Source organism: Streptomyces sp. Tek67B01 (genome assembly GCF_055231995.1).
This window is the reverse complement of the sequence record NZ_JBUYUY010000002.1, coordinates 1-109,498: the sequence shown is the minus strand read 5'-3', so window position 1 is coordinate 109,498 and position 109,498 is coordinate 1. Positions and strand designations below refer to the sequence as shown.

Genomic DNA, 109,498 nt, shown 5'->3' with positions numbered 1-109,498 from the left:
ATGACCCCACGAACCGGCGAATTACAGGAAGCAGGCATTCCATCGGTCACGTACCGCGAGGTGCTGACGAGTCGTAACGTTCCGCAATTGCTGCTGGCCGCCTGCCTGTCCCGGCTCGCGCACGGCATGCTGCTCTTCGTCGTCGTGCTGTACGCGATCGCCGAGTTCGACTCGGCCGAGGTCGCCGGTCTCAGCAGCGCGTTCCTGACGCTCCCCGGGTTCATCGGGAGCCCGCTCGCCGGCGCCGTGCTCGACCGCTTCGGGGCCCTGCGGGCCGTGGCCATGGACACCACGGTCAGCGCCCTGCTCGTCGGCGGGATAGCCGTCATGTCCTCCCTCGACCAGCTCACCCCGGCCGTCCTCTATGTAATGCTGGGTCTTTTCTCGATCACCAGTCCGCTCACCGACGGCGGCATCCGTACCCTGTTCCCGCGCTTCGTCCCCGATGCGGCCTACGACCGGGCCAACGCACTGGATCTGGGCACGTATTCGGTGATCGAAGTCGGCGGCCCGCTCGTGGCGGGTGCCCTCTTCGCGCTGTCCGGGGCCAAGCCGGCGCTGCTCACGGTCGCCGCCATGTACGGTCTCGCCGCGCTGAGCCTCTCGCTGCTGCGCGGCGGCACGGCCAAGGCGGGCGTCGACCGGGGCGTGGCGCAGGACCGGGCGAAGCTGGACCAACACCTGCTGCGATCGGCCTGGGAGGGGATCACGTACCTCTTGCACAATCCGACGCTGCGCGGCCTCGCGGCGTCGTACTCCGTCTTCCAGGTGGCGTACGGGATGCTTGTGATCATCGTCCCGGTCGCGGTGGCCGGCCATGTGGCCGACGAGGCGTCCTCCAGCCGCTACGTCGGCTTGATCTGGGCCGTACTGGGTCTGGCGGGCGGTACGGCCGCGCTGCTCGCGGGCAGGTACGTGCACGCCGGGCTGGAGCGCCGCTTCATGGTCGGCGCCCTCGTCCTGTCCGCCCTCGCCGTCTACCCCGTCAGCGCTCTGGGCTCGCTCGTGGCGCTGGGCACGGGCCTCGCCCTGTTCGGGGTGATGGAGGGCACGGTCAACGTCAGTCTGATGTCGCTGCGGCTTCGGCGCACCGAACCGGAGCGGCTGGGACGGGTGATGACGGTGTCGATCGGCGTGAACCTGATCGGTTTCCCCGTGGGCACCGCCCTTGGCGGCGTCATGGTCGACAACGGCTCCCCGGCCCGGGCCCTGGCCATCGCCGCGGTGCCGGCGCTGGCGGCCGCGGTCTGCGCCCGGCTGCTCGTCCCGAAGGAGGGCTGATGGCTCCCGCACCGTCCGCCGCCGTACCGCTCGCCACGACCTGGCCCGACACCGTCGAACTTGTGCGCCCCGGGAACCCGGCCTGAGTCAGGCGTCCCCGACCAGGAGGTGTTCGTCGACCTTCTTGAACGACCAGGCTCCGGCGGTGCGGGTGAAGACCCAGATCAGGTCGAAGCGGTCCGGCCAGGTGGCGGGGGCCCCGCTTCCTGGTGCGAGGGCCTTCACGATCTCGGGGATGCGGGAGTGATCCCAGCAGATCAGCACGGGGCCGGAGGCTGCCGAAACGGCCGCCGCCAGGTCGGCCTCCTTCGACTCGCCGTAGCTGAGGTCGACGGTCAGGCCGAGCCGCTCGGCCAGTGGGGTGACGGTCTGTCGCATCCGGTGGCTGCCGGCGTCCGGCCCCCGGTCGGTGGCGGCGTACACCCTCGTGGGTCGCACCAGGCCGGTGGCCGGCTGGGGGTCGAACAGACGCGGCAGCGTGTTGGCGCGCGCCCAGCCTCGCTCGGTCAGTGAGTGGCTGTCCCGCTTGCCGTTGTCGTCTTTGCCGATCTCGCCGCCGGTGGGCTTCTCACCGTGCCGGATGATCATCACGACCAGGTCGCCGCTGCCGCTGCCGCTGCCGCCTTTGCCCGTCGCCGTGCCGGGGGAGGGGCTCGTGACCCGTACGGACGCGGATTGCGCGGGGGCGCCGCCTCCGCCCTTCGAGCCGCAGCCGGTCGGCATCAGCGACATCGCCCCCAGGCCGGCGAGCGCACTGCGGCGGCTGAGCGCAGAAGGCCGTCCCTCGTACTTGAACACCATGCTCACGACTCCCCGTTCGGTGCTCACCCCCGTCTCACGTGCGCGGAGGAGCACACCGAAGCGTAGGGGAGGGCCGTACGCGGACTGCCGTACGGCCCTGGGGGCGGTGTCGGGTCAGCGGGTCAGCGGACCGGCAGCACTCGGGTGTGCTCCTGGCGCACGGCTTGGAGGGAGCGCGGGTCGAGGCCGAGCAGGTTCAGGATCGTCGGCGCGATCTGCTTGGTCTCGACCTTCGTGGAGAGCCGTACGCCGCGGGGCGTCGAGGCGCCGGAGATGACCAGCGGGACGTTGAGGTCGTCGGCCTGGCTGCCGCCGTGCTCGGCGATCTTTTTGGCGCCGCCCGTGTAGACGACGCCGTACTGGGCGATGCCGAAGACGTCCGGGACGCGGGCGTCGCCGGGCTTGGCGCCGAAGCGGTCGGCCGCCGCCTCACCCGTGTGGACCTCACTCAGGCCGCCCGTGGTGAAGGGCTTCGGCTTCGCGTTGATGTCGGTGGCGGTACCGCTCTGCCTCAGCAGGTACTGCTTGGCGAAGTCCGTGGCCTCCTCGGAGCGGTCGTTGAGCCAGAGCAGCATGACGTCGTCCGTCACGGAGTGCGCGACCAGCTTGCCGGCCGTGGGGTGCGCCTTCTGCCAGGCGGCGTCGAGGCCGTCCAGCAGCGGGCCGGGATCGACCCGGGTGAGGGCGGCGGGGTCGGTGGGCGACTGGCCGTGCTTGGCGGAGAGGATCACGTTGGTGCTGTCGTCCAGGTGGTTCTCGCGCAGCCGCGCCGTCAGCGCGCCGATTTCGCCGTCCACGTAGTCCAGGCTCTTCGCCAGCAGCGGTCCGGGGACGCCCTTGGACGCGTAGCCGCCGGTGAGGCCGTTGGAGGCGGGCAGCTTCTGCGCGGTCGAGACGGACTGGAAGTTGAGGCCGAAGACCGCCGGAGTACCCACCTTGTGGCTGCGGCTGTGGTCGTATCCGTCGATCTCGTTGAGGACGGCCCGCACCTTGTAGCCGTCGTACTGCTGGGTGGCCTTGTTGTCCTTGGTCCAGTCGACGCCGGACGGGTAACCGGTGGCGTCACTGTTGATCTCCGGGGTGAAGAGATCCTGGATTCCGTTGCCCGACGGGCCGTTGAGGATGTCGTAAGCGGCGTGCTTGTCCGACCACGCGGTCCGCAGACCCGCCTGCCGCGCCACCTCGAAGACGGTGTTCACCTGGAGGTAGGAGTGCGGCTGCACCGGCTCGCAGGTATTGGGATCGACCGGCAGCTTGGCGGGATCCAGCAGATCGACCGGGTGGCCGGTCATCGAGAGCACGCTGCCGGGCAGGCCCTGGAGGCCCTGTCCGGCGTCGAGGGAGTGGGGGTTCTTGTCCAGGCTCTCGGTGAGGTCCACCTCCGCGCCGGGCTTGACGCCCGTGCAGCCGATCGTGCCGGCCGGGAGGAGCGACGCGTCGTAGGAGTCGTCGTAGTAGACGCCGGTGGTGCCGGGACCGCCGCCGGTGACCTGGGCGACCATGCCGGGGAAGGAGTCGGAGGGCGTGGTCGTGGCCGCGTTGGTGTACTGCACGCCGCCGCCGACCAGTCGGGCCAGCGCCGAGGCCGGGTGCTGCGCGACGTACCAGGCCAGATCCGACTGGTGCAGGCCGTCGACGGAGATCAGCAGGACGTGTCGCACAGCGCCATGGCGATGCGCGCCGGCGACGCCGGTGGTCGCGGCCTGGGCTGTGGTGGCGGTGGCGAGCGCGAAGGCGGCGCTGAGGACGGTGGCAAGTCGAACGGTACGTCGAGGCACGAGTGTTCCCAGGGGCCGGCAGATCTTGGCAGGGGCGGAGCAGACGCCATGCTCGAGGCGCCCCGTGTACCCCCGACGGCAGGCACGTGAACTCCTGCGAAGGCTCTGGCGGCTTCTTCCGTCGAAAGGCGCGACCGGCGTGACCGGGCCGAAGCCCTGCATGGTTTTCGCACCGTGGTCACCGGCCTCGGCGCATCTCGCCTATCTGCCGGGCACCGACGAACTGTGGATGGTCAACGAACGCCCCGCCGAGCGCATGGCCTACCGCACGACCTGACCCACCCCGCCACCCATGACCCCTCTGCGATGGCCGGACCGCCACTCGCTCCGTCCCGGCCGGCTGCCGGGACGGACCGTGGTGGCGGTCCGGGGCGGGGCTCAGTGGGTGCTTGCGCGCCGGCGCCGGTGGAGCATGACGGCTCCCCCCGCGAGGGCGAGTGCCGCGCTGGAACCGCCGGCAAGGAGCAGGGCGGAGGACGAACCGTTGTCCTCCGGGCGCTGGAGGCTGTAGCCGCTGGAGTAGCCGGTGGTGTCGTACTCCGAGCCGGGCAGCTTGTCGGCGTAGCGGGCCTTGACCAGTTTCTGATAGTCGCTGAGTGACACCGATGCCTGGCCGCCGAGCCCTTGCCGGGCCTGGTCGTTGAGGGGCTCGACATTGGTGAGCTTGAGCTGGTACCAGCCCCGGATTTGCGGCTCGCTGAAGACCAGCGTGCCCAGGGTGGCCTTGCCGGCGTATGCGGCGTCGCTGTCGCCGTCGCGCACGGCTGCCAGGTGCCAGCCGCCGCCCTGGGTGGGGGCGAGCATGACGGTGGCGTTGCGGCCGTTGACGGTGGTGCTGAGCGAGGAGACCAGCTGCGTCAGCTTGATCGCCTCCGCGGGCAGTGGTTTGGCGGTGCCCGCGACGAACCCGGGGGTGATCTCGTTCAGTGCCACCGGGTCCTTGATCGTGAAGGCCGGGAGGCCCTGGCACGGCTCGGCCGTTTCGGGGATCGTCTGCACCGGCTCACCGGCGTCGCCGGTGAGAACCGGAGTGCGCAGGAAGCGGCAGACGGTGTTGCGGACGTCGGTGGACTTCACCGCGTTGAGGGCGGCCTGGTAGTCGGGGATGTCGGCCGGAAGAGGGTCCTTGGCGGGGGCCGCGTGCGTCGGAGCGACGACGGACAACAGCGCGGACGCACTCACCGCGATGACGAGGGACAGACGGGAGGAGCGAGAGGCCGCCCGCTTGCTGGATGTTTTGGTGCCGCTGGTGTCGCGCATGTCGCCTGCCTTAGCGGGAGATACCGATGCGGGAGTGGGTCCACTTGGACGAGCTGTTGCTCACGTAGTCGTTGTAGTTCCACCACGTGTACGTGGTGGTGTCCGGCCACGGGTCGGCCACGGCGATCGTGTTGTTCGACGTGTCGAAGCCGTAGACCACGTTCATGTGGCCGCCCCCGGAGGTCCACCCGATGCGGGCACCGATCGGCCGGGCCGCCTTGACGTCGGTGTACACCTGGTTGAACGTGGCCGCGCTGCTCAGGCCGGAGCCGGTGTGGGTCATGCCGAGGCTGCTCCACCCCTTGGCCATGTCGTCGAGCGTGGCGGGCTGGTTGTTGCAGCCGTAGTAGGGCTGGGCCCGGTTGCAGAAGTCCGTCTGTGTGGAGCCGAAGCCCTGGAACTTGGCGATGGTCAACCCGGAGGCGACCCAGCACCACTGGGTCTTCTCCTGCTTGTACATGTTGATGGTGTCCTGGCCCGCTTCCGCGTGAGCTGTGCCTCCTGCGGCCGCGAGCGATCCCAAGGCGGCCAGCGCGATGGCCAACGTCGTGGTCCCGTTCCTGAACCTGCCCATTTTCCTGCCTTCCCCTGATGGGTACAAACGAGATGAGCGGGGCGATCTGGCACGAAAATGACAGCGGATCATGTCCGGGGCGCATAGGCATCTTGCGGGAAATTAGCCCAGACTGATTATTTGTCAGCCAATGATCTGAATCGGCACTCACAGCTCGCGCCTCCCTGCCGAAGCAGGGTGTGCTGCTCACCAAGTCCTCTTCTTCGTCGTGGGTTCGGTGCATCGACGACGCGCGGTTGTCGAGGTCGAGGTGGCGGACGGTCTCGGCCAGGCGTGCGGCGAGCGCGTTGCCGACTGCGCGCATCCGCAGCCCCGCACCTTGGCCGATACCGCCGGTGAGTTCGATCCCGGCCTCCGTGGCCAGGTCCACGGGCGCGGCGGCCGTCGTGAAGGCGAGGCGTAGCCGCTGGTCGATCGCGGTGCGGACGTGGCCGGCCTCCGTGCCGACGCCAGGCCTTGGCAGCAGCGGGTTGTCGGTTGGTGCTGGGCGCGGAGCACGGCCGGACGCTACGAACGGGCACTGCCTGCCCTCTGCCCCTGTCGGCACCGCCGGCCGGGTCCACCCTTCACCCGGGGTCGATCGCTCGCTAGGCGGCGCAGGGCGGGAACATGACGGAACGGCCTGCGGGGCGTTGGCCCCGCAGACCGTTCTGATCCGCGAACGGATCGTCACCACTCCAAGCCGGAGGGCCGTGTCACCTGCGTCAGTGGAAGCTGGTGTTGTGGCACTGGAAGCTGGCGCTGCTCACGAGCAGCAGGCCCTTCCTCGCCCGCGATCTCCAGCTGCTGGAGGTTGAGGACGGACATGGCGGTCACCTCCCTTCTGCGTCGGGGTTTTGCCGGACCGGGACCGGTGCAGCGGGCTTCAGGCGGCGGTGGGCGGTACCGGGCAGCCGAGTAGGGGGAGGAGATGGTCGGTGCGGCGTTGGGCGCCGTCCATCGCCAAGGGCACTCCGGCCGATCCGGTGGCGAGGTCCATCGACAGCCGGACCAGGTGCCTGCCTGGGGGCGAGGCCGTCGCCGTGGGGGACGGCGTGCCGCCACAGGTCGCGCCGGTGGCCTTGGAGCGCGGCGTCGTCGTCGGGGCCGTCGCCGACGACGGACCGGAAGTACAGCAGTCCGGCGCGGCCGTCGAACAGACCGGGGAAGACGGTGAACTGGCCGCGCGCCGCCAGCCGGATCGAGGCGAGGGCCTCCGCGAGGCCCGGGCCGCTGCGGTGCTTCAAAAAGGCCGCCAGGGCGAGTCCGATGCCGGTGGATCCGGTGCCTAGGTAGAGCACGGACCGCCAGCCGTCGTCGACCTGAGGGGAGCCGTCGACGTCCGCGCACTGAGCGAGGTCGCGGCGCGGTGCCCTCTCGGCGAGGTCGAGGTATCCGGGCTCGCCGGTGCGTTCGTGCAGGCGGGCGAGGAACAGCGCGGCTCCGGCCGCTCCGATGTGAGGCCCGCGCCGGGGTTCTTGCCGGTCGGATGGTCGAGCGGGGCTTCGATGCGCTCCGCGACGCGGTCGGCGACGCGGCGGGCATGGTCGAGGTGGCCGCCGTCCCCGCGGCGGGCGTGGAAGCCGAGCGCGGTCAGCCCCGTGCCGGGCAGTCCGGTCAGCAGACCGAGGCTCGTCGGTTCGCCGGTGCGCTCGAGGGCCGGCCCAGGATCTCGGTGGCCTCCTCGTGCCGTCCCGGGAGGTCGAGGACGGTGGCCACCCCGCAGGAGCCGTGGAAGAGGCCGACGGGCGCGCGGTCGATGTCCCGCTGCGTCGCGGCGGTGAGCCAGTCGCTCCACGAGGGGTCGACGGCGTGGCCCGTGGCGTGCAGGGCGTACAGGACCAGCGCGACCGGCTGGTGGCGCTGACGCCGGTCTACCTCCAGGCCCGCCGCCACGCCTTTCCCCATGGCACGATCGACCACGTGCCGGACAAGCCGGCGGTCCGTTCGCTGCTGTCGGACGTGATCGACTCGTGCCGCAGCGAGGTACTGGTCTCCGAGCACGGTGGGCCTGGGCGGCGTGAGCGTGTCGGTTCCCTCGGCGGCGAGTCAGGCTCGGCGCGCAGCGCGGGGCCTCGGTGGCGGTTGTGGGGCGGGGGCCGGTGCCCAGCGGGCAGCACCTTCCGCTGGGGATGAAAGGCGGCGACGGCCTGCGCGATCTCGGCGTGGGACCAGTGGATGTCGCCGAGGAGACGCCGGTGGCGGCCCTGCCAGGCCGAGCAACTGGTGGAGGACTCGGACGCCGCGCCTGAGGACAGGGGAGGAGAGGAGAGGCTCGTACTTCATCGGCTTCTTCTGACGCTTGTGGCTACGTCACCGCGGTGTCCTGCCTGCGCGTGGTCCGTGGCTGTGGGTGTGCGGTGGATGTGGCGGGCCAGCAGAAGACCCAGGGCGGTGGCGGCCAGCGTCCAGAGGGCCAGGACGCCGAGCACTGTGAGCCAAGTAGGCATGGGTTACCTGTCTATGCGTCAGAAGCGTGTGGAACGGGCCCGTCTGCCCTGACAAGTCCGAGGCATGCGTGTGGACTTGTCCATATGCGGGAGATTTGCCGGCCGCCCTGGCGAAACGGCGTGGAGCCGTGGTGTCGCGTCATTCCTCGCCGGCCTACACGGCGCGAACCACGGCCCATCCATCTCCGGCGGGGCGACCTTCACTCGCGAAGTCGCGGTAGCGGTTTCCGTGTGGTCAGAGTGTGGGTTGGTCTCGGAGGATGGCGTATCCCAGCGCACGGGCTCGTCCGGCCACTGCTTCGAAGTCGGCTGTAGGGGACAGGGACGTCACCGTCATGCGGGTCAGCGGCGCCTGGGTGAGGATCGCGGTCACGGCGTCGCGGTCGATGGTCCGCTCGAAGTAGTCCTCGGCGAAGGCGACGTACGTATCCGGGGTGCCGTCGGTGAGTAGGGCGAACAGCCGGTCGGCTCCGTCCGATTCGTTGTCGGCGAACTCGACCGCGCCGTGCTTCCAGGCTGTGGCGGATTTCTCGCGCCACACGCACACTGTCGCGTCGAAGAACCCGTCGAACTGCAATTCCGGCGCCACCGGGTAGTGCGCGAGCGGCGCCGGCAGAGCGTCGAGGAGACCGGGCCAGTGGGCGCGGGGCCATTCTCTCCATGGAGTCGCGTCGCTCTCGTGACCGAACCCGTAGAGGAACACCCCGGCGGGATCGAAGACGATGGCGTACTGGTCACCGGAGCCGTTGTCCATGGATGCCAGGTCGACGCCTTCGCGCCATCCGGGGAAGAACGAGTAGGTGGGAGCGTCCGTGGCGAGGATGGTGTCGAGCACTGCCAGTGCCCGGCAGCGCCCGAGTAGGACATCCGGGTCGGGAAGCAAGGTCACCAGTCTGTGGACACTCATGGGCGTCATTGAACCGCCTCTCACTGACATCGCCCGGCGCGCCCCTCGTTCGGTGGACCCCAGCCCCCGGGGCGCCAGGATCCGCACCAGGCCCAGCGGCATGCAAGTGCCGTGGCGCCGCGCTCCGTCCCGTGCCGGCTCGGCCGTTGGTGGCCGCGACCATGCCGAGCCGACTGAGCCAGAACACGCCGATGGGCGGCACATGCGGACAGCTTGGTGCGGAAGTTCCACTCGCTGTCCTCTTGCCGCAGGTAGTTGGGGTCGGTCAGCGGTGCCGGCGGCGCAGGAGGGCGAAGGTGGCGACGATCGCTGCGGCGGCGAGGGTCAGCACAATCGCGCTCTCGACCAGTTGCAGCGGCCAGAAGTGGGACTCGGGGTGATAACGGGTCCCGATGACATCGACCAGACCGAAAAGGTCCCCGTCGCCCGCACCCCGCGCAGGCCCGTCGAGGGCGGGCCAGAGCCAGGGGCGGATCAGGGCGAGGGTCGCCGTGACGATCCCGACCACAGCGGCGGCCGCGGTCATGGCGGGTACCGTGCGTCCGATCAGCAGACCGGCCATGGCGCCGACCGCGATGCCGAGGAGGGCGTAACCCACCGCCACCGGCCCGATCACCTGGTAGACGGGGAGGTCGTTCCACTGGAGCGGGTACCAGGTATCCAGCGATTGCCGCCGGATCCATGCGGCCAGCAGCACGAACGCGGGCATGACGAGGAGCACGCCGGCGACCGGCACCGCCAGCCTGGCGGCGAGCCAGCGGGCCGGACTGACCGATTGGGTCCACTGCAGTCGGTAGGTGCCCGACTCCAGCTCGCGCCCGACCAGCGGGCCCGCCACGAACGCCCCCAAAAGCAGGGGCAGTACCCCCATTCCGAGCCCGATGTAGTGGAACATCCTGTTGACGTACAGGCTGCGGGAGAGGAAGCCGCGGACTTGGATGCCGCATCCGGGCACCGTGTTCTCCACCTTGCAGCCGGTGGCGGCGAAATCCTCGGCCAGTGACTGGACGTACCAGCGGCCGGCGGGCAGGGCGATGGCGGCGAGCAGCACGAGGGCGAGAGCCGCCCACAACGCGCGGCGGTGCAGGCCGATGGTGACTCGAAGAGAGCCGCGCAGGTCGAGGAGGGTCATGCCGCAGCCTCCATGGCCGCGGTGAGCATGGCTGGGGCGTCCGGAGCGCCCAGGTGGGCGAGCACCAGTTCTTCCAGGGTGGGTGCGTCCACCTGCCAGCCTTCGCCGTCGGTACTCAGGGGCCCTTCCGGACGAATCAAGGCGGTGAGCCGGCGCCCGGTGGAGCGTGCGGTGAGCACGGTATGGGGGGCCAAGTCGCGGATCGGGCCGGACACCAGGGCGTGGGCCTGCAGGAGATCGTCCACCGAGCCGCCGAGTCGGACGCGTCCGCCGTCGATCAGCAGCAGGTGGTCGCAGGCGTCCTCCAGCTCGGAGAGGATGTGCGAGGACATGAGGACGGTGGTGCCGTGTTCGGTGGCCGTCGCCAGCAGGGCGCCCATCAGTTCGCGGCGGCCGAGCGGGTCCACATCGGACAATGCCTCGTCCAGGAGCAGCAGCGTAGGTCGTTTGCCGAGGCCCAAGGCCAGGGCCAGCCGCGAACGCTGGCCCCCGGACAGGGCGCGGACGCGTCGGGCCGGGTCCAGACCGCCGTCCTCCACGACCTTGCCCGCGGCGGCGGCGTCCCAGCGGTCGGGATTCAGGTCGGCGCCCATACGCAGGGTTTCCGCGACCGTCAGTTGCGGATAGAGCGGCTTGTCCTGGGAGACATAGGCAACGGCCTCGCGGGGCGGGGCCGTCAGGGTGCCCTCGGTGGGCTTCAGTACGCCCGCGGCCAAGGCCAGCAGCGTGGACTTGCCGGCCCCGTTGGGGCCGATCAGGGCGCATACGCGACCGGCGGGGAGCCGGAAGGAGCAGTCCCTCAGGGCCCAGCCGCCGCGGCGGAACCTCCGTCCGAGGCCGTGGGCCTCGATGGCTACGGTCATTCTTCGTCCCCCTGGTTCGGTTCACTGTCGGATCCGCTCAGTACGGAGGTGAACAGTGCGGTGATGTCGTCCTGCTCCAAGCCCGCCCGCCGGGCCCGTACCAGCCACTGCGCGAGCTCGGCGCGCAGCGCGCCGTCTGCCGCTTTGCCCTCGCCCAACGTCCGGCGGACGAAGGTGCCGAGGCCTCGGCGGCCCTCCACCAGGCCCTCACGTTCGAGCTCCCGATAGGCCTTGAGCACGGTGTTGGGGTTGATGGCGAGGGCCTCGACCACCTCGCGGGCAGTGGGCAGCCGGTCTCCCGGCTCCAACAGTCCCAGGCGCAGAGCCTGTCTGGTCTGCTGCACGATCTGGAGATAGGTGGCCACACCACTGCGCCGGTCAATGCGGTATTCGATCACGGGCGGCCATCATCCTTTCACTAAGGAAGTAGTGAAAGGATGATGGGTGGGAGCCCGACCGTCAAGAGCGCTCATCTACTGACGCCGAGTGCGGTGTGCCGTGTTGCGGCCCGGCGGGGCTTCCCTTCCCGTATGACCTGCCGACGACATCTGGCTGCCGACCACGGATCCGGTGGGAGCGGCACGACGAGAACCACGAAGCCTTCGGCCTTGCGACCCGCCTCTCACCGGTGCCTCGTGATGGCGGCGCCTGGTGGCGCTCTGGCGGCTGCGTGGCGGGCGTGCGACGTGGGGGTGAACGACGCGGCCAATGGACTCGCGCTGATCTTCTACGGAGCGATGCACTCGATCGCGGCGGCGGCGTGGTAGTGGGGTTTGCTCATCGGGTACGTAAGACGTCGGAACCTCAAAGTCGCCCTCGTCGGCGGCGTGGTCGGCACATCGAATTCGCCGAAGCACTGCCGGTGACCGCCTCCGGGAAGATCCAGCGCAGCGTGCTGCGCACGGCGCGGACCCTGGGCGGTGAGGAATTCCGTCCCGCGTGACGGAACGACCGTCGTGAACGCCGGGTTGTTCGTAAGAGAGCATGGAACACGCCGCAGGGCGCGCCATGCGCAGGGCCGACGGGGGAGCGGCCCTCTATGCAACTGCTGTGGCTTCAAACGTTCATGGCCGTCTATCACACCGGGTCGTTCACCGAGGCGGCCCGCCAGTTGGGAACACCCAGCCCACCGTTACCCAACAGGTCCGTGGACTCGAACTGGAATTCGGACTTCCGCTCTTCGAACGCACTCCGCGCGGAGTGGTACCCACACCCAGTGCGACCGTCCTCGCCAAAGACGTACAGGACTCCCTTAAGAACCTGAGCATTGCCATCGGCCGCCACTTCGGCGACGGGGAAGAAAACCGTCCCTTACGGATCGGGGCGACACCGGAACTGGCCGCCGCACGGCTCATGCCCGCCTTCTCCCGCCTGGCCGCGGGCGGAATGGACATCAAGACATCCGTCGGCGTCAGCTACGAACTCCTCGACCACCTCTCCGACGGCTTCCTCGACCTGGTCGTCTCCACGATCCGGCCCCGCAGACGCGGACTGGAAGCCACCCCCCTCGCCGACGAGGAACTCATCCTCGCCTCGCCCGCGATGGCGCAGGAGCTGTTCCCCCTCGGGGTCACGGACGCCGACGTCGACCTCGTGGCCAAAGCACCGCTCATCGCGTACGCCGAAACGCTGCCACTGATCCGCCAGTACTGGAAGGACGTCTTCCACGCCACGCCGACGACCGCGCCCAGCGTGGTCGTCCCGGACCTGCGCGCCGTCATGTCCGCCGTCATCTCCTCGGCGGGCATCTCCGTCCTGCCCCGCTGCCTGTGCTCCGCCGCCCTCGCCTCGGAAGCCCTGGCCACCCTTCTGGAACCGGAGCTCCCACCCATCAACACCCTCTACCTGGTGGTCCGGTCCGGAACCCTTGCCGACTACCGCCTCTCACAGGTCCACAGCCAACTCCTGCGCAGCGCCCAGATGTGGTCCTGAGCCCCGCGCGGTCCAGGCTCGGTGCCCCCAGGACCGGGGCGGGGCAGCGGCGTCCGCGATGAAGCCGGTGACTTCGCGTGGCCCACGCCTCGGCGGCCGGGTGGCGAGGCGGCCCCGATACGCCGGCGCCTGATCCGGGTATACGGCGGCAATGGACGGAAAGGTCTGGCTCACGCTGGCCGCGCTCGTCGCGGCCGGCCTCGCGTTCTACGCGGCCGTACTGCTCGTACGGGTCTTCAAGGCGCGGCGCCTGCTGCTCGACGCGGGAATCCCGCTGCGCGACAAGGCCCTGTTCTGGGTCGCCGTGCTCTACACGCTCTCGCCGGTGGATCTGATCCCGGATCCGGTGTACCTGGACGACATCGGCGTCCTGCTGCTGGCCCTGCGCTCGCTCCACGCGGCGGCGGCCCGGCTGCCCGCACCGAAGGACACCGCCCCCTCGTGAGCGCGGGCGCTGAGGTGGGCGCCAAGCATCGGCCACCTCGGGCGATCCGAATGCGGTGCCGATCGTGGACGACACCGTGCAGTACTGAAGGCGGGAGCAGCGACGAAGGCGGGGAGGGTGCACGAAGATCCGTGCACCCTCCCCGCCTTCACGTCATGCGTGATCGGTCGCCTCGCCGTGGGCCAGGGACTCGGCCAGGGTTGCGGAGGATCTCCAGCCCCACCCGGTCCCGGGCGTCCACACCCGCGGGAAGTACACGGTGCGCTGCCGTCGGGGCCGGGGAACGTCTGTCGGTAGGAAGGCGTCGGTGCGAGGGCCGTGGGCGGCCGACCGGCCCAGTGCCGGTCGCGGGGGCCGGGTCCGGGCCGTACACATGGTGGGGAGCCGTGATGGCGGGCGGGTCCGGGGTGCTGTGTGAAGAAGGAGATGTGTTGTACACGGAGATCGTGCGGTTCCGGTTGAAGGACGGCGTCGACACCAAGGACTTCTTGAGGGCGGCCTTCCGGATGGATCGGGAGTTCCAGCCGACCCAGCCCGGTTATGTGCCGGGCAGCCGTCGCACGATGGTCTCGGACGAGGGGGAGTGGGCGATCTCGGTGGATTGGCTCACCAGGGAGGACTCCGAGCGTTCCCAGGCGGCGTTTCGTGAGGCGGGCGAGGTGACCCGTGACTACCTGGCTGCCATGGACGAGAGCTCGATCCGCATCGAGGTGTGCACGCTGTACCAGCTCGGTGACGAGGAATAGGTAGCGCGATCGGCCGCCTGTGTCCGGACGACTCATCGAAGGGGCGGCTGCGGCCCTTCGCGTCGGCTGCGTCGCCTTTGACGGACGCGAGCCGGGGCTTGGCGGGCGCCGGTTTCTTCGGCCGCATACAGGACGGCGTCCTGGTGATCCCCACCGTGGCCATCTGGCCGGGATCCCCGGGCGTCGACTCGACCGGCTGTGTGGGCGCGGCGCGGCTGCGTCGGTGGCCTCCGCGCTACCGGCCTGGTGGGGTGTCCTTCGCCGGTGTGGTCGCCAGCCAGTGGGTGACGACGGTGTCGATGTAGGCGTCGGTGAGCGGCCCGCGGTCGAGGAAGCGGCGGAACATGACCGGCCCGATGAGCAGCGTGAACTCCTCGGCCGTCATCCGCACGCCGGAGGGGGCCAGGAGGTCGTTGAGCGCCTGGTGGCGGTCTTCGCTGATCCGGGCGAGCGCGTGGGCGGCCTCGGGGTCGCGGTCGGCCTCGGACGCGAGGGCCATCAGCGCGCTGCCGGTGGCGCTGTCGTCCAGGCCGTGGCGCAGGCTGTGCAGGTAGGCGGTGAGCACCTTCCGCGCGTCTGTTCCGGGTGCCGGATAGCTGTCCGCGTCGCCTGATTCCAGCATCACGTCCACCAGCAGCGCCTCACGGGTGGGCCAGTGCCGGTACAGCGTCTGGCGGGTCACCTCGGCGCGCTCGGCCAACAGCGAGTAGGTCAGCGCGGTGGGGCCGACCGCGGCGAGGAGTTCCCGGGCGACCGTCAGGATCCGGGCGCGGGTGCGTTGCACCCGGGGGTTGGACGGGTCGGGTTTGGCGAAGGCGGCAGGCGTCACAGGGCAATCATACGACTCGTATGCTTCACTGGAATCATCCAAGTTGTTTGTTTGTTCTTCGGGGGTGTACTCCCCGACAACCCATTGAAGAGGCACGACATGGCCGCCGTCACCATCGATCCGCACGCCGACGCCTTCACCGTCATCGTCACCTTCACCCCCGACCCCACCCGACGGGAGGAACTGGTCGAGGCGATCCGCACGTTCGTCGAGAACGTCGTGCGCCACCAGCCCGGATTCCTCTCCTCCACCGTCCACGTCAGCACGGACGGCACCCGCGTCGTCAACTACGCCCAGTGGGCCGGCCGCGAGGCTTTCGAGAAGTTCGGGGCGGACAACGCGGTGATGAACCAGCGCGGCGCGATCACCGACTTCCCCCACGACGGCCGGCCCTACGAGATCGCCTTCCAGATGACCGCATCCGCCTGACCCCGGCCGGCCCCACCCCCCTCGCACGAAAGCAGACCCGCTCATGCCGTTCACCATCAGTTACGACCGTTTCGGCGGCCCGGAAGTCCTCACCCTCACCGAGACCGACCTCCGCGAGCCCGCGCCCCACGAGGTGCGGATCAAGGTCAAGGCCGCGGGCATCAACCCGCTGGACAATAAGATCCGCCGCGGCGACCTCGCCGGCGTCTTCCCCGCCGAGTTCCCGATCGTCCCCGGCCTGGACGCGGCAGGAGTCATCGACGCCACGGGCGAAGCCGTCACCGACTTCGTCGTCGGCGACGAGGTGTTCGGTGTGACGCCGGCCGGCTCCTACGCCCAGTACGCGCTGATGCCCGCCCCGGTGGCCAAGCCCGCCGACCTGTCCTGGGAGATCGCGGCCGCGCTGCCCACCGTCGGTGAGACGGCCTTCCGCGCCCTCAAACACCTGAGCCTCACCACCGGGCAGACCCTGCTCATCCACGGCGCCGCCGGCAGCGTCGGCGCGATCGCCGTCCAGCTGGCCACCGCGCACGGCATCACCGTCGTCGCCACCGCCGGCCCCGACGACCTCGAACGCGTGACCGCCCTGGGCGCTACCGCCGTCCCCTACGGACCGGGCTGGCCCGAACGCGTCCGCGCCGCAACCCCCCAAGGCGTGGACGCGGTATTCGACACCTCCGGCGCCGGCGTCCTGCCCGACTCCATCGACCTGGCCGGCGGCCCCGACCGCGTGATCACGATCGCCGACATGAACGCCGCCCAGCACGGCGTGCGCCTGACCGGCATGGACCCCGCCGACCGCGCCCCCGAAGCCCTCCCGGAGCTGGCCGCCCTGGCCGCCTCCGGCAGGCTGATCGTGGAGGTCTGGCGGACCTACCCCCTAGAGGAAGCCGCCCGCGCCCAGGACGACATCGACCACCGCCGCAACAAGGGGAAGATCATCCTGCTGCCCTGACAGGACGCCTCCACGTCCAAGCCGGGAAGCCGTCTCACCGCCATGTGCGGGCTCTACGGTTTGCTCGCAGCCCCTTCGATTCCCCGCCGCTGTGGCGGCCGGCGCACCGGCTTCGCACCGGCGTGTGATGGCCGGTTCGGGTATGGAGTCGGGCCGGGGCGGCAACCGTGTGGTTGCCGCCCCGGCCCGTAGGGGTGTCGTCCGGTTCAGAGGCGGTGTGGTCCGTCGTAGTAGCCGCCGACCTGCCGGTGGTGGTCCTCGTTGCCGAGGTGCTTCTCCTTGTCGAACTCGGGAGCGTTCTTGATCTGCTCCTGGAGCCGGTCCACGCGGATCGTCCGCTCGTCCGCATCGACACCGCTCATGGTGCCCGCGGGGAGGAGGACCTCCTTGCCGAAGATCCACGGGCCGGTGTCGACGACGATGTTCGCGGGGCCGACGTCCTCGGAGTGCTTGTAGACCTTGCCGATGGAACCGTCGACGGCCTCGACCTTGCAGGGAGGTCAAGCGGCCCTCCGTGCGGGTTTTTTGCTTTGTGGCGATCTAGGGTCTGTTGCGAAAGTGCTGGTCAGAGCCATTCGTTGATGGCTGCGATCAGCACACGGTGGCTTCGTAGCGGACGGCGAGTTTGTCGTACCTGGTGGCGACGGCCCGGTGGCGCTTGAGGCGGTTGATGCCGCACTCGACGGCGTGGCGTTGTTTGTAGTCGTCTTTGTCGAATGCCGGGGGCCGGCCGCCGCGGGAGCCGAGTTTCTTGCGGTTGCGGATCTGGTCGGCCTTCTCGGGGATCGTGCACCCGATCCGGCGTTTACGCAGGTAGGAGCGGTTGGCCCGGGATCCGTACGCTTTGTCTGCACGGACTCGGGCGGGTCTGGTGCGAGGCCTGCCAGGGCCGGGCCGGGCGACACGGACCTTCTCCAGGACGGGCTGTCGTGCCGGTGGCCGGCCGTGACCAGCAGGGACATGGGCTTTTGTCCCTGCTCGGTGGCAAGGTGGATTTTCGTGGTCAGACCGCCGCGGGAGCGTCCGAGACCGTGGTCGTCGGGCTCGGTGACGAGGCCGCCGGGAGGCTCCTTCTGGAGGTCCCCTTTTTACGGGCGCCTGCCGCGTGCTGATGCGCGCGGCAGACGGTGGAGTCGACGCTGAGGTCCCAGGTGATCAGACCTTTCGCGTCGGCATCGGTCTGGAGCCGCTCGAATATGCCGTCGCGCTGCCACCGGCGGAACAGGTCGTAGACCCGGTCCCACGGCCCGTACCGTTCCGGGACGTCCCGCCACGGAGTGCCGGCCCGGGTTCGCCACCGTATGCCGTCTATCAACTGCCGCCGGCTCCATACCCGCGGCCGCCCCGGCTTGCCGCCGACCGGCAACAGCGGCTCCAGTCTCGCCCACTGTGCATCTGTCAGATCTCCACGCACCACACCATGATCATCACCGACCAAGATCCACTTTCGCAACAGACCCTAGTGCCGAAGGTCGTGGACGGGGGCTGGCATCGCTACCATCGCGATCAGCACCAGCGCTCATCCGTAGTCACCTTCTGCCCTCGCAGGCCGTCGTCAGGGTCGGGGCGGGGAGAGCACGGCGACCTCCCAACCGAAGCCCACCACCAGCCGGCCGTCCGGGGAGACCGCCAGCGCGCGGACCGGTCCGGGGAACACCAGCCGTGGACCGGCGGGACGGCCCGAGGACAGGTCCCACAGCCGCACCGTCCCATCCTGGCTGCCGCTGACCGCGACCTGACGGCGGTTCACCTCCCCCGTCGCCAGCGCCCGTACCTCGTCGGTGTGGCCGGCAAGGGGGGTGCCGAGCTGATCGCCGGTGGCCAGGTCCCAGACCCGTACCGTCGAGTCCCGGCTGCCGCCGACCACCAGTGGACGGCCGTCGACGACGGCGGTCGCCACCACCACCGCAGTCGCGTTCGCCGGGCCGGTGAGGGGTTCCCCGAGCGGGTGGGCGGTGGCCAGGTCCCAGGCCCGGACCGTCCCGTCCCAGCCGCCGCTGACCGCGACCGGGCGGCCGTCCACCAGCGCGGTCGTCACCGAGCTCGCCGGGCCCGCGTGGCTGGTGCGGGATTGCGCGAGCAGGCGGGCGGTGGCCAGGTCCCAGACCCGCACGGACCCGTCCCAGTCTCCGGTGACGACGACGGGGCGGTCGTCCAGCACTGCGGTCGCCACGGCCCGCACCGGAGCGGGGTGGTCGAAGCCGGGCTCGCCGACGGAGCGGCCCGTGGAGGGGTCCCATACCCGCAGCACCCCCTCCCAGCTGCTGGTGAGGACGACGGAGCGGCCGTCCGCCAGTGCCGTGGCCATGGAATCCACCTGCTGGGAGTGGCTGATGACGGGTTCTGCGGCGGGCCTGCCGGCGGACAGGTCCCACAGCCGCACCGTCCCGTCCGCGCTGCCGGTGACGGCGACCGGACGGTCGTGAAGAACCGCGCTCGCCACGGCGCGCACCTCCCCGGAGTGGCCGGGGAGCGGGTCACCGGCCGGGCGGACGGACGCCAGGTCCCACACCCGCGCCTCGCCGTCCTCGTTGCCGCCGGTGACGGCGATCGGACGGCCGTCCACCACCCCGGTCGCCACCGCCCACACGCCGTTGACGTGGCCGGCCAGGAGTCCGCCCACGGGGAGACCGGAAGAGAGGTCCCACACCAGGACCATCCCCTCCCGGCCTCCGCCGACCGCGACCGGGCGGCCCTGGACCGACGCCGTCGCCAGCACGTTCACCCCTCCGTCGATGCCGGTGAGGGGAGCGCCGAAGGGCCGTCCGGTCCGCAGGTCCCACATGCACACGGTCTCGTCCCGGCTGCCGCTGACGGCGACCGGACGGCCGTCGACGACCGTGGCCGCGAGGGCCCACACCCCTGCGGTGTGGCCGGTGAGCGGCGCACCCTCCTGGTGGCCGGTGGCCAGGTGCCATATCCGTAGCGTGCCGTCACCGTCGCCGGTGACGGCGACCTGGCGGCCGTCCACGACCTCCGTCGCCAGTGACTCCACTGGTCCGTCGTGGCCGGTCAAGGGTTCGCCGACGGGCTGGAGGGTGGTCAGGTCCCACCGCCGCAGCGTGCCGTCCCGGCTGCCGGTGACGGCGAACGGGTGTCCGTCCAGCAGGACGGTGGCCACCGCTGTGACGCCGTCGGTGTGGCCGGTGAGGGGAGGTCCGAGGAGCCGGCCGGTGGACAGGTCCCACACGCGCACGGTGCCGTCCTTGCTGCCGCCGACGACGACCTGGCGGCCCTGTGCCGTTCCGGTCGCCACTGCACGGACCTGGCCGCCGGAGTGTTCGAGCGGTTCGCCGAGCGGGAGGCCGGAAGCCAGGTCCCAGCGTCGCACCGTGCGGTCGTCGCTACTGCAGGTGACAGCGACCGGGCGACCGTCCACCTCTCCCGTGGCCACCCCGCACACCCGGTCGGTGTGGCCGGTCAGGGCCTGCCGGAACCTGTGGTCCACCCTGCTGCCGGTGGCCCAGTCGACCCTCCATGCCGGGTCGGCACCGTCGTCCAGCGGCACTGCTGCGATCCGCGCCGACAGGACCGGGTCCCCGAAGCGGGCGGCGTCCAGCGCCAGGAGCTGCCGACGCTCCCCCGCAGCTGCCTGCCGATGCAGATGGGCCGATGCCCGGTAGACGGCCTCCGCCGACCTTCCCGCGGCGCCCGGGACGGTCGCCAGCAGTTCCAGTGCCGCCTTTGGGTCGGCGTTCACCAGGAAGGACAGGTCTTCGGGCAGGTCGGCCCCAGCCTTGCGCCTGCGGCGCAGGAGGACGGACGAGGGCCGCCACAGTGCGCAGACCAGGCCCGCCCCCAACGGAATCTGCAGGAGCCGCTGGACCACCGGTGCGCCGGGGACGCCTCCCGGGGTGGCTGAGGCCAGCCCCTGCGGGTCCACCGTCAGGGCGTGGGTGCTTCCGACGGTCCAGTGCCAGCTGATCAGTCCGCCGCCCTGTACCGGAGCCAGCGGCGGACCGTCGAGGACGGCGACGGTGCAGCTGTCGGTGCTGCCGCCGCTCATGCCGTCCGTGGACCTCTGGATCTGCAGCACCCGGACGTGCTCGGTGCGCCCGCGCTGGTGCAGCGCCTGCTGGGCCAGTGCGGAGCCCTGCAGGAGCAGCAGGCCCAGGAGGCACAGCATGGCCAGAATCCAGCGGAAGGCCAGGAAGCGGCAGATGCACGGAAGCCAGCAGGAGAGCAGCAGCACCATCTCGCTCGTCGGGCCCAGCCACGGCACGCCACCGTCGAAGGAGGCACCCGCGATCAGGAGCGCGGCCGCCCATAACCCGTATGCTCCTCCGACCGCTGCCGCAGCCGTCAGCGCTCGTCTGTCCCCCATGTCCGTCCCCGTCCTGTACGGGCCCCGCCAGGCGGGGCCGCTCACTCACAAGGTATGGATTGTTCAACAATCCCTCAAGAGGGATTCCTCTTCCTGACAGCACAGTTGCTGCTACCGTTCTACGGACAGGCTGGACCAGCGAGTTTTTGTTCAACGATGAGGCCGGATGAGCGCGACCGTTCCCAGTGGCACCGCCGAGCGGGTGGCGGCCGCACTGCGCCAGCAAGTGACGGAGGGTCATATGCGGCCCGGCACACAGCTGTCCGAGGAGGCTGTGGCAGCGTCGCTGGGGGTGTCCCGGAACACCCTGCGTGAGGCGTTCCGGCTGCTGACCCATGAACGGCTGCTGGTGCACCAGTTGAACCGCGGCGTCTTCGTCCGCGTCCTGGACGCCGACGACGTGGTGGAGCTGTACCGGCTGCGCCGACTCGTGGAGGGGGCGGCGGTGCGGGAGCTGGCCGGCGCCCCCGACCGGGTGATCGAGGGGATCCGGGCCTCCGTGGAGGAGGGCGAGCGAGCGGCAGCCGAGCTGCGCTGGGCCGAGGTGGCCACCGCCGACCTGCACTTCCACCACGGGATCGTCGGGCTGGCCGGATCACCTCGACTGGAGGAGTTCATGCTGCGCGTCCACGCCGAACTGCGCCTGGCCTTCCACGCCATGGACGATCCGCAGCGCTTCCACATGCCCTTCCTCGCCCGCAACCGGGAGCTGCTGGCAGCCCTGGAGTCCAGGGACGCCAGGCAGGCGGAGCTGCTGCTGTCGGTCTACCTCGCCGACGCGGAACGCCAGTTGCTCCGCACGTTCCAGGACGCCGGACGCCCCGTCGACTAGATGATCGATTCCAAGGGAGAGGTCGGCCGATGTCCGAGGCGGGTCCATGCGCCTCGGACATCGGCCGACTACCTGGTGACGGGCCAGCCGATGACCTGGTCGAGCTGGATGTCACGAAGGACGGCGTTGTCCAGCTTGATGCCGGTGGCGTTGGTCAACCCATGAGGCGGGGCGCCGGTGAGGACCCGACCGATTCGCGCGTCCGTCAGATCCACTGCCCGGAAGTCGGCGCCGGTCAGATCGCAGCCCGTCAGGGAAACCCCTCGCAGGGACGCGCCGCTCAGATTGGCCCCGCGAAAGTCGCACAGCTTGAAACGGCAGCCGTCCAGGGTGGCTTGACGCAGATCAGCCCCGCGAAACGAGCACCGCGTGAACGACAGCTGCTGCAAACGCACCGATACGAGATCACCACCGTCGAAGGACTCCCGACGGAGAGCCGCATACCGACGGCGGGACGCGAGGCCTTCCTTCGCCGTCACCACCCTGTCCATGACAGACATCGTGGCAGCCCTGGCAGACGACTGTCGCCCGCAATTGCGGGCTCCGGCGGCACCGGCCAGTCCAGAAGGATCTGCGGAAGCGGCGCGCGGGCCAGGCGAGGGAGTCCAACATCGGTGTGTGAAGACTGAGTTGGACTCCCTCGCGACCGCACTCTATGTGAAGACCGACGATCTGTTGAAGGATTTGCCGCAGCTGGCCCCGTGGCGGCCGACGGTGGGCATCGCGCCGCAGTTGAGCGACGCGGAGCTGGTGAGCTTGTCGATGATGCAGGCGATGCTGGGCTTCACCTCCGAGGCCCGTTGGCTACGGCACGCCCGCGCCCACCTACGGCACCTGTTTCCCTACCTGCCGCAGCAGCCCGGCTACAACAAGCGGCTGCGCAAGGCCGCCGAGCTCATCCGTCGCGTCACCCGCACACTGGCGGTCGACACCACGCTGTGGACCGACGATGTTTGGGTGCTGGACTCCACGCCGGTCGAGTGCGGCCGGTCCCGCGAGACCGTCAAACGCTCCGACCTGGCCGGATGGGCCCAGTACGGTTACTGCGCCAGCCACAGCAGGTTCTTCTGGGGGCTGCGGCTGCACCTGGTGTGCACCCTGCACGGCCTTCCCGTCGCCTTCGCCCTGACCGGAGCCAAGGCCGACGAACGCGAGACCCTGCTGGACCTGCTCGCCGTCGAGCCGCAGCTCGCCGAGGAGCATCCCGGCCAGACTCTGATCGGCGACAAGAACTACTTCGGCCGCGAGTTCGAGCAGCAGCTCGCCGAGCTGGACATCCGGCTGCTGCGGCCTGCCCGCAAGGGCGAGGCCGAGCGGGCCGGATCACAGCTGTTCAAGCCGCTGAGGCAGGTCATCGAGTCGATCAACGAGACCTTCAAGGGCCAGCTCGACCTCGAACGGCACCGCGGCCGCACCCCGGGCGGTGTGGCCGTCCGCATCCTGCAGCGCATCCTCGCGCTCACCGCCGCCATCTGGCACAACGACCACACCGGCCAGCCGACCATGCGCGCACTGACCGCCTACGACCACTAAACCCCTTGGAATCGATCATCTAGACAGTGCGGTGGGTCAGTTGCAGGCGGGGGCGGAGCCGGGGCCGAGGGTCCGCCGGCCGGGCACGGCCTGGTGGTGCTCCTCGGTGGCGGCCTGGGCGGCCGGGGGCGTGTCGGTGCCCTCGGCGGCGAGTCGGACTCGGCGCGGACCGTGGGGCTCGGTGGTGGTTGTGGCGGGGCGGGGGCCGGTGCCCAGTGGGCGGCGCTCGATCATGCGCCCAGTCTCCCGGCGCCCGGTCCGGCCCGGTCACTGGGGGACCGTGAGGGGGGAAACCTGAGGGGAAGCGTGGGGGGAGCCTAGGGGGAAGGCCCCTTCCCGAGGATCTCGCGTTTTGCCTGCTCAGAGCACCTTTCGCGGCTGGTGAGTAGCCGGACTTATATCTGTGACGGGGGTGGGAGGGTACTGCGCAGGCCGGTGTCGGGCGGAGTGTCCGGAGGGCCTGGGAGGTGCTGTGTGCGTCACTACGGTGGCGTGATCATCGGTAGGTCGGGAGGCTCGGGTGCGGGTTCGGAGGGGTTACGGGGCGATGCCCCGCTGGTCTGCCCTGCTCGGGGCCGCCGGCTACCGGGTGCCGGCTGCCGGGTGCCGGCTGCCGGTTCCGGCAGGGGCAGAGGGCAGGCGAGGGGGAGGACGCGTTCGGTCAGTTGCCCGGTGAGGTGGGTGTCGGTGAGGGCGGCGTCGGTGAGCCAGTCCGCCGCGGTCAGTTCGTCGACCAAGTGCTCCAGTTCACCCGAACCGACGGGAACCCAGGCCGCGAGGGCGCTGCGGCCGATGCCGTGGCCGCCGGCACCGAGGAATCCCGAGGCGCCGGTTTGCGTGGCCAGCGTCAGGGCGAGCAGCCGGGTGCCGGCGGTGGCTTTGGCCTTGCGGAGCTTTTTGTCCGAGATGACCTTCTGGGCCCAGCCGGAGAGCTTGGGCCGCATTTTCTTGCCGAACGTGAACGGGCCCATTTCGTCCTCGCCGGGCGCCAGGGAGGAGACGGTGATCGGGGTCGGGTTCTCCGGCCGGGAGGCGAGCAGGTCGGCGGCGGTGCCGGGGAGGGACAGCCAGCCGCAGCCGGTCAGCTTCTCGACCAGGTCCTGCGGATCGGTCAGGCCGAGCGCGGTGAGGTCCTGGCCGACGAGGTTGCCGGTGCCGGTGTGCGCGGTGCGCAGGGTCAACATCAGCACCAGCAGCCGTGCTTCCGGGCCGGGCAGCGGGGTGTGGTCGGCCACGTGCGCGAGGACAGAGCGCGCATGCTCCCACTGTGTTGGCACGGTCAACAGCCGGCTTACCGACGGTGCATCGCTGTTCGGGCTGCGGCCGGTGCGCTGCTGATGCTGGAGGCGGGCGGTGGCAGCGGCCTGCTCGGCGCGCCGGGCCTCCCGTCGCAGGGCGGTGTCGCCGGTGACGTCCGCCCATGTGGTGAAGGCGCGTGCCTTGCGTTCCTGGAGGTCGGCGAGCAAGGCCAGGTCGGGTTCGGTGCGCTGCTGCTGGGCGCGGAACAGGTCCCCAAGTTCGACGAGTTCGTCGCGCAGCACGATGGGCCGCAGGTCGTGCGGGATGGTCCGCTGCGCGATCTTGCCGTAAGGGTGGCGGCGCCGTACCGGCGCGGAGCGGGGCGCCGGCACCTCCCCTGGGCCGGTCACCGGCGACGGACCATCGGAGAAAGGCGGGCCTGGCGCGGGAGCGGTCGCTGGCCGGTCGGCGAGGGCGGGAGTGTCGACCGCCGGGGTGGCGGCCGGCGCGGAGACCGGGGCGGGGGTGACGACCTTCGCGCCGGGCGCGGCGGCCGCGCAGCGTGAACAGCACTCCAGGGCTTGCCACCAGCGCCCTTCCCGGTCGGTGACCACGGCCAAAACGACCGCGCCGCCGCACCGCCAGGGCTGGGCGCGCTCTTGCCGTTCGTCGAGACGGATGTGCGTGCGGCAGTTGTCGGTCCTGCACGCGCAGTACGTGTCGGCCCGGGGCCCGCAGGCCGCCCGCAGGTGGGCCTTGAGGTGGTCGATCGCGGCCGCACGTCCGGCGGCTGCGGACGGCAGACGCTGATCGGCACAGGAGGGACGGCTGCACGAGACGCGAACTGCCGCACTGCCACGGCCGGCAGCGTCCAGACGCACCGTCCACCTGCGTCCCAGCACCCGCTCGTCCAACTCGCTCGCCGTGGCCTGCGTCATCCCGCTTCTTCCTCCCACGCCATAACCCGACAGCCGCCCGTGCCCACTCCCGCTACGACGGATAGGGCGCGAGAGCCGGGCCCACCGTACGCGGCAAGCGGCCCTATGGCCGGGGAACTCGCCCTGCCTTGGGGACACCTCTTCAGGGCGTGCGACGGCTCCGCCGGGAGCAGGGCGGGATGACTCGATCCGGCCCCACGGCCGGAGGCAGGTCGGTAGCGTCCCAGCTCATGAGCGCACACCGAGCCTCCCCCGATGAGCCGTGGCCCGGCTGGGCGACCAGCCGGGCGGCTCAGGCCGCGTACGGCAAGCACCTGGTCCGCATCGGCCGACTTGTCCCAGCACTGCTGTACTCGCAGGTCATGGACCGCCAGCACCTGGCGGCCGCGCACACCGCCCGCCGCCAAGACCTCATCGACTCCCAGGTCAGGAGCCTGGCCATGGAGTGCCGAGACGACCTGCTGGAGAGTGCGGTCGTGCTGGACGCGCTCGCCCTGTGCCACGGCCATGGCAGCTACCTGATGCGCCCCTATCAGGAGGACTCCCGCAACCCGGTGCCGCCAGACGTGGAACTGCGCACCGACGCCTCCGACGTTGCCGATCAGCTTGTGCGCCACGACCAGCTGTACGGGACCAGCACCACCGGTGACATCCCTGCGGCCCTGGAGGACGGCTGCACGGACGCCGAGCGGGACGCGGTCCGCGCCTACGCCCGGCGGGAGTGGATCGACCCCCAGGAGCGATGGCCCGGCATCTGAGGTCCGCCCAGGAGCGCGTCGCCGGCCGTGTGGACAGCAGCTGTGGGACGCGGCTGTTCTGTCCGAGCCACGCGGCCACGTCCTTGTCGATGTACTCGACCAGGCGCAGCACCTCGGCGTGTGCGGTGGGGAGGGTTAGCCGGCGGCCGTGGCCACGGCGGTCGGTCTGCCCGGGCAGGGGAACGCCGCTGATCAGCGGTTCGTGGTGGGCGGCGCGGTTGCGCAGTGAGCGGACGTGGCTGGCGGTGGTGAACACGGTGGTCCGCTTGCCTCCGCTGTTCGGGAACGCTTTGTGGAGGGCCTTGCGCCACAGGGTGGAGTCGTAGTCGACGTTCTGCCGGTACGGGCCGTCGACGCGGGTGCCGCCCTTGTCGAGCAGGTTCACCCAGCAGCCGAACGTGGACTCGGCTACCAGCTTCCCGGCTTCGTCGCTGAGCGTGAACGACCCCTGTCGAATTGTCAGAGGTGCCCTCTACCGTGAAGGCAGGGATTGCCGTCAAGGGGGAGGGCACGCCGTGGCCAACATCGTCTGGCACACCACGTACCGGTTGCTTCTCGATCTCAAGCAGGAAGACCTCGGGCACGAGAACTTCGATGACCTGTGGAACTTCCTCTACAAGGCGGACCGGATGGCGGCCCAGCGCAATGTCCCGGTCTCCGAGCGGGGGCTCCAGTGCGGCGGTGTCTGCAAGGACGCCGGCGTGGTCGCGTGGATGTACTTGCGACAACAGGCCAACGGCCGCCGCGAAGCCGTCCATGAGCGCAGGGAGGACGAGGAGCGGCACAAGGCGCCAATGAGCGACGAGCACAAGGCGTATCAGGAACGGATTCTGCGGGCGGCTGCGGAAGGGGGCTTCCACGGTGACTGCGAGGTTCGCACACCGGTCGGGCGCAGCAGTTTCATCCAGACCGACACCCTGATCGAGGGCGAGGGTGGGAGGCGTATCGGGTGGGAGGTCCAGCTGTCGTCCGCCGGCGTCGACGGGCCCGGCAGTGTGAAGTCCCGGGCTGCGAAAGCGGCGAAGCGGGGTATCACCCCGGCGTGGCACACCGACCGGGCGGACTACGCACGCCGTAGCGATACACAGTGGACCAGGAGCAACAACCTGCCCGCCCACGTCATCGCGAAGATCGGCGACCTTCGTGTCATCTCCGGCTACCGCGCCCTGGACTTCTGGGTCTGCGACCTGCGGGCGGTCTACCCGTGCCCGGACGGGGTCCGCCGGTGCGGCAAGCCGCACGTCACTCCCAAGCCGCGGGACGTGCTGTTCGACGACCTCGTGCGCCGGACGGCAGCCGGAACGATCGTTCCCGTCGAGTACCTCAGGGGGACCAAGGTCGATCGGTTCTGGGTGACCGACGCGGACCGTGACCGCCTCGCCGACCTTCAGGCGGGCGTCATCGTCCTGCCCCCGACACGGCCGGACGACTCCAGCTCGAAAACGAGCCCCAACCTCCCCACATGTCGCCTCGCATCGGTCCTGGGCGAGCCCGCCTCTTCCGCCGGAGCACGCCGTCCTGGTGTTCCCCACGCTGCCGCCGGATGGCGCACCGCCAAGGAGTCGAGCGGCCCCCCGAGCCACCGGCCCCGACCGCCTCCCCGGCGAAACTCTGCACGAAGTGCGGCGAGATCATCCACCGCATCCCCATGAGCCGCCGCGGCCCGGCCGACTACTGCCAGCGATGCCGAGACCAGGACTACCTCAAGCGCCAGCAGAACCCCGCCCGACCCCTCGCCGGCCACAGTGTCCCCACAGGCCCGACATGCGGCTTCTGTCGCACCCCCATGCAGCCGGCCTCAGCAGCCCGACGGTGGTGCTCGCACGCCTGCCGACAGGCCGCCTACCGAGCACGGAAACTCGGTGAGCTCCCGGCGACAGCTCTCTCCCGTCAGAACCGAGCGACCTGAGGCACCAGCGCCCGGTTCGACGAAGAAGCCTGCGTTTCGCTGGACCTGCTCAGTGTGTGGCGGACCAATCGGCACTGACCTGATCCGCTACGGAGAAGCCGGTTTCGCAGTCCGGGCACGTCGCGTCGCCGAAGACGTAGGTCATCGCGCTGGAGACGTCTTGGTGCCCGTCGGCGAGGGCGATGTCGTGGAGCCGGCGGCCGATGCCATCCATGGCTGCGGGGCTGGCGGGACGCAGGGGCGTCGTCTCAACGTCGTCCTCCGATAGCGCGTAGTCACCGCTCGTGGAGAAGAATCCGCGCTCGCCGATGACGATGAACAGGTTGGCTTGGCAGCCAGGACAGGAGACCTCGTACTCCTCGTTCACGAGGCCCCAGGCGAGGTCTTCGCCCCAGCTCACGACGCCTTCGAAGCTCAGCATGGATTCCAGGAGATAGGCGTACTCGTTCCGATCGGACGATGTCCGGAGGTGTTCGTTCACCACTACCAGCAGGGTCTCGACCTCCGCAGCGTGTTGGGCGCGGACGTCGCCGGCCCCGTGCGGCTGGTCAGAGCCCGCCAAGATCGCACCCGCCAGGTTCAAGGCGCTGACCGCCTGCTCCCGGTCATTGCGGCCGGCTACGTCGGCCAGCCATGGCAAGGCCGCGAAGCTGGCCGAGTAGACACTGCCTTGATGGCAGAGCGCCGACCACAGATCGTTCCAACGCTCGGGGCTCGGCTCCGAAGCGATCTGATCCAGCAGCACCGGTATGTCTTCCGCCGAGCCGTAGGCATGGCTGAGTTGCGCCCAATCCGTCATGCCGGAATCCAAGCAGGTCAGTCCTATCCGCCGCGCCTCCGGCCCTCGTACAGGGAAAGCTCCTGACCTGCACGGTTAAGGTTCGATGTCCCGAAACCGGTAGTCATCACGCTTCGATGGCAAACGAGCAAGATCCGATGGCAGAGGACAACCGTTTCTGCGCTCGAAAGGCGATCAAATCCGGATATTCGGGCAGTTGCTGTCACGCGGTGGCGGCGGGCGTGACAGGCGGCGTGACACCTCTGATGTGACGCTGGGTGAGCGTGACAGGGTGATCAGTTCCGGAGCGGCGGCCAGACGTGCGGTTCGCGGCACTGTGACCTGTGACAGCGAACCTGGACCGCTTGCCATCGAAGGTGGACCGAACGCAGTTCGTGACAGCGATGATGGACCGCCGCAGGTCAGCTACTGTACTTGTCCCCTCGGCCGCGAGTAGTAGGCGGACAGCGGTTAACGCTGAGATTGATCATGGTGGCTGAGCCGACACCCATTGGCTTCCCGGACGAGCGCAGCGGTGGGAAATTGGAGGGGTGAAGCCTCCGCCCGGTGGGCTGGCGCAGGAGCTGGCCGAGCGCATCGACGCCGAAGGCACCTCTGTCGCGGCAGCCGACGCGGAGGATGAGTGGCGCGAGGTCGAGGGCGGAGTCCACGTTCAGGGCGTTCCGTCACAAGTATTGCCGCACGGAACCTTGCCGCTCTCCCGCCCCATCTGCACTCACGTACCACGACCACGCGTACCGCGGGGCAAAACCGACGACCGAAACCCGCGGACGAGACGACTCAGGGGGACGACAGCATGCGTCACAGCAATGGCATTCGCAGGGCGGCTCTGGCGACGACGGCGGTCACGGCCGTCGCCATTGCGGTGACGGGCATCCTGCCCGGCACCGCCATGGCGGCGAGCACCACCACCTCCACTCCGCCGCCCGCCTGCCCGGCCTCCGCCCTCCAGGTCAGCGCCTGGCAGGCCGCCCACCCGCCCGTCGGGACCGGGATCGGGGCGGCGGTCGTGCAGTTCACCAACGTCTCCCGGAAGACGTGCGTCCTGAAGGGCCATCCGACGGTCGCGGGCGCTGGCAACGGCTCCCCCGCCCACAACACCCCGCTCAAGGTCACCCCCACCGGCAGGGCGGCCACCGTGACGGTCCGGCCGCACGGCAAGGCGTGGGTGAAGCTGACCTTCGTCCAGGTCCAGGGGGAGGCCGGCGGTTACTGCGTGTCGGGCAAGACCCCGGCGGCGTATCCGACGATGGTCATCGGGCTGCCGCACTCCGGGAACCATCAGGTCGCCCTGAACGACTGGTGGTGGGCCGAGTGCGACAACAAGGTGACCGTCACCCCGGTCTCGGCGGTCAAGCCTTCCTGACCCCCGTCCCCACAAATCGAGCAGCCTGCATGACGATCGCAAGACTCTGACCTACACGTTTACGAGGAACTGCACATAAGTGCAGGTCAGCGACTCAATGCACCTTCGGTGCGCTGAGTCGCTGACCTGCGGTGATCAAACTCCGATGACACAAACTCGCGTCCGTCAAAGTCCGATGGCAAACGGTCAAGATCCAGTGGCACGGGACACCGTTGCCTGCACCCACGTGGCCACCACGGGGCCGTCGGCGCTCACTGCGCGCCGTCCTCGCCTGCGCCCGCTTCCGCCAGTTCGGTGGGCGCGAGGACGCGGTCGAGCCAGGCGGCGAGCGCGTTGGTGGCGGCCGGGTCGGCCTGAGCGAGACGGGCGGCGAACTCCAGCTCGCCGTCGGCGGCCGGGGCGCCGGTGCGGGCGAGCGCGGCGAGCAGGGCGGCGTGGGCCCGCACCCGGTCGGGCAGCGAGCCGACGGCGGCTGTACGCGCGGCCGGGTCGGCTTAGTGGCCAGAGCGGTCGGCGAGGGCCTGCGCCAGCCAGCCGTCGACCACGGGGTGGTAGTCGCCTCGGTGGACCAGGAGGTCGCGGGCGGCCTCGTCTCCCGGCCGGGTCTCCACGGTCCGGTCGAGTCGGCCGGCTCGGGCGAGCGCGGCGAGTTCGTCGGCGCGAGCGGCGAGCTGCTGCTGCTCCTGGAGGCGCTGCTGCTCGGCTTCCGCTGCTCGCCGGTCGGCGGCGAGCTCGTCCTGGACGACGGCGTCGGCCTTCGGGTCGTACGTCCCGCCGGTGGTGGCGAGCAGCTGCGCGATGCGCTCCCACTCGCCGACTTCGGCGGGGCCGCGTTCGTCGTCGGCCAGGTCCTCGCGGTCACGGTCGATGTGCTGCTGCATCCGGGCTTCCTCAAGCGCGGCCGCGGCCTCGGTGGCGGTCATGCCGGTGGCGCGCAGGCGGACCGAGGTGCGGCCGACCTTCGCCCGGTCGACCGGCTGGCGGGGCGCGGCCGCGCCAAGCACGGGAATGCGGGGACGGCGGCGGGAGCGGGGCGCAGGGGTGCTCACACGGGCCTCTCAATCGTCACGGAGAAAGGAACGGGATATCCGGCCGCCGCGCATCGGACGCGGCGGCCACAGTGTGCCGAAGCACGATAGTTGTCACCATCGGCATCCGCTGGCCTGCGGCTTCAGTAGGGCAAAGCATGGTGGTTGTCACCGATGCGGCGCGCTACCTGTCACCAGCGGCAAGCGAAGCAGGGGCGATGTCACCGCGTTCTGCTTCTGGTGGGCAGGGTGCCGGGCGGCGGCCCTCGGCGATCACGGGCCATATTTCGCGCGCCCTACGCGAACCCCGCCCCCTACGATCACCTGGCACGACTGCTGGAGGGGCGGGAATGCTTGAGGACATCGAGGACAGGACAGCGGCAGCGACGCGGCTCGCGGGAGGCGCGCCGCTTCAAAGCACGCTTGATGTCGCCGACCCCGCTGACTGGCTCGCGCTGGACGCAGGAGTGCGTGAGATGGCCTGGCACCGCCTGCAGTTCCTGCCGAGGTGGGAACACTCCGCCCCACTGCCCGCCGACCTGACTCAGCTCGGCGAGTCTCGGCTCGCACTCGCCCTCTGCCACCGCGACGGACGGATCCGTCAGGAGGCGCTGCGTCAGTCGGTCCGGTACCCCGGTCTGCTGCCGTTGGTCGTGATCCGCTGCGCCGACTGGGTCGACCCCGTGCGCGAGCACGCCCGGCAGCTGCTGCGCGAGGCCCTGAACGTGGACTCCGCCCTCGACCTCGCGCCACTCATCCTCCGCGTCGGCTGCCGCGACAGAGGTGCCTTCGGCGTCGATGCGCTCGGCCAGCTCCTGCGCCAGGCATCTCACGGACAGCTCGCTGTTCTCTTCGCCGACCCCGACCACACCGTCCGGCGGTTCGCGTACCGGCTGGCAATCGAGGGCCGACTGCTCCGTCCCGCTGAGCTGGCCCGCGCGGCCGCCCGGGATCAGGACACCGTGGTCCAGGACCTGTGTGCCACAGCGGCGCTCACGGCTCTGGGGGATGAGGATGCCTACGAGGGTGTGCTGCCTCCACTGCTGTCCGCACGCAACCCGCGTACCCGTTCGGTCGGCGTCACCGCGCTGAGACGGGCGGGGCGGTCAGAGCAGGCGGAGCCGTTTCTCAGCGACCGTTCCGCGCTCGTGCGCGCTTGCGCCCGGTATGTCGTACGACAGCAGGGAGGCGACCCGGCGGCCTGGTACCGAGAGCGGTGCACGGCGCCGGACAACCCCGAGCTGCTGCCCGGCGCGGTCATCGGGCTGGCCGAGTGCGGGAACCGCGCGGACGCCGGGCTGCTGCGACCGCTGCTCACGCACCAAGCGGCCGGGGTGCGGGCGCGAGCGGTGGCAGGGCTGCGCGCATTGGACTGCGTGGATGCGGACCAGTTGCGGCCGCTCCTCGACGACCCTGCCGCCGGAGTCGTCCGCGAGACCGCCGCCGCCCTGCTGCCCTCGGCCAAGGAACTGCCCGCCAACTGGCTGTTGGATCGCACCAGCTCCGAGCGGCCGCGGCACGTCCGCGTCGGCGCATTCAGGCTGCTCGACATGTATGGCGGCACCGTGGCGCTACGGGCGGCGGTCGGTCTGCTCGAGGACCCGGATATCAAGCTGCGCACCTGGGCCGCCCAATCAGTGCAGCGCTGGCATCCGTCGCCAGACGGGCGGCGCGGCGACGCGGAGGTGGGTGAACTGCTCGACCGGAGCCGGCACCTCTTCAGCGACTACGTATTGCGCCGACGCAAGTGGGAAGCCGGCGTGGACAGCTGAGGCTGTACCGCGGTCCAGAACTCTGCTCAGCACTCGCCGTCCGTGGCCCTGGTGACAGCACGCCTGCCTTGGTGACAACTATGGTGCTTTGGCTCACACAGACAGGTTTATCGCAGTCGTGAATTCCGTGCTGCTAAAACCGGATGTTGAGCCACTCCACGTCCGCGAATTTCACCTCCAGGCCCGCACGGCCACCGCCGCCTTGACGGAAATAGGCGTCCGCGATGGCCTCCGCGACCGCGTCATGCAGATCGCTCTCCGTCGCACCGTCCTCCTGCGCGGCGAGGATGGCGGCCGCGTGGGAGGGGGTGACGGCGACCGTGATGTCCCGTACCCGGCCCGCGTCCGAGGTGCCCTCCGGACCGAGGCCGAAGTACGCCCGGCAGGAGATGACCAGCCCGCCCGAGGACGCCGCGCGCTGCCTGGCCTGTGCCCTGACCTGCGGTTGCCACTCCGACTCGGTCTCCTGCACCAGCGCCTCCTTCAGGCGCTTGTTGGGCTTGGTGGAGACACCCGAGAGGTAGCGCTGCACCGTCTTGCGGGAGACGCTCAGACGCTCAGCCAGGGTCTTGGTGGAGCCCTTCTCCCGCGTGCAACGGAATTTCATCTGGGCTCGCGCGGATTTCGGCGCGGGCCGGGTGAACAGGGCCCGCGCCGCACCGGCGAAGCCCTCCATGATCTTGGCGCGGGTCCGGGCCGCGCGCTTCCGCCGCCTCCATCCACTGGCGGGCGCGCGCCTGTCGGCGGAGCTCCACCATGTCGGCACCGTCCGGTCCCAGCCCCAGCGCGGCGAGCGGCATCGTCACCCGCTCCAGTTCGTCCAGCGCACACGGCGGATGGTGCAGCCCGAACACCGACAGGTCCGTTGCCTGCCACCACTGATGTGCGCGCGCGTGCGGCCGCCCCAGCGACGTCGCCGCCTCCCGCTTCGAGACGGAGTAGAACCACACCGGCAAGCCCTCGTCGAGCACCACGTGCGAGAAGTGCACCCGCGGCCGCCAGAACCACACGTCGACGACGCCTTGGCGGGCGTAGTCCCGATGGCGGCCCCGCCACCCGTCGTCGGTCATGAGCCTGCGCTGCGCCTCCAGCGCGATCTTCGTGCCGTCCCGCAGCAGCACCTCGACGTCGGCCCGCCGGTCGTGATCCTCCGTCCACTGCTCCAGCCGCACCCGGTCGACCCCGGGCCTGGACTGGGCCCAGGCCGCCAGGAGGTGCTTGGTCGTGATGTGCCAGACCGTCTCCGGGCCGTGGCCCCCGGCCGGCGCCTGCCCGGGCGGGTGCGCGAAGTGCCGGCGGACCTTCCCGCCCAGCCTCCCCCGCGTCACCAGCGGCACTCGGGTGCCTGCTGGGGCCTCGAAACCGTGGAAGCAGTAGAAGCAGACCAGTTGACCCGTGCCGCCGTACCCGAGGCGCTTCCAGCGCTCCGGCGGCCCCTCGGCGATGTGCACCTCTCGCCGTGTCTCCAGGTCGAACCCGACAACCAGTAAGTCGTCCTGCACGCTCCACCCCTTCCCTTCGGCTTCCCCCGAGGTTGCTGCCGTCGCCGGAGGCCGGGGAAACACTCCGCCCCACAAGACGTGCCGCACCGGCCCCTGTCCGCCGCGCGCTCCTCCACTAGGTCCTCCGCCCGGCGGCGGACAACATCGGTTGTCGCCGGTGCTCGCTTCGCAGGTCAGGCTCCCTTTCGCGGCGTGGCGATGTACGCGGCCGCGCGCCAACTACAGGGAGAGGAGAGGGACAGGCAGTGGAGATGGGGACGATGGGGGCCTGTCGAGAGCAGACGGAGGGCCGGCGGCGTACGCACGGGACGGGCGAGGCCCGCGGCGATGGGTGGCAGCGCGCAAAGGAGGACGAGTAGCTGCTCCGGCTGGCCACTCGGTACAGCGCGCTGACACTCCACCAGGCCGCCTACGCCTGCTGGGGCGGACGGATCGAAGCCGGGCTGCTGCACCGCCTGGCCGTCGCGGACGCCGGGATCTGGCTGGAGGCCGACGGGTACACCGTGCTCTCCGAGGGGGAAGTACGCGTCGCCGAAGCCGTCCCCGGCCGCGCGGCGGAGCTCCTGGATGCCCTTGGGGTACCTCGGGTACCCGGGGTATGTCAAGGGGCTGGCAGCAGGCGAGGATTTGATTAAGGGTCGGTCTTACCCCCCTACCGTCCTACCCTCTCCAGGTAGGCGATCGCAGACAGGCGGGAAAGCCCCACTGCGGCACCGATGCTTGGGCGGCGTGGTGCGGCAGAGGGCTTCCCGTGATGGTGCGGTCGGTTCGTGTCCCCTTCGATGAACTCGAACTTATGGAGTTTGCATGACTGCACCCGTAGACGACGGTATCTCGTCAGCACGTACGGCCTTACCCCTCGATGGCCTGCGAAGTGCAGAGCCAGGTGCCCTGTTGACCGGACACGCTTTCCTTGTGCTGGTCGGGGCAGGGTTCATCGCCCTGATCGTCGGTGGGCTGACGTACCTCAGCACCGGCAACCCAGCCGGGGCCGTACTCGCTGGCTTAACGGCGGGAGGAGTGAGCGCGACCGCGCTGCACAGGCTCGTCGGTCCTTGAGCCAGAAGAGTGGCGCGGCCCCGGACTGGTCGGTCTGGGGCCGCACAAGGTCCACGGCCCGCACTACGGATGCAAGTCGAACCGGAACAGGGTGGGGAGGACTTCTCCTGGTATCTGGAGCACGTCTCCGGCGTCAGACTGACGGTGGGGCGCCCACTGCCCGTAATCCGCCGCGGCCACCGCCGCTGGCATCTGCCGGCGGTCCAGCGCACGCGACTTGGTCTGCCCGGGTGCCGCCCTCGGTGCCGGTCTCGGTGCAGACGACGCGGAGCCAGTGCCGACCGGCGGCCGCCGACAGGGTCCGGCCCACGGCGGCCGTGGTCTTCTGTCTCGGCATACTGTCCGCGGCGGTGTGGCTGTGGATCGAGATTGACGGCTATTTCGACAGTCTGCCAGCGAGGCTCACGCTCATCGTCCTCCTTCTCATCCCGGCCGTGATCGCGAGTGCCATCGCGGCCATCGCGGCTGGGTTCCTGGCGCCCCTACTCGTGGGCCTGGTGAAGGCTGCCATCGCCGTGACGCGCTGGATCAGGCGAAGGCGTGCAATGGGTGAAGGAGTAGTGCCGCCCAGAGGGCGACCATAGAGCGAAGACGGCTAGCGGCTGTGGCGGCCGAGGGCCGCCCTTGGATGTCAGCGCCCTGTCTTACGATCCCGCCTAGCCAGCTACGGGCAGGAGGGGTGCAGTGGAAGCTATTCGCCGAGGTGACAGAGGCAAGCAGAAGGCCTGGGTGTGGCTGATGGTGCTGACTGCGCAACGTGGCCTGTGCGTGTATTGCGGCCGCTCCCCGTCCACCACACTGGACCACGAAAGGCCGATCGCCGGGGCAGGCCACGACATCTGGTGGAACTTCGTCCCGGCCTGCAAGCCCTGCAACCTCCGGAAGAGCAAGCACGAGAGCGCCGCGCATTGGGTTGTAGATATGGACATCTGCCACCGATATCCGGAGCTGACGCGCTCCAAGTGGAGGATGAGCCCGAAGGTCTTCGCCGGCATCACAAGGCGCGTGGAACGTGTCCAGCGAGAGATAGCCGACGCGGATCGCCGCGAGTGGTTCGAGCTGCACTACGGCGAGGAGAAGTGGGGGAACAAGACTGAGCTGTTCAAGATCCTCGATCGCTGCAAGGCGGAGCTCAAGGGGTACCCGCACTACCCATGGCGTACCCCGAAGGTCAGGGAGCTGAAGGGGTACTGCACGCGCCTGATCTGCTGCGGTTACTTCCATCCGCAGTCGAGGCTCCTGCACGCGTTCCTGGAGCGGGAGGAGGTCAGAGCCTTCCAGCGCGCCGTCTTCAACGAGCGCGCGCACGAGGGTGAAGTACTCGGCCGCCTCGTCCGGGAGTACCTCGCTGACAGGGAGCGCGATCTCGACGACGAGGCATAGTTGTGCAGGCGAGAGAAGAGGTCGGTACAGCACTTCGCCGCCGCTGACCTGCACGAACATCAGGGTTGACTGGAAACCGCACGTCCCCGGTCGACCCTGGAACCGTGGCAGAATCCGAGCTGTTAAGACGCGGCGGCTCGGAAAGCCCCTCCTCAGGGGTCATACCTCCACCTCTGCGCCCATGCCGACAGCAGAGAGCGTGACTCCCGGGCATCACTGGCCGTCACCTCCTCAGGCCGTGTACACGCCTCGGCTGCGAATACGCGACACCTCAACATGCTTGCTTACCATTCCCGGGGCCGTACAGCTCGCGGTGGATCACCAGGCCGCCCTCCTTGGTCCACGTCCGCAGTCGCGCCCGCTTCCCGCCGGTCTCCGCCCGCAAGATGATCTCGACTCCTTCGAGGCTGCCGTGGGACCCGAGGAACTTCTGGAACCTGCCGGCGGCCACCGGTCCGCTGTCCCAGGTTCCGGCGACGGCGGGGCCGTCCTTCTGGAAGGTCATGGTCACGTGGTAGCGGTCCGGGCTCATCCCCGCACTGTACGAGGAACGATTCCCCGGCCAGCACCGGTGACGGGCAACGGCCAGGCGCGGCCGAAGAGGGAGCTGCGTCGACGGACCGAGGGGTTTGCCTACTTGCGCGCCCGCCCGGAGCAGACTGTCCAGATCTCCTTCAGCAGCTCGGGGTAGTGCTCTCCGTGCGTGTGCAGCGCATGCCACACCGCGTCCAGAGCCGCTTTGAGCGGATCGGGCTCGGCAGCAGCGAGCACGGCGGGGAGAGCGAAGTGCGGCTGTGAGATCGGTCCGCGGACGACTAGGCCCTACCAGTCCCCTCACCTGCCTTGATCCCTACCGCCCGGCGGTCCCTTTGGGACGGGCGTCTGCTGATCAACAGCGCTGTCGTCATCTCACGCTTCCTGCACAGACACGCCTTCGACACCGGCGTGGTCGCCCAGTTCAAGGTGCGCCGCCCCAGGGAGAAGACTCCGGTGCTCTGGGACGAGTTCTGCTACGGCTTTCAGCCCGCCTTCCCTCAGCCCCACAGCTTGCGGGTGAACTCCTTCGCCCACTCCACCCGCTCATGGTGCGGACCGTGAGGCATGCAGGGAGAGTCCGGTCCGGCCTGGCACTTTGGGCAGGTGACCTCCATCGCATGCCAGGTCCGCGCCGCCGAGCCCGCGCTCTCCTGCGATTCGCGCTTTCCCCCGCGCGGCCGAGGAGGGCGGGCTTTGTCAGGGGCAGGCAGCGGGGCTTGGTGCTGACGTTCGTCGCGGGCGCCCTTCTGCTTCTCTCCGCGGCCAATGCGGTCGTCGCTTTGTAGAACACGGCGCAGGCGTTCGTCGTGGGGGAGCTGCCGCTTCTGGCTGGGCCCGACGCGATCGTCGTTGTCGCACAGCTTGCCCGGTCCAGCGTGGCATCGCGGACACCGCATTCGGTACCAGTCGCCGCGTGGTACCTGGTGGTGTAGCCGGGCCGCGGTCTTCTTCGCCGCTTCCTGCGCCTGGCCCTCTCGGTAGGCCTTAGGCCGCCACCCCAGGAGGGGACTTGTAGGGGTGACTTCAGGCTCGCGCGCTTCCAGGGCCGGCTGCGTCGGCTCGGCAGAAGCCTCGGCCTCCTGCCGAGCATTCTTCTGGGCGGCCTTCCGCTCGTCCACGATCAGCTGCAGCCGCTCGTTGTGGCCATCCTTGCGCGGCTTCCCACTACTAGGCCCCTCGACCAGCACACAGTCCTTGCCCTGCTCCGCGTTGCAGCGCGGACAGTTCCGCTGGATCCAGTGCCGCCGCGCTACGTGCAGCTGCTCCTGCGGTCCCAGTGCCGCCCGTTTCTTCCAGACCTCCACACGTCGGACTTCAGCAGGCTTCAGCAGTTCTCCAGCCGAGGCTGCGGACCGCAGAAGCTCCTTTATCTGAGGGCGCAGATCGAACGTGTATGCGTCGTACCCGCGAAGGCGATGGAGGGCGCTGCGGACGCGAGCCGCAGCCTTTTTTGCTTCCTTCTCCGTGTCGGCTTCCGCTTCGACCGCGTCCCGAGTGAGGTCGTCCAGGCTCTCGAAGTATTTGATCGCCCGATCGTAGACGGCGGACTCGGTGGCCGTGTGATTATCTGCTGCCGTCGCGTTGGCGCGAATCAGAAGCCTGCGTACCCGCCCAGGCTGCTGTGCGGCCACTGCCTTCTGCAAGTTGTCGAACAGCTTGCGGCGCTCCTCGTTCTGTTCGATCAGCCAGATCCTCGCGTGGCGCACGGCAGCCTCGAGCTGGCCCTGGAGCTCGGCCTCCACGCCGGTCACATCCTCGATCTCCCCGCACACCTGCCTTGCCAAGGACGCGGACGCGATCCGACGCGAATACACCAGTCGGCGCAGCAGTGCCTGGGCGCGCGCCTCCGGCTCCGGCACCTTCCTTGCTTTGCCGGGCGACCACAGCGAGGGACGCGGCGCATGGCGGGCCTGAACGATCTCTTCAACCGCCGGCGTCGACAATCCACGCTCTGTCATCTCGCACTCGTCCAGAGCGAACCATTTGATTGGCCTGGCGAACGCCTCGGTCCCGATCTGCACGTGGCGTGCGGTGCCCACGCTGTCCAGGCGGATCCGATGCACGTACCAGCGGCGAATCAGAGTGTCGCGGTCGACCGGCACCATCGTCCCAAGGACCGGCTCCACATCGTCGTCCCACGCCGGTGCCACCGCCTGGTTCAGATGCACCCGCAGAGCACCACGTCGCCAGCGCACATCCACCACAGACCCGATCGGTGCGCCTTCCGTGCGGGTGTACTCGAAGGTGGCCTGCTCCCCGCGGCCGGCGAGCCAGGCCGCGGCCGCAGACCGCACATAGAGGTGGTCTGCGCTGTCCACTCCGCGGGAGCGGCGTTCGCACGCATGGGGTAACCCGTCCGGATCCGGATGATGTGCGAAGTGACAGGCACGATCCGTATAGAGCTTCGTGGTCACTTGGCCGCCGCACCCGCCGAGCAGTGTCCCGCACCAAAAGGTGTCGTTCTCGTGAGAACGACGGAATGCGTCCAGCTCGATCGCTTCCATCGGCAGCGTCAACGGTTCATCCGAGTCCGCTCCGCCGAGCACCGCCGTCTGGATCCGTCGCCTGTCACCCCGCACGGCATCCCCCTTCATCTCAACGATCGTTCCAGTTCAGATCCCGCTCCACCGCCGATCGGCGAGATCACGCCGTCCTTCACGGCGGGGATGGCTGCATGACGGCTGTGTTCCGAGCCGCCGGCACGGCATGTGTGCGCAGTAGTGCGGCGAATCTGGTTCGACGCTGTCGTCGCCCTCCAGGAGCTTGAGGGCGACGATCAGGGCGCAGACTTCGTCGGGAAGCTCACGTCGAGCGCCACGCCGCTGCTGCTGGCAAGACCGTGTTCTCCCGACAGTCCTGCAGAGGATGACCAGCTGTGGATCAGCCTGTGAACGTGCTCCGGCGTCGACGGACGCTGGATTCCATGGTGTGCGGGGCGGTAACGGTGCAGTCTTTCGGGACGGTCCGGATGGCCAGTGTTACGCCGCTGGTGATCTGGCAGCGGCGGCCGATGGCAACACCGGGCCCGATGCTGATGTTGTTGCCGGTTTGGGTGTCGTCGCCGATGACGGCTCCGAATTGGGTGGTGCCGGACCGGTACAGGCCGCCGGCGGTCCGCATGATCACTTCTCGGTCGGGTTTGCGCATGTCGGCGGTCATGTTGATCGCCGCCACGGTGACTCCGGCGGACAAGTGCACTCGGGCACCGAGGATGGTGCGGTTGACGCCGATCCGGTGCCCGAGGACGGCACCTTCCCCGACGAACGCGGCGGTGACTTCGCAGTTGAAGCCGACCTGGGCGCCGGCGCACAGGACGCTGCCCTTCCTCACGGTGGTGAATTCGTGGACCGTGACGTCCGGTCCGATGATCACGTCGTCCCCGATGATGGCCGTGGGGTGGATGACCGCCGAGGGGTGAATGCGCCCATCCTCTCCCAGCATGACCAGGGCTTCGCGCTGAAGGCCCGTCCACTGGGTCAGGAAGTCGGCGAGCTCGAACTTTTCCAGGCCGCCGTACGGGGTCGTGGCGATGGCTGACTGGGCGGGAGCGGTGATGTAGTCGCCGAGAATGAGCTGTTCCATTCGATGCCTTTCGTATGGTCCGGCGCCCCGGTTCGGCGGAGGTAGGCTCGCCGTTCGCTTGGCCCCGGAAGGAAGTGGTGGTGGTCGTGATGCGGCCGCGTGTGGGTGTTGCCGTGCTGACGATGGGCGACCGGATGCCTGAGTTGCTGGCTCTGCTGGCCTCCGTGGCGAAGCAGGACGAACCGGCTGCCCGGGTCGTGGTGGTCGGAAACGGGACGGCTCTGCCGAGCCTGCCCGACGGCGTGACCGCGGTGGAGCTGGAGGAGAACCTGGGGGTCTCCGGCGGCCGGAACGTCGCCTGGCACCGTCTGCGGGAGTTCGGGGACGTAGATGTCCTGGTGGACTTGGACGACGACGGCCTGTTGACCGAGCCGGACGTCTTCCGGCGGATCGCCGACCTTTACCGGGCGGACCGTCGGCTGGGCATCGTCTCGTTCCGGATCGCGGACGAGAGCGGTCACACCCAGCGGCGGCACGTCCCCCGGCTGCGGGCGGGTGACCCGATGAGGCGGGGCCTGGTGACGACGTTCCTCGGCGGCGGGCACGCCCTGTCGATGCCGATGCTGGAGGAGACCGGAGGCTGGCCGGACGCCTTCTTCTTCACCCATGAGGAGACCGACCTGGCCTGGCGGGCGATCGACTGCGGCTGGGACATCCTCTACGAGCCGCAGCTGGTGCTCGAGCACCCGAAGACGTCGCCGGCCCGGCACGCGGTCTACTACCGCAACACCGGCCGCAACCGGGTCTGGCTGGCCAAGCGGCACCTGCCCGCCGTACTGGTACCCGTCTACCTCGCCACGTGGGCGGCGTACACCCTGGCCCAGCGCCCGCCGTTGGCCGGGCTGAAGGCCTGGTGGGCCGGCTTCTTCGAGGGAGTACGGACCCCATGCCCGCCACGCCGTCCCATGCGATGGCGCACCGTGTGGCAGATGACCCGACTGGGCCGACCGCCGGTCATCTAAGCCGCGGCGGGCTCACGTCGGAGCCAGTCCGGGGCGGTGGCCGGGGTGCCCCGGAGCCACCGCGCGTAGCGAGCCACCCCCTCGTTGATGGTGACCTCCGGCTTCCATCCCAGAATGTTCTCCATGCGGCGGGTGGCCGCGTACCCGCCGAGGGGGTCGCCTGCCGGGAGCGGCGTCTCCAGCAACAGCGTGTTCGGGTAGTGGGTCTGGATCAGCTGGGCGACTTTCCTGACGCTGGTGGGGACGCCGGTGCCGATGTTCACGGTCTCCGTGTGCGCGCGGGGGCTGGCCAGGGCTCGCAGCGTGCCTTGGGCGATGTCGTCCACGTGGACCATGTCCCGTACCTGCCGGCCCCCGCCGTTGAGGTGGAGCGGGAGACCGAGGTGGGCTCGTGCGGCGAACCAGGCCACGACCCAGGAGTGGGAGTTGGGCTTGATGGTCTGCGGTTCTCCGTAGACGGAGAAGTACCGGACGATCGCGTACGAGGTGCCGACCTGGCCGAGGACGAGCGCGGTCTGTTCCTCGCCCCAGGCCTTGGTGTTGCCATACACGGACTTCGGCCGCATGCGGGTGGACTCGTGGAACTGGGGCGGGATGCGGCCGTGGACCGATTCCAGCAGCTGGCGCATGGTCAGGAGTTCGGGGCTGTCGGTCTCCTCCGGGTTGCCGTCGCCGTAGACGCTGGCGGAGGAGACGAACACCATGCGACGGACCCGCTCGGTCGCGGCGACGGCGTCCAGGATGTTCTGTGTCCCCGCCACATTGGTGTCGATGGCGGCCAGCGGATCGCGGGTGCAGGCGGCGACGTCCGCCAGGGCAGCGGCGTGGATCACGTAGTCGGATTCCCCCACCAGCTTCCGCACCAGCGCGGTGTCCCTGATGTCTCCCAGGACCATGTCCGGGTCGTCGGCGCGGACGTCGAACAGGTCGGCGTACACCTGCTCGGGGTAGGCGCTCATGGTGCACAGCGCCGTGGGGTGAGCGCCCAGGTCCCGCAGCTGCGCGGTGATACGGGATCCGATGAGTCCGGCGCCGCCGGTCACCAGGACGGTGGCGCCGGCCAGGGCGCCGAGGTCTGTGCGGTGGTGCACGATGCCTCCAGAAACGGGGTTCGGGTGGAACGTGACAGGCGGCCGTCCTTGCAATCAGTGAAGCGGTGATCACGCTGCGCAGGTACCGTGGGTGATGGAGCAGCCTGTTCAATCTGTTCAAGATCGGTACAAGGTCGGTCCAGGGAGCATGAGTTGGCGGAGAGTCGGAGCCCGAACACCGCGCTGGCGGACGTCATCTCCGAGGCCGGGTGCACGTACGAGGCCCTGGCCAGGGAGATTCGTACCGTCGCCGCCGAGGCCGGGGAGACGCTGCACACCTCCCGCTCGGCCGTCCACTCCTGGGTCGCAGGCGGTACGCCGAGCGGTCAGACCCGCTCGTACATCGCCGAGGCACTCACCAGAAGGATGAAGCGGAAGGTCACGCTCGCCGAGATCGGTCTAGGCTGCGCAGGCATCGGGGAGGCCCTGGGGGCCGATCCGTTGGCCAGCGCCACAGACCTCGGGAGATTCGTGATGCTCCGCCGCAGGGACTTCCTCAACTCCGCATTCGCGACGGCCGCCGTCGGTCTGCCGCTCTCCTACGACCACGAAGCCGTCGCCGCCATGCTCAGGGCGGCCGAGCGTGGCGGCGGCGTCGGCGCCGAGGAAGTCGCCACCGTCCGGCAGCTCACCGAGACGTTCCGGAGCGCGGACGACCGGCTGGGCGGCGGTCACGGGCTGACGACCGTGACCGCCTACCTGACGGACACGGTGGTCCCGATGCTGGAGGGACGATTTCCCTCCGATTCGGTACGACGAAGCGCTTTCGGGGCGGCGGCCACGCTGGCGTGCCTGGTCGGGTGGAAGCATCACGACCTGGGTCGCGAGGGCGCCGCCCAACGTTATTACCTGCTCGGCTTCCAACTGGCCTGCGAGTGCGACCCGGCCGGGCACGGCGCTTGGATGATGCGTGCCCTGACCCACCAGGCGCTCGACCTCGGCCACCCCGGCTCGTGCATCGGCCTGGCGGAGGAGGCGCTGCGGCGTGCGTCGGGCTGGGTCGACCGGCAGACCGAGGCGCTCCTGCTGGTCACGTGCGCCCGGGCGTACGGAGCCGGCGGAAAAAGCGAGAAGGCGGCGGCCGCCCTGCTGACGGCCGAAGACGCGATGCTGGCCGGGGCCGATCAGGTGCCCTCATACGCCGCGGCTTCCGGGCCGGTCTCGGCCACCATCGCCTCACACACCGGCAAGACCCTGACCGAGATGAAGGACCACCGGGCGGCCGAGAAGCACTACCGCGCGGCACTCAAGGGCCGGGTGCCGGGCACCTACCAGCGCGTGCACGGCCTCACCATGGTCAACCTCGGCAAGTCGGTCGCCGCCCAGCACCGGCACGAGGAGGCCGTGGCCCTGTGGAATCGCTCCCTCGACTTCATGGACGGCGTGACCTCCGACCGGAACCGGAAGGAGATCCAGTCGATCCGCTCCGCGGCGGCCGGCTACCGAAGGCGCAGGGTTCCCGGAGCCGAAGCCCTGAACCAGCGCGCCGCCGAGCTGCTGCGAGCTCAGTGGTGAGCGACCCCGGTACCGGCACGCCGACGGTTGGCGTCGTGATCCTGACGATGGGAGACCGGGAGAAGGAACTCCACGCCCTCCTCGAATCGGTGGCGGCCCAGGAGGGAGAGCCCGCGACGGTAGTCGTACTCGGTCAGGGCGTGAGACTCCCGCCCCTGCCCGCCGGGGCCTCGGCCGTGGAATTGCCCCAGAACCTGGGCATCCCCGGTGGCCGGAACGCCGGGGTGCAGTGGCTGCGCGACCACGGGGGTGCGGACATCGTGCTGGTCTTGGACGACGACGGCCTGCTGCCCCACACCGACACGTTGCGCCTGGTCAGAGAGGCCTTCACCGCCAACGCCCACCTGGGGATCGTGGGCTTTCGCATCGCGGACGAGGACGGCGCCTCACAGCGCAGGCACGTACCCCGCCTCGGCGGCGCCGACCCGCTCGTCTCCGGGCCGGTCACGACCTTCCTGGGCGGCGCGCACGCCATCCGCATGCAGGTGATCGACCAGGTCGGCGAGTTTCCGCCGCAGTTCTTCTACGCCCACGAGGAAACCGATTTCGCCTGGCGGGCACTCGACGCCGGCTGGCAGATCGACTACCGGGCCGACCTGCTGCTGACCCATCCCCGAACGGCGGCGTCCCGGCACGCGGTCTACTACCGCAACACCGGCCGCAACCGGGTCTGGCTGGCCAAGCGGCACCTGCCCGCCGTACTGGTACCCGTCTACCTCGCCACGTGGGCGGCGTACACCCTGGCCCAGCGCCCGCCGTTGGCCGGGCTGAAAGCGTGGTGGGCCGGCTTCTTCGAGGGAGTACGGACCCCATGCCCGCCACGCCGTCCCATGCGATGGCGCACCGTGTGGCAGATGACCCGACTCGGCCGACCGCCGGTCATCTGATCCCTTCTATGGGGCGCCAGCCAGGTGACGGTGGGCGTGCGGGAAGCAGCCGGACATCCTTCGGGCGTCGGCCACAGGTCTGCGGGTCATCCCGGCAGCGCGGCGAGCACTGAAGCATACGGATGGCTCCACGGCGGCCGTTGGCCTGCTGTCGCAGGTCGGTCGGCAGCCGCGCAGGGCCTTCCGTATTTCTGACCCGGCAGGGAGCGCACACCAGAACGTGCATGTGTGGGTCGCAACCAGGATCATCCCCCACCGGGCAGAGAACCGACAGTTCGTGGTCAGCTGGCGAGTCGGGCGAGGGTGAGCATTCCGCACCCGTACGCCTTGCCGGAGCTGATCCCGTTGAGGAGCGCTCGGGTGAGGAGGGCGGGGTCGGTGACGGTGAGGTGCCCTCGTAGCCCCATCCAACGTCACCGTCACCCGCCCGTTCCGGCCCGGGCCTCCGGTCGCGCTGTCCGTCGCCTTGGTGAAGACGGTCCGCTGCGCCCGGGCCACTTGTACGTCAAGGATGGGCAGCGCGGGGACGGGGTCGCCACCGTCGACCAGGTCGAGGGGGTCGAGACCAGGAGCCTGCCCGGCTGGGCCGGGGATCTCCGGAATTCGGTACACGGACACACCACCATGGCCTAACCAGACCAGAGAACGGCCAGGGCCCGGATTCACCCGCTGCACGCTGGGGTGAATCCGGGCCCTGGCCGTATCGCAATACCCCGTCTGTAGGCTGTCCGCACCAGTATCCGGCTTCGGCAGCGGCACGTGAGTCGATCCAGCGCAACGATCCAGACGGCAAACCGGCGTCCCTGCCATAGGTATGGGACCGGCTCCCGCACGCACGGGCCGGGCGTGCTGCCCCCTCCGGGTGACCGTCTGCCTGTACCGTCGGTTCCCGTCCGTACCCCCCGACTCCGCCTCCCTTGCAGTGCGTTCAGGAACTCCAAGGTGGGCCCTCAAGACGTACGAAGAGGTCGTGCAGGGGTCATCCCCGCGGGCGCGGGGAGCAGTTCCTTGTCGACCAGGACGGTCGGGTCGTTCGGGGGTCATCCCCGCGGGCGCGGGGAGCAGACCACCGACCGGCCCGTTGGCCGCAGCCGCGGGGGGTCATCCCCGCGGGCGCGGGGAGCAGTCGGCACCCTTGCGGATCTGCTGGACGATGATGGGGTCATCCCCGCGGGCGCGGGGAGCAGATGACCTTGGACGGTGCGGACATGGGGTCTCCGGGGTCATCCCCGCGGGCGCGGGGAGCAGTCCGAGATCGGGCACGCCGAGGCCACGATCCCGGGGTCATCCCCGCGGGCGCCGGGAGCAGTGGCCGTGGTCGAGCCCCGCGTTGGCGCTCGTGGGGTCATCCCCGCGGGCGCGGGGAGCAGTTGGCTCCGGCGCCGTCAGGCAGCGGCGGCAGGGGGTCATCCCCGCGGGCGCGGGGAGCAGACGGCAGCCATAAGGCTCGGAATTGCGGGTGAAGGGTCATCCCCGCGGGCGCGGGGAGCAGACCCCGACATGGCCACCTGGACCAGTCGCACCGGGGTCATCCCCGCGGGCGCGGGGAGCAGGAGCGCGACGCCATCCGAAACGAGACCCCCGAGGGGTCATCCCCGCGCGCGCGGGGATGACCCCGAGCAGCTCAAGTTCGAGGGCCAGACCGAGGACTGCTCCCCGCACACGCGGGGATGACCCGTTGCCCTGCTCCCAGTGACGAACGGTTCGACTCTGCTCGCCGCACGCGCGGGATGACCCCGACCGACACACCGAGCTCTACAGGGAGCGTGTCTGCTCCCCGCACGCGCGGGGATGACCCCGCCGGGAGCGTGCCGTTCGTGGTGTTGTAGACCTGCTCCCCGCACACGCGGGGATGACCCCGGCCCGACGCCTGCACATCTCGGCACCCAACTCTGCTCCTCGCACGCGCGGGGATGACACCGGCGGCCAGGCGGCCACGCTCGACAAGGACGGCTGCTCCCCGCACACGCGGGGATAAGCGGCTGGAGGCTCCGAAAGGTGCTGTCGCCGCTCTGAATGACCGTTGACACCATCCTGGCCACCTGGTTCTTTCCGCATCTCACGCGGTCCGTCCCAGCTGCAGGACGTCCCGAGCAGGTCTGACACGCCATGTCTTTCTGGATGAGATGGGTGTCGTCGTCATGACGGCGTTCCTTCCAGTCGGTTCTCTGCGGGGACGGCGGGTTTCGGGTCAGGTGTTTCGGCCCGGCGGCCGGGCAGCACGCCGATCGCCACGACCGCCGCGAGCACGAAGAGGGCGGCGGCGACGGCCAGGCCCATGGCGTAGCCGTCGTCGAGTGCAGCGGGGTCGGTGGCCGTGCCGGTACGGTGTGCGGCGAGGGTGGCCAGGGTGGCCAGGCCGATGCAGCCGCCGAGTTGGCGGGAGCTGTTCATGAGGCCGGAGGCCATGCCAGCCTCGCGGAAGACGATGCCGGTGGTCGCGGCGGCGGCGACCGGGGCCAGGACCAGTCCGGTGCCGACGCTGGTGATGATGGACGGGCCGAGCACGTCGGTGAGGAAGCCGCCGCCGGGGCTGATGAAGGCGAACCAAGCTAGGCCGGCAGCGGCCAGCAGGGCGCCGGGCACCAGGGATGAGCGGGGGGTGCGGGTCGCGGTGACGCGAGTCGCGACGATGGTGCCCGTTACCAGGCCCGCCGAGAAGGGCAGGAACGCGGCGCCGGTCGCCACGGCACTCATGCCCAAGACCTGCTGCATGTACAGGGACACGAAGTAGAACGCCGCGAACTGCCCGGCTGCAGCCAGGAACACCAGCACGTTGGCGCCGGCGACCCAGCGGCTGCGCAGCAGGCCGAGGCGCAACAGCGGTGCGGGGGTTTTGGTTTCGACGAAGGCAAAGGCGACCAACAGCGTGGCCGCGGTGGCGAGGGTCGCCAACGTGGCCGGGGAGCCCCACCCTCGGGCGCCGGTGCGTACGACACCGAACACAAGCAGCCCGACTCCGCCGGTCGCCAGGACGGCGCCGAGCACATCCAGCCTCTCGCGCCGGACGGGCTGCGCTCCAGCGGGCACGCCCGCGCAAGCCAGCGCGAGAGCCGCCGCCACGACGGGCAGGTTGACCAGCATCACCCAGTGCCAGCCCGCGTACTCGGTCAGCAATCCACCTGCCAGCACGCCCAGCGCTCCCCCCGCGGCGTTCACGGCGCTCCACACCCCGAGGGCGCGGACACGCCGGGGACCCTCGGGGAAGGTGGTAGTGAGCATCGCCAGCGCGGCTGGGGCAGCCGCGGCGGCACCCAGGCCCTGCCCGGCGCGGGCGGTGATCAGTTGCCAGGGCGCCTGAGCCAGCCCGCCTGCCAGCGAGCACAGCCCGAAGACGGTTAGGCCGAGCAGGAACAGCCGACGTCGGCCGTACAGGTCGCAGGCACGGCCCCCCAGCAGCAGAAAGCCGCCGAAGGTGAGCGCGTAGACGTGCACGACCCACGACAGGTCGAGTGGCGCGAATCCCAGCGCGGTGCGGATCGCGGGCAGTGCAACGTTGACCACCGACATGTCCAGGGCGAAGACGAACTGAGCGACGGCGGCAGCCGCCAGCACTACGCCGGGACGCCCCCCTAAGTTTTTATACATGTAAGGAAAGTAGCCTCAGAGGATCGCCGCTGTCGAGTCCTGGGGGAAGATGAGGGCATGCCGCAACCGTCCGCACCGCGCAAAGCCCTCGGCCGACCTCCACGCATCTCCCGCGAGGAGGTCGTCGAGACGGCTCGCCGGATCGTGGATACGGAAGGCGTGGACCGGCTGACCATGCGGCGGCTGGCCACAGAGATCGGCAGTACGCCGATGGCGCTCTACCACCACGTCCGCAACAAGGACGAACTGCTCGTCCTGCTGCTGGACGACTACGCCGCGCGGACGCTGCACCGACCCGAACTGCCCGCCCAGCCTCGCGAGCGGATCATCGTCACCGCCGCCGCGATCCACAAGGCGCTCGCCGCCTGCCCCTGGATCGTGGAGGTGCTGACCGCCGACGACCTGATGTCCACATCCGCCCTGTGGTTCGTCGAGCAGATCGTCGATGGCCTGGTCGAATGCGGCCTGCCTCCCGAGCGGGCCGTACACGGGTACCGCGCGATCTGGTACTACACCGCCGGAGAGATCGTGATCCGGACGACAGCGGCCCGGCGGCGCACCGACGATGACCGTGATACCTACCGGGAGCGAGTCTTCGCCGATCTCGACGCGAGCGAGCTACCCCGCTTGGCACAGGTCGCGGACCGTTGGGCGCCGCTGACCGCCGAGGACACCTACCTGGATGGGCTCCGAGCCCTGGTGGATGGTCTCTTCGCCGCCGGCTGACGGGTCGCCGCCGACGATGCGCGCCTGGCCGCTGACTGGACACTCCCAACCGATCACGGGCACGACCCCGCCCGCTGGCCCCAAACGTGGGCGGGAATGACGGAATAGTGCACGGTCGGAATAACCCCCTCCCGCCAGTAGTTCTGAACCTGCGCTCCGGGTGCTGTCCCGACCTCGAACCCGCCGCCGACAGCATCCCAGGCCGTCACCTGATCCGCTCGCGCCACTTCAAGAACGTCACGGACCTCGACGGTCACCACCTGTCGGCTGGCGAGGTCCGCGCTGTGCCCTGGGTGGCCATCACACCGGTCGTCCAGGCCATCCGAGTGCTGGAGAAGATGGTCCCCGAAGGCGAGCTTCTCTTCAGCTCTGGCCAGCGCAGCGGGGTACTGAAGTCCGGCGGTCTGAATATCCGGATCAAGGACTTCGTGAGCTGGGTCAACCGTGAGGCCGCCACCCACAACCTGGTCGGCCAACTCGTCCCCGACGACCCGCACGGACCCCTCCAGGTCAGCCGCTTCCGAAGGACCCTGGCCTGGCACATCGCCCGCCGCCCCGGCGGCCTGGTCGCGCTCGCCATCCAGTACGGCCACATGCGCACCGTCCTGGACGCCCGCACCTCCAGCCGCTACGGCACTCGCAGCCGCGGCGGCATCCACACCGTCCTCGACGTCGAAACCGCTCTGGCCGCCGCAGACACCGCCGCCCGCCTGCGAGACCGGCTCGCCGCCGGCGAACGCCTCTCAGGACCGGCCGCCCGCCGAGCCCTCACGGCCGCCGCCCAAGCCCCCCGTTTCGAGGGCCGCATCGTCCCGCGCACCTTCGTACACAAGGCCCGCGCCTACCTCGCCCGCGACGGCATCGTGCTCTACGACAACCCCGAGGCCCTGCTGATCTGCGCCTTCAAGCACGACGTGGCCATGTGCGAACCCGCCCCCGATGCCACCGCACCCCGCCAGTACGACTGCCGCCCCGGCTGCGCGAACACCGTCCGCACTGACGGCCACGCCCTCCTGCTCCGCAAACGCGCCGCCGAACTCGACCAGCTCGCCGACCGCCTGCCCCCACCCCTCGCCCGGCGCCTGCGGACCAACGCCGCCCGCCTGCGCGCCACCGCTGACACCCACGACTCCACCGCCCAGAGCGCCGAGGCCCTGCGATGAACCCGACCCACGACGACGAGCGCACCCGCATCCGAAAGGCCACGGACCGCCTCCTGACCGGCCAGGCCACACTCTCCAACGGCAGCCTCACCGCCACCGCCCTGGCCGTCGAAGCCGGCGTGCACCGCATGGCCCTCATGAAACGCCACGCCGACCTCAAGAACGAGTTCTACGAGCGCGTCCGCACCGAAACCCGCCAGGTCCCCGAACCCGAGAAGCGACTCCGGGAAACCGTCACTCGGCTGAAGAAGACCATCGCCGACCAGAACGCCGAGATCCAGGACCTCCGCCAGCAGATCACCCGGCTCACCCTTGCCGCAGCCGTGCTCACACACGACCACGACCAACCGGGACCTGCCCTGAAGGACATCGGCAACATCCTCCACCTGCGCCCGCCGACCTGAAACCCAAGCTGCCTGGCTGCGCATGTGGAAACCAGGAACGGGTTTCGCAGTGATCTGAGAACACGCCTTGGTCTCCTCGTGCCACGTGGCCCTGGGCTCAGGATGAACGTCAGTCGAGACGAGCGTCGAGCTCAGGTCGATGCGGTGCGTGCGCGAATGCGGTGCGCGGTCCGCAGCCCCTGTTTGGCGGCGGTTGCCACGAGGCCGCCGAGGGTGGTCTTGGCGAGGTCGTGGGCGGCGAGGTGTTCCAGTGCCGGCAGGGCCCGGTCGTCGGCGGTTGAGCCGAGAGCGCGGCAGGCCAGTGCTCGGAGGTCCGGGTCGGGATCGGCGGTGAGGGTGATCAGGTCGTCCACCACCGACGGGCCGAAAGCGGCGATCGCCGAGGCGAGATGACTGGCCTTCGGGTTCCGGCGTTCCATCATGGCCTGCCAGAGCGCAGCACGTGCCCGGTCGCCGCCGATCTGGCCGAGCGCCATGGCGGCCCTGCTGCGGACCCAACTGGTCCCGTCGTTCAGCAGGGCTGTCAGGGCGGGCACGGCGGCGCGTTCCCCAAAGAGGCCGAGCGCCTCGCAGGCACCCTCGCGGACCATCGGATCTGGATGCTCCAGCAGGGCGGTGATCAGCGGAACGGCCCGGCGGAAGCCGAGTTCGGCACAGGCGAGCGCAGACCACCGCACCCCGCGGTGCCCGGTGTCGGCGAGCGCGCGCAGTAGGCCCGGTTCGAGGCTCGCGTGGCCGAACAGGGCGATCCGGTTGAGTGCCTTGGTCCAGACGGTGACGTCCTGCGTCCGGTGGTCGGAGGCGATCTCGGAGAGGGCTGCCAGGGCCTGCGGATGGGCGAGCTCGGCCCACTCCAGCAGGGCGTCGATCGCCCGCAGCTGGATCGTGTGGTTCCCGCTCAATTCGGCCGCGTGGACGGTGACGAGGGATGCCGGCCCGTCCGGCAGGTGGCCCAGGGCGTCCCCGAGCGGGCCGGCGAGCGCTGGTTCGAGCTCGCCCAGTTGCAGGGCCAGTGGGCCGATTCGGGTGCCGACGTCCGCGTCGTAGTGGCCGTCGCCCCGCAGGTTCGCGGCCAGCTTGGCGACCGTACGAAACAGTAGATCTGCCCGGTCCGATGGGGAACCAGAGAGGGCGCCGAGTCGGCCGGATATCGCCGCGGTGACGGCGGTCGGCTGTCGGCCGGTGGCCTCCAGTACTGCCTCCGCCCAGGCGAGTGGCTCGTCCTGTCGCTCGTAGAGCTGGCGCCCCCACAGGCGGAGGACGGCGTCACGGTGGTCGGTCATTCCAGGATCGTTCCAGCAGGGAACACCGACAGCCAACGGCTTTTCCCGTGTATCCCTGCACACAGCAACTTGACAGGGAACGCCACGAACACCGAGGAGCACGTGCGGGCCGGCCTCCTCGGAGTTGCCCGCTCGTACGGCGTGCCCACCGTCGCTCTCCTGGTCGCCACCCCGCTCTCCGTGTGCGTGGAGCGCCAAGCCGACCGCGTCCCCGCGCGCGCCGTGCCCGAGGACGTCGTACGCCGCCAGCACGCCGACATGGTCGCCGCCTTCCCCGGCCTGCGCGCCGAGGGCTTCGACCACGTCGTCTTCGCCGACAACATCCACCGCCTGGAGCCGCTCCTCAAGCGCGCCAGCGACACCCGCCGCGCGGACCTCGGCCGGGACGGCAACGACGGCCTGGGCGAACTGCTCCTGGTCCGCCGCTTTTTCGGCGCGGACGTGCTCCCGCTGTGGCGGTGGCGGGAAGGCTCCCAGCTCGCCGACGGCGACCGCGTCGGCGAGATCCGCCTCGGACCGGACCGCCTGGTCCTCGCCCTGCGCACCGACGTCGACGGCAAAGGCGACCTTGGCTTCGCCCTGCTCGTGGGCTGCCCGTACGACGACGAATGCGACGCCCCGGCGTGGCAGGCCGTCCACAACGTGACCGACCTTCTGATCGCGCACACCAGCACCGCCGGACCGCACCGGGACACCGTCTGCGTCTTCCACGGCGGCCCCGACGACATCGGCCAGGAGGCTGACGAACACGACGTCGACACCGAGGGCCGCGCCGACCTCGAGGTGCAGGCCTTGGAGGCGATCAGCGGATGAGGACCAAGACCCCCACCGGCGGCTGGGACCAGGTCGTCTTCCGGTGCGGCCGGTGCGGCACCGAGCGCACCGCCAGCACCGAGGCCGACTACCTCAAGGCCGTCGGTGCTCACGAGGACGCCCACGCCATGTGGGACCGGCTGGGCCCCATCGAGCGTGACGGGATGACCTCGATCCTGCGCACCATCTTGTCCGCGCCGGAACTCGGCGTGGAGCTCTTGGCGCTGGCCGACCGGCAGTTGGCGGGAGGAGAGGGCCGGTGAGCCGCGCCGCCGACGGGCCGCACCCGCATCCCCTCACCCCGGGCGAACTCCCGGCCGCTGATGTGTGGGAGTACGGCTGTGACGAGTGTCAGTTGCCGGTGCAGGGCGGGGCGGCCGGCTTGGCCGCGCACCGCCGCACCGTCCACGACCCCCGCCGCGACGACGGGGACCACCGCACCCCCATCACGGTCAACCTCGACCTGCCCCTGTGACCTCGGCGGCCCGCACCGGGCCGCCCCCGCACACCTTCTGGAGGACCTCGTGACACGCACCCCGAAGACACCTGTCTGGTACATGGCCACCCCGGCCGACGGCATCATCGAGCGCAGCCGCCGGTTATCCCCGGTCAGCCTCGCCGACGCCGTCGGCCAGGTCATCGAGCACCCGACGCCGTGCCGCACCAAGTGGTTCGACGAGAGCCCCTTCTCGTGCTTCCGCATGGTTAAGCGCGTCGGCGAGGTTCTGGAGGACACCGGGATCCGGCCCGTCTGGCCGGTCCGGCTGTGGATCGTGGAGCCGCTCGGCGAGACCGGCAACTGGGGCCGGCGCTACTACCCCTACCGGCTGCTCTCCCACCGGATCCGTGTGGTGGAGGAGACCGACTCCTGGCAGGCCCTGGGAGCATGCGGCCGGGACGTCCTGGACGCCATCGACCACCAGGTGCCGCTGCTCGCCCCGCGCTGGGCCGCCGACTGGGACGCGGACCCTGAGAAGATGGGCAAGCGGCGCGAGACCTGGCGGCTGTCCGGCAGCCCGGACACCACAAGCGGCCTGAAGGCCGAGTCTCTGGCCGACGACGCCGCCCGCGCCCGCCGCGCGTCCGCCGCCGGGTGGTGGATCCGGCGCCTCGCCGCCGACGCTACCGACCGCACCCTCGCCGGAACCGAAGCCAGCCCGGCCGCAGCCCACTACGCCCGCAGCCGCGCCGCCGGCCTCGCCGTCGCCGTCCAGCACCAGAACCGCTTCGACGCCTACGTCCTCGGCGCCCCTGCGCGGCGTCGCCCTCGACTCCCCCGCTGCGGCCATGGCCGCCTGAACTGCACCAAAAGTCGTCGCAGCCTTTGGAATGGACCCGCAAGCCACCTTGATTTACCTCGCCGACCGCGTCGACGAGGGTCGCCTCCCGGCTGCGGAGCCGAGCCGGGAGTGATGGGAGCCGGCAGCAGAGACTCACGCAGAATTGCGGCCATGACGGTCTTCTCCTGCGTTACCTGTCAGCAGCGAATCAGCCCCGACCTTCGGGAAGTGCCAATGCCGCCGCCAGTCACAGAGGAGTCCCCAGGCCACAGGTTTCTGCCACCCCTCATGCCGCGCGGGTCGTACGCGACTAGCCCTCACACCAGCGTGTTCATCCTCAATCCCGACAACGTCTCGGGAGCGGTCAAACACCCTGACCGCGGACGCCTCAACGGATGCTGCGGTCTCGATGGTTTGGATGGCCCCAACCTTGTCTGTTCTGCGTGTGGAGCCGAGGTCGCCACCCAGCAGTCGGACTGCTGGTCTCAACAGCTGATCGCGTTGATTCCCGACGCCGTGACCGTAACGGTGGCGCCCGCCGGTTGAACCCGTGAAGTTTCGGCAGCACCTCGCACAGGTTCGCCGGAACATGTGCGCTTTGGAGAAGGACTCGTTGGAGGCGATCGCCACGCTGTTCTTCTCCTCACGCTCCGGCAGAACCTGGAACCGCAGTTCGGCTCCGCGCCGGTCCAGCTCCACATAGCCGATCTCGTCAATACAGAGAAGATCGACCCGTCCGTAGCGGGCGATGGTCTTGGTCAGCAGCTTCTCGTCGGAGGCCTCCACGAGTTCGTTGACGAGTTTGGTGGCCAGTACGTACTTGACCCGGGAGCCGGATCCGTTTCAAGGCTTGACCTTGACGCAACGGCAGGGTTTCTACTGGCGGCATGCGAATCGGAGAGATCGCCGCGCTCGTGGGACTCACCACCCGGGCGATCCGGCACTACCACCATGTCGGTCTGCTTCCGGAACCGGAACGGCGCCCCAACGGCTACCGGGCCTACAGCGTCCGCGATGCCGTCCTGCTCGCCCGAGTGCGCCAGCTCACCGAACTCGGCCTCAGCCTCGATGAAGTGCGTGACGTCATCGCCGATGATGCCGGGCGCGAACTGGCCGGGGTGCTGGAGGAACTCGACGCCGACCTGGCCCGCCAGGAGGCCGCCATCCGGGAGCGCCGTTGCCGGCTCAGCGCCCTGCTCGCCGAGCCGCCCGGCGCGACCGGGCCCGTCTCACCCGCCCTCGCCGCACTGTTGGCACAGGCCCCCAAGACAGACTCGCCGAGCGCGGCCAAGGACCGCGAGTGCCTCACGTTGATGGACGCCACCAGCTCCGGTAGCCAAGAGATTTTCGCGCTGCTCGAAACCCTGATCGCCGATCCCGCGGTCGTCGAACTGTATGAGTGCCTGGACGCGCTCGCCGAGGCCCCCGCCGACGATCCGCGGATCGCCCCCCTGGCAACTGACCTGATGGCAGCCGTCCCTAATGAGTTGTTCGCCGCAATTCCTGAGGACGGGGCGGTCGTGACCGGGTTCAAGGAGGCATTGCTCGCCGAGTACGCCCCCGCGCAGGCGGAAGTCGTGGGCCGGCTCATGGACGCGTTCATGGAGAGGGGCCGGGGATGAGCGGCCGGCCAAGGGGCGTACGGGCGGCGCGGGTCGCGGTAGCCGCCGTGCTGCCGGGGGAACTGGCACTGGTGGCCTGCCTGGTGGCCGGGGTCAGGCCGCCCGGGTGGGTGCTAGCGGGCGCCGAGGCGCTGGTGCTCGCGGTGCTGCTGCTGGAGGCCTGGGTGCTGCGCTCGCTGTACATCGCCGCGCGCGCCCGCGGCGCGGACCGCCGGGCGGCGCGGCGCGCTGCCGTACAGGATGCGGTGCCGGTGACGGTCCGCCGCCTGGTCCTCCACGAGCTGCGCGCCCTCGCCTCCCTGGGGCGGTGGGTGCGGCGCGGCACGCACGGGGTGCGCCCCGGGGACCTTGCTGCCGCGTACACCGGGCCCCAAACCGCGATGATGTACGGGCTGCTCTTCGTGATGGTCATCGAGACGGTGGGCCTGGCCTTCCTCATCCCTTGGCCGGTGGTCCACCGGGTGATCCTGGTACTCGACCTGTATGGCGTCGTCCTCGTGCTGGCCCTGCACGCCGCCTGCGTCACCCGGCCGCACGTCGTGCGCCCCGACGGCTCTCTGCGGATCCGCTACGGAGCCCTCTTCGACCTCGCCGTACCGCCGGACGCGGTGGCCTCGGTCCGGGTCGACCGGCGCTATCCCCGAAGGCAGCCTGATCACCCTCTCCGCGGACGGGGTCCTCGACCTGATCGTGGGCAGCCAGACCTCGGTGACCCTGGAGCTGAACCGGCCGCTCCCCTTCACCCGCCCGCTTGGGGCAACGGAAGAGGCCCACACCATCCGCTTCCACGCCGACGACCCGCGCGCACTGGTCAGCGCACTCCGTCAGCCCGCATGAGGGCGCACGTCGGTCGACCTCGGTGAAGCCTCCCTCGGCGGCGTCCTCGGGTGGTGGTCACTGTTCAACCTCCCCCGTGATCCTTCCCCAGGTCCTCGCCCATTTCGCGCACGTCCTGAAGCCGGGCGGGCACCTCATCGCCAGCACACACGTCGGCGACGAGGACGCGGTGCGCTCGCCGCGGACGAGTGGAGTGGGCCGGGTGTGGTCGTCATGGCCAGGCGTCCCGGTTGACGATCAGCGTCGGAAGCGGCACAGGGGCTCCTGCCGGGCTCCACCTGACGCCTACCGCGAATTTCCTACGGATTCTCCCTACCGACGCCGGTTCCGCGCCCACGGCGTCGTCGGCGTCCGCGGTTGCGGCGACGGGTCGTGCGCCGCCGTCCTGCACGCAGCCAGGCCGCGGCCTCCGGGGCCTTCTCGGACAGTTCCGCGAGAGCCGGGTGCAGGGCGGGCGGGACATGCGGTTCGGAGGCCGCGCCGCGGTGGCCGTCTGCGCCGGGCCTGTCGCCATAGCGCGCCAGTAGGCCGAGCTGGGCCAGCGCGGCGAGGCCGGTGGCCGCGGTCGCGGCCCACTGCGCGGGTCCCTGCGGCAGGCGGTCGAGCAGCGCCAGGAACACGAATGTGAGCTCCCCGATAAGAAGCAGCATCCCGGTGGCCGCTAGACAACTCGAGGCGGTGCGCGCCCGGCGGGCGCGGGACGCGCCAGGACCCCCGTGGAACTCGGCATGGGCTGCGCGAAAGGCCGGGTCGTGGAAGGCGATGATGCCGAGCGTCGTGGCGGCGGTACGCCGGCGCAGCGCAGCGAGCAGGGCGTCTGGCAGGGGGTGCCCGGCGGTGCGCGCCACGTCCGCGCCGGTCTCGGTCAGTGCCAGATTGCCGCGATGGTTGATGGTGACCAGGCCGTCCAGCAGGAGCTGGGCGGCGGCCGCCTGGACGTCGTCCTCGGTGAACCAACGCCCGGCGGCTGCGCGGTAGGGGTCGACGGGCGCGGCACGGAGCCGCGCGCGCAGGCGGTCGCGCACGACTGGCACCCCGTACAGCAGGACAGTGACGGGGACGACGGCACAGGCGAGCACGACGGGGTCCACGCGCCGAGCCTAGGCCGTTGCGGAGATCTCGCCGACCGTCGGCCGTACCGTGGAGTGCGGCTACGGGCTCCCGAAGAACGAGCCCAAGGCATCAAGCATCGGGCGGCCAGCCTTCTTGAACAGGATGAACAGCACGACGATCGCGGAACCGGCCGCGAGCAGTGTCTGTGCCAGTTCCGGGAGTTCCAAGAGTGAGGCCAGCACCGCGCCGACGATTCCAGCCGCGAAAACCCCTGCGATTTTGAGCGGTTCGTAGTCAGGTGCGGGGTCGATGCCAGCAAGGGCGTGATCGTCGTGATCGAGGAGTTCGCCGACCTTGCCCTCCGCGTACCTCTCGGCCACGGTGACCAAGATCCGCGTCATCTCTTTCAGCGCAGGACCGGGTTCGATGTCCTGTTGGGCTTCAGCGAGCCGGGCGCAGCCCGATGTGTGGCACCTGCTGCTCAGCGACGTCCAGGAGCTCGCCCTGCCCATCCCTGCAGGTGGGCAGCTCGGACCCTGGAAGCCGACCCAGGACCTGCTCACGCAGGTCCTCCAGCAGTTGCCCGACCTGCGGCCGTGACCCGCACGCGAGGCAAGAAGCCGCTGTGGGAACCGGGCCTGATCCCGGTTCCCGGCGGCTTGCTGGACTGGCGCGACAACCAGCACTTCGACCGCTGGCAGGACCGCCCCTGCGCGCTGTGCGAGCAGCCCACGCCGATGCGTTCCCACTACGGGGAGCCCGCTCACAAAGCGTGCGCTGAGGACTGGATCTCCGAGCACCCCACCGAGGCCCGCCTCGGCAGGTTCGCCTCCGACATCCAGCCCAAACGCCGGCGCGACGACGACCACGCATGAACCCCTCCACCCGGAGGCCCCGTCATGAGCAGCACCCCGCAGCACGACGTCAACCACGACCTTGCCTATCCCGAGCCGCCCGCCTCTCCGCTCTGGCACCGAGACGGCTCGAGACCCCGGCCGCTCACCCCCGAGCAGCAGCAGGCCAACACGGAGCAACTGCTCCGGGCCCTGCGCACCACCCGCGCCCGCTCCCCTCGCCCCACCGAGACCCTGGCGGAGGCAAGCTGATGAACCCTCAGACGCATCTCGCGGTCGACGGCTACGTCGACGCCATCCCCGCCCCCGGTACCAGTAGGGGCACCGTCGTGTTCGATCTGATCGTCTCCCCCGGCGACGACGCCGAACCCGACACCCCGGACACGGTGTTCGCCTGCACCACCGCAGACCCCGCCCTGAGGGCCGCGCTCCTGACTGAAATACAGCCGGGCGACCCCCTGCGCGTCTCGGGCACCGTCACTCAGACCGACGACCAGGACGCGCCCGCGCAGCTCACCGTCAACGCCCTGGAGGTCCTGGACGCCGCGCCGGGCCCGCTCCTTCACATGGTGCTGGAGCGGTACGGCATCTACGTCGTCGTGTTCGACGCCGACCGCGAACAGGTCCCGGTCTTCACCGCCTTTGGGAAGTGGGTCGGCGAGGCAGCCAGTCCCGAGGTAATCGGCGCCCTGATCGACGCGTTCGAGAACGGCGGCGCCCGATGACGACCGCCGTCCCCGCACCACAGCGCACCGTCCTGGAGCGGTTTCCCGCTGGAAGCCCCCGCGGTTCGTGGCCGGCGGAGGAGTACGCCGCAGCCCAGCGCGACCACGGCACTGACGCCCAGGTCGTCATGGACCTGAGCAGTGACCAGTTCCTCGTGGTCGCCCCCACCACCCGGTAGCACCGCCGGAACGCCGCTCCCAACCCTCGCGGCCGGGAGCGGCGCTCCGCTCTGCCTGTCCTGCACATCCCCAGCCACCCGGAGGCACCTTCGTGCGCCCGTCCCACCCGATCCGCCTGATCTCGTTCGGCTACCTGCACCTGCCCACCGGCCCGGACGGCTTTCCCATCCCGCCCGCCGCCGACCGGATCGAGGACGTCGGCGACCGGCTCCGCGCCCCGGCCGCCGCCTGCGACATCCTCGACCTCGACGGCCCCCACCCTCGCGTCCAGGACGTCGTCCTGAACACCCCCGGCGTCCGCGAACTCCTGGCCAACCTCGCCGACTACGCCGACCTCCCCGCCGGCCCCCACCGCATCGCCATCGGATGCGCAGGCGGGGAGGCACAGGGCATCCGGCCTCACCGAACTCCTTTCCAAGCACTCCGCGACCGAGGCCGCGCGGTCGAAGTCAAGCACCTCCACATCCACCTGCCGCGCGTACTCAAAACGCCCGCCGCCACCCGCACCGCCAACCCCGAGCAGGAGCCCACCCGATGATCCGTCGCATGTTCCGCAGCTGCGGTACCGCGCCCGACACCACCCTCACCACCGAGGATCAGGCCGTCGTCGACGCGTTCCGAGCAATGCTCGCCGCCGTGCGCACCCCAGAGCCCTGGACGCCCGGCACCGGGCAGGACCTCGCGGTCCGGGTCGGCCCGTTCGTTGAGCGCGCGCACCCGCGCCTGGGTGACGACCACGGCCCCGACCTGATCGCCGCCGCGCTGGTTCACCCCGACACCCCGAACGCCGAGGCGTACGCCCACCGCTACACCAGCAAGAGCTGGCTGCGCTGCGAGACGGCCGCGATCCTCGGTGTCTGGCAGCCGGCCTAGGCGATGCTCACCCACGCCGCTGCGGGCCTCGACCTCCCCGACGACGTCGGCATGCCCCCGGCGCACTACGGCGTCCACGTCGAAGCCCGGAAGCCAGACGGCACCGGCTACACCCTGCTCCGCCTCGGCCCCTACACCCAGACCTGGCTCGCCTCCCGCGACGCCGATCGCCTCAACACCGAGCTGGAGGGCAGGGCAGCCACCGTCGTCCCCAGGTTCACGGTCACCGCGAAGGGCGCACCGTTCGACGTCAGCGACCACGAGAGCTACAGCGATCCGTACGAGGCCGACGTCGCCCTGCTCCTCGCCGCCGCCGTCGCGGGGGTGAGCGCGTGACCGCCACGGCCCTGTACGAGATCGAGACCACCGAGGCCGCCGACGGCACGACGCACCCCGCCGAACAGATCTGGACCCCCGGCGAGGACGCAAAGACGTACGGTTTCCTCGCCCACGGCGGCGTGCACAGCACCGGCATCGGAGGGCCGACCGACGACGAGGGCATCTTCCCGGCCGCCTTCGTGGCCCTCGGCCACCAGAGGTGGCCCGACATCACCGAGGCCGCGCCGCGCACATGGCCCAGATCCACAGCTGGCGGAACCTGCACCTCTACCCCGGCGACGACCCCTCCGTACTCATCCCCCTCATCCCGCGCGCCGTCCACACCCACGGCGTCTTCTTACGGCACCCGCACCCCGACCACGGCTGCGGCTGCGGCTGCGAGTGGGACGACACCTGGCGCATGGTCTGGGCACCCGCCACCGAACCCGCGGCCGTGCCGATCACCGCCCTGCGGCACCCCGCCGCACTGGCGACCGCCGCCGGCATCCCCAACCTTGACGAAGGCGGACCCGCGACCTGGGCCGCCTGACAGCCGAAGGCCCGGCTCCCCCGCGATCATCTACGGGAGAGCCGGGCCTTCTTGCGTTTCGGGACCCGTCGGCCCGCCTTCACAGTTAAAAGTCAACGCGGCGCTCGGCCGTGGACTGATAACGCCGTTATCGGTAGCTGACGTGTGGTCTCCTCCGAGCCTGACCGGGTGCAGGGCTGTACGCGGTCTGTCTGTAGAGAGGACTGATGACGGCGTTATCGGTTGGTGGAGGTTCGCTGATAACGGCGTTATCAGCGAGGGGCAGTGGTTGGGGTCGGCTGACGCGGAGACTTTTCCTGACGCGTCTCACTGCTCCTTGACCGGTACCGCTGCTGCTGAGCCCGCGCCAGCAAGGGGCAGTCGGCTGTCCGATCCGGTGTCCGGTACCGGGCTCCGTCCCGGCGCCGCGCCTCGAACGCTGGCCAGGCGCGCGGTCGCGAACTTCGCCCACTCGGAGGTCGCGGGGACTCCGGCATTGGCTTATTGGATCAAGTCGGTATGCGTATAGCACGTCGGGCAGATGTAGAGCTGCAGATGATTCGCATCGGAGACCTGGATCCCGGGCGGGTTCGACACGTTGTCGCCGTCGAGCACTGCGATGGCCTGGTCCTCGTACGGGACCCAACCCCTTCTGTAGTCGCGACATTCCTCCGAGGCGATGGTCAGCAGCGGGCTCATCGCGCCGCCGCAGTTGATGCAGAACCGGGCGATGGGATCGGTGAGTCCCCACGGTGCCCATCCACCGACCTTCCAGCCGGGGGCCTCGGACAACTCGTTCATGTAGAACTCCTGCGGGGCGATCTCGTAGGAATCGTCGATCGTGACGCCGGCTGCCTGCCACACGCTCCAGTCGCTCAGCTGCTGCTGCAGTTCCTTGTCCAACTCCAGGAAGTTCGGGTACTCGGTAACTTGCTCAGGTGCGAGCACGCACGGCTGCGGCGTGTAGCCGTACTGCGTCTCGGACGGTTTGGGCGGCGAGGCGAGGACGTGGGTGACGTCCGCGGCGGTTCGCCAGAACAGTTCGGTCGGAGGCTTGTGCTCCGGTGGGTGCTCCGAGGGACACCACAGCACCTGGAGCAGGTCCGTCCGTCCGGGCGGCCGTAGCTGGGGCACGTCACGCACGTACAGCTGGGCCACTGGAAGGAGGGGGGAGACCGGGCCCTCGTGCCACTTGTCGCAGTACAGCCACGGCTGATTGGCAGGCCACAGCAGGGGTCCACCGATCGAACTTTCGTACGGCGACGGAGAACCGGGGCGGGGATGCAGCCGGGTTGCCTTGCGTGCCAGCGGGGCCAGTTGAGGGAAGACCGCAGACACGTCGAACGGCCGTGGCGGGGTGGTACGGATGACGTTCACAGCGGCGACCTTGCCAGCAGCCTCTGACAATCGGCGTACGACGAGATGGCCGCAGCCGGCCCTTCCTTCGACGGCCGCCACCCACATCAGCGTCGGTACACGGCCTCGGTGCCCTATCTCTGACCCACGGTGCAAGGTAGAGCCGCGCCCGCTACCGGGTTCCGGCGACGTGCGGCGGCGTCGCGCTCCGCGACGTGCGAGCGCGTGATCACCCGCTACCAGGTGCACCAGCTGCCCGGTAAGAAGTCCGTCACCAGCCGCACCCTGGATGGGTGGGCTGATGGAGCGCGACGGCAGCCTGGACGGCTTCACCCTGCTGCGCCTCGGTCCGTACACCCAGACCCGGCACGCCCAGCAGGACCACGACCGGCTCACCGCCGCGCTGGACGGACGGGAGACCACCCTCGCGCCCGGCTTCCGGGTCTCCGCGAGGTTCGGGCCGTTCGACGTGAGCGACCACAAACTGTTCGCCGACCACGCCCTCGGTGACGATGGGACGTGAGCTGATGACGTATCTATCCAAAACCCGGTTTTGAACCGACACGCCGCTGTACCTCCGAGCGAGGCATGACGTGGCATCCTGTCCCGGTCCGCTAGGGCCTGTGTGATGTCGCGATCATTCGGTGGTCTTCACCAGGTCGTCGATCCAGATCATTGCGGCGCGGAGGTGGAGGCCGGCGAGGTAGCTTTCGGGTGACTTGTCGTAGCGGGTGGCGATCCCTCGCCAGGCCTTCAGCTTGTTGATCAGGCGCTCGACGGTGTTGCGTTCCTTGTAGAGGTCGGTGTCGTGGCTGACGGGTCTGCCGCCTCGTGCGCCCTTCTTCTTCCGGTTGGCGGCCTGGTCCTTCTTCTCCGGGATGACGGCCTTGATTCCGCGTTTGCGCAGGTAGGCGCGGTTGCCGCGGGATGAGTAGGCCTTGTCTGCGGCGACCGCGCCGGGCTTGGTGCGGGGACGGCCGACGGGCAGGCGGACTCTCACCCTCGCGAGCACGGGGATGAACTGCGGGCTGTCCCCGGCCTGCCCGGCGGTCAGCACCATTGAAAGCGGACGGCACCTGCGGTCCGCAGCGAGGTGAATCTTGCTGGTCAGGCCGCCCCGGGACCTGCCGAGGAGGGCTTCCTTCAGGCGGAGCTTGCGTCTGCGGCGGATGCGGCGACGCTCGGCCTGTCCGTTCTGTTCCTCCGGTCCGCCCCCTTTTGCCGGGCCGCTTCCTGTTCCTGTGCGGCTTCTTCCAGGGCCTCCATGAGGTGCTTGCTGACACGCATCCCCGCGGCGTCGTGGTGGGCACGGACCGTTGTGGAATCCACGCTGACCAGCGACAAGTCCGTTCTTCCCACGCGGGCTGCCTCGGCGATCAGGCCTTCCAAGAGGGCGGTGAAGACACCGGCGTCCCGCCAGACGCGGAAGCGTCCGTAGACCGTGGCCCACGGGCCGAACTCGGCAGGCATCTCCCGCCACTGAGCACTGGAGCGGAACCGCCAGATCACACCCTCGAACTGCTCCCGCAACCGCTCCGGATACGGGCCGTACCTACCGATCGGCAGATACGGCTCGATGAACTTCCACTGGGCATTGGTGAGTTGCCTGCGTGTCACAACCACAGTCGTACCGGATTCCACCTCGCGACGAGGACAGAACCCAGAAACTGATCACGACATCACACAGGCCCTAGTACCGGCCCAACCGGGTCGGGAAGCATACGGAGCATCAGGAGTACCACCCATGGCACGGATCACCGCGCTTATCAACCGCAAGGGTGGAGTCGGCAAGTCGACTCTCACCGTGAACACAGCGGCCATCACCGCCCAAGTCCTGGGCAAATCACCCGACGGCGACCCCCACTACGTCGCCGCAGTCTCGGCCGACCCTCAGGGATCCACCACATGGTGGTCACAGCGCGTCGGTGAGGACCTTCCCTTCTCCTTTGAGCAGATCAACTCGCGAGACGACCTTGAGTTGTTCTCCCAGCTGAAGAAGTCGCGAAGAGTGAAGCACGCCTTCATCGACACACCCGGGTGGATGGACCTCCCCGAGGACGAGAAGGAAGAAGCCGGCGACCCGTTCGGCAAGAGCACCGCGGCCGACGCGATGCGCGCCGTGCTCGCAAACGCCGACGACATCATCATCCCCGTTGAGCCGGAACCGCTGGGCTTCATGCCAACACGCGACACCATCGAGGAAGTGGTCAAGCCCCTCGGCATCCCCTACCTCGTTGTCATCAACAACTGGGACCCGCGCGACGGCGAAGCCGACCTCGACCAGACAAAGGACTTCGTCCGAGCCCAGGGATGGAACCTGGCCAATACTGTCGTGCGGCACTACAAGGTCCACACGCGGGCGGCCCTCGAAGGAACCGTCGTCACTCAGTACAAGAAGAACCGGGTCGCCATGGAGGCCCGCGAAGACTTCTACCAGCTCGCCCTCGAGCTGGGAGCAGGCAAGAAGGAGCGTCGTTGATGGCCGCGAAGAAGCAGTGGGCGGCTCTGATCGACGGTCCCGGCAAGGCCGGCAGCAAGAGCACCGGCGAGACTGACCCCTCCAAGACGGCAGCTCCGCCGACCACGGCCTACATGAACACGATCATCAGCAACCCGGACAATCCACGCACTGCGATGGACTACACCGACGACGACCCCGAGTTCCGCGAACTCAAAGAGTCCATGCGCGCGGTCGGCCAGCTGCAGCCGGCCGCCGCGATGTCAAGCGAGGTCTACCGTCGAGTCAAGCCCGAGCACGCCGACGCCATCGGAGACGCCCAGTGGGTGGTGATTCTCGGCAACCGGCGCTTCCACGCAGCGAAGCAACTCGGCTGGACCAAGTTCGAAATCAGGGTCCGCGATCGGCTGGGCAATGAGGATGACGACAAGGTCGACGAAGCCGTCATCATCGAGAACATCCACCGCAAGAACATCCCGCCATACAGGGAAGCCGAGTTCCTGCAGCGGATGGTCGAGCGCCACGGGTCTCAGGAGAAGGTTGCGGACCGCATCGGCAAGTCGCAGATGTACGTCTCGAACCGGCTGGCCCTGCTCAACCTGGCACCGGAACTCAGGGACGCCGTTGACACCAAGCAGCTCAAGGTGAAGACGGCAGAACAGATCGCGAAGATCAAGGACCCGAAGGAGCAGAAGGCAAGGGCTGCTGAAGAGCTCCTGAGGGCGTCCCGGCCCAAGCAGCCCAGGAGGAAGTCGGCACCTCCTGCTGACGCTGCGGTTCAAAACCCGGTTTTGAACCACGCCCCAACGACTGTGGCTACAGGCAATGAGGCCAGCACACCAAGGCAGTCAAGCGAGGGACAGCCCCAACCGACGCGCGTACCGGAGCCTCGGCCAGCGGGCCAGGGAGCCAACACAGAAGTGATGGATGCTGTCGGCAGCAACCCTTCTCTCCCATGGCATGACGGGGCTGCGGTCATGGATGCCGTCTACGGGAAGCTCACTGCACCCCAACGGAGCGACTTCATTCTTCGGTATTTCCAGGTCAGCAGCGGAGTCGAGGCCGTCATCGAGGACATGAGGGGCACCCTTACCTCAGAGGCCCGCATCCAGCTCGCAGCTATTTTGCAGCAGGTCTCCAACGGACTCCTCAAGGACGGGTAACCCGCCAGAAGACCGGCGGAGGGCTGGACGGTGATGTTGCTGCCCCTCCACTCCTAACCGGCGCATTCGCGGCCCACACGGAGGCCCCTGCCAGAGGCGGGGGCCTCCTGTACGTCTGGGACAGCCGACGAACGAGCACAGGCCTCCCCTCCCCGCCGCCGAAGCTCGATGCCGAGCCAGTCGACAGCCCTCACACCTGATAACGGCTCTATCAGTGAGCTTCTTCAGCGTTGCCGCTCTAGAGTGAGGACGGCCTTGGCGATTGACGTCATGCGGTTGGGGCTGCACCGGGATCTGCGGAAGATCCGCCAGGACTTCAGGCGGGCGACGCCGCGTTCGACGGGTGCCCGTGCCGCGGCCAAGGCACGGTTGCGGGTCTTCTCGGTGGGGGTGAGGTCTTGCCGGGGCCTGCGTTTGATGCCGGTGGTCAGCCAGGGACCGCCGCCCTGGTAGGCGAGATCAGCCACGATGGGAACGCCCTGGCGCTCACAGATCCGGATGATCCGGTGAGTGCGGGCGGCGGTCAGGTCGTGGGTGCGGCCCGGCAGGACGGGCGAGAGCCACAGCAGCCGGCCTCCGGGGTCGGTGACGACCTGCACGTTCACGCCGTGGCGCCGGTGTTTGTGGGAGTAGTCGGCCCGGCCGTCGCCGACCCGGTCGCACTCGGCGAGGGTCCCGTCGAGAAGGACGAAGTCGGGATCACGCTCGCGCAGCGTCTTGAGCAGCCCCGGCGCACGTGCGGCGAGCAGGTCGACGACCGCGTTGGTGTAGGCGTGGGCGGTGGACTCGCTGATCCCGAAACCGGCAGCGATCTTCGCCAGAGTGGTGTGTTCGCGCAGGTACACCAGTGCCACCATCGCGCGCTGGGACGGACGGAGCTTGCACCGCCGGTCGCCCTCACGGGTGACGATCAGCATGGTGACCCACTCCACGAGCGCATGCGGTAGGTCGAGTGCGGCAGGATGGATGACCAACGAGGCCCCCGAGCAACGTGATTGAGACGTCAGACATCTCGATCAACAGCTCGGGGGCCTCGCTCGTTGCGCGTCACGGCCCATCACCCGATCGGTGGCGAACTCGAAGAAGCTCAGTAGGCTGTCAGCCGCGGAGTCAGACGGAGGCAGGCACACGTTCCAGGCTCGAAGGGAGCCACACCACCGAGAGTGAGGCCGCGGCCGTCTCAGCCCCGCGTTCGACGTACGGGGTTTCAGCGCGTGTCCCGGCGGCGGTGGTCAGTTCTCAGAGGGCCCGAGCAACTCTGCTGTGTCGGTCGGCTCGAGGAGCGGGAGACGACTATTGCCAATGGCTTGCCGGTACAGCTCCTCTGCTTCCTCGTTCCGCCCCGTCTTGGCGAGCAGGATGCCGAGGTTGAATGCTGCGCTGGTGTGTCCGGTGGCTGCGGCTTGCCGGTACAGCTTCTCGGCTTCTTCGTTTCGCCCTGTCTTGGCGAGCAGATTGCCGAGGTTGAATGCTGCGCTGGTGTGTCCGGTGGCTGCGGCTTGCCGGTACAGCTTCTCAGCCTCCTCCTCCCGCCCCGTCTCGGCGAGCAGATTGCCGAGGTTGATGGCGGCGCCGGTGTGTCCGGTGGCTGCGGCTTGCCGGTACAGGTTCTCGGCTTCTTCGTGTCGCCCTGTCTTGGCGAGCAGATTGCCGAGGTTGACGGCGGCGTTGGTGTTTTTGGCTGCGGCTTGCCGGTACAGCTTCTCAGCCTCCTCCTCCCGCCCCGTCTCGGCGAGCAGATTGCCGAGGCTGAATGCGGCGCCGGTGTGTCCGGTGGCTGCGGCCTGCCGGAACAGTTCCTCGGCCTCCTCCTCCCGCCCCGTCTTGGACAGCAGGATGCCGAGGTTGAATGCGGCGCCGGTGTGTCCGGTGGCTGCGGCCTGCCGGAACAGTTCCTCGGCTTCCTCTATCCGGCCCGTCTCGGCGAGCAGAGTGCCGAGGTTGACGGCGGCTTTGGTGTCTTTCGCTGCGTCTTGCCGGAACAGCTTCTCGGCCTCTTCGTTTCGCCCCGTCTCGGCGAGCAGGATGCCGAGGTTCGCCGACGACGGCGACGTAGAGGGTCAGGGCGGTACCGAAGGCGCTGGCACCGCGGCGCAGGCGATCGGTCCAGTGGGGCGTGGTCGGGTGGGGGAGGGCGGCGGAGATGACTCCGGCCAAGAGGGCCAGGAGGAATCCGCTGCCGCAGAGTAGGGCTATGAGTGCCCAATTGATCATGACATGCCGATCTCGCGGGCCTGCCTCCCGCAGCGGAGACGCGACCGTCCAACGTAACGACCATAGTCTTACTCTACCTAGCCCCCTACGTCTATCTCTACCTAGCTAGGTAGAGATAGACTGTGGCTATGGGCGAGCCGAGAATCACGATGGCAACCCGGGAAGTGCTATCAGCCTTCCTGGCGAAGCCGGCCGAGGAGCACTACGGCCTACAGATCGCAGAAGCCGCCGGGCTGCCCGGCGGCACCATCTATCCCATCTTGATCCGCCTGGAACAGTGCGGCTGGCTGGAAAGCCGCTGGGAGGACATCGACCCGCAGCATGAAGGTCGTCCCCAACGCCGCTACTACCGGCTGAGCGAGCGTGGAGCACAGGCCGCCACCGCCGCGCTGGTCAAGCGCACCCGTCGAGGAGCCCTGGGCCTGCGCACACATGGGGGCGTCGCGTGAAGGACGCTCTCAGCCTGTTCTCAGTGCTGCCCCTGCTTCTGGTAGAAATTCGGACATTGCTGGGCTTAGTTCGCCGTGAGGGAGCCGAATCGGATCGGCAGCGAACCGAGGGTTACATGCGTGTACTAGACCACCTTGAACGGGACCTCGGCCGGAGGCCCACGCAGGAAGAGTTCAGCCGCGCCATTCAACGCAGGACCAGGCCGAGCGCTCGCCTCTTCGGCCACGTCAGGGTGCGTGGGCACGTGCGCCGGGCTCGGCGGAGGCCGCAAGTGGTGCAGCGCCGTCGGCTCAACCTGGCGCTGCTCTTCCTGCCTCCCGGGCAGCGTGAACGCTACCGGCAGGAGTGGAGCGCCGAAATGGCCACCCTGAATCAGCAAGACGCAGCCGCGTTCGCCCTCCATGTCCTCAAGCACGCGCCGATGGCGGGGATGAGGCTCCTCTCGAAGAAGGTGTTCGGCCGAAAGGCCGCCTGATCCTGCTCTGACTCCTAGTTCGGCTGCGTAGCCGTCCCTCGCGTTCCAAGAACCCCGTACGCCACGGCGTACGGGGTTTCTCGTGTGCTTCCCCCTCGTTCATCTGCATGAGGATCGGTCTGTCCTCGGAACGGGAGGGCAGTACGGGGAGCTGTAGGCGTGCGCGGCGGAGGCTGCCTCGTGAGTCGAGGTATGCCATTCCCATTGGAATGTGGTCTGCGTCACAAGGCGTGCGGCTCGGGTGTGCTGTGCGCTAGTTCATGGGACAGCCGGAAAGGTGCTGGTGGGAGTGAGCATCGGGTGTGACGCATCGTCATATTCAATGCTCGCCTCTTTGCTTCCCGTGACAACGGCCCTTCACCTGGGGCTTTCTGGGTTCTCAATCGCATCAGGGATGGTCTGTCCGCCCCGTAGGATTCGCGATGTCCGGTCCCGCGAGCGCGCTGGGTCTGCCGGGGTCTGAGGACCGCCTCCGGAAGGCCAGACTGTCCCAGTCGCGAGCGGTCCGGACAAGGATCGATGACATGTCCCGAGACACCACCGACCCGGAGCCTGTAGACCCCGAGGGATCGCAAGTCCCCGAAGGAGAACAGCCGGAGGAGAGTCCCGGGGCGGACCACTCGAAGCGTTGGAAGGACGTCGCTGTTGCGGGGGTGCAGCTCATCTTGAGCGGCTTCGCGGAGCGCGTCGCTGACTGGATCATTCACATCGGTCAGCAGGCTCTCGATCTGATCGGCAGCCTCCTGTAAAACGCGCGACGCCCCCCAGGTACCAGCCTGGGGAGCGTCTCAGAGCGATCCTGCTCCAACGGTTGCCCTCGTTGCGTCCTACCCGGGAGTGGCGGGGGCTTCCGTCTCCCTTACGGCTGTTAGGGCCGGAAGGAGTCTGCGTTGTGAACCTCGGCCGCGTTCTTGCCGCCTCAGCCGTAGTGTATTCCTACCGGCATTCCTCGAGTGCTAGGAATGCCTCTGCGTATCTGCCCCCGCTACGGCCTGGCTCCTTGGAGTAAGGGGAGCGTGGCCCATGTCGGAAGGTGTCCGGCCGAAGGACTGCCCGACGCTCGACGTTTGACGCGGCACCGCCCGTCACGTCCAGGTGCGTGCGCCTCGGCGTACGGGGGTTTCTCGCGACTGGTCACGTCGTTCAACCCGGTACGGGCACGTGTGCCCGGATACGGGAGGTGTGGGGTGTACGGGGAGCTGTGGGCGTGGGCGGCGGAGAAGCCGGCACGGGCGGCGGTGGCCGCCGCTCTGGTGGGTCTGCCGGCCGTGGGGGCGTTGGCGCAGCAGCGGCAGGCCGACCGGAAGAAGGCCGGCCGTGACCCGGCGGCGGGTGCGTCCGGCGGCGGGGTGTTGGTGCGGTTCTTGACGGGTCGGGACCTGCGGCCGGGTGAGCCGTCCTCGTCGGCGAGCTGGTGGTGCGCGGGGGTGGCGGTGGCCCGGGACCGTACGGCCGCCGACATCGGGGCCGAGGCCCCCGGGACGCGGTGGGAGACGACCAAGGAAGGCCGCGGCGGGGCGCTGCGCGCCCTTGCGGCCGGGGCGGGCCGCTGGAGTTGCTGGCCCGGAGCCGCGCGCTCTGCGGTGCGCCTCGCGGTCCCGACGGCGGTGCTGGCCGGGTGGGCCGGGCGGTGGTCGGTCGTGGCCGCCGTGGTGGGGGTGCTGGCCGTCATGGGCGTCCTGATGGCCATGACTGGCCCGGTGGTCCTCGGCTGGTGGCGGCCGAGGCCTGCGGGGGCGGACCTGGTGCACGGGCCGGGCATGTGGGCGGCGCTGCGCCCGGTCCTTGGGGTTGAGGAGAGGGAGCGGCGCCGCAGGTGGTTGCACCTGCCCGTGGACGTCACCGAGGCGGGGGCGCGGATCGTGCTCCGGTTGCCGGCGGGGTGGGCCGGCGGGGAGGCGGGGACGCGGGCGGTGGACGCGATCGTGACCGGCCGGCTGCCGGGGGAGTGGTCGGCGTATTGGCATCGTGCGGTCGCGGCACCCCCCTCCCAGGCCCGGACTTCGCGAGCAAGATCCGCGGCCTCCTAGCCGCAGACCGGCCCACCACCCTGAACCGGCTGCCCGCGCGCCTCACAGCCACCCGTCACGAACACAGCGCTACAGACTCAACAGGCGAAGAACAGGTGAGCAGGGACGATCGCATGCTGGGTGAGACGGCGACCCGATGAGTGTAAGCGGGGGAGAGGCTTTGGGCAGCGACACTAGTCTTCTGAGTCAGGAATTCTGTTCAGATGTGTAGGCTTGCGGTATGGCGCGGATGGGGCGGCCGAAGGCCGAGTTGAGGTTGTCGGATGAGGAGCGGGCCGCACTCGAGGGGTGGGTGCGGCGCCGTTCCACGCCGCAGGCGTGGGCACTTCGTTGCCGGATCATCCTGGCCTGCGCGGAAGGCGCTTCGAACAAGGATGTAGCGGCCCGGCTCGGCTCGACCGCGCATGCGGTGGGCCGCTGGCGGGCGCGTTTCGTCGAGCACCGGATCGCCGGCCTGGGCGACATGCCGCGATCCGGCGGTCCGCGGTCGGTCACGGACGAGCAGGTCGCCGCTCTGGTCGCCAGGACACTGGAGTCGACACCGAAGAACGCGACGCACTGGTCGACGCGGTCGATGGCGAAGGAAACGGGCCTGTCGCAGTCGACCGTGTCGCGGATCTGGCGGGCGTTCGGCCTGCAGCCGCACCGCTCTGAGACCTTCAAGCTGTCGACCGACCCGTACTTCGTCGACAAGGTCCACGACGTCGTCGGCCTCTACCTCGATCCGCCGGAACGGGCCCTGGTCTTCTGCGTGGACGAGAAGTCCCAGATCCAGGCACTGGACCGCTCGCAGCCCGTCCTGCCGATGATGCCCGGCGTCCCGCAAAGGGTCACGCACGACTACGTCCGGGCCGGCACCACCACCCTCTTCGCCGCCCTGGAGGTCGCCACCGGCAAGGTGATCGGCTCACTCCACCGCCGCCACCGCGCCGAGGAGTTCAAGAAGTTCCTCATCAAGCTCGACAAAGAAGTCCCGGCCGGCCTGGACGTCCACCTGGTGCTGGACAACTACGCCACCCACAAGACCCCGGCCATCAAGACCTGGCTGGTGGCCCACCCCCGGTTCCACCTGCACTTCACACCCACCGGGTCGTCCTGGCTCAACCTCGTGGAGCGGTGGTTCGCCGAGCTGACGAACAAGCAGATACGACGAGGCGTCCACAAGACCGTCCAGGCCCTGGAGCAGGACATCCGGGCCTGGATCGCCGCATGGAACAGTGACCCGAAGCCCTACGTCTGGACCAAGACCGCAGATGAGATCCTCGAACGCCTCGCCAGCTATCTGAACAGAATTCCTGACTCAGAAGACTAGGAAGGAGACCGCCCTGTCAGCCCTGCCGGTCGCCTCCGTAGCAAGCCATAAGTGACAGGCGACCCTGAGAGTCAAATCCGCCCAATCTAACGAAGCAGCCCCCCACCCAGCTCGGGCGGTGGGGCGCTTTCGTGTCGATTCCCGGTTCTTGAGGGTCACTGCTCCGGCATGCTCCCTCGGAAGTAGTGGTGGTGTGTGACTCGTCTCAGTGAAGTTTGACTGGTTTCGCTGAAGTTTGACCGATCCGTGTCCTCGTCAAGGTCGCAGTTTCCGGGCCTGCGGGTCGAAGCAGTTGAGGCCCATAGATGCAGCGACTTCGGCCGCGTGGGCAGATGCCTCGTCGGCCATGCTCCAGCGCATGGGGAAGTAGATCAACGGGCCACGGGCTTCCCCGATCAGTGGGGCGGTGGACCAAGGTGAGGTGTCGTCATCGTCTTCAGCGATGTCCGGCCACCGCTGCAAGAGCGCGGCGACGAAAGCCTCGATGCGCTCGGCCGGAGGAACTGCGGGCCCTTCCGTGTCCATGAAGCGGTCATAGAGGCCGCGGAAACACCGGGCCGCAGCCGCGTCATCCGCCGGCCGCGCCCCCTCCCACACGGCAAGGTCATAGCTCATGGGCGCAGCCTCTCATGCCTCACCGACAGCTGGGCCAGCGAACCAGGTCATCCGTGACCAGGCCATGCCAAGCCTGAGATGAGACAGCCCCGCCCGCCTGGTGAAACTTCGATGAGACGACCAAGCCAGCCGTCACGCTTCGGTGAGACTGGTGCATCTTCACTGAGACAGGTCAGCATGACGTCCGCAAGCACCTCTGCGGCCTGCCAGCAGCAGGCTCGCTGATAACGGCGTTATCAGCGAGGGGAATGGCCTGCGTCGGGCACAACGCGGAGACTCTTGCGCCGGTTGTTGGCCTCCGCCAAGGTGTGGGGTCATCGCGTACAAATTGGCCGGAACTGGGAGTGATGCCCTGCGAGTCGGGTCCAACTCGCTTCGATCCTGGCTGCAGTGGCGGCCGAGCTGGGCGCTATCTGATCGACACCCCTAGATCGAGGACTGTGCTCAAGCAGCACCTTTTCCCAGAGGCCGGACTCGCTGAGAGTCCGGCCTCTGCGTCTGGATGGATCCTTGCGCGGCTGGGGAGCTGTAGAGCGCACGTACAACCGAATCAAGGGAGGGGCAGAGTATGGGAACGGTGCTGCTGGTGTTCTTAGCGGTCCTGGGCGCAGTGAGTGTGACGGGGGCGCTGGTGCGCGCCGGGCGCCGCGAAGCAGCGGCTGAGAAGACCCGGCTTGCGGAGCAGGCACGGGTCCAGGCCCTGCGGTCGATGGAGAAGATCTGGCTCATGGGGGACCGAGAGTTCGAAGAGTACGTCGCGGATTTGTGTCGTCGTGACGGGTGCACCGAGGTCCGCCGGGCGGGCGGCGCGAACGACCTAGGTGCCGACGTCATCGGCCGGTTACCGGACGGTCGGAAGATCGTGGTGCAGTGCAAGCGCTATGCGAAGCACCGGACAGTCGGCAGCCCGGACCTCCAGAAGTTCAACGGCACCGCCCGAAGCGAGCACGGAGCGGACGTTCCGCTCTTCGTCGCCACCTGCAAGTTCACCAAACAGGCTCGGGCCTTTGCCGCCCGCCACGACCTGGTCCTGGTCGATGTCGATCTGCTTGGCTTCTGGAACAGCGGCACGGCCCTGACCACGCTCCTCGACCTGGACATCGGCCGGTCCGGCACCAACCGGAAGCTGGCCCCGGACGACTGAGCCCTCCTGCAGTTCAGTGCCCTGCGTCGATGCCCTTCCCGTTCCCAAGCCCACAACGCTGGGATCGCGAGGACAGGGCAGATGGCGCCGGGCGCGTTTAGCGCGTCGGTCACTGGCCGGGTTGCGCCGGGGAGAGGCCGGCGGTGGTCTGTCCTGAGGCGAGGACCCGCGCGTAGGCGGCCAGGGCCACCGCGAGCGAGGCCGCGGCTGTCTCAGCCACCCGGCACCCCAGTGGAGGTCGTCCTTGACGGCGTGCGGCTGGTTTCGCACTCGGCAGTCAGTGCCCGGTGAGGATCGAGTGGGTGCCGATGCGGCGCCAGATCACGTGAGGGGTGCCGGGGCGCAGCTCGGGTCTAAGGAACTGGAGATCCCCGTCATCGCGCTGTCCCAGCTCAACCGCGGCCCCGAGCAGCGCACCGACAAGAAACCGCAAGCAACTGATGAAGTCCGGCGGCATGGGGCGCCCGGAGAACCGCCTGCGCGAGTCCGGCTCCATCGAGCAGGACACGGACATGGTGATCCCGCTCCACCGCGAGGACGCGTACGAGAAGGAATCGCCCCGCGTGGCCAAGCATCGCAACGGCCCGACGGCCACGATCAGCGTGGCATTCCAGGGCCACTACAGCCGGTTCGTCGACATGGCGAACACCTGATCAGTTCCGGTGTAGGGCCTCATATCTCGTGTCGGAATCTCACGGCCGATGTCGAATGAATGTCGGATACGACATCGCTGTGAGACTGGCCCGGCATCATGGCCTGGTGACCACATGGATGCGCTGCTACTGGGACGGGGAAGACACCTGGTTCTACTTCGAGGTCGACGCTGAAGGCTGGGTGATCCGGCAGGTCGAACTCGAAGGGCCTGAGCTGATCCCGATCGCAGCAGCCTCCCTCGCCGAGTGGCAGCGGGCCCGCGACGCAGGCCGCCCCGGTGAGTACGACGACAGATTCGGGATCACCGCCGAGCTGCCCGTCTCGGAATGGGAAGGCCACGACCCCGAACAACTCACCCTTGAGGAGTTCGAGGATGTCTGGGGCCCTGCCCGTTAGCAGATCGCATCCCGGCCCAGCTGACCTCTCGGCGCCGCACTGGCTTCTTGGCATCATCGCGAGATGACCCCGACCCTTCCCCGTACCGTCCGAGCCGTCGACACCGCTCAGCTCCTGGACCTGGCCCAAGAGGCCGCCATGCATGGCTTCAGCCAGCGGCTCCCGGTCGACTGGCTACGAGAGCACCTCGCCGCAGAAGCGACGCATTACCTGTTCCCGACGCTCGTGCAGCGGCTCACGCACTGTGCCGAGGTGCCCGTGCAGTGGAGGTGCCAGCAACTGCTGACCGTCAGCACCGGCGAGCAGATCTGGGGTCTCCTCGACGTCCTTCCCAAGACCTTCGACAAGATCCCGGAGACCTTGGACACGGAGTCCAAGAAGGACATCGTCAACCGCATCGAGCAAGCAGTGAAGGTGCGGGAGTGGATGGAACGGACGGCCGCCGATACAGGTTCATGAGGTCCGGCGCAGCCGGCTGGGCAGTCTGAGGAAATGACATCGATCTGAGACAGCCGCCTGCCGACACGTCGTGAGACTGGAGGGCAACGTCCAGGTCATAGCGTCGGCGCCTGACACCGAAGGCGAGACCCTACATCCGGTTCGACCGGACGTGATCCCATAAAGCCACCTGGAGGTGGCTCTCGCAGCCGATCTTCACCTCCCGGCCCTCCCGGTCGTCCGAGACGAAGATCGGCCGCGCCCGTACCGAGAATGCGAAGGAGTGACTCCGACGGGCATGGTCGACGACAGCCTGACGCGCGCGGACGAGCCCTACTTCACCCGGCCAGCCCCGAAGTCCGCGGGCGCCCAGATACGGTTCCTGGCCAAGCAACTCAAGTCCACCCGCGAGGTGGCCACCCTGCTCGGCATCTCCCAGCGCACCGTCGAGCGCTACCTCAAGAACCAGATCAAGACCCCCCGCCCCGCCCCGACCTCGCCCGGCGCCTGGAGGCGAGGTCCGGCGCCGCTGGCAGCCCTTGGTCCGCAAGCGCGCTCGCGCCCAAGCCGCCCGCGCCACCGGACTGGTCATCGAGACCCGGGCCCGCTTCGGCTTCACCGCCGCGCCCGGCACCACCGACGACGGCCGCATGCGCCGCATCACCCAACATCTCCCCCCGGAGTTCGCCGGACGCCTCTTCGCCGCCCAGGACGCCGGCGCGACCGAGGCGGAACTGCGCGCCATCGCGGCAGAGGGCCTCCAAGAGGTCTACTTCAAGGACAACGGCCGCCGGGCCGACCAGCTGCTGGTGGAGTTCACCGACATCGACTACGTCGATTTCAGCTTCTGAGCTCCCTGCCGATCCGCATAGCCAACCAATTGACATTGAGCCGAAGCACGATAGTTGTCACATAGGCAGGCTTGTTGTCACCGGGAGTGGCCGTTGAGAGCGAAGCGACGCCAAGTACCTGCGGCTATGTGACGAGGCGGGCGGTCAGGCTGCGGGGCGGGTGCGCCCACCGGTTGCCCCTCGCAACGCGGCTTCCAGCCGGTCGCGGGCCTCGGTCTGGGCAGCGATCCGTTGGTTGAGGACGGCCAGCCGTTCCAGCGCGACCCGCAGGCCCTGGTCCGAGGGTGGTGCGGCAGTCACATCGCCATCCAGACAGGGCAGGAACACCCGCACGTCGTCCAGGGTGAGCCCGGCGGCCAGCAGGTGGCGGATGTTGCGGACTCGCACCACGGCCTGCTCGTCGTAGACGCGGTAGCCGTTGGAGGCCCGTTCGGAAGAGATCAGTCCGGCCTGCTCGTAGTGCCGCAGCGCACGAGCGGTCGTTCCAGTTGCCGTGGCCAGCTCACCGATCCGCACCCGTCCCACCTCCCGGGCCACTCCTATCACGCCACGACCGCTCCGCCATCGACCGGGAGTACCACCCCGGTGACGAACGATGCGTCCGGGGCCGCAAGCTGGGTGATCGCCCAGGCCACCTCCTCGGGGCGACCGATCCGGGCCAGCGGGGTGTGCGCCAACTGCCACTCCCGCACTGCGGCCATCCGCTCCGGTGTCAGGCCCTGGTGCTCGCCGATGGGGGTGGCGATCGCGCCGGGGGCGACCGCCACCACCCGAACCCCGCGGGGTGCCAGCTCGACCGCCCAACTGCGAGTCAGCAGCTCCAGAGCGGTCTTGGTCGCCGCATAGACCGAGCTGCCCGGCCAGGCCCGCTGCCCCACTGACGTACTGACGTTGACGATCACCCCGCCCGACGCCTCCAGGAGCGGCAGCGCGGCCTGAGCCAGCAATGTGGGGGCGACGAGGTTGGTAGCAAGCTGAGTCTCGATCATCTCCGGCGTCAGCGTGCCGAGAGCGCCACTGCGCACGATGCCGGCGTTGTTGACCAGAACGTCCAGCCGACCATGCCGCTCCAGCACGGTCCTAAGAATCCGAGAGGGCTCGCCCGCGGCGGTGATATCGGCGGTCAGCGCTGTGATCCGGTCGTTCTCGGCAGCGGTCTCCAGAAGCGGCTCGGCTCGCCGCCCGATCGCGACCACATGGGCGCCCTCGGCGGCGAAGGCGCGAGCGGTCGCCCGGCCGATCCCGGTGCCGGCTCCGGTGACGGCGACGGTCCTGCTGGTCTGCGGTGCGGTGCTGTTCATGCCGGTCATCGTTCAACCCTGCCGCCAGCGGCAAGGTCAAGCAGCGCCTGGCGCGCGGTAGTCACCAACGGCTGTCGCCGCGAACGCAGCGCCGCCAAGTCCTTCCAGCCTCGGCGGCGAGACCCGCCTCACGGTGACAGAAAGACCGCTGAATGAACGCCTGTGACAAGCCGGATGCCTCGTTGGTGACAATCAGGCTGCTTCGGCTGTCCCCATTCACCAGCTCAGCCGGTCCCGCTGGTGACAACTCTTGAGCTTCGGCTCAGACATGTCCGACGCGAAGTAGGTGACACAGAGCCACGCAGGCCGTCACCAGGGCTCGACGCCGTCTCTGACCGCCAAGACAGTCTGGGGCCTGAGCATCAGCTCTCCCCCACGAGGCTCGTGTGTCCTTGCTGTGGGTGAGCTGGGCTCGGATATTTCCTGGCTCCTGGCAGCAGCCGGCGGTAGGTCTACTGTGGTGCCGGGCATTTAATACCGCTGCCGGTGCGGCCGAAAAAGGGGAGGCACCCGGTGGGCAGAGGAAGGAGCATGAGGGCGTGGCTCCCAATCTGTACAACCGGCCGGTGAAGGATGAGGAGTACCGGCAGCGCATCCGCCGCCACCGGCCAGGTTCCTTGCTGCCGCTAGTGGCTGCGGCGTCCGCGCAGTACCGCACGCCCGACGAATGGCTCACCAGCCCGTACCGGGTGTACACGCCGTGGGCGCTGGCCGACGTGGCCAGGGTCGCGGTGGCCTACGGCACGGACTTTTGTCGCACTGCGGCGACCGAGCGGGACTTGTTGGAGATCCTCGCCGCATATGCTTCCTTGGACGGCAGGTTGGGACATCCACCTGAGGCGGACCCGTCCAGAGGGTTACGTCCTTTCATGCTGCGCATCGCAGGCCAGCAGCTGACCTGGCAAACCGAGGACAAGGCGACGTTGGCCCGCACCGCGGCACTGCTGTGCCACACGCGGGCCGAAAAGCCGCTGCGCTGCATCACGGCCGGCTGGGACCGCGCTCTGTACGGCTGCTCGTTTTCCGACTACGTCGGCGTTGCACAGCTCGTCTGGGGCGCGGCACTGACCTGCTCCGGCCGTTTCGACATGTCCCTCTTCAACACGCCCGACGGCGAGATGATCGCCCGGCACACCTCTCCAGAGCTGGCACAGCGGATCGTGGAGTCACACTTCGCCATCGACAAGGCCACCTTCAAGACCCACGAACGGCAGAGCACCTCCCGGACCCGAGATGCGCAGTTGCGGCGGTTTACCTACAACCCGCTCCGTGGCCGGCCGGCCCTCGCCGACTTCGGTCCCGGCTACCTGTGCCCGAGCCCGCAAATGGTGTGGGCCAAAGCCAGCCCGTTGGGGGTGTACTTCGCTGGTCTGGAGCACTTCGGAACTGGTTTCGCCGAAGATCTCGGCCATCTCTTCGAGCAATATATCGGGCAGCAGCTACGCCTGCTGCCCGACGCCGACGTACGGCCCGAGATCCCGTATCGGGTCGGCCGCGACCTGCGGCACAGCGTTGACTGGATCGCCATCTTCGACGACCTGGTTCTTCTGGTCGAAGTGAAGTCCGCGATCCCTACCGAGTCGATCCGCCTCGGCACCGCCGAGGCGATGGACGACCATACAAGGAAACTCGCCAAGGCATACCGGCAGATCGACGCCACCGCAGCGCTCATCGCGGAGGCGAACCCGGCCTTCCGTCATATACCGAACGACCGCCCCATCCTCGGCCTGGCGGTGACCTTGGAACCCTTCCACATGGTCAACGCACCATTTGTTCGGTCCTTCCTGCCTGACACCAATGTCCCCGTTACCACCGTCAGCGCGGACGAGATTGAGGACCTGGTCACCCTCGCCGACACCTCAGCTTCAAGCCTCCTGCTGGAGCGGGCAGCCGACGTCGAACGCTCCACATGGTCGTTGCGCTCTCTCCTTCGAGGTCACCGCCGACGCGACAACCCGGTCCTCGAGGCAGGTTGGACCACTTACCCCTGGGCATCGGCGAACCGGAATGTCCGGACCGATACATCCTCTCCGTGAAGAGGTCACAGTCCGCAGAACCGCTGCTCGACCTCGGCTTGCTCGCCCCTGGACGCACCACCGGTGACAGAAAGGCTGCCGAACGAGCATTTGTGACAAGACCTATGCCTCACTGGTGACAATCAGGCTGCTTCGGCCTATCGAACGCCCCGGTCCGAACGACGGCCCGCCGCTTTCTGGGCCGGGGACGTGTTACGGGCTTTGCCATGGTCGAGTGGAGTCAGTGAGTGCAGTGTGTGCAGGAGGCGCCAGCGAAGGTGTGGTCGGCTGATGCGATGTCGCGCCCGGTGAGTTGGTTTGGCTGCCGCATCCAGTGTTGCCGACAGTGGGTTCCGGGTGGTGGAGAAGCGGTACGGACTCCCACTGTCGATGAACTTGTCTACCGACCGCGCGTACTTTCCGGGTTCCCGTAGGTAGAGGTTCTGGGCCCGGCTTTTGCCCTGCCAGTTCTCGACGTCCTTCGCCCAGCGCTCTTCGGCCTCGGCCTCGGTGATGTGGAAGTACTTCGAGATGGTTTCCCAGCTTGTTCCGCGGACGCGTTCGGCGATCACCGCTGCCCGGACGAGGTTCTCTGTGGCGTATACGACGTTCGTGGCCCTGTGGACGTAATCACCGGCGACCGCGAGGTCCTCCCCCAGTAGTTCCGCGAGGGCGAGCGCACGTCCGGCGACGTCCTCCGCTTCCCGGCCCAGGGTGATTCGGGCTACATCGGAGGTGGTGAACCCTTGCGCGGGCAAGGTAGTCGGGTCCATCCAAACCGTAGTTATCTCGTCACTCATGGTGATGATGGTAGTGCCGGGCGGATCCGGATGAGACCGCCCCAGGGCGGCGGGGGTGGGAGTACCAGGAGGATTTTCCTTCCCTTCTTCCCTTTCTCTCCATCCCCCTCGCTATCACCTCCTGGCCGGGTGTGCCTTCAGCCACTCCCCGCCAGAACCAGCCACCAGCCCTCCTGTACCGCATCCGCCCGCCACCATGAGGTGATCCCCACCCGACCAACCGCCTGCCGCACGGCACGCCGAAAGGGGCCACAGCACCAGATGAGGGACCAGTACGAGAGTTACGTGTTCGACCATTCCAGGGGCTGGATGAGCCTGGACATCTACTACGAGCCTGGCCTCAACGTCGCCACGCTCCACAACACCGGCCATATCTCCGTGAGGCAGGGTGACAGCCGCTACGCCGACACCTGGATCGACCGGCTTCAGGACTGCAGGCCCATCGCGCTGCACACGTTCCTCGTGGAGGACGAGAAGATCCCGGCCCTGTTCCAGCCCTGCGTCTATGAAGACAGGGACAGCCCGTCCGCCGTCGGTGGCAGCGGTTGCCTGTGCCGAAAGTCCATGGCCGACCCGATCACCGGCCTGCCCGTCGTCCGCGAGCACTACCGCACCCGCAGCGGCAACATCGAGAGCTGGACCTACAAGACGATCACCAGCCGTGGCTTGCCCGAGGGAAGGACCGCCCGCAGCCTGATCGTCGACAAGCGCGAGTTCTGGATGAGGGACGACGAGTCCGAGCTCCACTTCCTGCCCCGCACCGACTCCTCCGGCTACGGCATTGGCTACGGCGGAGGCGGTCCCTACGCCCTCTGCCAGATGATCGAGCAGCTGGTCGAATCGGACGGCGCCAACTCCACCCCCGTCCGCTGGCGCGACAAGCCCAACGGGGCGCTCGCCGCGTGGGCTCGCAACAATGAGATCAGCCACCAGGGCGAGTACACGATCAAGGAACTCCGCTCCTTGATCCGCTAACCCCCCGCCACACGTCGCGGCCGCCCTTGTGGCTTCCGGGCCACCACACCCCTTCACATCAAGGAGCAGCAGCATGCTCCCTGTGCTGGTGACTGCCACTGGTGAGTGACTGGTGACTGCCGGCAGTGAGCTTTTCGGTGAGTAGCCGAAGCCTGCCGGTGACGCCTGCTACGCGCACCGTGCAGGGCGGTGTGCGCCGTCGCGCACCCGGTTGTGGCCTGGCGGAGGGCGGGGTGTTCGGCGCGCACCGCTGTGCTGGGGTCAGTCGCGGTCGCGGCCCGCGGTGGTGCCGGGGCCGAGGGCGCGCCGGCCGCTGACGGCCTGGTGGTGTGCCTCGACGTCGGCCTGGGCGGGCGGGGGCATGTCGGTGCCCTCGGCGGCGAGTCGGGCCCGGCGCCCGCCCGGGGCCGGGGCGTCGGTGGTGGGGCGGGGGCCGGTGCCCAGCGGGCGGCGCTCGATCATGCGGCCAGTCTCCCGGCGCCCGGCCCGTCCCGGTCAACTGGGGGGAACCTGGAGGGGGAAGCCTGGGGGGAAGCCTCGGGGGAAACCTGGGGGGTACGCCTCGGGGGAAGCCTAGGGGGAAGGCGTATTTCCGAGGGTTCTGCATTTTGCCTGGTCAGAGCACGTTTTGAGGCTGGTGAGTAGCCGGACTTATATGTCTGGAGGGGTAGGAGGGTGCTGCGCCGGCTGGTGTTGGGCGGGGTGCCCGGACGGCCTGTGACGTGCGGTGGGTGTCGCTCCGGTGGCGGGATCATCGGCGGCTCGGGAGGCTCGGGTGCGGGTTACGGGGTTACGGGCGATCGGTGCGGCGGCGGGCCTGGTCCTGGTCCTGGTGCTGGCGGGCTGCGGGAGTCCTGAGACGGACGCGAAACCGGCTGTGGGGCCGTCTGCGGCGCCCGCGTCGTCGGCTGCGTCTGATCCTCAGGCGGGGGAGCGGGCGGCCGTCCTGGCCGCGTACAGGGGGATGTCGGCGCGCCGAGGAGCGCTCGTACGCGGCGGCGAAGCTGGATCCGGAGCTGGCGCGGTACGCCACGGACAAGGCGTTGGCGGACATCCAGGCGACCGTGTTCTGGCACCAGCGGGACGGCACGACGATGCGCGGAACGCTCAAGCGCACGCCGGTGGTCTCGACGCTGGACACCGCCTCGGACCCGTTGCGGGCGACCGTGACGGACTGCGCCGACACCGGCGACTACAACGAGATCAAGGCTGACGGGTCCCTGGTGCCGTACTCGGGCTCGCGGCGGCACGTGGTCACCTCGACCGTCCAGCGCACGAAAGCCGGCTCCTGGCTGGTCTACACGTCCACGATCGAGCGGGACCGGACGTGTTGAGCCGGCCCCGCCTCGGCGCGGCCGTGCTCGCGGCTGGGCTGCTCTGGGCGGTCGCGGCGCCGTTCGCGGTCGCGGGCGGCCCCGGCGGCGGCGTGGCATGCCCACCGAAGAAGCTCAACTGCGAAATCACAGCTCAGGACCCGGGCAAGCCCGGCGTGGGCAAGCCTGCCGGGGGGTTGGGCAAGCCTCCCTCCGAGGGAGGCTTGCCCTCGTGTGCGATCGACGGGCAGGAGGTGCCGTGCTCGACGCCGGAGATGGGGCGGTTCAGCTCGGCGGACTCCTGCTACTGGAAGCAGACCGAGGGCCCCGCTGGCGGCTTGCCCGCCGGGTTCAACGCCGGCGCGCCAGCAGGTTGGCGGCCCGGCGATCCGGGTGGGTCGTTGTACTTGGTGACCTGCCCCACCGGTGACGGGGATGTCCGCGGCGGCATCCGCTGGTCTCCGACCGGCCCGGCCGGGGGCGGCGTCGACGTCCAGGCGCTCGCGCACCAGGCAGTCGAGGAGCTGCGCCTGGAGGGTCCGGACATCGGGATCGTGCCGTTCCCGACCGGGCGCGGGATCGTCGGCATGCCCGTGTGGATGTGGAACAAGCCGGGGCCGACCCGGACCGGGCCGACGTCGGCGTCCGCGTCGGCCGGCTCGGTCACCGTCACCGCCACCGCCCGCCCTGGGGAGTTCTGGGCGCCGAGGATGGGCCAGCTACGCCAGCGCCTCGGCCGGTGGCTTCTCGGTGACCGGCCCGCCCGGTGTGGAGGAGGAGACGCCGGACGAGGAAGTGGCGGGGGAGGTCCGTCATCTGCCCGAGCGGATCTGATGCCCGAGCGGATCTGAATCGTGTGTGCCGCGCGGCCTCTGTGGGAGCCCGCCCGGACAACTGGCTGCGTAGGTTTCAAGCTCACCAACAAAGCCAGCCCCCTGCCCCCGTGCCTTCGGTGTGGGTCCGATGGGTTGTTGAAGAGGGTCCCAACCGTCACTCACTAGTGACCAGACTGGCCGCAGCCAAGGACGGTCAAACCGAGATGCGAAAGCGAAGATTCTGGGCCAGAATCGAATTGAGCCCTGCGCTCGTGTGGGCCATGTTCGCAGACAACGCGCTGCCCACGAAAATTTAGGCTGCCTACCTCGTCTGCTGATGATTGCACATTGGGACGCCACCCTATGGAATGCCTCTGCGATTAACTGCACAATAGGCCACAGTGCGGCCAATTGCCGGCCATCAAGTTCTCGGATTACGGCACTCGCGGGCGCATATTCTGAATCGCTAATTACGTGCCAGCCGCGATGAATTTAAGACCTTGGCCTTAAGGAGGAACCGTGCGCCTACACCTGTACGCGAGTAAAAAGTTCGCCGCAGCGTCGGCCGCAGCTCTTCTCGCAGCCGGCCTACTGTCGCCCGCCGCCGCAGCCAGCTCAAATATGACAGAGAAGGCGCCATGCTACTTCACCCCCTATGGCTTGATCGGCATGACGTGGCTAGAGGGCGGTAACGTCGGAAAGCTATCCGGTCAAAGGACAGAGGTGTTCGAAGACAGGTTGAAGTGCGCGATCAATGAGGAGCACGACTTCCCGAATCGCAATGGAAGAATCCAGGATTTCGAGAATGGGCAAGTGGCCTGGTCGCCCGATCAAGCGCCAGCGATGACAATCTGGACCATTAAGCGGGGTAATCAGATCCATGTTCACTGGAACACCAACAGTGATTACGGGTATGATTTTTTCATAATACGTTGGGACAGGGATGGGCAAAATATTGGCCAGAAGGACATTTCTGGCAACCATGATGGTTGGTGGACATTCACTTTCAATGATCCCGGATGGTATTCGTTCGTCGTAGAAGGATGCGACCATGGGACCTTCGGAGCAAAGTGCCGCCACGGCTGGACAATTCCAGTGGGGGAAAGAATCGAACCCCAACCTCCGCCGCCTCCCCCTCCCCCTCCTCCGCCTTCGCCGTCCCATCCTCGTCTGCACGTGATAACCCGGGGCTCGGGCGAAAAAAGCATATTTTTCGTGGTCGGTACCGGATTTATGTCGAACCAGCAAGTGACCATTCGGGGAGCCCGGGTCGGTCCCGATGGCGTCTTCAATTACTACTGGACGAAAAAATCGAGAGAAAATGGATTGCTGACCGTACCCCTCCAGATCCCGTGTGTCCCAGGCGTGAAAATCACTTTCTCTGCGACCGACGGCCGGCACGACCCGACCGATCACACCGGTAACCTCTGGAGCGATACCGCCCAAGCCACCTGCCTCTGATCCCGCGGGTTGAGCCGTTCGTCAAGGATAGGAAGTGTTCGGAGCGCTTGACTCGTAGCCTGCCGCCTCATTGCGCGACGACGACGCCCCGCCCGGTTGTCCGGGCGGGGCGTACGGGTGCGTGAGGGGTCAGGTTCGGGGCTCGGGGTCGTCGAGGGCGCTGAGGACGTCGACGGCGGCCCCCAAGTCCGGCTAGGGCTTGAGAGCGGCGCGCTCCGGTGCGGGCATCAGCGCCGTCACCGTCCGCTGGAGGTCCGCGATGTGCTCCGCCCGGTCCGCCAACTACCGGCGCAGGTGCTCGGCCTCCGCCTCCGCGAGTTGCCGCCCGTGCTCGGCCCGGATGCGGTCCAGTTCGGCGTGCAAGGCCCGGGTCCTGGCCGTCACCCGGGGCCACCAGAGCGGCCGGGGTCTCGGCGGCCTGGTCCGCCGGGGCGGGGGCATTGAGCCGGAAGCCAGCGCTCAGCAAGGCGTCCACCGGGATCAGCCAGCCGCGCTTGGGGTCCTCCACCGCACCAGGCAGGTCACCGGCATCGCGGCGGCGGCGGATCGTGGTGCGGCTGACGCCGCACGCGTCGGCGGCCTCCCGCTGGGTCAACATCGGGCGGGTCATGCACCGCCACGCACCCGCAGGGCAGGGCGACCCACCCCCCGGCCCCCAGGACCCGCTCGACCGCACCACCACGAAACGATCATGATTTCTGTCCCACAAGTGTGGGACAGAAATGAGGGGGACAGATGGGCATCGTCGGAGACAGTCTCGACCGCGCCGCCCAGGCCGCGTTCACCCGCCCCATCCCGCGCAGCGCGGGCGCGTAGATGCGCTACCTGGTCAAGCAGCACCGCGGCTCCACCAAAGCGGTGGCCGGCCTGCTGGGCATCTCCCAGCGCACCGTCGAACGGTACGTACGGGACCAGATCAGGAAGCCGAAGCCAGCCCTTGCCGACCGGATGGCGGCCGAGGTCCGGCGCCGGTGGCAGCCCCAAGTCCGCCGACGCGCCCGACAGCAGACCGGACTCGTCATCGAGACCCGCGCCCGGTTCGGGTTCACCGCCGCCCCCGGCACCACGGACGACGGCCGGATGCGCCGCATCACCCAACACCTCCCACCGCAGTTCGCCGGCCGACTGCTCGCCGCCCAGGACGCCGGCGCCTCCGAGACCGAGCTCCAGGCGCTCGCCGCCGAAGGACTCCAAGAGGTCTACTTCAAGGACGGCGGCGGCCGCGCCCAAGGGCTGCTGGTGGAGTTCACCGACATCGACTACGTCGACGTGGCTCTCTGACCGCCGAGGTGCGGGAACGCGAAGAGCCCGCGTCATCGACGCGGGCTCCGGCATACATCGTGAGATGTGTCACACAGGGTGGTCGAATCTGCTGCGAACAGACCGACCCAGCAAACCGTCCGGGCTAGGGAGCGGCTTCGAGACCCAGTCTCCGCCCAGGATTTTAAAATATCCCCTCTCCCGGACGCTCCCGGACGTTTCCGGACAGCAGATCGGCCAGCTGAGGACGCCACCCCTGGTGGACGACGTGGAACTCGGTCCGCTGCGCGGACGCTTCCGGACGCCAGCGGACACCCCGCCAGACGCTTCCGACTGCCTGCGGACGGTTTCGGAAACGCCGACAGCAGACTCGCGTCTATCGCTCCTGACGCAGCATCGTTTCTGCCTACCGGAGCCGTCTGTTCCTCTTCACTCACGTGAACTCCGGTCGTAATAACGCACGTTGTGTACAACCCGTCGCTCGTTGCATGCTGAGAGCGCGGTCGCCGATCGGCCGCAGGGGCCCTGCGAAAGCCCTTTGCACCACACCGTCCGGGCTATCAGGCACAACGTCAGGAGTGGCTTCTCTATGTTTTGGCTTCCCGCACCGGGAGGCGGCTGGGTCCTCCAGCCGACCGACTCGGTCCCCCAGGGCTGCGTCATCACCGCTGGCACCCCCCGCGGATTCGGCTTCGAGACTTCTGTTCGCACGACCGTCGCCGTCGTCGCGGCCCTCGTGATGCTGTGGCTGTGCGCATACGGTCACACCATCGAGGTTGCTGGCGCCGTGCTCGCCGCCATGCTCATCGAGGCGATCACGAGCACCATCACGCGCACGGTGCGCACCCTCCGCAAGGCGCTCGCTCCGACCGGAGGTGCGGCCTGATGGCGGAATTGCCTGTGTACGCCCGGATGCTGTATTCGCTTCGCCATAGAGCCAAGCTCTCGCGGGCACAGGTTGCTGCACGGGCCCAGGTGTCGGCGACATCGCTGATGCGATGGGAGCAGGGTGTCGGAACCCCGCCGCCTGTGGAGGCCCTGATTAAGGTGCTCAAAGCACTGAACGCCTCCCCGGAGGACGCGCAGGAGGTTCTCGAGCAAGCCTCCCAGGCTCGAATCGCCCCGCGTCACGGCGAGGCGCTGTTTTCGCTCCCGCAGGTTGACGAGCGGATCCAGCAGCCCAGACGTGTCGAGCGGATGGTGCCTTTCGTGCCGGCGTCCCAGTCCGGCAAGCCTGACCCGTTTCCGATCACCACCCCGGTGGAGCTTGCGGAGGCTCTCAACGCGGTGCACATCTGGGCCGGCAGCCCGTCGCTTCGCACGATGCAGGACGCCAGCAACGGGGTCCTGCGCCGCACCACCATCAGCGACATGTTGAGCACCAAGAAGGTCGAGGAGACGCAGAAAATTCCCGACTTGGACCGGTGCATCGCCTTCGTGAGGCTGTGCGGCATCCGTGACATCGAGGAGTGGGTGGCCGCCTGGCGGCGACTGAAGGCCCGACAGCGCCCCCAGGCCGGGGGCTGGCTCAAGCTCTGACAGGAGTCCCGGTCCGGAGCGCCAGCGAGGACCGCTGGTACGTGCCACAGCGCGGGGCCGCCACCACATCGGTAGCGGCCCCACTTTGTCGTACGCGGCACCCCACGCGCCCGGACGCTCGTAGACGGCGCGTCCGAGGCCGAGCTCCAGGCGCTCGCCGCCGCCGAGGGGGTGCAGGAGGTCTACTTTCGCGACGGGGGCGCCCGCGCCCAAGGACTGCTGGTCGAGTTCACCGACATCGACTACGTCGACGTGGCCCTGTGACCGCCCGACCCCCCACCACCTGTGACGTGTCTCACATCGAGACGGATTGCGGGTCTAACCCCTCGCTGTGATCCAGAGCCCCATCCATGCCTGACCTGTCGTCAAAATCGCAGGTCAGGGCCTTGGGTGGGGCTTTTTTGTGCCTCGGGTTGAGCAGGGTTGCGGGGCTAACCCCCGCCTCCTCCAGAGTCCGGATGGGGCAAAGCCCGCGCCGCCTGTCGTGTCGGAGCCCGTCAGTCCGAGACGTAAGCGGTGCCGGGACTTCATGCTCCGCCCGCCTGTGTGCCAACCGGCACCCGAACCCCGAGGGGGAACCATGTCCAAGCTCGCTCTGCTCGTCGTGCTGCTCGTCGTCGTCACCGGCGCCCTGGCGCTTGGCGCCGTGGTCTACGTCACCTACCGGCACCCGCGGTTGGCCACGCCGCTCACGGTCGGCGGCACTTTCGCGGCCGCGTTCGTCGGCGCCCTGGCCCTCGTGGTCACGCGTTGACCGCCCGACCCCCGGGGCTGTATCGCGTGGTACAGCCCCGGGCGGCCCGCCCCACTGGGAGCCGAGCCGTCACGGACGCCGAAGTGCCCCCGCCCCACTGGGGCCGGCCCGGCCCCCGGCTCACCCGCACGAGTGAATCTCTCCCTCGCGTACGCGGGCGCAGCAGAGGTGCATACACCCCAACTGCGCCTACTAGGTGGCTACTTGACAACTTTCGGGACGTATCAGCATCTTTCGGTCACCGCCCAGAGCGGGCGGTGCCGAGAGAGAGGAGTTCCCGATGGGCAAGACGCCGCGCACCGTGTACGACGAGGGCCAGGCCGCCGCCCGACTGGGGGTTCGCCGGGCCACGTTCAGGTGGGCCCGCCACACCGGGGTGGTGCCGGCCCCGGACGCCGGCCCGGGGACGTGGTCCAGGGCCGCGCTGGAGGCAATCGACGCCGACGCGGTCCGCGCCGCTCTCCCCGGCGATCCGCTCACCGGCTACGGCGCGTCCCTGGTTCTGGGAGAGGCGCTGTCCTCACGGCCGCCACAGGAACCCGTCGTCCAGGTCGCGGTGAGCGTCGCCACGGTGCGGGAGCTGGCCACGGCCGGCTACCTCACCGACCTCTCCGGCGACCCGAACCAACCGCTGTTCCACCCCGCCGAGGTGGCCGCCCTCGCAGCCCGCCCCGACCTCCGGCAGCTACGAGACACGCTCGCCCCCCTCGGCCCCAACGAGGCCGCCGCCCGCCTCGGCGTACGCCGCAGCGACTGGGACCACGTGGTGCGCCTCGGGTGGGTCCGCCCCGCTCAAGAGGTCAGGGTCAAGTTGGGGGCAGCCCGCGGCGGCACGGTGCGGATCTCGCTCTACCGAGCTGGCGACATCGACCGCATCCCCGAAGATCACCCGGAAGTGGACTGGCCGACCCTGCGCACCCTCGGCAAGGGCCGGCGCTCACAGCTCGCACGTCTCGCCGCGTCCGGGGCAGACCGGTGACCGGCGGGTGGGAGCACGGGCGCTACCGCGACATGGACGCCTACCTGGGCCCGGCGATCGGGGAGGCCCTGCGCCGAGCGCACTTCGCAGGCATCCGGTACCTCGCGGTTGCCCACCTCCGGGCGGATCACGGCCGGGTGCGATTCACCGTCATCAACACATCGGACCGCTACATCATTCACACCGCCGAATATCAGGCCGACAAATTCCACCCCAGGACGGCAGCAATCCGGTTGCAGCAGGAGGGATATGGGACCGTTCTTTGGGAGGAATGTGAGCCGGATTGTTGGACGGCTTTGGCAATTCCTGAACCGCCCGAGGAGTGGTGAATCCCGCGACGCCGGAATTTCTCGATCCTGTCTGATGGTTCATCAGGTTGGGGTGGTGGGTTCCTGGGTGGGGTGGGTGGTGGGTGTTGGACGCCGGTGTGGGGGTGTTGGGTCCCTGGGTGGGGTGTTGGGTGTCTGTGCAGCTCAGAGGCGTGTAGGCGGGCGTCCAGGGACGTTCAGGGACTGGGGCTCCGGGTTCGCCTCGGTCCCGCTCACCGCCCGTGGGGTGGTGGGGAGTTGTGTCGCCGATCAGTGAATCTGCGTAGTGGTTGTGTTCCTGGCCTGGCGTTGTGCAGGTTGGTTGAGTGGGTTTGGTGATGGGTTGGCTCACTGAATCTGCGCAGTGTCGGGGTTCGCTAACGGTCTGACCTGTGGTGTTTCCGGGTCTGGTTGTGGTTGTGCAGGTTGGTTGGGTACTGCGCAGTTTCGTTGGTCGTTGGTATGTGGCGAGCGCCTTTTGCCTGGTATGGCGCGTGGGTGGGGTGGTTGGTAGCCGAGTTTGGTGAGTTCGGTGGGGCCTGGGTCGTACGGGTTGTGTCGGTAGGGCCACCGGCTTCGGGGGTAGGGGTGGCGGCTGGCTGTGTAGGTGATGCGGTTGCCGAACTGGTCTGGGTACAGGACTGGGTTCTCGAGCCAGGGCCGGCCCAGGAGATCGGCGACGGCTGTGTGGAGGGGATGGGTGTGCCCGGGACGCTCGCGAGCGTGGAGTGTGCGGGGGTGGTGGGCGAGGAACTGGGCGAGGGTGATGGTCTCGGGGTAGGTGATCGCTTCGCGGGCGAGGGCGTACCAGAGGCGGGCGCGCTTGTTGTCGCCGATGCGGCGGGCGCGTGCGGGCCAGATGCTTTCCTCTGCCGGTGCGGCGCGCCGCCAGGTCTCGGTGAAGTTCATGGCCAGTGCGAGGGCGTGGTCGGCGGCCGGGCCCCAGCGCTTGAGGAAGCGGACGTGGGCGCGGTGGGCGGCAAGGATTTCCGGGGCTCGTCGGAGGCTGGCGTGCTCGATGGGAAGTCGGGTGCCGGCCAGGGTGTGGCGGCCGAGCATCCAGGTGCTGTGACGTTGGCAGATGAGGGCGGTGTCCGGAAGGTACTGGGGGACTGGGTGGGTCTGGCCGGTGCGGGCCAGGGTGCAGTGGGGGCAGCCCGTGACGGCGTGCATGGGGGCGAGGCGGAGCCGGGCTTTGGGGGGTGCCGCGTGTGGTTTGTCGCGGTGTCCGTTCCACCGGGGGAGCGCGCGGGCGAGGTGTTCCTCGGGGATACCGGCGAAGTCGGCGATCAGGCTGCGGCTGGCGGGGTTCAGATACAGCTCGATGCTGGTGTGCGGGCCGTGGGGCCTGGTGCATTCGGGGTGGAGGAGCGGCCCGGGGATGCCGAGGCCGCGGAGTAGTTCTGCGGTGTCCAGGTGATGGCGGCGGGCCAGACGCTGAAGGTAGGAGACGGTGGTTTCCCACTGGATGGGGGCCAGGCGCAGGATGCTGGCGCGCGGGGCCAGGTGGTGTCGGCGCGGCATGTCAGCGCCGTGTGGCGGGCCGGGGCGGGTGTTCGGCGAGCTGGTCGAGTTCGATGTCGTCGAGTAGTGCTTTGGTGATTTTCTCGGTGCCGTCGAGGATGGCGGCGATGGCTGCTTCGCGGATGAGTGCGGACAGGCTGCCGATCCGGCCTCCGGTGCGCAGGTGGAGGTACGGCGCGTGACGGACCAGTGCACCTTCGCGGTGGGCGTTCAGGCGCAGGGCTTGGTCCATGCCGCGGATCAGCCCTTCCCAGGCGGTGCGTTGCGTGGTGCTGCCGTGTGCCAGGGGTGGGTTGCGCACCATCTTGAACCGTCCGGCCAGCTGTGCGCCGCGGTTTCCTGTCAGGAGGGGGGATTCCTCGATGGCGACGCCGGCGTAGACGAAGGTCGCGGGGATGCGTTCGCTGAGGTGTTTCATCTGGTCGGAGGTTTCGGCGCCGCTGCGGGTGCGGGTGTTGAGGAGGTGGATGTCGTCGACCAGGACGAGCTGGGTTGTCAGATCGCGCAGGGTGGCGCAGACGATGTCGGTGATGCGGGCCTGGTTCATGCGCGTGGTGATGGGCAGGTCGAGGTACCGGGCCAGTTCGGAGACCAGCATCTTGGGGGTCGCGGCGGGCGGTACGGACAGGAAGACCACCGGCAGGTGGTCACCGGGTGCGCTGCGGCGTGCTCGGTCGGCGAGGTGGAAGGACCGGCCGAGCTGCTGGAGGGTGGTGGTTTTCCCGGTGGTGGGTGGCCCGGAGATGAGGAGGCCTCGGCGGGCGGTGCCGTTGCGCCTGCGGTTGAGGATCATCAGCCGGCGCAGGGTGAGGGAGATCTTGGCCATGGCGGGGTGGACAGGATCACGAACCGGGAGTGGTAGTCCAGGCGTTCTTCGGTGCTCCAGGGGCCGGTGCCGGGCAGGCAGGGTGGGGCGGTGTCGACGAACTGCGTCTTCTCGCGCCAGGTGGTGGGGGAGGCGTACGGATCGTCGTGCGTCTCGTGGCCGGTGGGAGTCACCACTGCTGTGCCTCCTGGTGTGCGTCGAAGAGGCTCCAGGCCGCTGCCGACGTCACGGAGTCGGCGATGTCAGGGGCGGTGCCGCAGTCCTCGTCGGCATCTGGGACCTGCCCGGCGGGGTTGCCCGGCGGTTCCATCGTCTTCCGTCGCTTCGTGCGGTCCGCCTGTGTCTTGCGGCGTGAGTGTGCGAGCCGGCCGGTCGCGCTGGGCTCGCCGCTGGCACTGGCTGCTGCTCCCGGGGTGGTTTCGGCTGGGCGGGAGCCTGCGACGTCGCTGACGCCTGTGTCCACGGTGTGTGCGCGGCGTAGGAGTTCGTCGAGGTGGCGGGCGAGTTGTTCCTCGTGTTCGGCCCGGCCTTCGCGCTGTTTGATCACGCTGCGGATGTGCCGCCAGGTGGTGTCGGTGAACGGCCTGGACACCAGCCCTTGATGGATCCAGGGGACCGGTTCCCAGCCGTGGGGGAGTCTGACCCAGCACTGCCACGGCTCGTAGGGGTTGTGGTGGACCTCCCACTTGCCGTCCGTCGCCGTGGAGCGGTGGCGGTGCGCGTTGAGTGCGGGCCCGTCGTAGGTGCGGTGCTCGAACCGGATGCCCTCGTCGCCGATCGCGCACCGCCTGGAGGGCAGCAGCTCGATCCAGTCGGCTGCGGTCAGCGGGACGGGCACGTGGCCGGCGATACCGACGAGCGCGGCCCACATCTCGTTGGGCGTGAGTGCCAGGCGGGGCATGAGGGGGTGCCGTAGCCGCTCGTGGCGGCGTTCCTGCCACCCGCAGACGACCCATTCGTCGAGGAGGTCCTGGAGCTGGGGCAGCGTCCAGCACGCCTCGTCCTCCACGTTGCTGCCGCGAGCGTCGAGGCTGTTGCCGGTGTACTTCGCCGGTATCCCCGAGGAACACCTCGCCCGCGCGCTCCCCCGGTGGAACGGACACCGCGACAAACCACACGCGGCACCCCCCAAAGCCCGGCTCCGCCTCGCCCCCATGCACGCCGTCACGGGCTGCCCCCACTGCACCCTGGCCCGCACCGGCCAGACCCACCCAGTCCCCAGTACCTTCCGGACACCGCCCTCATCTGCCAACGTCACAGCACCTGGATGCTCGGCCGCCACACCCTGGCCGGCACCCGACTTCCCATCGAGCACGCCAGCCTCCGACGAGCCCCGGAAATCCTTGCCGCCCACCGCGCCCACGTCCGCTTCCTCAAGCGCTGGGGCCCGGCCGCCGACCACGCCCTCGCACTGGCCATGAACTTCACCGAGACCTGGCGGCGCGCCGCACCGGCAGAGGAAAGCATCTGGCCCGCACGCGCCCGCCGCATCGGCGACAACAAGCGCGCCCGCCTCTGGTACGCCCTCGCCCGCGAAGCGATCACCTACCCCGAGACCATCACCCTCGCCCAGTTCCTCGCCCACCACCCCCGCACACTCCACGCTCGCGAGCGTCCCGGGCACACCCATCCCCTCCACACAGCCGTCGCCGATCTCCTGGGCCGGCCCTGGCTCGAGAACCCAGTCCTGTACCCAGACCAGTTCGGCAACCGCATCACCTACACAGCCAGCCGCCACCCCTACCCCCGAAGCCGGTGGCCCTACCGACACAACCCGTACGACCCAGGCCCCACCGAACTCACCAAACTCGGCTACCAACCACCCCACCCACGCGCCATACCAGGCAAAAGGCGCTCGCCACATACCAACGACCAACGAAACTGCGCAGTACCCAACCAACCTGCACAACCACAACCAGACCCGGAAACACCACAGGTCAGACCGTTAGCGAACCCCGACACTGCGCAGATTCAGTGAGCCAACCCATCACCAAACCCACTCAACCAACCTGCACAACGCCAGGCCAGGAACACAACCACTACGCAGATTCACTGATCGGCGACACAACTCCCCACCACCCCACGGGCGGTGAGCGGGACCGAGGCGAACCCGGAGCCCCAGTCCCTGAACGTCCCTGGACGCCCGCCTACACGCCTCTGAGCTGCACAGACACCCAACACCCCACCCAGGGACCCAACACCCCCACACCGGCGTCCAACACCCACCACCCACCCCACCCAGGAACCCACCACCCCAACCTGATGAACCATCAGACAGGATCGAGAAATTCCGGCGTCGCGGGATTCACCACTCCTCGGGCGGTTCAGGAATTGCCAAAGCCGTCCAACAATCCGGCTCACATTCCTCCCAAAGAACGGTCCCATATCCCTCCTGCTGCAACCGGATTGCTGCCGTCCTGGGGTGGAATTTGTCGGCCTGATATTCGGCGGTGTGAATGATGTAGCGGTCCGATGTGTTGATGACGGTGAATCGCACCCGGCCGTGATCCGCCCGGAGGTGGGCAACCGCGAGGTACCGGATGCCTGCGAAGTGCGCTCGGCGCAGGGCCTCCCCGATCGCCGGGCCCAGGTAGGCGTCCATGTCGCGGTAGCGCCCGTGCTCCCACCCGCCGGTCACCGGTCTGCCCCGGACGCGGCGAGACGTGCGAGCTGTGAGCGCCGGCCCTTGCCGAGGGTGCGCAGGGTCGGCCAGTCCACTTCCGGGTGATCTTCGGGGATGCGGTCGATGTCGCCAGCTCGGTAGAGCGAGATCCGCACCGTGCCGCCGCGGGCTGCCCCCAACTTGACCCTGACCTCTTGAGCGGGGCGGACCCACCCGAGGCGCACCACGTGGTCCCAGTCGCTGCGGCGTACGCCGAGGCGGGCGGCGGCCTCGTTGGGGCCGAGGGGGGCGAGCGTGTCTCGTAGCTGCCGGAGGTCGGGGCGGGCTGCGAGGGCGGCCACCTCGGCGGGGTGGAACAGCGGTTGGTTCGGGTCGCCGGAGAGGTCGGTGAGGTAGCCGGCCGTGGCCAGCTCCCGCACCGTGGCGACGCTCACCGCGACCTGGACGACGGGTTCCTGTGGCGGCCGTGAGGACAGCGCCTCTCCCAGAACCAGGGACGCGCCGTAGCCGGTGAGCGGATCGCCGGGGAGAGCGGCGCGGACCGCGTCGGCGTCGATTGCCTCCAGCGCGGCCCTGGACCACGTCCCCGGGCCGGCGTCCGGGGCCGGCACCACCCCGGTGTGGCGGGCCCACCTGAACGTGGCCCGGCGAACCCCCAGTCGGGCGGCGGCCTGGCCCTCGTCGTACACGGTGCGCGGCGTCTTGCCCATCGGGAACTCCTCTCTCTCGGCACCGCCCGCTCTGGGCGGTGACCGAAAGATGCTGATACGTCCCGAAAGTTGTCGAGTCGCCACCTAGTAGGCGCAGTTGGGGTGTATGCACCTCTGCTGCGCCCGCGTACGCGAGGGAGAGATTCACTCGTGCGGGTGAGCCGGGGGCCGGGCCGGCCCCAGTGGGGCGGGGGCACTTCGGCGTCCGTGACGGCTCGGCTCCCAGTGGGGCGGGCCGCCCGGGGCTGTACCACGCGATACAGCCCCGGGGGTCGGGCGGTCAACGCGTGACCACGAGGGCCAGGGCGCCGACGAACGCGGCCGCGAAAGTGCCGCCGACCGTGAGCGGCGTGGCCAACCGCGGGTGCCGGTAGGTGACGTAGACCACGGCGCCAAGCGCCAGGGCGCCGGTGACGACGACGAGCAGCACGACGAGCAGAGCGAGCTTGGACATGGTTCCCCCTCGGGGTTCGGGTGCCGGTTGGCACACAGGCGGGCGGAGCATGAAGTCCCGGCACCGCTTACGTCTCGGACTGACGGGCTCCGACACGACAGGCGGCGCGGGCTTTGCCCCATCCGGACTCTGGAGGAGGCGGGGGTTAGCCCCGCAACCCTGCTCAACCCGAGGCACAAAAAAGCCCCACCCAAGGCCCTGACCTGCGATTTTGACGACAGGTCAGGCATGGATGGGGCTCTGGATCACAGCGAGGGGTTAGACCCGCAATCCGTCTCGATGTGAGACACGTCACAGGTGGTGGGGGGTCGGGCGGTCACAGGGCCACGTCGACGTAGTCGATGTCGGTGAACTCGACCAGCAGTCCTTGGGCGCGGGCGCCCCCGTCGCGAAAGTAGACCTCCTGCACCCCCTCGGCGGCGGCGAGCGCCTGGAGCTCGGCCTCGGACGCGCCGTCTACGAGCGTCCGGGCGCGTGGGGTGCCGCGTACGACAAAGTGGGGCCGCTACCGATGTGGTGGCGGCCCCGCGCTGTGGCACGTACCAGCGGTCCTCGCTGGCGCTCCGGACCGGGACTCCTGTCAGAGCTTGAGCCAGCCCCCGGCCTGGGGGCGCTGTCGGGCCTTCAGTCGCCGCCAGGCGGCCACCCACTCCTCGATGTCACGGATGCCGCACAGCCTCACGAAGGCGATGCACCGGTCCAAGTCGGGAATTTTCTGCGTCTCCTCGACCTTCTTGGTGCTCAACATGTCGCTGATGGTGGTGCGGCGCAGGACCCCGTTGCTGGCGTCCTGCATCGTGCGAAGCGACGGGCTGCCGGCCCAGATGTGCACCGCGTTGAGAGCCTCCGCAAGCTCCACCGGGGTGGTGATCGGAAACGGGTCAGGCTTGCCGGACTGGGACGCCGGCACGAAAGGCACCATCCGCTCGACACGTCTGGGCTGCTGGATCCGCTCGTCAACCTGCGGGAGCGAAAACAGCGCCTCGCCGTGACGCGGGGCGATTCGAGCCTGGGAGGCTTGCTCGAGAACCTCCTGCGCGTCCTCCGGGGAGGCGTTCAGTGCTTTGAGCACCTTAATCAGGGCCTCCACAGGCGGCGGGGTTCCGACACCCTGCTCCCATCGCATCAGCGATGTCGCCGACACCTGGGCCCGTGCAGCAACCTGTGCCCGCGAGAGCTTGGCTCTATGGCGAAGCGAATACAGCATCCGGGCGTACACAGGCAATTCCGCCATCAGGCCGCACCTCCGGTCGGAGCGAGCGCCTTGCGGAGGGTGCGCACCGTGCGCGTGATGGTGCTCGTGATCGCCTCGATGAGCATGGCGGCGAGCACGGCGCCAGCAACCTCGATGGTGTGACCGTATGCGCACAGCCACAGCATCACGAGGGCCGCGACGACGGCGACGGTCGTGCGAACAGAAGTCTCGAAGCCGAATCCGCGGGGGGTGCCAGCGGTGATGACGCAGCCCTGGGGGACCGAGTCGGTCGGCTGGAGGACCCAGCCGCCTCCCGGTGCGGGAAGCCAAAACATAGAGAAGCCACTCCTGACGTTGTGCCTGATAGCCCGGACGGTGTGGTGCAAAGGGCTTTCGCAGGGCCCCTGCGGCCGATCGGCGACCGCGCTCTCAGCATGCAACGAGCGACGGGTTGTACACAACGTGCGTTATTACGACCGGAGTTCACGTGAGTGAAGAGGAACAGACGGCTCCGGTAGGCAGAAACGATGCTGCGTCAGGAGCGATAGACGCGAGTCTGCTGTCGGCGTTTCCGAAACCGTCCGCAGGCAGTCGGAAGCGTCTGGCGGGGTGTCCGCTGGCGTCCGGAAGCGTCCGCGCAGCGGACCGAGTTCCACGTCGTCCACCAGGGGTGGCGTCCTCAGCTGGCCGATCTGCTGTCCGGAAACGTCCGGGAGCGTCCGGGAGAGGGGATATTTTAAAATCCTGGGCGGAGACTGGGTCTCGAAGCCGCTCCCTAGCCCGGACGGTTTGCTGGGTCGGTCTGTTCGCAGCAGATTCGACCACCCTGTGTGACACATCTCACGATGTATGCCGGAGCCCGCGTCGATGACGCGGGCTCTTCGCGTTCCCGCACCTCGGCGGTCAGAGAGCCACGTCGACGTAGTCGATGTCGGTGAACTCCACCAGCAGCCCTTGGGCGCGGCCGCCGCCGTCCTTGAAGTAGACCTCTTGGAGTCCTTCGGCGGCGAGCGCCTGGAGCTCGGTCTCGGAGGCGCCGGCGTCCTGGGCGGCGAGCAGTCGGCCGGCGAACTGCGGTGGGAGGTGTTGGGTGATGCGGCGCATCCGGCCGTCGTCCGTGGTGCCGGGGGCGGCGGTGAACCCGAACCGGGCGCGGGTCTCGATGACGAGTCCGGTCTGCTGTCGGGCGCGTCGGCGGACTTGGGGCTGCCACCGGCGCCGGACCTCGGCCGCCATCCGGTCGGCAAGGGCTGGCTTCGGCTTCCTGATCTGGTCCCGTACGTACCGTTCGACGGTGCGCTGGGAGATGCCCAGCAGGCCGGCCACCGCTTTGGTGGAGCCGCGGTGCTGCTTGACCAGGTAGCGCATCTACGCGCCCGCGCTGCGCGGGATGGGGCGGGTGAACGCGGCCTGGGCGGCGCGGTCGAGACTGTCTCCGACGATGCCCATCTGTCCCCCTCATTTCTGTCCCACACTTGTGGGACAGAAATCATGATCGTTTCGTGGTGGTGCGGTCGAGCGGGTCCTGGGGGCCGGGGGGTGGGTCGCCCTGCCCTGCGGGTGCGTGGCGGTGCATGACCCGCCCGATGTTGACCCAGCGGGAGGCCGCCGACGCGTGCGGCGTCAGCCGCACCACGATCCGCCGCCGCCGCGATGCCGGTGACCTGCCTGGTGCGGTGGAGGACCCCAAGCGCGGCTGGCTGATCCCGGTGGACGCCTTGCTGAGCGCTGGCTTCCGGCTCAATGCCCCCGCCCCGGCGGACCAGGCCGCCGAGACCCCGGCCGCTCTGGTGGCCCCGGGTGACGGCCAGGACCCGGGCCTTGCACGCCGAACTGGACCGCATCCGGGCCGAGCACGGGCGGCAACTCGCGGAGGCGGAGGCCGAGCACCTGCGCCGGTAGTTGGCGGACCGGGCGGAGCACATCGCGGACCTCCAGCGGACGGTGACGGCGCTGATGCCCGCACCGGAGCGCGCCGCTCTCAAGCCCTAGCCGGACTTGGGGGCCGCCGTCGACGTCCTCAGCGCCCTCGACGACCCCGAGCCCCGAACCTGACCCCTCACGCACCCGTACGCCCCGCCCGGACAACCGGGCGGGGCGTCGTCGTCGCGCAATGAGGCGGCAGGCTACGAGTCAAGCGCTCCGAACACTTCCTATCCTTGACGAACGGCTCAACCCGCGGGATCAGAGGCAGGTGGCTTGGGCGGTATCGCTCCAGAGGTTACCGGTGTGATCGGTCGGGTCGTGCCGGCCGTCGGTCGCAGAGAAAGTGATTTTCACGCCTGGGACACACGGGATCTGGAGGGGTACGGTCAGCAATCCATTTTCTCTCGATTTTTTCGTCCAGTAGTAATTGAAGACGCCATCGGGACCGACCCGGGCTCCCCGAATGGTCACTTGCTGGTTCGACATAAATCCGGTACCGACCACGAAAAATATGCTTTTTTCGCCCGAGCCCCGGGTTATCACGTGCAGACGAGGATGGGACGGCGAAGGCGGAGGAGGGGGAGGGGGAGGCGGCGGAGGTTGGGGTTCGATTCTTTCCCCCACTGGAATTGTCCAGCCGTGGCGGCACTTTGCTCCGAAGGTCCCATGGTCGCATCCTTCTACGACGAACGAATACCATCCGGGATCATTGAAAGTGAATGTCCACCAACCATCATGGTTGCCAGAAATGTCCTTCTGGCCAATATTTTGCCCATCCCTGTCCCAACGTATTATGAAAAAATCATACCCGTAATCACTGTTGGTGTTCCAGTGAACATGGATCTGATTACCCCGCTTAATGGTCCAGATTGTCATCGCTGGCGCTTGATCGGGCGACCAGGCCACTTGCCCATTCTCGAAATCCTGGATTCTTCCATTGCGATTCGGGAAGTCGTGCTCCTCATTGATCGCGCACTTCAACCTGTCTTCGAACACCTCTGTCCTTTGACCGGATAGCTTTCCGACGTTACCGCCCTCTAGCCACGTCATGCCGATCAAGCCATAGGGGGTGAAGTAGCATGGCGCCTTCTCTGTCATATTTGAGCTGGCTGCGGCGGCGGGCGACAGTAGGCCGGCTGCGAGAAGAGCTGCGGCCGACGCTGCGGCGAACTTTTTACTCGCGTACAGGTGTAGGCGCACGGTTCCTCCTTAAGGCCAAGGTCTTAAATTCATCGCGGCTGGCACGTAATTAGCGATTCAGAATATGCGCCCGCGAGTGCCGTAATCCGAGAACTTGATGGCCGGCAATTGGCCGCACTGTGGCCTATTGTGCAGTTAATCGCAGAGGCATTCCATAGGGTGGCGTCCCAATGTGCAATCATCAGCAGACGAGGTAGGCAGCCTAAATTTTCGTGGGCAGCGCGTTGTCTGCGAACATGGCCCACACGAGCGCAGGGCTCAATTCGATTCTGGCCCAGAATCTTCGCTTTCGCATCTCGGTTTGACCGTCCTTGGCTGCGGCCAGTCTGGTCACTAGTGAGTGACGGTTGGGACCCTCTTCAACAACCCATCGGACCCACACCGAAGGCACGGGGGCAGGGGGCTGGCTTTGTTGGTGAGCTTGAAACCTACGCAGCCAGTTGTCCGGGCGGGCTCCCACAGAGGCCGCGCGGCACACACGATTCAGATCCGCTCGGGCATCAGATCCGCTCGGGCAGATGACGGACCTCCCCCGCCACTTCCTCGTCCGGCGTCTCCTCCTCCACACCGGGCGGGCCGGTCACCGAGAAGCCACCGGCCGAGGCGCTGGCGTAGCTGGCCCATCCTCGGCGCCCAGAACTCCCCAGGGCGGGCGGTGGCGGTGACGGTGACCGAGCCGGCCGACGCGGACGCCGACGTCGGCCCGGTCCGGGTCGGCCCCGGCTTGTTCCACATCCACACGGGCATGCCGACGATCCCGCGCCCGGTCGGGAACGGCACGATCCCGATGTCCGGACCCTCCAGGCGCAGCTCCTCGACTGCCTGGTGCGCGAGCGCCTGGACGTCGACGCCGCCCCCGGCCGGGCCGGTCGGAGACCAGCGGATGCCGCCGCGGACATCCCCGTCACCGGTGGGGCAGGTCACCAAGTACAACGACCCACCCGGATCGCCGGGCCGCCAACCTGCTGGCGCGCCGGCGTTGAACCCGGCGGGCAAGCCGCCAGCGGGGCCCTCGGTCTGCTTCCAGTAGCAGGAGTCCGCCGAGCTGAACCGCCCCATCTCCGGCGTCGAGCACGGCACCTCCTGCCCGTCGATCGCACACGAGGGCAAGCCTCCCTCGGAGGGAGGCTTGCCCAACCCCCCGGCAGGCTTGCCCACGCCGGGCTTGCCCGGGTCCTGAGCTGTGATTTCGCAGTTGAGCTTCTTCGGTGGGCATGCCACGCCGCCGCCGGGGCCGCCCGCGACCGCGAACGGCGCCGCGACCGCCCAGAGCAGCCCAGCCGCGAGCACGGCCGCGCCGAGGCGGGGCCGGCTCAACACGTCCGGTCCCGCTCGATCGTGGACGTGTAGACCAGCCAGGAGCCGGCTTTCGTGCGCTGGACGGTCGAGGTGACCACGTGCCGCCGCGAGCCCGAGTACGGCACCAGGGACCCGTCAGCCTTGATCTCGTTGTAGTCGCCGGTGTCGGCGCAGTCCGTCACGGTCGCCCGCAACGGGTCCGAGGCGGTGTCCAGCGTCGAGACCACCGGCGTGCGCTTGAGCGTTCCGCGCATCGTCGTGCCGTCCCGCTGGTGCCAGAACACGGTCGCCTGGATGTCCGCCAACGCCTTGTCCGTGGCGTACCGCGCCAGCTCCGGATCCAGCTTCGCCGCCGCGTACGAGCGCTCCTCGGCGCGCCGACATCCCCCTGTACGCGGCCAGGACGGCCGCCCGCTCCCCCGCCTGAGGATCAGACGCAGCCGACGACGCGGGCGCCGCAGACGGCCCCACAGCCGGTTTCGCGTCCGTCTCAGGACTCCCGCAGCCCGCCAGCACCAGGACCAGGACCAGGCCCGCCGCCGCACCGATCGCCCGTAACCCCGTAACCCGCACCCGAGCCTCCCGAGCCGCCGATGATCCCGCCACCGGAGCGACACCCACCGCACGTCACAGGCCGTCCGGGCACCCCGCCCAACACCAGCCGGCGCAGCACCCTCCTACCCCTCCAGACATATAAGTCCGGCTACTCACCAGCCTCAAAACGTGCTCTGACCAGGCAAAATGCAGAACCCTCGGAAATACGCCTTCCCCCTAGGCTTCCCCCGAGGCGTACCCCCCAGGTTTCCCCCGAGGCTTCCCCCCAGGCTTCCCCCTCCAGGTTCCCCCCAGTTGACCGGGACGGGCCGGGCGCCGGGAGACTGGCCGCATGATCGAGCGCCGCCCGCTGGGCACCGGCCCCCGCCCCACCACCGACGCCCCGGCCCCGGGCGGGCGCCGGGCCCGACTCGCCGCCGAGGGCACCGACATGCCCCCGCCCGCCCAGGCCGACGTCGAGGCACACCACCAGGCCGTCAGCGGCCGGCGCGCCCTCGGCCCCGGCACCACCGCGGGCCGCGACCGCGACTGACCCCAGCACAGCGGTGCGCGCCGAACACCCCGCCCTCCGCCAGGCCACAACCGGGTGCGCGACGGCGCACACCGCCCTGCACGGTGCGCGTAGCAGGCGTCACCGGCAGGCTTCGGCTACTCACCGAAAAGCTCACTGCCGGCAGTCACCAGTCACTCACCAGTGGCAGTCACCAGCACAGGGAGCATGCTGCTGCTCCTTGATGTGAAGGGGTGTGGTGGCCCGGAAGCCACAAGGGCGGCCGCGACGTGTGGCGGGGGGTTAGCGGATCAAGGAGCGGAGTTCCTTGATCGTGTACTCGCCCTGGTGGCTGATCTCATTGTTGCGAGCCCACGCGGCGAGCGCCCCGTTGGGCTTGTCGCGCCAGCGGACGGGGGTGGAGTTGGCGCCGTCCGATTCGACCAGCTGCTCGATCATCTGGCAGAGGGCGTAGGGACCGCCTCCGCCGTAGCCAATGCCGTAGCCGGAGGAGTCGGTGCGGGGCAGGAAGTGGAGCTCGGACTCGTCGTCCCTCATCCAGAACTCGCGCTTGTCGACGATCAGGCTGCGGGCGGTCCTTCCCTCGGGCAAGCCACGGCTGGTGATCGTCTTGTAGGTCCAGCTCTCGATGTTGCCGCTGCGGGTGCGGTAGTGCTCGCGGACGACGGGCAGGCCGGTGATCGGGTCGGCCATGGACTTTCGGCACAGGCAACCGCTGCCACCGACGGCGGACGGGCTGTCCCTGTCTTCATAGACGCAGGGCTGGAACAGGGCCGGGATCTTCTCGTCCTCCACGAGGAACGTGTGCAGCGCGATGGGCCTGCAGTCCTGAAGCCGGTCGATCCAGGTGTCGGCGTAGCGGCTGTCACCCTGCCTCACGGAGATATGGCCGGTGTTGTGGAGCGTGGCGACGTTGAGGCCAGGCTCGTAGTAGATGTCCAGGCTCATCCAGCCCCTGGAATGGTCGAACACGTAACTCTCGTACTGGTCCCTCATCTGGTGCTGTGGCCCCTTTCGGCGTGCCGTGCGGCAGGCGGTTGGTCGGGTGGGGATCACCTCATGGTGGCGGGCGGATGCGGTACAGGAGGGCTGGTGGCTGGTTCTGGCGGGGAGTGGCTGAAGGCACACCCGGCCAGGAGGTGATAGCGAGGGGGATGGAGAGAAAGGGAAGAAGGGAAGGAAAATCCTCCTGGTACTCCCACCCCCGCCGCCCTGGGGCGGTCTCATCCGGATCCGCCCGGCACTACCATCATCACCATGAGTGACGAGATAACTACGGTTTGGATGGACCCGACTACCTTGCCCGCGCAAGGGTTCACCACCTCCGATGTAGCCCGAATCACCCTGGGCCGGGAAGCGGAGGACGTCGCCGGACGTGCGCTCGCCCTCGCGGAACTACTGGGGGAGGACCTCGCGGTCGCCGGTGATTACGTCCACAGGGCCACGAACGTCGTATACGCCACAGAGAACCTCGTCCGGGCAGCGGTGATCGCCGAACGCGTCCGCGGAACAAGCTGGGAAACCATCTCGAAGTACTTCCACATCACCGAGGCCGAGGCCGAAGAGCGCTGGGCGAAGGACGTCGAGAACTGGCAGGGCAAAAGCCGGGCCCAGAACCTCTACCTACGGGAACCCGGAAAGTACGCGCGGTCGGTAGACAAGTTCATCGACAGTGGGAGTCCGTACCGCTTCTCCACCACCCGGAACCCACTGTCGGCAACACTGGATGCGGCAGCCAAACCAACTCACCGGGCGCGACATCGCATCAGCCGACCACACCTTCGCTGGCGCCTCCTGCACACACTGCACTCACTGACTCCACTCGACCATGGCAAAGCCCGTAACACGTCCCCGGCCCAGAAAGCGGCGGGCCGTCGTTCGGACCGGGGCGTTCGATAGGCCGAAGCAGCCTGATTGTCACCAGTGAGGCATAGGTCTTGTCACAAATGCTCGTTCGGCAGCCTTTCTGTCACCGGTGGTGCGTCCAGGGGCGAGCAAGCCGAGGTCGAGCAGCGGTTCTGCGGACTGTGACCTCTTCACGGAGAGGATGTATCGGTCCGGACATTCCGGTTCGCCGATGCCCAGGGGTAAGTGGTCCAACCTGCCTCGAGGACCGGGTTGTCGCGTCGGCGGTGACCTCGAAGGAGAGAGCGCAACGACCATGTGGAGCGTTCGACGTCGGCTGCCCGCTCCAGCAGGAGGCTTGAAGCTGAGGTGTCGGCGAGGGTGACCAGGTCCTCAATCTCGTCCGCGCTGACGGTGGTAACGGGGACATTGGTGTCAGGCAGGAAGGACCGAACAAATGGTGCGTTGACCATGTGGAAGGGTTCCAAGGTCACCGCCAGGCCGAGGATGGGGCGGTCGTTCGGTATATGACGGAAGGCCGGGTTCGCCTCCGCGATGAGCGCTGCGGTGGCGTCGATCTGCCGGTATGCCTTGGCGAGTTTCCTTGTATGGTCGTCCATCGCCTCGGCGGTGCCGAGGCGGATCGACTCGGTAGGGATCGCGGACTTCACTTCGACCAGAAGAACCAGGTCGTCGAAGATGGCGATCCAGTCAACGCTGTGCCGCAGGTCGCGGCCGACCCGATACGGGATCTCGGGCCGTACGTCGGCGTCGGGCAGCAGGCGTAGCTGCTGCCCGATATATTGCTCGAAGAGATGGCCGAGATCTTCGGCGAAACCAGTTCCGAAGTGCTCCAGACCAGCGAAGTACACCCCCAACGGGCTGGCTTTGGCCCACACCATTTGCGGGCTCGGGCACAGGTAGCCGGGACCGAAGTCGGCGAGGGCCGGCCGGCCACGGAGCGGGTTGTAGGTAAACCGCCGCAACTGCGCATCTCGGGTCCGGGAGGTGCTCTGCCGTTCGTGGGTCTTGAAGGTGGCCTTGTCGATGGCGAAGTGTGACTCCACGATCCGCTGTGCCAGCTCTGGAGAGGTGTGCCGGGCGATCATCTCGCCGTCGGGCGTGTTGAAGAGGGACATGTCGAAACGGCCGGAGCAGGTCAGTGCCGCGCCCCAGACGAGCTGTGCAACGCCGACGTAGTCGGAAAACGAGCAGCCGTACAGAGCGCGGTCCCAGCCGGCCGTGATGCAGCGCAGCGGCTTTTCGGCCCGCGTGTGGCACAGCAGTGCCGCGGTGCGGGCCAACGTCGCCTTGTCCTCGGTTTGCCAGGTCAGCTGCTGGCCTGCGATGCGCAGCATGAAAGGACGTAACCCTCTGGACGGGTCCGCCTCAGGTGGATGTCCCAACCTGCCGTCCAAGGAAGCATATGCGGCGAGGATCTCCAACAAGTCCCGCTCGGTCGCCGCAGTGCGACAAAAGTCCGTGCCGTAGGCCACCGCGACCCTGGCCACGTCGGCCAGCGCCCACGGCGTGTACACCCGGTACGGGCTGGTGAGCCATTCGTCGGGCGTGCGGTACTGCGCGGACGCCGCAGCCACTAGCGGCAGCAAGGAACCTGGCCGGTGGCGGCGGATGCGCTGCCGGTACTCCTCATCCTTCACCGGCCGGTTGTACAGATTGGGAGCCACGCCCTCATGCTCCTTCCTCTGCCCACCGGGTGCCTCCCCTTTTTCGGCCGCACCGGCAGCGGTATTAAATGCCCGGCACCACAGTAGACCTACCGCCGGCTGCTGCCAGGAGCCAGGAAATATCCGAGCCCAGCTCACCCACAGCAAGGACACACGAGCCTCGTGGGGGAGAGCTGATGCTCAGGCCCCAGACTGTCTTGGCGGTCAGAGACGGCGTCGAGCCCTGGTGACGGCCTGCGTGGCTCTGTGTCACCTACTTCGCGTCGGACATGTCTGAGCCGAAGCTCAAGAGTTGTCACCAGCGGGACCGGCTGAGCTGGTGAATGGGGACAGCCGAAGCAGCCTGATTGTCACCAACGAGGCATCCGGCTTGTCACAGGCGTTCATTCAGCGGTCTTTCTGTCACCGTGAGGCGGGTCTCGCCGCCGAGGCTGGAAGGACTTGGCGGCGCTGCGTTCGCGGCGACAGCCGTTGGTGACTACCGCGCGCCAGGCGCTGCTTGACCTTGCCGCTGGCGGCAGGGTTGAACGATGACCGGCATGAACAGCACCGCACCGCAGACCAGCAGGACCGTCGCCGTCACCGGAGCCGGCACCGGGATCGGCCGGGCGACCGCTCGCGCCTTCGCCGCCGAGGGCGCCCATGTGGTCGCGATCGGGCGGCGAGCCGAGCCGCTTCTGGAGACCGCTGCCGAGAACGACCGGATCACAGCGCTGACCGCCGATATCACCGCCGCGGGCGAGCCCTCTCGGATTCTTAGGACCGTGCTGGAGCGGCATGGTCGGCTGGACGTTCTGGTCAACAACGCCGGCATCGTGCGCAGTGGCGCTCTCGGCACGCTGACGCCGGAGATGATCGAGACTCAGCTTGCTACCAACCTCGTCGCCCCCACATTGCTGGCTCAGGCCGCGCTGCCGCTCCTGGAGGCGTCGGGCGGGGTGATCGTCAACGTCAGTACGTCAGTGGGGCAGCGGGCCTGGCCGGGCAGCTCGGTCTATGCGGCGACCAAGACCGCTCTGGAGCTGCTGACTCGCAGTTGGGCGGTCGAGCTGGCACCCCGCGGGGTTCGGGTGGTGGCGGTCGCCCCCGGCGCGATCGCCACCCCCATCGGCGAGCACCAGGGCCTGACACCGGAGCGGATGGCCGCAGTGCGGGAGTGGCAGTTGGCGCACACCCCGCTGGCCCGGATCGGTCGCCCCGAGGAGGTGGCCTGGGCGATCACCCAGCTTGCGGCCCCGGACGCATCGTTCGTCACCGGGGTGGTACTCCCGGTCGATGGCGGAGCGGTCGTGGCGTGATAGGAGTGGCCCGGGAGGTGGGACGGGTGCGGATCGGTGAGCTGGCCACGGCAACTGGAACGACCGCTCGTGCGCTGCGGCACTACGAGCAGGCCGGACTGATCTCTTCCGAACGGGCCTCCAACGGCTACCGCGTCTACGACGAGCAGGCCGTGGTGCGAGTCCGCAACATCCGCCACCTGCTGGCCGCCGGGCTCACCCTGGACGACGTGCGGGTGTTCCTGCCCTGTCTGGATGGCGATGTGACTGCCGCACCACCCTCGGACCAGGGCCTGCGGGTCGCGCTGGAACGGCTGGCCGTCCTCAACCAACGGATCGCTGCCCAGACCGAGGCCCGCGACCGGCTGGAAGCCGCGTTGCGAGGGGCAACCGGTGGGCGCACCCGCCCCGCAGCCTGACCGCCCGCCTCGTCACATAGCCGCAGGTACTTGGCGTCGCTTCGCTCTCAACGGCCACTCCCGGTGACAACAAGCCTGCCTATGTGACAACTATCGTGCTTCGGCTCAATGTCAATTGGTTGGCTATGCGGATCGGCAGGGAGCTCAGAAGCTGAAATCGACGTAGTCGATGTCGGTGAACTCCACCAGCAGCTGGTCGGCCCGGCGGCCGTTGTCCTTGAAGTAGACCTCTTGGAGGCCCTCTGCCGCGATGGCGCGCAGTTCCGCCTCGGTCGCGCCGGCGTCCTGGGCGGCGAAGAGGCGTCCGGCGAACTCCGGGGGGAGATGTTGGGTGATGCGGCGCATGCGGCCGTCGTCGGTGGTGCCGGGCGCGGCGGTGAAGCCGAAGCGGGCCCGGGTCTCGATGACCAGTCCGGTGGCGCGGGCGGCTTGGGCGCGAGCGCGCTTGCGGACCAAGGGCTGCCAGCGGCGCCGGACCTCGCCTCCAGGCGCCGGGCGAGGTCGGGGCGGGGCGGGGGGTCTTGATCTGGTTCTTGAGGTAGCGCTCGACGGTGCGCTGGGAGATGCCGAGCAGGGTGGCCACCTCGCGGGTGGACTTGAGTTGCTTGGCCAGGAACCGTATCTGGGCGCCCGCGGACTTCGGGGCTGGCCGGGTGAAGTAGGGCTCGTCCGCGCGCGTCAGGCTGTCGTCGACCATGCCCGTCGGAGTCACTCCTTCGCATTCTCGGTGCGGCGCCCAGGCCGA

Annotated in this window: 110 protein-coding genes, 15 pseudogenes and 1 CRISPR repeat array; of the genes and pseudogenes, 67 read left to right on the top strand and 58 right to left on the bottom strand. The window is 68.9% G+C overall.

Annotated features, from left to right (window positions below):
* Positions 1–60: 60 nt before the first annotated feature.
* Entirely contained in the window at positions 61–1,281 is a 1,221-nt protein-coding gene (locus ACV7NM_RS33970; protein ID WP_463414255.1) for an MFS transporter, read from the top strand.
* Between the two features lie 87 nt (positions 1,282–1,368).
* Here the strand turns inward: ACV7NM_RS33970 and ACV7NM_RS33965 are convergent, their stop codons facing one another.
* The 4 genes from ACV7NM_RS33965 to ACV7NM_RS33950 form a co-directional block, all read right to left on the bottom strand.
* Positions 1,369–2,082: a histidine phosphatase family protein gene (locus tag ACV7NM_RS33965; protein ID WP_463414254.1), complete on the bottom strand. Its 714-nt coding sequence runs from the start codon at positions 2,080–2,082 to the stop codon at positions 1,369–1,371.
* A gap of 122 nt (positions 2,083–2,204) precedes the next feature.
* The gene (locus tag ACV7NM_RS33960) at positions 2,205–3,860 is read right to left on the bottom strand and encodes an alkaline phosphatase family protein (RefSeq protein WP_463414253.1); all 1,656 of its coding nucleotides are present in this window, start codon (positions 3,858–3,860) and stop codon (positions 2,205–2,207) included.
* Positions 3,861–4,238: 378 nt separating this feature from the next.
* Complete coding sequence (locus ACV7NM_RS33955; RefSeq protein ID WP_463414252.1) at positions 4,239–5,120, bottom strand: hypothetical protein; 882 nt, start codon at positions 5,118–5,120, stop codon at positions 4,239–4,241.
* Between the two features lie 10 nt (positions 5,121–5,130).
* Positions 5,131–5,694 carry a papain-like cysteine protease family protein gene (locus tag ACV7NM_RS33950; protein ID WP_463414251.1) on the bottom strand — a complete coding sequence of 188 codons (564 nt, stop codon included), beginning with the start codon at positions 5,692–5,694 and terminating at the stop codon, positions 5,131–5,133.
* 917 nt (positions 5,695–6,611) lie between these two features.
* Between ACV7NM_RS33950 and ACV7NM_RS33945 the strand changes: the two genes are divergently transcribed.
* The gene (locus ACV7NM_RS33945) at positions 6,612–6,965 is read left to right on the top strand and encodes a hypothetical protein (protein WP_463414250.1); all 354 of its coding nucleotides are present in this window, start codon (positions 6,612–6,614) and stop codon (positions 6,963–6,965) included.
* A 325-nt stretch (positions 6,966–7,290) separates the two neighbouring features.
* Here ACV7NM_RS33945 and ACV7NM_RS33940 read toward each other — a convergent pair whose 3' ends face one another.
* The 5 genes from ACV7NM_RS33940 to ACV7NM_RS33920 all read right to left on the bottom strand — a co-directional run bounded on the left by ACV7NM_RS33940 (position 7,291) and on the right by ACV7NM_RS33920 (position 11,423).
* A complete protein-coding gene (locus ACV7NM_RS33940; RefSeq protein ID WP_463414249.1) occupies positions 7,291–7,581 on the bottom strand; it encodes a hypothetical protein in 291 nt (96 codons plus the stop codon).
* A gap of 777 nt (positions 7,582–8,358) precedes the next feature.
* Entirely contained in the window at positions 8,359–9,030 is a 672-nt protein-coding gene (locus ACV7NM_RS33935; RefSeq protein ID WP_463414248.1) for a hypothetical protein, read from the bottom strand.
* Positions 9,031–9,295: 265 nt separating this feature from the next.
* Complete coding sequence (locus ACV7NM_RS33930) at positions 9,296–10,162, bottom strand: ABC transporter permease (protein ID WP_463414247.1); 867 nt, start codon at positions 10,160–10,162, stop codon at positions 9,296–9,298.
* A complete protein-coding gene (locus ACV7NM_RS33925) occupies positions 10,159–11,025 on the bottom strand; it encodes an ABC transporter ATP-binding protein (protein WP_463414246.1) in 867 nt (288 codons plus the stop codon). Before ACV7NM_RS33925 ends, ACV7NM_RS33930 begins: the two co-directional genes overlap by 4 nt.
* Complete coding sequence (locus ACV7NM_RS33920) at positions 11,022–11,423, bottom strand: GntR family transcriptional regulator (protein ID WP_463414245.1); 402 nt, start codon at positions 11,421–11,423, stop codon at positions 11,022–11,024. Before ACV7NM_RS33920 ends, ACV7NM_RS33925 begins: the two co-directional genes overlap by 4 nt.
* A gap of 641 nt (positions 11,424–12,064) precedes the next feature.
* On the opposite strand from ACV7NM_RS33920, the pseudogene ACV7NM_RS33915 reads away from it, so the two are divergent.
* From ACV7NM_RS33915 to ACV7NM_RS33900, 4 genes and pseudogenes are all read left to right on the top strand, one after another.
* Positions 12,065–12,186: pseudogene (locus tag ACV7NM_RS33915) on the top strand (helix-turn-helix domain-containing protein); the annotation flags it as partial.
* A 39-nt stretch (positions 12,187–12,225) separates the two neighbouring features.
* On the top strand, positions 12,226–12,957 hold the full coding sequence (locus tag ACV7NM_RS33910) for a substrate-binding domain-containing protein (RefSeq protein WP_463414478.1): 732 nt from the start codon (positions 12,226–12,228) through the stop codon (positions 12,955–12,957).
* Positions 12,958–13,108: 151 nt separating this feature from the next.
* Entirely contained in the window at positions 13,109–13,402 is a 294-nt protein-coding gene (locus ACV7NM_RS33905; RefSeq protein ID WP_463414244.1) for a YkvA family protein, read from the top strand.
* 431 nt (positions 13,403–13,833) lie between these two features.
* On the top strand, positions 13,834–14,148 hold the full coding sequence (locus ACV7NM_RS33900) for an antibiotic biosynthesis monooxygenase family protein (RefSeq protein ID WP_463414243.1): 315 nt from the start codon (positions 13,834–13,836) through the stop codon (positions 14,146–14,148).
* Positions 14,149–14,383: 235 nt separating this feature from the next.
* Here the strand turns inward: ACV7NM_RS33900 and ACV7NM_RS33895 are convergent, their stop codons facing one another.
* Positions 14,384–14,977: a TetR/AcrR family transcriptional regulator gene (locus tag ACV7NM_RS33895; RefSeq protein ID WP_463414242.1), complete on the bottom strand. Its 594-nt coding sequence runs from the start codon at positions 14,975–14,977 to the stop codon at positions 14,384–14,386.
* 99 nt (positions 14,978–15,076) lie between these two features.
* Here ACV7NM_RS33895 and ACV7NM_RS33890 point away from each other — a divergent pair, with 99 nt between their 5' ends.
* Together ACV7NM_RS33890 and ACV7NM_RS33885 are read left to right on the top strand one after the other, a co-directional pair.
* Positions 15,077–15,406 (top strand): antibiotic biosynthesis monooxygenase family protein, encoded by a 330-nt coding sequence (locus ACV7NM_RS33890; RefSeq protein ID WP_463414241.1) that lies wholly within the window; start codon positions 15,077–15,079, stop codon positions 15,404–15,406.
* Positions 15,407–15,449: 43 nt separating this feature from the next.
* On the top strand, positions 15,450–16,361 hold the full coding sequence (locus tag ACV7NM_RS33885) for a quinone oxidoreductase family protein (RefSeq protein ID WP_463414240.1): 912 nt from the start codon (positions 15,450–15,452) through the stop codon (positions 16,359–16,361).
* Between the two features lie 206 nt (positions 16,362–16,567).
* Here ACV7NM_RS33885 and ACV7NM_RS33880 read toward each other — a convergent pair.
* The 3 genes and pseudogenes from ACV7NM_RS33880 to ACV7NM_RS33870 form a co-directional block, all read right to left on the bottom strand.
* Positions 16,568–16,852: pseudogene (locus tag ACV7NM_RS33880) on the bottom strand (PRC-barrel domain containing protein); the annotation flags it as partial.
* A gap of 100 nt (positions 16,853–16,952) precedes the next feature.
* Positions 16,953–17,778, bottom strand: a pseudogene (locus ACV7NM_RS33875) (IS5 family transposase).
* Positions 17,779–17,916: 138 nt separating this feature from the next.
* A complete protein-coding gene (locus ACV7NM_RS33870; RefSeq protein ID WP_463414239.1) occupies positions 17,917–20,685 on the bottom strand; it encodes a WD40 repeat domain-containing protein in 2,769 nt (922 codons plus the stop codon).
* A gap of 166 nt (positions 20,686–20,851) precedes the next feature.
* Between ACV7NM_RS33870 and ACV7NM_RS33865 the strand changes: the two genes are divergently transcribed.
* Positions 20,852–21,517, top strand: a complete 666-nt coding sequence (locus ACV7NM_RS33865; protein ID WP_463414238.1) for a GntR family transcriptional regulator — start codon at positions 20,852–20,854, stop codon at positions 21,515–21,517.
* Between the two features lie 68 nt (positions 21,518–21,585).
* Here the strand turns inward: ACV7NM_RS33865 and ACV7NM_RS33860 are convergent, their stop codons facing one another.
* Positions 21,586–22,008, bottom strand: coding sequence for a pentapeptide repeat-containing protein (locus ACV7NM_RS33860; protein WP_398798750.1), 423 nt, complete (start codon positions 22,006–22,008; stop codon positions 21,586–21,588).
* 127 nt (positions 22,009–22,135) lie between these two features.
* Here ACV7NM_RS33860 and ACV7NM_RS33855 point away from each other — a divergent pair, with 127 nt between their 5' ends.
* On the top strand, positions 22,136–23,050 hold the full coding sequence (locus ACV7NM_RS33855) for an IS982 family transposase (RefSeq protein WP_463414237.1): 915 nt from the start codon (positions 22,136–22,138) through the stop codon (positions 23,048–23,050).
* Between the two features lie 36 nt (positions 23,051–23,086).
* Here the strand turns inward: ACV7NM_RS33855 and ACV7NM_RS33850 are convergent, their stop codons facing one another.
* Both ACV7NM_RS33850 and ACV7NM_RS33845 read right to left on the bottom strand, forming a co-directional pair.
* Positions 23,087–23,284, bottom strand: a complete 198-nt coding sequence (locus tag ACV7NM_RS33850) for a hypothetical protein (protein WP_463414236.1) — start codon at positions 23,282–23,284, stop codon at positions 23,087–23,089.
* Between the two features lie 248 nt (positions 23,285–23,532).
* The gene (locus tag ACV7NM_RS33845) at positions 23,533–25,227 is read right to left on the bottom strand and encodes a hypothetical protein (RefSeq protein ID WP_463414235.1); all 1,695 of its coding nucleotides are present in this window, start codon (positions 25,225–25,227) and stop codon (positions 23,533–23,535) included.
* 230 nt (positions 25,228–25,457) lie between these two features.
* Here ACV7NM_RS33845 and ACV7NM_RS33840 point away from each other — a divergent pair, with 230 nt between their 5' ends.
* Together ACV7NM_RS33840 and ACV7NM_RS33835 are read left to right on the top strand one after the other, a co-directional pair.
* On the top strand, positions 25,458–25,985 hold the full coding sequence (locus tag ACV7NM_RS33840; RefSeq protein WP_463414234.1) for a hypothetical protein: 528 nt from the start codon (positions 25,458–25,460) through the stop codon (positions 25,983–25,985).
* Positions 25,986–26,500: 515 nt separating this feature from the next.
* Positions 26,501–27,637: a hypothetical protein gene (locus tag ACV7NM_RS33835; protein ID WP_463414233.1), complete on the top strand. Its 1,137-nt coding sequence runs from the start codon at positions 26,501–26,503 to the stop codon at positions 27,635–27,637.
* Positions 27,638–27,943: 306 nt separating this feature from the next.
* Here the strand turns inward: ACV7NM_RS33835 and ACV7NM_RS33830 are convergent, their stop codons facing one another.
* The gene (locus ACV7NM_RS33830; protein ID WP_463414232.1) at positions 27,944–28,693 is read right to left on the bottom strand and encodes a hypothetical protein; all 750 of its coding nucleotides are present in this window, start codon (positions 28,691–28,693) and stop codon (positions 27,944–27,946) included.
* Positions 28,694–29,489: 796 nt separating this feature from the next.
* Between ACV7NM_RS33830 and ACV7NM_RS33825 the strand changes: the two genes are divergently transcribed.
* Positions 29,490–30,059: a DUF4232 domain-containing protein gene (locus ACV7NM_RS33825; protein ID WP_463414231.1), complete on the top strand. Its 570-nt coding sequence runs from the start codon at positions 29,490–29,492 to the stop codon at positions 30,057–30,059.
* Between the two features lie 251 nt (positions 30,060–30,310).
* Here the strand turns inward: ACV7NM_RS33825 and ACV7NM_RS33820 are convergent, their stop codons facing one another.
* Together ACV7NM_RS33820 and ACV7NM_RS33815 are read right to left on the bottom strand one after the other, a co-directional pair.
* Complete coding sequence (locus tag ACV7NM_RS33820) at positions 30,311–30,505, bottom strand: hypothetical protein (RefSeq protein ID WP_463414230.1); 195 nt, start codon at positions 30,503–30,505, stop codon at positions 30,311–30,313.
* A 48-nt stretch (positions 30,506–30,553) separates the two neighbouring features.
* On the bottom strand, positions 30,554–31,108 hold the full coding sequence (locus ACV7NM_RS33815; RefSeq protein ID WP_463414229.1) for a hypothetical protein: 555 nt from the start codon (positions 31,106–31,108) through the stop codon (positions 30,554–30,556).
* Between the two features lie 329 nt (positions 31,109–31,437).
* On the opposite strand from ACV7NM_RS33815, the gene ACV7NM_RS33810 reads away from it, so the two are divergent.
* A complete protein-coding gene (locus ACV7NM_RS33810) occupies positions 31,438–32,859 on the top strand; it encodes a hypothetical protein (protein WP_463414228.1) in 1,422 nt (473 codons plus the stop codon).
* Positions 32,860–32,992: 133 nt separating this feature from the next.
* Here ACV7NM_RS33810 and tpg (ACV7NM_RS33805) read toward each other — a convergent pair whose 3' ends face one another.
* Entirely contained in the window at positions 32,993–33,535 is a 543-nt protein-coding gene (tpg, locus tag ACV7NM_RS33805; RefSeq protein ID WP_463414227.1) for a telomere-protecting terminal protein Tpg, read from the bottom strand.
* Positions 33,417–34,361, bottom strand: coding sequence for a competence protein CoiA family protein (locus tag ACV7NM_RS33800; protein WP_463414226.1), 945 nt, complete (start codon positions 34,359–34,361; stop codon positions 33,417–33,419). Before ACV7NM_RS33800 ends, tpg (ACV7NM_RS33805) begins: the two co-directional genes overlap by 119 nt.
* A 1,743-nt stretch (positions 34,362–36,104) precedes the next feature.
* Here ACV7NM_RS33800 and ACV7NM_RS33795 point away from each other — a divergent pair.
* Positions 36,105–36,803 carry an HNH endonuclease gene (locus ACV7NM_RS33795; RefSeq protein ID WP_463414225.1) on the top strand — a complete coding sequence of 233 codons (699 nt, stop codon included), beginning with the start codon at positions 36,105–36,107 and terminating at the stop codon, positions 36,801–36,803.
* Positions 36,804–37,074: 271 nt separating this feature from the next.
* Here the strand turns inward: ACV7NM_RS33795 and ACV7NM_RS33790 are convergent, their stop codons facing one another.
* The 3 genes from ACV7NM_RS33790 to ACV7NM_RS33780 all read right to left on the bottom strand — a co-directional run bounded on the left by ACV7NM_RS33790 (position 37,075) and on the right by ACV7NM_RS33780 (position 40,922).
* A complete protein-coding gene (locus ACV7NM_RS33790; RefSeq protein WP_463414224.1) occupies positions 37,075–37,335 on the bottom strand; it encodes a hypothetical protein in 261 nt (86 codons plus the stop codon).
* Positions 37,336–37,837: 502 nt separating this feature from the next.
* Positions 37,838–39,934 (bottom strand): zinc finger domain-containing protein, encoded by a 2,097-nt coding sequence (locus tag ACV7NM_RS33785; protein WP_463414223.1) that lies wholly within the window; start codon positions 39,932–39,934, stop codon positions 37,838–37,840.
* 286 nt (positions 39,935–40,220) lie between these two features.
* A complete protein-coding gene (locus ACV7NM_RS33780; protein ID WP_463414222.1) occupies positions 40,221–40,922 on the bottom strand; it encodes a DapH/DapD/GlmU-related protein in 702 nt (233 codons plus the stop codon).
* Between the two features lie 134 nt (positions 40,923–41,056).
* Between ACV7NM_RS33780 and ACV7NM_RS33775 the strand changes: the two genes are divergently transcribed.
* Positions 41,057–41,884 carry a glycosyltransferase family 2 protein gene (locus tag ACV7NM_RS33775; protein ID WP_463414221.1) on the top strand — a complete coding sequence of 276 codons (828 nt, stop codon included), beginning with the start codon at positions 41,057–41,059 and terminating at the stop codon, positions 41,882–41,884.
* Here the strand turns inward: ACV7NM_RS33775 and ACV7NM_RS33770 are convergent.
* Positions 41,881–42,975, bottom strand: coding sequence for an NAD-dependent epimerase/dehydratase family protein (locus ACV7NM_RS33770; protein WP_463414220.1), 1,095 nt, complete (start codon positions 42,973–42,975; stop codon positions 41,881–41,883). The genes ACV7NM_RS33775 and ACV7NM_RS33770 overlap by 4 nt on opposite strands.
* A gap of 153 nt (positions 42,976–43,128) precedes the next feature.
* Between ACV7NM_RS33770 and ACV7NM_RS33765 the strand changes: the two genes are divergently transcribed.
* A complete protein-coding gene (locus ACV7NM_RS33765; protein ID WP_463414219.1) occupies positions 43,129–44,490 on the top strand; it encodes a tetratricopeptide repeat protein in 1,362 nt (453 codons plus the stop codon).
* Between the two features lie 47 nt (positions 44,491–44,537).
* Positions 44,538–45,377, top strand: a complete 840-nt coding sequence (locus ACV7NM_RS33760; RefSeq protein ID WP_463414477.1) for a glycosyltransferase family 2 protein — start codon at positions 44,538–44,540, stop codon at positions 45,375–45,377.
* A 281-nt stretch (positions 45,378–45,658) separates the two neighbouring features.
* On the opposite strand, the gene ACV7NM_RS33755 is transcribed toward ACV7NM_RS33760, so the two are convergent.
* Positions 45,659–45,784, bottom strand: a complete 126-nt coding sequence (locus ACV7NM_RS33755; RefSeq protein WP_463414218.1) for a type I-E CRISPR-associated protein Cas6/Cse3/CasE — start codon at positions 45,782–45,784, stop codon at positions 45,659–45,661.
* Positions 45,785–46,352: 568 nt separating this feature from the next.
* Positions 46,353–46,991: a CRISPR direct-repeat array (repeat unit 29 nt; unit sequence GGGGTCATCCCCGCGGGCGCGGGGAGCAG).
* Positions 46,992–47,516: 525 nt separating this feature from the next.
* Positions 47,517–48,965, bottom strand: coding sequence for an MFS transporter (locus tag ACV7NM_RS33750; protein WP_463414217.1), 1,449 nt, complete (start codon positions 48,963–48,965; stop codon positions 47,517–47,519).
* Between the two features lie 57 nt (positions 48,966–49,022).
* On the opposite strand from ACV7NM_RS33750, the gene ACV7NM_RS33745 reads away from it, so the two are divergent.
* The 3 genes from ACV7NM_RS33745 to ACV7NM_RS33735 all read left to right on the top strand — a co-directional run bounded on the left by ACV7NM_RS33745 (position 49,023) and on the right by ACV7NM_RS33735 (position 51,258).
* Positions 49,023–49,691 carry a TetR/AcrR family transcriptional regulator gene (locus ACV7NM_RS33745; protein ID WP_463414216.1) on the top strand — a complete coding sequence of 223 codons (669 nt, stop codon included), beginning with the start codon at positions 49,023–49,025 and terminating at the stop codon, positions 49,689–49,691.
* Positions 49,692–49,984: 293 nt separating this feature from the next.
* Positions 49,985–50,854 (top strand): hypothetical protein, encoded by an 870-nt coding sequence (locus ACV7NM_RS33740; protein ID WP_463414215.1) that lies wholly within the window; start codon positions 49,985–49,987, stop codon positions 50,852–50,854.
* Positions 50,851–51,258: a hypothetical protein gene (locus ACV7NM_RS33735; protein WP_463414214.1), complete on the top strand. Its 408-nt coding sequence runs from the start codon at positions 50,851–50,853 to the stop codon at positions 51,256–51,258. The genes ACV7NM_RS33740 and ACV7NM_RS33735 overlap by 4 nt, the downstream gene beginning before the upstream one ends.
* Positions 51,259–51,389: 131 nt before the next feature.
* On the opposite strand, the gene ACV7NM_RS33730 is transcribed toward ACV7NM_RS33735, so the two are convergent.
* Positions 51,390–52,541 carry a HEAT repeat domain-containing protein gene (locus ACV7NM_RS33730; protein WP_463414213.1) on the bottom strand — a complete coding sequence of 384 codons (1,152 nt, stop codon included), beginning with the start codon at positions 52,539–52,541 and terminating at the stop codon, positions 51,390–51,392.
* A 69-nt stretch (positions 52,542–52,610) separates the two neighbouring features.
* Here ACV7NM_RS33730 and ACV7NM_RS33725 point away from each other — a divergent pair, with 69 nt between their 5' ends.
* From ACV7NM_RS33725 to ACV7NM_RS33710, 4 genes are read left to right on the top strand one after another with little or no spacing between them, the layout of a single operon-like run.
* Entirely contained in the window at positions 52,611–53,354 is a 744-nt protein-coding gene (locus ACV7NM_RS33725) for an AAA family ATPase (protein ID WP_463414212.1), read from the top strand.
* A complete protein-coding gene (locus ACV7NM_RS33720; protein WP_463414211.1) occupies positions 53,351–53,617 on the top strand; it encodes a hypothetical protein in 267 nt (88 codons plus the stop codon). Before ACV7NM_RS33725 ends, ACV7NM_RS33720 begins: the two co-directional genes overlap by 4 nt.
* Entirely contained in the window at positions 53,614–53,829 is a 216-nt protein-coding gene (locus ACV7NM_RS33715) for a hypothetical protein (protein WP_463414210.1), read from the top strand. Before ACV7NM_RS33720 ends, ACV7NM_RS33715 begins: the two co-directional genes overlap by 4 nt.
* Before the next feature lie 49 nt (positions 53,830–53,878).
* On the top strand, positions 53,879–55,180 hold the full coding sequence (locus tag ACV7NM_RS33710; RefSeq protein WP_463414209.1) for a hypothetical protein: 1,302 nt from the start codon (positions 53,879–53,881) through the stop codon (positions 55,178–55,180).
* A gap of 54 nt (positions 55,181–55,234) precedes the next feature.
* Here ACV7NM_RS33710 and ACV7NM_RS33705 read toward each other — a convergent pair.
* Positions 55,235–55,468 (bottom strand): annotated as a pseudogene (locus ACV7NM_RS33705) (ATP-binding protein); the annotation flags it as partial.
* Positions 55,469–55,521: 53 nt separating this feature from the next.
* On the opposite strand from ACV7NM_RS33705, the gene ACV7NM_RS33700 reads away from it, so the two are divergent.
* Together ACV7NM_RS33700 and ACV7NM_RS33695 are read left to right on the top strand one after the other, a co-directional pair.
* Positions 55,522–56,256: a MerR family transcriptional regulator gene (locus ACV7NM_RS33700; protein ID WP_463414207.1), complete on the top strand. Its 735-nt coding sequence runs from the start codon at positions 55,522–55,524 to the stop codon at positions 56,254–56,256.
* A pseudogene (locus tag ACV7NM_RS33695) lies at positions 56,253–57,093 on the top strand (hypothetical protein). Before ACV7NM_RS33700 ends, ACV7NM_RS33695 begins: the two are co-directional and overlap by 4 nt.
* A 299-nt stretch (positions 57,094–57,392) precedes the next feature.
* On the opposite strand, the gene ACV7NM_RS33690 reads toward ACV7NM_RS33695, so the two are convergent.
* Together ACV7NM_RS33690 and ACV7NM_RS33685 are read right to left on the bottom strand one after the other, a co-directional pair.
* On the bottom strand, positions 57,393–58,184 hold the full coding sequence (locus ACV7NM_RS33690) for a hypothetical protein (protein WP_463414206.1): 792 nt from the start codon (positions 58,182–58,184) through the stop codon (positions 57,393–57,395).
* 60 nt (positions 58,185–58,244) lie between these two features.
* Positions 58,245–58,547 carry a hypothetical protein gene (locus tag ACV7NM_RS33685; protein ID WP_463414205.1) on the bottom strand — a complete coding sequence of 101 codons (303 nt, stop codon included), beginning with the start codon at positions 58,545–58,547 and terminating at the stop codon, positions 58,245–58,247.
* A 25-nt stretch (positions 58,548–58,572) separates the two neighbouring features.
* Here ACV7NM_RS33685 and ACV7NM_RS33680 point away from each other — a divergent pair, with 25 nt between their 5' ends.
* The 9 genes from ACV7NM_RS33680 (at position 58,573) to ACV7NM_RS33640 (ending at position 61,646) form a co-directional block, all read left to right on the top strand.
* A complete protein-coding gene (locus tag ACV7NM_RS33680) occupies positions 58,573–58,746 on the top strand; it encodes a hypothetical protein (protein WP_463414489.1) in 174 nt (57 codons plus the stop codon).
* The gene (locus ACV7NM_RS33675; RefSeq protein WP_463414204.1) at positions 58,743–59,021 is read left to right on the top strand and encodes a hypothetical protein; all 279 of its coding nucleotides are present in this window, start codon (positions 58,743–58,745) and stop codon (positions 59,019–59,021) included. Before ACV7NM_RS33680 ends, ACV7NM_RS33675 begins: the two co-directional genes overlap by 4 nt.
* Before the next feature lie 24 nt (positions 59,022–59,045).
* Complete coding sequence (locus ACV7NM_RS33670) at positions 59,046–59,252, top strand: hypothetical protein (protein ID WP_463414203.1); 207 nt, start codon at positions 59,046–59,048, stop codon at positions 59,250–59,252.
* On the top strand, positions 59,252–59,725 hold the full coding sequence (locus ACV7NM_RS33665; protein ID WP_463414202.1) for a hypothetical protein: 474 nt from the start codon (positions 59,252–59,254) through the stop codon (positions 59,723–59,725). Before ACV7NM_RS33670 ends, ACV7NM_RS33665 begins: the two co-directional genes overlap by 1 nt.
* Positions 59,722–59,904 (top strand): hypothetical protein, encoded by a 183-nt coding sequence (locus tag ACV7NM_RS33660; protein WP_463414201.1) that lies wholly within the window; start codon positions 59,722–59,724, stop codon positions 59,902–59,904. The genes ACV7NM_RS33665 and ACV7NM_RS33660 overlap by 4 nt, the downstream gene beginning before the upstream one ends.
* 92 nt (positions 59,905–59,996) lie before the next feature.
* Complete coding sequence (locus tag ACV7NM_RS33655; RefSeq protein ID WP_463414200.1) at positions 59,997–60,443, top strand: RapZ C-terminal domain-containing protein; 447 nt, start codon at positions 59,997–59,999, stop codon at positions 60,441–60,443.
* On the top strand, positions 60,440–60,778 hold the full coding sequence (locus ACV7NM_RS33650; protein ID WP_463414199.1) for a hypothetical protein: 339 nt from the start codon (positions 60,440–60,442) through the stop codon (positions 60,776–60,778). The genes ACV7NM_RS33655 and ACV7NM_RS33650 overlap by 4 nt, the downstream gene beginning before the upstream one ends.
* Positions 60,779–60,781: 3 nt before the next feature.
* Complete coding sequence (locus ACV7NM_RS33645; protein ID WP_463414198.1) at positions 60,782–61,114, top strand: hypothetical protein; 333 nt, start codon at positions 60,782–60,784, stop codon at positions 61,112–61,114.
* Between the two features lie 235 nt (positions 61,115–61,349).
* On the top strand, positions 61,350–61,646 hold the full coding sequence (locus ACV7NM_RS33640; RefSeq protein WP_463414197.1) for a hypothetical protein: 297 nt from the start codon (positions 61,350–61,352) through the stop codon (positions 61,644–61,646).
* Positions 61,647–62,126: 480 nt separating this feature from the next.
* On the opposite strand, the gene ACV7NM_RS33635 is transcribed toward ACV7NM_RS33640, so the two are convergent.
* Positions 62,127–62,783 (bottom strand): hypothetical protein, encoded by a 657-nt coding sequence (locus ACV7NM_RS33635; RefSeq protein ID WP_463414196.1) that lies wholly within the window; start codon positions 62,781–62,783, stop codon positions 62,127–62,129.
* A 499-nt stretch (positions 62,784–63,282) separates the two neighbouring features.
* Between ACV7NM_RS33635 and ACV7NM_RS33630 the strand changes: the two genes are divergently transcribed.
* The gene (locus ACV7NM_RS33630) at positions 63,283–63,504 is read left to right on the top strand and encodes a hypothetical protein (protein WP_463414195.1); all 222 of its coding nucleotides are present in this window, start codon (positions 63,283–63,285) and stop codon (positions 63,502–63,504) included.
* A 114-nt stretch (positions 63,505–63,618) separates the two neighbouring features.
* Here the strand turns inward: ACV7NM_RS33630 and ACV7NM_RS33625 are convergent.
* A pseudogene (locus ACV7NM_RS33625) lies at positions 63,619–64,598 on the bottom strand (IS5 family transposase).
* 127 nt (positions 64,599–64,725) lie between these two features.
* Here ACV7NM_RS33625 and ACV7NM_RS33620 point away from each other — a divergent pair.
* Both ACV7NM_RS33620 and ACV7NM_RS33615 read left to right on the top strand, forming a co-directional pair.
* Complete coding sequence (locus ACV7NM_RS33620; RefSeq protein WP_463414194.1) at positions 64,726–65,460, top strand: ParA family protein; 735 nt, start codon at positions 64,726–64,728, stop codon at positions 65,458–65,460.
* Positions 65,460–66,602: a ParB/RepB/Spo0J family partition protein gene (locus ACV7NM_RS33615; RefSeq protein ID WP_463414193.1), complete on the top strand. Its 1,143-nt coding sequence runs from the start codon at positions 65,460–65,462 to the stop codon at positions 66,600–66,602. Before ACV7NM_RS33620 ends, ACV7NM_RS33615 begins: the two co-directional genes overlap by 1 nt.
* A gap of 224 nt (positions 66,603–66,826) precedes the next feature.
* On the opposite strand, the gene ACV7NM_RS33610 is transcribed toward ACV7NM_RS33615, so the two are convergent.
* Together ACV7NM_RS33610 and ACV7NM_RS33605 are read right to left on the bottom strand one after the other, a co-directional pair.
* Positions 66,827–67,576: a transposase gene (locus tag ACV7NM_RS33610; RefSeq protein WP_463414192.1), complete on the bottom strand. Its 750-nt coding sequence runs from the start codon at positions 67,574–67,576 to the stop codon at positions 66,827–66,829.
* A gap of 258 nt (positions 67,577–67,834) precedes the next feature.
* Positions 67,835–68,626, bottom strand: a complete 792-nt coding sequence (locus ACV7NM_RS33605; RefSeq protein WP_463414476.1) for a tetratricopeptide repeat protein — start codon at positions 68,624–68,626, stop codon at positions 67,835–67,837.
* A 339-nt stretch (positions 68,627–68,965) separates the two neighbouring features.
* Between ACV7NM_RS33605 and ACV7NM_RS33600 the strand changes: the two genes are divergently transcribed.
* The 5 genes from ACV7NM_RS33600 (at position 68,966) to ACV7NM_RS33580 (ending at position 73,083) form a co-directional block, all read left to right on the top strand.
* The gene (locus ACV7NM_RS33600) at positions 68,966–69,265 is read left to right on the top strand and encodes a PadR family transcriptional regulator (protein WP_463414191.1); all 300 of its coding nucleotides are present in this window, start codon (positions 68,966–68,968) and stop codon (positions 69,263–69,265) included.
* Positions 69,266–69,537: 272 nt separating this feature from the next.
* On the top strand, positions 69,538–69,741 hold the full coding sequence (locus ACV7NM_RS33595; RefSeq protein ID WP_463414190.1) for a hypothetical protein: 204 nt from the start codon (positions 69,538–69,540) through the stop codon (positions 69,739–69,741).
* Between the two features lie 524 nt (positions 69,742–70,265).
* A complete protein-coding gene (locus ACV7NM_RS33590) occupies positions 70,266–70,490 on the top strand; it encodes a hypothetical protein (RefSeq protein WP_463414189.1) in 225 nt (74 codons plus the stop codon).
* Positions 70,491–70,928: 438 nt separating this feature from the next.
* Positions 70,929–71,771 (top strand): hypothetical protein, encoded by an 843-nt coding sequence (locus ACV7NM_RS33585; RefSeq protein ID WP_463414188.1) that lies wholly within the window; start codon positions 70,929–70,931, stop codon positions 71,769–71,771.
* 229 nt (positions 71,772–72,000) lie between these two features.
* Positions 72,001–73,083, top strand: coding sequence for an IS630 family transposase (locus ACV7NM_RS33580; protein WP_463413961.1), 1,083 nt, complete (start codon positions 72,001–72,003; stop codon positions 73,081–73,083).
* 255 nt (positions 73,084–73,338) lie between these two features.
* Here ACV7NM_RS33580 and ACV7NM_RS33575 read toward each other — a convergent pair whose 3' ends face one another.
* The gene (locus tag ACV7NM_RS33575) at positions 73,339–73,698 is read right to left on the bottom strand and encodes a hypothetical protein (RefSeq protein ID WP_463414187.1); all 360 of its coding nucleotides are present in this window, start codon (positions 73,696–73,698) and stop codon (positions 73,339–73,341) included.
* Between the two features lie 568 nt (positions 73,699–74,266).
* Between ACV7NM_RS33575 and ACV7NM_RS33570 the strand changes: the two genes are divergently transcribed.
* The 5 genes and pseudogenes from ACV7NM_RS33570 (at position 74,267) to tpg (ACV7NM_RS33550) (ending at position 77,181) form a co-directional block, all read left to right on the top strand.
* Entirely contained in the window at positions 74,267–74,842 is a 576-nt protein-coding gene (locus tag ACV7NM_RS33570) for a restriction endonuclease (RefSeq protein WP_463414186.1), read from the top strand.
* Between the two features lie 343 nt (positions 74,843–75,185).
* A pseudogene (locus ACV7NM_RS33565) lies at positions 75,186–75,495 on the top strand (DnaB-like helicase C-terminal domain-containing protein); the annotation flags it as partial.
* A 118-nt stretch (positions 75,496–75,613) separates the two neighbouring features.
* Positions 75,614–75,892, top strand: coding sequence for a hypothetical protein (locus tag ACV7NM_RS33560; RefSeq protein ID WP_463414475.1), 279 nt, complete (start codon positions 75,614–75,616; stop codon positions 75,890–75,892).
* A 63-nt stretch (positions 75,893–75,955) separates the two neighbouring features.
* A complete protein-coding gene (locus ACV7NM_RS33555; RefSeq protein WP_463414185.1) occupies positions 75,956–76,351 on the top strand; it encodes a hypothetical protein in 396 nt (131 codons plus the stop codon).
* Positions 76,352–76,628: 277 nt separating this feature from the next.
* A pseudogene (tpg, locus tag ACV7NM_RS33550) lies at positions 76,629–77,181 on the top strand (telomere-protecting terminal protein Tpg).
* Positions 77,182–77,325: 144 nt separating this feature from the next.
* On the opposite strand, the gene ACV7NM_RS33545 reads toward tpg (ACV7NM_RS33550), so the two are convergent.
* Both ACV7NM_RS33545 and ACV7NM_RS33540 read right to left on the bottom strand, forming a co-directional pair.
* Positions 77,326–77,697: a MerR family transcriptional regulator gene (locus ACV7NM_RS33545; protein ID WP_463414474.1), complete on the bottom strand. Its 372-nt coding sequence runs from the start codon at positions 77,695–77,697 to the stop codon at positions 77,326–77,328.
* A 26-nt stretch (positions 77,698–77,723) separates the two neighbouring features.
* Positions 77,724–78,491, bottom strand: coding sequence for an SDR family NAD(P)-dependent oxidoreductase (locus ACV7NM_RS33540; RefSeq protein WP_463414167.1), 768 nt, complete (start codon positions 78,489–78,491; stop codon positions 77,724–77,726).
* Between the two features lie 530 nt (positions 78,492–79,021).
* Between ACV7NM_RS33540 and ACV7NM_RS33535 the strand changes: the two genes are divergently transcribed.
* The gene (locus ACV7NM_RS33535; RefSeq protein ID WP_463414168.1) at positions 79,022–80,518 is read left to right on the top strand and encodes a hypothetical protein; all 1,497 of its coding nucleotides are present in this window, start codon (positions 79,022–79,024) and stop codon (positions 80,516–80,518) included.
* Positions 80,519–80,655: 137 nt separating this feature from the next.
* On the opposite strand, the gene ACV7NM_RS33530 is transcribed toward ACV7NM_RS33535, so the two are convergent.
* Positions 80,656–81,297, bottom strand: coding sequence for a hypothetical protein (locus tag ACV7NM_RS33530; RefSeq protein ID WP_463414169.1), 642 nt, complete (start codon positions 81,295–81,297; stop codon positions 80,656–80,658).
* A gap of 261 nt (positions 81,298–81,558) precedes the next feature.
* On the opposite strand from ACV7NM_RS33530, the gene ACV7NM_RS33525 reads away from it, so the two are divergent.
* On the top strand, positions 81,559–82,272 hold the full coding sequence (locus tag ACV7NM_RS33525) for a hypothetical protein (RefSeq protein ID WP_463414170.1): 714 nt from the start codon (positions 81,559–81,561) through the stop codon (positions 82,270–82,272).
* A gap of 261 nt (positions 82,273–82,533) precedes the next feature.
* Here ACV7NM_RS33525 and ACV7NM_RS33520 read toward each other — a convergent pair whose 3' ends face one another.
* On the bottom strand, positions 82,534–82,734 hold the full coding sequence (locus ACV7NM_RS33520) for a hypothetical protein (RefSeq protein ID WP_463414171.1): 201 nt from the start codon (positions 82,732–82,734) through the stop codon (positions 82,534–82,536).
* 581 nt (positions 82,735–83,315) lie between these two features.
* Between ACV7NM_RS33520 and ACV7NM_RS33515 the strand changes: the two genes are divergently transcribed.
* The 3 genes from ACV7NM_RS33515 to ACV7NM_RS33505 all read left to right on the top strand — a co-directional run bounded on the left by ACV7NM_RS33515 (position 83,316) and on the right by ACV7NM_RS33505 (position 85,861).
* On the top strand, positions 83,316–83,606 hold the full coding sequence (locus tag ACV7NM_RS33515) for a hypothetical protein (protein ID WP_463414172.1): 291 nt from the start codon (positions 83,316–83,318) through the stop codon (positions 83,604–83,606).
* On the top strand, positions 83,600–84,436 hold the full coding sequence (locus tag ACV7NM_RS33510; RefSeq protein WP_463414173.1) for a hypothetical protein: 837 nt from the start codon (positions 83,600–83,602) through the stop codon (positions 84,434–84,436). Before ACV7NM_RS33515 ends, ACV7NM_RS33510 begins: the two co-directional genes overlap by 7 nt.
* A 483-nt stretch (positions 84,437–84,919) precedes the next feature.
* Positions 84,920–85,861, top strand: coding sequence for a hypothetical protein (locus tag ACV7NM_RS33505; protein ID WP_463414174.1), 942 nt, complete (start codon positions 84,920–84,922; stop codon positions 85,859–85,861).
* A 472-nt stretch (positions 85,862–86,333) separates the two neighbouring features.
* Here the strand turns inward: ACV7NM_RS33505 and ACV7NM_RS33500 are convergent.
* Positions 86,334–86,459 (bottom strand): annotated as a pseudogene (locus ACV7NM_RS33500) (helix-turn-helix domain-containing protein); the annotation flags it as partial.
* Between the two features lie 137 nt (positions 86,460–86,596).
* Between ACV7NM_RS33500 and tpg (ACV7NM_RS33495) the strand changes: the two are divergent.
* The 7 genes and pseudogenes from tpg (ACV7NM_RS33495) to ACV7NM_RS33465 all read left to right on the top strand — a co-directional run bounded on the left by tpg (ACV7NM_RS33495) (position 86,597) and on the right by ACV7NM_RS33465 (position 90,722).
* Positions 86,597–87,142, top strand: a pseudogene (gene tpg, locus ACV7NM_RS33495) (telomere-protecting terminal protein Tpg).
* Positions 87,143–87,710: 568 nt separating this feature from the next.
* A complete protein-coding gene (locus tag ACV7NM_RS33490) occupies positions 87,711–88,007 on the top strand; it encodes a hypothetical protein (RefSeq protein ID WP_463414175.1) in 297 nt (98 codons plus the stop codon).
* The gene (locus ACV7NM_RS33485; RefSeq protein ID WP_463414176.1) at positions 88,007–88,660 is read left to right on the top strand and encodes a helix-turn-helix domain-containing protein; all 654 of its coding nucleotides are present in this window, start codon (positions 88,007–88,009) and stop codon (positions 88,658–88,660) included. The genes ACV7NM_RS33490 and ACV7NM_RS33485 overlap by 1 nt, the downstream gene beginning before the upstream one ends.
* A gap of 126 nt (positions 88,661–88,786) precedes the next feature.
* Positions 88,787–88,924: pseudogene (locus ACV7NM_RS33480) on the top strand (telomere-protecting terminal protein Tpg); the annotation flags it as partial.
* 316 nt (positions 88,925–89,240) lie between these two features.
* Entirely contained in the window at positions 89,241–89,414 is a 174-nt protein-coding gene (locus tag ACV7NM_RS33475) for a hypothetical protein (protein ID WP_463414177.1), read from the top strand.
* Positions 89,415–89,694: 280 nt separating this feature from the next.
* Positions 89,695–90,393: a hypothetical protein gene (locus ACV7NM_RS33470; RefSeq protein ID WP_463414178.1), complete on the top strand. Its 699-nt coding sequence runs from the start codon at positions 89,695–89,697 to the stop codon at positions 90,391–90,393.
* 32 nt (positions 90,394–90,425) lie between these two features.
* Positions 90,426–90,722, top strand: coding sequence for a hypothetical protein (locus ACV7NM_RS33465; protein ID WP_463414179.1), 297 nt, complete (start codon positions 90,426–90,428; stop codon positions 90,720–90,722).
* Positions 90,723–91,049: 327 nt separating this feature from the next.
* Here the strand turns inward: ACV7NM_RS33465 and ACV7NM_RS33460 are convergent, their stop codons facing one another.
* Genes ACV7NM_RS33460 through ACV7NM_RS33445 form a run of 4 tightly spaced genes read right to left on the bottom strand, consistent with a single transcriptional unit; the run spans position 91,050 to position 94,060 of the window.
* On the bottom strand, positions 91,050–92,225 hold the full coding sequence (locus tag ACV7NM_RS33460; protein ID WP_463414184.1) for a hypothetical protein: 1,176 nt from the start codon (positions 92,223–92,225) through the stop codon (positions 91,050–91,052).
* 1 nt (position 92,226) lies between these two features.
* Positions 92,227–93,051, bottom strand: a complete 825-nt coding sequence (locus ACV7NM_RS33455) for a TniB family NTP-binding protein (RefSeq protein ID WP_463414183.1) — start codon at positions 93,049–93,051, stop codon at positions 92,227–92,229.
* The gene (locus tag ACV7NM_RS33450; RefSeq protein WP_463414182.1) at positions 93,018–93,227 is read right to left on the bottom strand and encodes a hypothetical protein; all 210 of its coding nucleotides are present in this window, start codon (positions 93,225–93,227) and stop codon (positions 93,018–93,020) included. The genes ACV7NM_RS33455 and ACV7NM_RS33450 overlap by 34 nt, the downstream gene beginning before the upstream one ends.
* Positions 93,221–94,060 carry a hypothetical protein gene (locus ACV7NM_RS33445; protein ID WP_463414181.1) on the bottom strand — a complete coding sequence of 280 codons (840 nt, stop codon included), beginning with the start codon at positions 94,058–94,060 and terminating at the stop codon, positions 93,221–93,223. The genes ACV7NM_RS33450 and ACV7NM_RS33445 overlap by 7 nt, the downstream gene beginning before the upstream one ends.
* A gap of 258 nt (positions 94,061–94,318) precedes the next feature.
* Here ACV7NM_RS33445 and ACV7NM_RS33440 point away from each other — a divergent pair, with 258 nt between their 5' ends.
* A complete protein-coding gene (locus ACV7NM_RS33440; RefSeq protein WP_463414180.1) occupies positions 94,319–95,029 on the top strand; it encodes a hypothetical protein in 711 nt (236 codons plus the stop codon).
* A 327-nt stretch (positions 95,030–95,356) separates the two neighbouring features.
* On the opposite strand, the gene ACV7NM_RS33435 is transcribed toward ACV7NM_RS33440, so the two are convergent.
* The 7 genes and pseudogenes from ACV7NM_RS33435 to tpg (ACV7NM_RS33405) all read right to left on the bottom strand — a co-directional run bounded on the left by ACV7NM_RS33435 (position 95,357) and on the right by tpg (ACV7NM_RS33405) (position 99,482).
* Positions 95,357–95,653 carry a hypothetical protein gene (locus tag ACV7NM_RS33435; protein ID WP_463414179.1) on the bottom strand — a complete coding sequence of 99 codons (297 nt, stop codon included), beginning with the start codon at positions 95,651–95,653 and terminating at the stop codon, positions 95,357–95,359.
* A 32-nt stretch (positions 95,654–95,685) separates the two neighbouring features.
* The gene (locus tag ACV7NM_RS33430) at positions 95,686–96,384 is read right to left on the bottom strand and encodes a hypothetical protein (RefSeq protein WP_463414178.1); all 699 of its coding nucleotides are present in this window, start codon (positions 96,382–96,384) and stop codon (positions 95,686–95,688) included.
* Positions 96,385–96,664: 280 nt separating this feature from the next.
* Positions 96,665–96,838 (bottom strand): hypothetical protein, encoded by a 174-nt coding sequence (locus ACV7NM_RS33425; protein WP_463414177.1) that lies wholly within the window; start codon positions 96,836–96,838, stop codon positions 96,665–96,667.
* 316 nt (positions 96,839–97,154) lie between these two features.
* Positions 97,155–97,292 (bottom strand): annotated as a pseudogene (locus ACV7NM_RS33420) (telomere-protecting terminal protein Tpg); the annotation flags it as partial.
* Between the two features lie 126 nt (positions 97,293–97,418).
* On the bottom strand, positions 97,419–98,072 hold the full coding sequence (locus ACV7NM_RS33415) for a helix-turn-helix domain-containing protein (RefSeq protein ID WP_463414176.1): 654 nt from the start codon (positions 98,070–98,072) through the stop codon (positions 97,419–97,421).
* Positions 98,072–98,368, bottom strand: a complete 297-nt coding sequence (locus ACV7NM_RS33410) for a hypothetical protein (protein WP_463414175.1) — start codon at positions 98,366–98,368, stop codon at positions 98,072–98,074. Before ACV7NM_RS33410 ends, ACV7NM_RS33415 begins: the two co-directional genes overlap by 1 nt.
* 568 nt (positions 98,369–98,936) lie before the next feature.
* Positions 98,937–99,482 (bottom strand): annotated as a pseudogene (tpg, locus tag ACV7NM_RS33405) (telomere-protecting terminal protein Tpg).
* A gap of 125 nt (positions 99,483–99,607) precedes the next feature.
* On the opposite strand from tpg (ACV7NM_RS33405), the pseudogene ACV7NM_RS33400 reads away from it, so the two are divergent.
* Positions 99,608–99,745, top strand: a pseudogene (locus ACV7NM_RS33400) (helix-turn-helix domain-containing protein); the annotation flags it as partial.
* 472 nt (positions 99,746–100,217) lie between these two features.
* On the opposite strand, the gene ACV7NM_RS33395 reads toward ACV7NM_RS33400, so the two are convergent.
* The 3 genes from ACV7NM_RS33395 to ACV7NM_RS33385 form a co-directional block, all read right to left on the bottom strand.
* Positions 100,218–101,159 (bottom strand): hypothetical protein, encoded by a 942-nt coding sequence (locus tag ACV7NM_RS33395; protein WP_463414174.1) that lies wholly within the window; start codon positions 101,157–101,159, stop codon positions 100,218–100,220.
* A 483-nt stretch (positions 101,160–101,642) separates the two neighbouring features.
* Complete coding sequence (locus ACV7NM_RS33390) at positions 101,643–102,479, bottom strand: hypothetical protein (RefSeq protein ID WP_463414173.1); 837 nt, start codon at positions 102,477–102,479, stop codon at positions 101,643–101,645.
* The gene (locus ACV7NM_RS33385; RefSeq protein WP_463414172.1) at positions 102,473–102,763 is read right to left on the bottom strand and encodes a hypothetical protein; all 291 of its coding nucleotides are present in this window, start codon (positions 102,761–102,763) and stop codon (positions 102,473–102,475) included. The genes ACV7NM_RS33390 and ACV7NM_RS33385 overlap by 7 nt, the downstream gene beginning before the upstream one ends.
* Before the next feature lie 581 nt (positions 102,764–103,344).
* Here ACV7NM_RS33385 and ACV7NM_RS33380 point away from each other — a divergent pair.
* Positions 103,345–103,545 (top strand): hypothetical protein, encoded by a 201-nt coding sequence (locus tag ACV7NM_RS33380; protein ID WP_463414171.1) that lies wholly within the window; start codon positions 103,345–103,347, stop codon positions 103,543–103,545.
* Between the two features lie 261 nt (positions 103,546–103,806).
* Here the strand turns inward: ACV7NM_RS33380 and ACV7NM_RS33375 are convergent, their stop codons facing one another.
* The gene (locus ACV7NM_RS33375) at positions 103,807–104,520 is read right to left on the bottom strand and encodes a hypothetical protein (protein WP_463414170.1); all 714 of its coding nucleotides are present in this window, start codon (positions 104,518–104,520) and stop codon (positions 103,807–103,809) included.
* 261 nt (positions 104,521–104,781) lie between these two features.
* On the opposite strand from ACV7NM_RS33375, the gene ACV7NM_RS33370 reads away from it, so the two are divergent.
* Entirely contained in the window at positions 104,782–105,423 is a 642-nt protein-coding gene (locus ACV7NM_RS33370) for a hypothetical protein (RefSeq protein ID WP_463414169.1), read from the top strand.
* A 137-nt stretch (positions 105,424–105,560) separates the two neighbouring features.
* Here the strand turns inward: ACV7NM_RS33370 and ACV7NM_RS33365 are convergent, their stop codons facing one another.
* Positions 105,561–107,057: a hypothetical protein gene (locus ACV7NM_RS33365; protein WP_463414168.1), complete on the bottom strand. Its 1,497-nt coding sequence runs from the start codon at positions 107,055–107,057 to the stop codon at positions 105,561–105,563.
* A gap of 530 nt (positions 107,058–107,587) precedes the next feature.
* Here ACV7NM_RS33365 and ACV7NM_RS33360 point away from each other — a divergent pair.
* On the top strand, positions 107,588–108,355 hold the full coding sequence (locus tag ACV7NM_RS33360) for an SDR family NAD(P)-dependent oxidoreductase (RefSeq protein WP_463414167.1): 768 nt from the start codon (positions 107,588–107,590) through the stop codon (positions 108,353–108,355).
* 26 nt (positions 108,356–108,381) lie between these two features.
* Complete coding sequence (locus tag ACV7NM_RS33355; protein WP_463414474.1) at positions 108,382–108,753, top strand: MerR family transcriptional regulator; 372 nt, start codon at positions 108,382–108,384, stop codon at positions 108,751–108,753.
* A gap of 144 nt (positions 108,754–108,897) precedes the next feature.
* Here the strand turns inward: ACV7NM_RS33355 and tpg (ACV7NM_RS33350) are convergent.
* Positions 108,898–109,450: pseudogene (gene tpg / locus ACV7NM_RS33350) on the bottom strand (telomere-protecting terminal protein Tpg).
* Between the last annotated feature and the right edge of the window lie 48 nt (positions 109,451–109,498).

What these genes read in the sequence shown, in the direction of transcription:
- ACV7NM_RS33965 (WP_463414254.1), bottom strand. Translation starts at nt 2,082, where the DNA reads ATGGTGTTCAAGTACGAGGGACGGCCTTCTGCGCTCAGCCGCCGCAGT.
- ACV7NM_RS33955 (WP_463414252.1), bottom strand. Translation starts at nt 5,120, where the DNA reads ATGCGCGACACCAGCGGCACCAAAACATCCAGCAAGCGGGCGGCCTCT.
- ACV7NM_RS33950 (WP_463414251.1), bottom strand. Translation starts at nt 5,694, where the DNA reads ATGGGCAGGTTCAGGAACGGGACCACGACGTTGGCCATCGCGCTGGCC.
- ACV7NM_RS33940 (WP_463414249.1), bottom strand. Translation starts at nt 7,581, where the DNA reads ATGGGGAAAGGCGTGGCGGCGGGCCTGGAGGTAGACCGGCGTCAGCGC.
- ACV7NM_RS33935 (WP_463414248.1), bottom strand. Translation starts at nt 9,030, where the DNA reads ATGAGTGTCCACAGACTGGTGACCTTGCTTCCCGACCCGGATGTCCTA.
- ACV7NM_RS33930 (WP_463414247.1), bottom strand. Translation starts at nt 10,162, where the DNA reads ATGACCCTCCTCGACCTGCGCGGCTCTCTTCGAGTCACCATCGGCCTG.
- ACV7NM_RS33925 (WP_463414246.1), bottom strand. Translation starts at nt 11,025, where the DNA reads ATGACCGTAGCCATCGAGGCCCACGGCCTCGGACGGAGGTTCCGCCGC.
- ACV7NM_RS33905 (WP_463414244.1), top strand. Translation starts at nt 13,109, where the DNA reads ATGGACGGAAAGGTCTGGCTCACGCTGGCCGCGCTCGTCGCGGCCGGC.
- ACV7NM_RS33890 (WP_463414241.1), top strand. Translation starts at nt 15,077, where the DNA reads ATGGCCGCCGTCACCATCGATCCGCACGCCGACGCCTTCACCGTCATC.
- ACV7NM_RS33885 (WP_463414240.1), top strand. Translation starts at nt 15,450, where the DNA reads ATGCCGTTCACCATCAGTTACGACCGTTTCGGCGGCCCGGAAGTCCTC.
- ACV7NM_RS33870 (WP_463414239.1), bottom strand. Translation starts at nt 20,685, where the DNA reads ATGGGGGACAGACGAGCGCTGACGGCTGCGGCAGCGGTCGGAGGAGCA.
- ACV7NM_RS33865 (WP_463414238.1), top strand. Translation starts at nt 20,852, where the DNA reads ATGAGCGCGACCGTTCCCAGTGGCACCGCCGAGCGGGTGGCGGCCGCA.
- ACV7NM_RS33860 (WP_398798750.1), bottom strand. Translation starts at nt 22,008, where the DNA reads ATGGACAGGGTGGTGACGGCGAAGGAAGGCCTCGCGTCCCGCCGTCGG.
- ACV7NM_RS33850 (WP_463414236.1), bottom strand. Translation starts at nt 23,284, where the DNA reads ATGATCGAGCGCCGCCCACTGGGCACCGGCCCCCGCCCCGCCACAACC.
- ACV7NM_RS33845 (WP_463414235.1), bottom strand. Translation starts at nt 25,227, where the DNA reads ATGACGCAGGCCACGGCGAGCGAGTTGGACGAGCGGGTGCTGGGACGC.
- ACV7NM_RS33840 (WP_463414234.1), top strand. Translation starts at nt 25,458, where the DNA reads ATGAGCGCACACCGAGCCTCCCCCGATGAGCCGTGGCCCGGCTGGGCG.
- ACV7NM_RS33830 (WP_463414232.1), bottom strand. Translation starts at nt 28,693, where the DNA reads ATGACGGATTGGGCGCAACTCAGCCATGCCTACGGCTCGGCGGAAGAC.
- ACV7NM_RS33825 (WP_463414231.1), top strand. Translation starts at nt 29,490, where the DNA reads ATGCGTCACAGCAATGGCATTCGCAGGGCGGCTCTGGCGACGACGGCG.
- ACV7NM_RS33810 (WP_463414228.1), top strand. Translation starts at nt 31,438, where the DNA reads ATGCTTGAGGACATCGAGGACAGGACAGCGGCAGCGACGCGGCTCGCG.
- tpg (WP_463414227.1), bottom strand. Translation starts at nt 33,535, where the DNA reads ATGGAGGGCTTCGCCGGTGCGGCGCGGGCCCTGTTCACCCGGCCCGCG.
- ACV7NM_RS33790 (WP_463414224.1), bottom strand. Translation starts at nt 37,335, where the DNA reads ATGAGCCCGGACCGCTACCACGTGACCATGACCTTCCAGAAGGACGGC.
- ACV7NM_RS33785 (WP_463414223.1), bottom strand. Translation starts at nt 39,934, where the DNA reads ATGAAGGGGGATGCCGTGCGGGGTGACAGGCGACGGATCCAGACGGCG.
- ACV7NM_RS33780 (WP_463414222.1), bottom strand. Translation starts at nt 40,922, where the DNA reads ATGGAACAGCTCATTCTCGGCGACTACATCACCGCTCCCGCCCAGTCA.
- ACV7NM_RS33775 (WP_463414221.1), top strand. Translation starts at nt 41,057, where the DNA reads ATGCCTGAGTTGCTGGCTCTGCTGGCCTCCGTGGCGAAGCAGGACGAA.
- ACV7NM_RS33760 (WP_463414477.1), top strand. Translation starts at nt 44,538, where the DNA reads ATGGGAGACCGGGAGAAGGAACTCCACGCCCTCCTCGAATCGGTGGCG.
- ACV7NM_RS33755 (WP_463414218.1), bottom strand. Translation starts at nt 45,784, where the DNA reads ATGGGGCTACGAGGGCACCTCACCGTCACCGACCCCGCCCTCCTCACC.
- ACV7NM_RS33750 (WP_463414217.1), bottom strand. Translation starts at nt 48,965, where the DNA reads ATGTATAAAAACTTAGGGGGGCGTCCCGGCGTAGTGCTGGCGGCTGCC.
- ACV7NM_RS33745 (WP_463414216.1), top strand. Translation starts at nt 49,023, where the DNA reads ATGCCGCAACCGTCCGCACCGCGCAAAGCCCTCGGCCGACCTCCACGC.
- ACV7NM_RS33735 (WP_463414214.1), top strand. Translation starts at nt 50,851, where the DNA reads ATGAACCCGACCCACGACGACGAGCGCACCCGCATCCGAAAGGCCACG.
- ACV7NM_RS33730 (WP_463414213.1), bottom strand. Translation starts at nt 52,541, where the DNA reads ATGACCGACCACCGTGACGCCGTCCTCCGCCTGTGGGGGCGCCAGCTC.
- ACV7NM_RS33720 (WP_463414211.1), top strand. Translation starts at nt 53,351, where the DNA reads ATGAGGACCAAGACCCCCACCGGCGGCTGGGACCAGGTCGTCTTCCGG.
- ACV7NM_RS33700 (WP_463414207.1), top strand. Translation starts at nt 55,522, where the DNA reads ATGCGAATCGGAGAGATCGCCGCGCTCGTGGGACTCACCACCCGGGCG.
- ACV7NM_RS33685 (WP_463414205.1), bottom strand. Translation starts at nt 58,547, where the DNA reads ATGACGCGGATCTTGGTCACCGTGGCCGAGAGGTACGCGGAGGGCAAG.
- ACV7NM_RS33680 (WP_463414489.1), top strand. Translation starts at nt 58,573, where the DNA reads ATGTCCTGTTGGGCTTCAGCGAGCCGGGCGCAGCCCGATGTGTGGCAC.
- ACV7NM_RS33670 (WP_463414203.1), top strand. Translation starts at nt 59,046, where the DNA reads ATGAGCAGCACCCCGCAGCACGACGTCAACCACGACCTTGCCTATCCC.
- ACV7NM_RS33665 (WP_463414202.1), top strand. Translation starts at nt 59,252, where the DNA reads ATGAACCCTCAGACGCATCTCGCGGTCGACGGCTACGTCGACGCCATC.
- ACV7NM_RS33660 (WP_463414201.1), top strand. Translation starts at nt 59,722, where the DNA reads ATGACGACCGCCGTCCCCGCACCACAGCGCACCGTCCTGGAGCGGTTT.
- ACV7NM_RS33650 (WP_463414199.1), top strand. Translation starts at nt 60,440, where the DNA reads ATGATCCGTCGCATGTTCCGCAGCTGCGGTACCGCGCCCGACACCACC.
- ACV7NM_RS33645 (WP_463414198.1), top strand. Translation starts at nt 60,782, where the DNA reads ATGCTCACCCACGCCGCTGCGGGCCTCGACCTCCCCGACGACGTCGGC.
- ACV7NM_RS33640 (WP_463414197.1), top strand. Translation starts at nt 61,350, where the DNA reads ATGGCCCAGATCCACAGCTGGCGGAACCTGCACCTCTACCCCGGCGAC.
- ACV7NM_RS33630 (WP_463414195.1), top strand. Translation starts at nt 63,283, where the DNA reads ATGGAGCGCGACGGCAGCCTGGACGGCTTCACCCTGCTGCGCCTCGGT.
- ACV7NM_RS33620 (WP_463414194.1), top strand. Translation starts at nt 64,726, where the DNA reads ATGGCACGGATCACCGCGCTTATCAACCGCAAGGGTGGAGTCGGCAAG.
- ACV7NM_RS33615 (WP_463414193.1), top strand. Translation starts at nt 65,460, where the DNA reads ATGGCCGCGAAGAAGCAGTGGGCGGCTCTGATCGACGGTCCCGGCAAG.
- ACV7NM_RS33600 (WP_463414191.1), top strand. Translation starts at nt 68,966, where the DNA reads ATGGCAACCCGGGAAGTGCTATCAGCCTTCCTGGCGAAGCCGGCCGAG.
- ACV7NM_RS33590 (WP_463414189.1), top strand. Translation starts at nt 70,266, where the DNA reads ATGTCCCGAGACACCACCGACCCGGAGCCTGTAGACCCCGAGGGATCG.
- ACV7NM_RS33580 (WP_463413961.1), top strand. Translation starts at nt 72,001, where the DNA reads ATGGGGCGGCCGAAGGCCGAGTTGAGGTTGTCGGATGAGGAGCGGGCC.
- ACV7NM_RS33575 (WP_463414187.1), bottom strand. Translation starts at nt 73,698, where the DNA reads ATGAGCTATGACCTTGCCGTGTGGGAGGGGGCGCGGCCGGCGGATGAC.
- ACV7NM_RS33570 (WP_463414186.1), top strand. Translation starts at nt 74,267, where the DNA reads ATGGGAACGGTGCTGCTGGTGTTCTTAGCGGTCCTGGGCGCAGTGAGT.
- ACV7NM_RS33560 (WP_463414475.1), top strand. Translation starts at nt 75,614, where the DNA reads ATGCGCTGCTACTGGGACGGGGAAGACACCTGGTTCTACTTCGAGGTC.
- ACV7NM_RS33555 (WP_463414185.1), top strand. Translation starts at nt 75,956, where the DNA reads ATGACCCCGACCCTTCCCCGTACCGTCCGAGCCGTCGACACCGCTCAG.
- ACV7NM_RS33540 (WP_463414167.1), bottom strand. Translation starts at nt 78,491, where the DNA reads ATGACCGGCATGAACAGCACCGCACCGCAGACCAGCAGGACCGTCGCC.
- ACV7NM_RS33530 (WP_463414169.1), bottom strand. Translation starts at nt 81,297, where the DNA reads ATGAGTGACGAGATAACTACGGTTTGGATGGACCCGACTACCTTGCCC.
- ACV7NM_RS33525 (WP_463414170.1), top strand. Translation starts at nt 81,559, where the DNA reads ATGAGGGACCAGTACGAGAGTTACGTGTTCGACCATTCCAGGGGCTGG.
- ACV7NM_RS33520 (WP_463414171.1), bottom strand. Translation starts at nt 82,734, where the DNA reads ATGATCGAGCGCCGCCCGCTGGGCACCGGCCCCCGCCCCACCACCGAC.
- ACV7NM_RS33490 (WP_463414175.1), top strand. Translation starts at nt 87,711, where the DNA reads ATGTTTTGGCTTCCCGCACCGGGAGGCGGCTGGGTCCTCCAGCCGACC.
- ACV7NM_RS33485 (WP_463414176.1), top strand. Translation starts at nt 88,007, where the DNA reads ATGGCGGAATTGCCTGTGTACGCCCGGATGCTGTATTCGCTTCGCCAT.
- ACV7NM_RS33475 (WP_463414177.1), top strand. Translation starts at nt 89,241, where the DNA reads ATGTCCAAGCTCGCTCTGCTCGTCGTGCTGCTCGTCGTCGTCACCGGC.
- ACV7NM_RS33470 (WP_463414178.1), top strand. Translation starts at nt 89,695, where the DNA reads ATGGGCAAGACGCCGCGCACCGTGTACGACGAGGGCCAGGCCGCCGCC.
- ACV7NM_RS33465 (WP_463414179.1), top strand. Translation starts at nt 90,426, where the DNA reads ATGGACGCCTACCTGGGCCCGGCGATCGGGGAGGCCCTGCGCCGAGCG.
- ACV7NM_RS33460 (WP_463414184.1), bottom strand. Translation starts at nt 92,225, where the DNA reads ATGCCGCGCCGACACCACCTGGCCCCGCGCGCCAGCATCCTGCGCCTG.
- ACV7NM_RS33455 (WP_463414183.1), bottom strand. Translation starts at nt 93,051, where the DNA reads ATGGCCAAGATCTCCCTCACCCTGCGCCGGCTGATGATCCTCAACCGC.
- ACV7NM_RS33440 (WP_463414180.1), top strand. Translation starts at nt 94,319, where the DNA reads ATGCTCGGCCGCCACACCCTGGCCGGCACCCGACTTCCCATCGAGCAC.
- ACV7NM_RS33435 (WP_463414179.1), bottom strand. Translation starts at nt 95,653, where the DNA reads ATGGACGCCTACCTGGGCCCGGCGATCGGGGAGGCCCTGCGCCGAGCG.
- ACV7NM_RS33430 (WP_463414178.1), bottom strand. Translation starts at nt 96,384, where the DNA reads ATGGGCAAGACGCCGCGCACCGTGTACGACGAGGGCCAGGCCGCCGCC.
- ACV7NM_RS33425 (WP_463414177.1), bottom strand. Translation starts at nt 96,838, where the DNA reads ATGTCCAAGCTCGCTCTGCTCGTCGTGCTGCTCGTCGTCGTCACCGGC.
- ACV7NM_RS33415 (WP_463414176.1), bottom strand. Translation starts at nt 98,072, where the DNA reads ATGGCGGAATTGCCTGTGTACGCCCGGATGCTGTATTCGCTTCGCCAT.
- ACV7NM_RS33410 (WP_463414175.1), bottom strand. Translation starts at nt 98,368, where the DNA reads ATGTTTTGGCTTCCCGCACCGGGAGGCGGCTGGGTCCTCCAGCCGACC.
- ACV7NM_RS33380 (WP_463414171.1), top strand. Translation starts at nt 103,345, where the DNA reads ATGATCGAGCGCCGCCCGCTGGGCACCGGCCCCCGCCCCACCACCGAC.
- ACV7NM_RS33375 (WP_463414170.1), bottom strand. Translation starts at nt 104,520, where the DNA reads ATGAGGGACCAGTACGAGAGTTACGTGTTCGACCATTCCAGGGGCTGG.
- ACV7NM_RS33370 (WP_463414169.1), top strand. Translation starts at nt 104,782, where the DNA reads ATGAGTGACGAGATAACTACGGTTTGGATGGACCCGACTACCTTGCCC.
- ACV7NM_RS33360 (WP_463414167.1), top strand. Translation starts at nt 107,588, where the DNA reads ATGACCGGCATGAACAGCACCGCACCGCAGACCAGCAGGACCGTCGCC.